Genomic DNA, 114,461 nt, shown 5'->3' with positions numbered 1-114,461 from the left:
ACTACCGGCTTCGTGCCACCAGCCTCCGATGCACCTATAGTGCAGCAACCGAAATTTCGCAGATTCAACAAGAACTGTATCGGGAATAATGATATCGACAGTGGCCGGCTTTAACGCCAGGCCGCTGCGCATTCTATTGCTACAAGGGGAAGCAGTTATGAACACCAGGCACGACGCTTACAGGTCCGCTAACGCGTCCACTCAATTGCAGCATGCAGTGTCCAGATCACTGCCCGCTGCAAAGGTCACCAGCACCTTGATCATTTCTGCCTCGCTGATGGCTTCCTGTCAGCTTGCCATGGCCCAGAACAGCGATGACCCGCAGATCCAGGAGATGCTGATCACCGAGCGCAGCATTGAGAACACCCTGCCGCTGGAGCTGGCACGCTATGGCGCTGATCTGGAGATTGTGACCGAGCAGCAGATCCGTAATCACGGTTTTGTGGATGTGGCCCAGGCGCTGGAAATGCTGGTGCCAGGTCTGTCACTGACGACGCAGGCTGGCGCATTCAGCTATGTGAATGTCGCCATGCAGGGTTCACGATCCAGCGATATCCTCTGGACCGTAGATGGCGTGCGGATCAATAACCGTCTGTACAACTCAACCAGTCCTGCCGACACACTTCCGTCCAGCATGATTGAGCGCACCGAAGTGCTGAAGGGCAGTCATGGCCTGATGTACGGTACCCAGGCCATCGCCGGTGTGATCAACGTGGTAACCCGCGGGTTCTCCGGCACACCTGATGGGCAGATAAGTGTAGGCGCGGGCAGTGACGGTCTGATGCGCGTTAACGGCTATGGTCGTGGCGCCATCGGTGACCACAAGTTTGTTGGCTGGGCATCGCGCGATGAAAGCGATGGCTATGAGATCTACGACAACTACCAGCCCGCCTCGCAGTTTCGCAAGCGCGGCTACAAAGTTGACAGCGCCGGTCTGAAATACGGCTACGACTTCACGCCCGATCTGAGTCTGTCAGTGACCGGCATTCATACTGAAGGTCGTATCGACTATCCGAACGTCAGTAATGTCAGTATCAATGACAGAACTGAGAACATTGTCAGTGCCAAACTGGACTGGCTGCCGTCAGAGACAGCCCAGTTCTACCTCAAGAGTTACTACCATACCTGGGATACCGACTATTACACACCAGACAATCCCTCTGATTACTGGGGGTATGAAGACAAGGGCGTGAACGCCGCGGCGGTGTTCAAACCCGAGGGTTTTCTTGAATACCACGTCGGTTATGACTTCCAGACCTACACCGGCCAGGATGATTACCTGCTGATTGCCCGCCAGCGTGAAGACGTGCACGCGGTTTTCACCCAGCTGCGCAGCACCGATGATCTGAGTGAGCACGCGCGTTTCTCTGCCGGGTTCCGTCGTGATGAGACCGGTGGCAACAGCTCCAACACCTGGAATGTGACCGGCGTGTATGAGTTCACGGACACCCTCTATGTAAAGGGCATGACAGGGACGTCCTTCATGTTGCCGAGTGCCGAGAACCTGTATCGTATTCATTGTCCCAGCGGCAGTGGCTGTACCCACGGCAATCCAAACCTGGCGCCAGAGGAAAGTTTTGCCATCAACGCGTCAGTGGGTGGTTTGCTGGCACTGGCAGAGCGCGAAATCGGCTGGCAGGTATCCGTGTGGGACCGCTCGGTGGACAACCTGATCACGCGTGCGCCCATACCGGCTGGCATGCCCAACCGACCGGGCCCCGAGTTCGACAACACCTTCATCAATATTGGCGAGGAGGTCGAAGTTCGCGGCGCCGAACTGTTGCTGAATGGTGAGCTGACCAGCACATTGTCCTACGACCTCAGCTACACCTACAGTCAAGAGGAAGTACGCAACACCGGGCAGCAGATACAGGATCGTCCACCGCGCAGCTACAAGGGTGCGCTGGCCTACAGCGCTCCCAGTGGTCGTTTTGGTGCCAACGTCGCCTTCAAATACATTGGTCGCAAGTCTTCCGATGTGAATGGTTTTGGGCTCCAGTACTATGGTGACAACCACGTGCTCGACATGGGTGCTCACCTGTACCTTGACCGGGATCAGCAACACCGCCTGACCCTGCGACTCGAAAATCTGCTGGATGAGGACTATGCCAGCAGCCTGGGCTCAGCGGTACTGGCCGGCTCCAACCCATCCGAGCGATTCCTATGGCAGCGCCTCGCACCACCACGCACGGTGCACCTGAATTACAGCTATAACTTCTGATAATGCGATATATCCTGATCACACACCGTTACCTGGCAGTTGCCGTAGGCCTCTTAATGAGCCTGTGGTGCCTGTCAGGCTTCGTGATGATGTATCAGGCCTTCCCGGAGCAGACCCTGGCGCAGCGCCTGCAGGGTCTGGCTCCCCTGGACCTGCAGGAATGCTGCGACCTGTCTTCCCTGGCGGCGGTGGATAGCAGTGTGGCACCGCCTTTCCGCATTGAAATGTTACTGGATGATCCGGTGATGCGGACGCCGGCTGCCGTTATCAATCTACGCACGGGCCAGCCCATTACACTGCTAGGTGATGCCGAGCTCATGCAGGTTGCGCGTCTCTGGGCGGAAGGAAACAATCTTCAGGATGCCAACCTGAGCTTGCAGGGTGAGCTGGAGATGGACCAGTGGATTATCCAGTCTGCGCGTCGCAACCGGCCAGTTCACCACGTGTTGATGGGCGATAGAGCCGGTACCGAGATCTACATTAACGGCAGCACAGGCGAGGTGTTTCAGAAAACCACCCGGCGCGAGAGAGTGCTGGCCTGGCTTGGCGTGATACCTCACTGGCTGTACCCGACTGCGCTGCGTCAGAACGGCGCCTTGTGGTCCGAGATTGTCATCTGGACGTCGATTGCGGGTACGTTTCTGACTGCAACCGGACTCTATGTCGGTATCGCCCGCCTGCGAACCCGACGTGCCAGACGTGACGCAGGAGCCCAGCCAAGAAGCCAGATATCCCCGTTCAGGGGGCTCTGGTACTGGCATCACATGCTCGGACTGGTGTTTGGCATTCTGACTCTCACCTGGGTGTTCAGCGGGCTGCTGACCATGAATCCATGGGGTGCTCTTGCAGGTGACGGAAGCTCCTACCGCCAGGATTTTGTGGGAGATGCGTCCTGGCAGCAGGTTCGCAATCTGCTCAGATCGGCAACACAGGCGCAGCAACAGGGCGAGCTACCGCAAAATATGGTTTCCCTGCAGTCAGGTGTTTTTGCAGGAGATTTGCATGCTTTCGTGGGTACCGCTGATGGTGAGCAGTCACTTCGAATTGACGCCACGGCACGACCCGCTGAGCCGCTGACCGAGAGTGTTATTCGACAGCATACTGCAGCTGCCGGAGTGCCGCTGGAGTCACTAAGGCTGCTGACTGAGGAAGACGCGTATTACTACGCGCACAAGAGCCCGATTGAGTTGCCTGTCTTGCGCGCGCAACTGATTGATTCCGATAACACTGCCATTTACATCGGGCCGGAGTCGGCCAGCGTGCGGGTAATGACCGAGACCAGTCGCACTTCGCGCTGGTTGAGGGTGGGTTTGCATCGCCTGGACTTTGCCTTCATGAAGGACAGGCCGCTGTGGGATATCCTCGTGATTATTCTGCTGGCAGGCGTTACCCTGTTATGTCTGACTGGAACCTGGATGAGCTTTCAACGCATTCGCCACGACATGCGATCCGCGCGGCAGCAAAAGCGCCGCGCATTTTAAAATTCCCAGCCGGGTTAGCCGCACCGGGAATTGCAGACTCGCGTGATCCGGTTCAGTTGCCTGCTGACAACTGCCGAACCGCGGCGAGTATCTGACGGCAGGTAATCTGTCCGACCAGCTGACCGCTGTCATTGACGACGGGGCGTCGCCGCTGCCCTTTTGACAGCATGTCGGTGGCGATATCAATGATGTGGTCGCCGGGCTTGGCGGAGTTGATGTTGGCTGACACCATATAGTCCTGCACCAGGCCTATCGAGCCCTGATCATAACTGGCTCCAAGAATACCCCTCAGGCAGTCCAGCTCTGACAGAATACCCAGCAGTTGACCCGTCTCGTTGACCACACACAGACCGGATACCCGGTTTTTGGTGATCAGATCGACTGCCTCGATCAGTGGTGTCTCAGGTGCGACCGTGATCGGCTTGTCGACCATGTAATCTTCCAGATTGACAGAACGCAGCATCGAACTTTCTCTTTTGATTATTGGATGAACAGTCTATCAGTCAAACGAAAACGCTGACAACAAATGCTGAGGAATGCAGACAAACACCTGCTTGCATCAAGATATATACTAAACTATATTTCGTTTTATGAAAAAAGAAGATCAAAACAGGAGTGTTCCGCATGAGCGCGGCGACTTCGTTGCTCCATGGATCCTGACGACGTCGGCGGGGGAAATTTCGCCGCGGCGGCTGGCCCTGCTGGAGGCAATTGGCGATTGTGGTTCGATCAGCGCTGCCGCGCGAAAGGTTGGCATTACCTACAAGGCCGCCTGGGATGCGGTCGATGCCATGAACAATCTGGCGGACTGCCCGCTGGTCAGCGCCCAGCATGGTGGCCGCGGCGGCGGTGGGGCAGAACTGACCGACGAAGGCAGGCAACTGGTGCGCGATCTTCAACAATTGCGCAACCTGCAGCAGGCGTTTATTGAAAGTGTGACCACGGGTAAGGACGGGGAATTTGATTTGGATGATTCATTGCGCATGCTCCGACGGCTGACAAGCAAAACCAGTGCGCGCAACGTACTCAGTGGCAGGATTGCCGGGGTCACGCATGGCGCTGTTAACGCCGAAGTGTCGATTCGGCTGGGTGGCGATGATCAGTTGATTGCGATCTGTACAGAGGAAAGCACACGGGACCTGGGGTTGGCTGTAGGTCGCGAGGTGCAGGCGCTGATCAATGCGTCCTGGATTATTCTGGCCGATGCAGACAGCACGGGCAGAACCTCTGCCCGCAACCGTCTGTGCGGAATTGTGCAGAGAATAACCCCTGGGGCTGTGAATGCCGAAGTTGTGATTCGCCTCGATGGTGGTAACACGCTAGCGGCCATCATTACCTCGGAAAGCCTTCAGGCCATGGAGCTGGAGGAGGGGAAGCCAATCTGTGCTCTGATTAAGGCGTCAAATATAATTCTTAGTGTACAGGAAGATTGAGCACACCTTGCCGCATCTCACGACAGGAACACTTATGATGTTTTTCAAACTGCCAACTGTCCGATTGCGACTCATCCTGCTTTTGGTTCTGACAGGCTTGCCGTCGGCCTGGAGCTGGGCGGAGTCAGCGACGGTTGCTGCGGCCTCCTCCCTGCGCCCGACTCTCGACCGGATTGCTGAAGCCTATATGGAGGCCAATCCAGAAGATTCGATCACTATCATATATGGCGCCTCCGGGAGACTGACCGCGCAGATTTTGAATGGCGCCCCTTTTGATGCGTTTCTGTCAGCAGACACTGCATATCCAGCGGCACTTTTTGAACAGGCGCCCGGCACCTCCGAGCCGGTGATTTATGCGCTGGGCCGTCTGGTGCTGTGGAGTGCCAATCATGATGTTACGGGTCTGGCGCTGACTGATCTGACTCAGGACAGATTCCGGCGCATTGCCATTGCCCAGCCGGCCATTGCGCCCTATGGCCAGCGCGCCAGAGAGGCTCTGGAGGCACAAGGGGTATGGTCAAAGATTGAAAGCCGGATTGTGTACGGGGAGAATATCTCGCAAGTTGCGCAGATGTCTGCGACAGGAGCAGCGGACCTCGCAATCACTGCGCTGTCGCTGGCCATGCAGGATGGTCTGGCGGAACGACCCTATGCCTTGATCGATGACATGCTGCATGAGCCACTTGCCCAGTCGGTGGTGGTAACTGCGCGTGGACAGGATAACAATGCGGCGCGCCGCTTCGTTGAGTTTATGCGTCATGCGGTGGCAGCAGACATTCTCGTGCGGGCGGGATTCCAGATGCCGGTCCCCGGCATGGCAGCAGGGAGCTGACGTCAGGTGTTGGGATTGAGCCCTGAAGACTGGCAGGCCATTGAGCTTACGTTGCGGCTGTGCCTGTATACCACCCTGATACTGCTGTTGCTGGCGACACCGTTAGCCTGGTGGCTGGCCAGCGGACGCTCATGGCTGCGCACGCTGGTACAGTCGGTGGTGGCTTTGCCACTGGTATTGCCACCAACTGTGCTTGGTTTCTATCTGTTGATCGTCCTGGGACCGCGAGGTCCGATTGGCGCAACGCTGGAACAGATGGGCCTCAACCATCTGGCCTTCAGTTTTGAGGGAATTCTGCTCGCCTCTGTCATCTACTCCATGCCGTTTGCAGTGCAGCCACTGCATGAGGCCTTCTCCACGCTGGGCCGCAGGCCAGCAGAAGTTGCATCATCACTGGGCGCAGGCCCGATCGACCGGTTTTTCAGCGTGATTCTGCCGCTCACCAGCGGGGGGTTTATTGTCGCAGCCACGCTGACCTTTGCTCACACCATCGGCGAGTTCGGTGTCATTCTTATGCTCGGTGGCAGCATACCGGGAGAGACGCGCGTGCTGTCCGTGTTAATCTATGATCACGCCGAATCCATGAACTACGCGGCAGCGCACAGATTGTCGGCCATGTTGCTGATATTTGCGTTTGTTGTGCTGTTTGTTGTTTATGCCTTCAATCGTCGATTCCGGACGGTCAGATTCTGATGAGTAACTTTTGGCTGCACTTGACGGATGGGTCAACCCTTGCCCTTACTCAAGGAGTATTGCCATGCAACTGAGTATCAAGGTCGATTGGCGGCGCGAACAGTTTCTCCTGAACGTTGCGGAGCAGTTTGAAATGACGGGAGTGACTGCGTTGTTTGGTCGCTCTGGCTGCGGCAAAACCAGCCTGCTTCGAGTTATCGCAGGGCTCGATCGCGTGCGGGGAGCGGAGGTCCTGCTGGGCGAGTCAGTATGGCAAAAGGGCAGCGCATTCAAACCCACCGAGCAGCGTCGCGTTGGTCTGGTGTTTCAGGAGCACAGTCTGCTGCCGCACCTGAATGTTACCGACAATCTGCTTTATGGCTACAAACGGACCAAACCAGAACATCGTCGCCAACACCCAGAGCAGGTTTTCAGTCGCCTGGAGCTGGAACCACTGCTGGGTCGGCGCATTGATCAGCTGTCCGGAGGGCAGCGACAACGGGTGTCACTGGGTCGCGCGCTGCTGACCAGCCCTGATCTTTTACTGCTGGATGAACCTCTGGCAGCGCTGGATACCCAGAGCAAGCGCGATATTCTGCCCTTTCTGCTGGATGTGACCCGCGACAGCGAAGTGCCAGTTATTCTCGTGACGCACTCACCCGATGAAGTGCAGCGCCTGGCGGACCGTGTAGTATTCATGGATCAGGGACGTGTTACCAGGACCCTGGCAATTGAACAGGCAATGGCAGACCCGGCGTCTCCACTGTTCGCTGATGAGGGCCCGGCGAGTATCCTGCGGGGAACTCTTGATGAAGCGGATGCATCCGGCCTGCGGACCTTCACGACCGATAATATCTCCCTTTTGGTCCGAGCAGGATCCGCTCGCTCCGGAGAGGCGAGGGTTCGGGTGCTGGCACGAGATGTCAGCGTGGCGCTGGACGACCCTGGCCGCATCAGTATTCGTAACCAGCTGAGAGCCACTATCGTGGCAAGCACGCCGATCGCCGATCAGCAGCAATTGCTGACGGCCCAACTGGCAGACGGTCAGGCTCTCCAGATAGAAGTCACCGCCTGGTCTGCAGAGCGACTGGGGCTCAATGTCGGTACCGAAATATGGGCACTCGTAAAGTCGGTGGCATTAATGGAATAAAAGACTGAACCGATTCGTCTTACTTACCGTAATCACTGACAAAGCCTTGCTGGCAGTTCGCAATAGTTTGGTATGAGACAGTCTTGGCTTTCAGCACGTAAAGGAAGGTGTAAAGGTACAGTTCTCTCCCTTGGCCCGGCAGACCCGCTCTGCCGGGCCTTTTATTTGTCACGCAATTGTCACTGCTTGTTTACGGTTCTGTTATGTCCGGTTGTTAAGCTGTGCTTCCATCAAGATGGCAACAGGAGTTGTTCTGATGGAAAAGCGCAAACATTACCGCACAGTTTTCCTGTCTGATATCCACCTCGGTGATCAGGACTGCAAGGCAGAATTTCTGCTGGATTTTCTTAAGCACACTCGTATTGATCGCCTGTATCTGATCGGCGATATCATCGACATGTGGGCCATGCAGCGCCAGTTCATGTGGCCTGACAGCCACAATCGTCTGCTTCATAAACTCATCAGCCTCTCCTCAGAGGGAACCCAGGTCATTTACCTGCCTGGCAATCACGATGAACCGGCGCAAAAATATGACGGCATGGCACTCGGTGATGTCGAGATCCACCGGGAGTACATTCACACGCTGGCAGATGGTCGCAAATTGCTGGTGCTGCATGGTGATCAGTTTGATCAGGAAGTCTGTTTCGGGCCCTGGCATGCCTGGCTGGGCGACAAAGCCTACCGTATGCTGATGTTCATCAATCGCTGGTACAACCGTTACCGCGTCTGGCGTGGCCGCGACTACTGGTCGCTGGCAGGCTACATAAAACAGCGCATCAGTGGCGCCGGCGAAGCCATTGTGCGCTATCGCCAGACAGGATGCGCGCATGCCCGCAGGCGTGGGCTTGATGGCATTGTCTGCGGCCATATTCATCACCCTGAAATTACTGAGCTGGATGGTGTTCTTTACTGCAACGATGGTGACTGGGTGGAAAACTGCTCGGCGCTGACCGAGGACATGCAGGGCAATCTCAGCCTGGTGTTCTGGGCACGTGAGAGCGCGGTGTCAGCGCTGCGCCCAAGAGCAGATATTGCCGTAAGCGGCAGCAAACAGAAGGCCGCCTGAGCAGTCCTCAACACTGGCGGCGGCGATTGACCGCTGCAGGCCCAGGCGTCATGATAACCACTGTTTCAACATGAACAGCGGGGATCATGTCATGACTACCAGGACACACTTCGATATCGTGATTGTGGGTGCCGGCGCCGGCGGAATTTCTGTGGCTGCCAGTCTGCTAAAGCGCAAATCCGGTCTGAGCATCGCGCTGGTTGATAAATCCGAGAAGCATTACTACCAACCCGGCTGGACCATGGTCGGTGGCGGTATTTTTGACGCAGCCCAGACTGAACGTACAACTCCCTCACTGATTCCCGATGGCGCCAACTGGATAAAAGCTGCGGTTACCGAGTTTGAGCCTGACAATAATACTGTGAGGCTTGATGACAACAGCCAGTTGACCTATGAGCGGCTGATTGTTGCCCCGGGTCTGAAGCTGAACTGGGAAGGAGTCGAAGGCCTGACCGATACACTTGGTCTGAATGGGGTAACCTCCAACTACAGGTATGACCTGGCGCCTTATACCTGGAAGCTGGTGCAGGGTCTGAAATCCGGCCGCGCCTTGTTTACCCAGCCACCCATGCCCATCAAGTGCGCCGGCGCTCCGCAGAAAGCCATGTATCTGTCTGCAGATTACTGGCTGCGCCAGGGTCTCCTTAAGAACATCGATATTGAGTTTTACAATGCCGGAGGTGCGCTTTTTGGCGTTTCCGACTACGTGCCTGCCCTGATGGAGTACGTCAAACGCTATGAGGCAGAATTAAAGTTCAGTCACAACCTGGTGAAGATAGACGGCGAAGCCCGTAAAGCCTGGTTCGTGAAAAGCGATAGTGACGGAAACAAGGAAACTGTCGAGACAGAATTTGATATGATTCACGTCTGCCCACCACAGCAGGCGCCGGATTTCATTCGCAGCAGCCCGCTGGCAGACAGTGCCGGATGGGTTGATGTGGATCAGCAAACCCTGCGTCACAAGCGCTACGATAATATCTGGTCGCTGGGTGATGTCATCAACGCGCCCAATGCCAAAACGGCAGCGGCCGCCCGCAAGCAGGCACCAATTGTGGCCTGCAATGTTCTGTCTGACATGGGCGTGCTGAAGGGTCATGCGCATTACAATGGGTATGGTTCATGTCCGCTCACGGTTGAACGGGGCAAAATCGTACTTGCAGAGTTTGGTTACGGTGGAAAGCTGTTGCCCAGTATGCCGACATGGCTGCTGGAGGGCAGGCAGCCGACACGCCTGGCGTGGATGCTAAAAAAGGACTTCCTGCCCTGGCTCTACTGGAACGGCATGCTGAAAGGCAGGGAGTGGCTTGTTAAGCCCGATGTGGTGTGACTGCCCAAGGGCGTAAATTTATGAAGAACATGGAGTAATGTATATGAAGGCAAAACAGGTGACTGACGAATTCGCGGTCGCGGAGCAATTGACAGCAGATGATGTCGACATGATGGCCGCTGCCGGCTTCAAGACCATCATCTGCAATCGCCCCGACGGTGAAGCGGCCGGTCAGCCGTTGCGAGCCGAGATTCAGGCCGTTGCTGAGGATCATGGCATGCAGTTTCGCTATATCCCGGTTGTATCCGGGGAGCTTAGCCTGGAAGATGTGGCGGCTTTTTCCGAAGCACTGGACAACGCACCACGTCCGGTACTGGCTTACTGTCGCAGTGGTACACGTTCCATCAAGCTCTGGGGATTGGCATCAGGCCTGAAAGGCATGGCTCCGGAAGCTGTTGTCACTCATGGTGCGGAAGCTGGCTATGACCTGAGAGGGGTCGCGGGCTGGCTGGCGCAACAAAGCCAGGGTTGAACCGTTACCTGCCCATTCTGAACTGGGGCCGCCAATACCGCGCGGCCCAGTTCACTGACGATCTACTGGCGGCCGTCATCGTCACGGTCATGCTGGTTCCCCAATCACTTGCCTACGCACTGCTGGCTGGCTTGCCACCGGAGATGGGCCTGTACGCCAGTATTTTGCCGTTGATGGTATACGCGGTTTTCGGCACCAGCCGCTCACTGTCTGTGGGACCCGTCGCGGTGGTGTCACTGATGACAGCCGCTGCGGTAGCCAGACTGGAACTGGCTGATGCTGCCCAGGTGATAGCTGCGTCAACGTTGCTGGCGATGATGGCGGGCCTGTTTCTGGTATTGCTGGGTTTATTGAGGCTGGGTTTTCTGGCCAATTTTTTATCGCATCCAGTCATCGCGGGCTTCATAACGGCGTCAGGTGTCATTATTGCATTGGGGCAATTGCCGGGTATTCTTGGCATACAGGCAGGTGGCCAGACACTGCTACTGCTGGTGCCATCGCTTGTGGCAGGGCTTCAGTCTGCGGCTGGCAGTCTAAACTGGCCAACGATTACAGTTGGTGTAGGGACGCTGGCGTATCTGCTGTGGGCAAAACGTTACCTGGCGGCACTACTGGTTCGGTTTGGTCTCAATCAGCGTCTTGCCGTCATACTGTCGAGACTCAGCCCGATTGTCGCAGTGATTGCAACAGCAGTTGCGGCGTGGTCGCTGGATCTTGGCAGCAGGGGGCTGGCACTGGTCGGTGATGTACCGGCGGGGTTGCCGGCACTGTCCCTGCCAGTAATGGATTCTGAGCTGTGGCTGGCGCTGGCGGGTTCTGCAGCCCTGATTGCCATTCTTGGGTTTGTGGAGTCAGTTTCCGTGGCTCAGGGACTGGCCGCCAGGCGTCGCGAAAGGATTGATCCGGATCAGGAACTCATAGGTCTGGGGGCGTCAAACATGGCGGCCTCGTTCGCCGGCGGGTTTCCGGTGGCGGGCGGTTTCGCACGCTCGGTAGTAAATTTTGATGCGGGCGCAGCGACCCCGGCTGCCGGTCTTCTCGCCGCTTTACTGATGGGACTGGCAACCTTTTTCCTGATGCCTTTGCTAGCGTGGTTGCCAAAAGCCACACTGTCGGCAACCATTATTTCCGCTGTGCTGTCTCTGGTTGATTTCAGTATTGTAAAAAAGGCATGGCAGTATTCACGCGCCGATTTTCTCGCTGTCTGCAGTACCATTCTGCTGACCTGGCTGGAAGGTGTTGAGGCCGGCGTGGCTGCCGGTATCATCGTCTCAATACTTGTTCACATGTACAAAAGTTCGCGCCCGCATGTTGCCATCGTGGGACAGGTGCCCGGTACAGAGCACTATCGCAATGTTGAACGACACGAGGTCATCACCTATGACACGATACTGTCGCTGCGCGTCGATGAGAGTCTTTATTTCGCCAACTCGCGTTACCTGGAAGACCTGATATACCGTGAAGTGGCGGAGCGACCCGCACTGCAGCATGTCGTTCTGATGTGCAGTGCGGTTAATGAGATTGACCTGAGCGCGCTGGAGTCGCTTGAGGCCATCAACAGCCGCCTGGCTGACAATGGCATCAGGCTTCATCTATCCGAGGTCAAGGGGCCGGTGATGGATGCACTTGAGACCACGCATTTTCTGCAGGCCTTGAGCGGTCAGGTCTATCTAAGTCAACACCAGGCCATTAGCGATCTTCAGCGTTCCACGGCGATAGCGACGCCCTGACCACCACCGATACACAGTGTCGCCAGCCCGCGCTGTACATCCCGACGCATCATCTCGTGTATCAGAGTGACCAGCACGCGACATCCCGACGCACCAATCGGATGGCCAAGCGCGATGGCGCCTCCATTCACGTTGACCTTCTCCATATCCCACTGCAGTTCTTTGCCAACGGCGAGTGACTGTGCGGCAAAGGCTTCATTGGCCTCGATCAGGTCCAGCTGGTCCAGTGACCAGCCGGCCTTTTCCAGGCAGCGACGTGTGGCAGAGACGGGTCCGATCCCCATGATGGCCGGATCGACACCTGCATTCGCCCAGGCCTTGATACGCACCAGGGGCTCGAGCCCGTGTTTTTCTGCGGTTTCGCGGCTGCAGACAATCACCGCGGCTGCGCCGTCATTTAATCCTGAGGCATTGCCGGCAGTCACGGTGCCATCCTTTTTGAAGGCAGGTGACAGCCGCGCCAGGCGTTCGATGGTGGTGTCGGCTCTGGGGCCCTGATCCTGATTCACGATGATGGGGCTGGCTTTACGCTGTGGTACTTCGATGGGCAGGATTTCCCGGTCAAAATAGCCATGCTGCATGGCAGCGGCGGCTTTCTGCTGTGAGGCCAGCGCAAACGCGTCCTGCTCCTCTCGGCTGATCTGATACTTGTCGACCAGGTTCTCGGCAGTGATGCCCATGTGGTAGTGGTTAAACGCGTCCCACAGGCCGTCGTGCAGCATGGTGTCGATGGCCTGCCAATGACCCATTTTCTGGCCTTGCCGTGAGCCAGGCATCACATGGGGCGACTGGCTCATGTTTTCCATGCCACCCGCCACAACCATACCGGCGTCTCCAAGTGCAATGGCCTGGGCCGCCAGGTGGACGGCTTTCAGGCCGGAGCCGCAGACTTTATTCACTGTCATGGCGGGGGTTTTCACGCCCAGTCCGGCATTGATGCTGGCCTGGCGGGCGGTGTTCTGACCACAGCCGGCGGTCAATACGTGGCCCATGATCACTTCATCTATCAGCTCTGGCTTAATGTTTGACTTGACCATCAGCTGCTTGATGACTTCGCTGCCAAGCTGGGCGGCGGGAATGTCCGCCAGGCTGCCCTGAAAATTCCCGATGGCGGTGCGTCCCGCCGCTACAATAACGATGTCCTGCATATGCTTACCTGTTGACTCGGTTTTCGATCAGATTGTCGACCACGGAGGGGTCGGCAAGTGTTGTGGTATCGCCCAGCTGTGAGGTCTCGTTGGCAGCGATCTTGCGCAAAATTCGGCGCATGATTTTGCCTGAGCGGGTTTTTGGCAGGCCCGGGGCGAACTGTATGATTTCCGGTTTTGCAAACGCACCAATTTCATCAGCGACAAACTGGATGAGCTCGCGTCGCAGTGCGTCGGATTCTTCGATACCTGACATCAGTGTGACATAGGCATACACTGCATTGCCCTTGATATCATGCGGATAACCGACCACGGCTGCCTCGGCCACTTTGGGATGCAATACCAGTGCGCTTTCCAGTTCTGCCGTACCGAGACGATGACCAGAAACATTGATAACGTCGTCCACCCGCCCGATGATCCAGTAATACCCATCCTCGTCGCGGCGCGCACTGTCACCGGTAAAGTAATAACCCGGATAGGCAGTGAAATAGGTATCCACGCAGCGCTGGTGATCACCGTAAACCGTCCTTATCTGTGCTGGCCAACTCTGGGTTATGACCAGGTTGCCTTTGCCGGCACCCGTCACTTCTTTGCCATCAGCGTCCAGCAATGCGGGCTTGACCCCAAAAAACGGCAGGGTTGCCGATCCGGGCTTCAGGTCTGTGACACCCGCGATTGGACTGATCATGGATGAGCCGGTTTCCGTTTGCCACCAGGTGTCGACGATTGGGCAACGCTGTTCACCGACTACCTCGTAATACCACTCCCAGGCTTCGGGGTTGATCGGCTCACCAACCGAACCGAGCAGGCGCAGCGAATCTCGAGAGCTGCGTTTTACCAGTTCGTCACCCTGACCCATCAGCGCGCGCAGGGCCGTCGGCGCGGTATAAAAAATATTAACCTGATGTTTGTCTATGACCTGCCAGAAGCGGCTGGCATCTGGGTAGGTGGGGACACCCTCAAAAATAAGTGTCGTGGCGCCATTGCAAAGAGGGCCGTAGACAATATAGCTGTGTCCGGTCACCCAGCCAACGTCAGCGCTACACCAGTAGACTTCGCCTTCCCGGTAATCAAAGATGTAGCGGTGTGTCATGGCTGCCTGCAGCAGATAGCCGGCTGTGGTGTGCAGCACGCCCTTGGGTTTGCCGGTGGAGCCTGAGGTGTAGAGGATAAACAGTGGATCTTCTGCATCCATGGGTTCTGCAGGGCAGTCAGTGTCCGCTTCGGCAGCCACTTCGTGGTACCAGACGTCGCGCCCGACAGTCCAGTCGCACTGCGCATCGGTATGTTTAACAACAATCACGCTGTGCACATCGGGGCAATGGGCGAGTGCTTTGTCTACGTTCTGTTTCAGGGGAATCTTCTTGCCACCACGAACGCCCTGATTGGCAGTAATGACAGTGCGGCAGTCGCTGTCCTGAATACGATCGCGAATAGAGTCGGGCGAGAATCCGCCAAAGACCACAGAGTGGATTGCACCAATACGTGCACAGGCCAGCATGGCATAGGCTGCCTCCGGGATCATCGGCATGTAGATACAGACACGATCGCCTTTTTTGACACCACGCGCCTTCAGTACGTTGGCAAGTCTGCAGACGGCCTCATGCATTTCTGCATACGTGATTCGTGTGCTTGTATCTGGTTCGTCACCTTCCCAGATAATGGCGGTCTGGTCGGCACGTTCTGGCAGATGTCGGTCGATACAGTTCCAGCAGACATTCAATTTTGCATCTGCAAACCAGCGGACATCCGCTTTTGCGAATTCGCCCTGGTACACGGCTGACCAGGGTTCAAAGAAAGACAGGAACTGTTCTGCCTGCTCGGCCCAGAAGGTCTCCGGTTGGCTGATCGATTGCTGATAGAGCTTTTTATACTGCTCAAAGTCGATCAGACTGTGCCGGTCTCTGGCGGGATCCACCGGGTAGAGTTTGTCTTCAGCCATGCGATTCTCCTCACGTGTCGACGTATTGGGTCTCACTGATTATTGTTAGTGTCGACTTCAATGTTATCAATCAGCCGGGTCGACCCGGCGAAGGCAGCTGCCAGGATGACCAGCGGACGGTCGTTGTGCTGCCCGGGAGCAGCTGGTTGCAGGTCATCCTGAGTGCATATGACAAAATAGTCAGACTTCAGGCCCGACTTCTGAAGGAGCTGCAATGCACCTGACTCCAGCGCACGATAGTCGCGCTGACCTGACTGAATTTCTGCGGCCGTCTGACGCAGCACCTGACCAAGTGCCAGTGCCTGTGTCTTTTCGGCATCACTCAGGTAGGAGTTGCGTGAGCTCAAGGCCAGGCCGCTCTGCTCACGCTCGGTGCTGACGCCAGTCAGTGTGATATCAAAACACAGGTCTTCGACCATTTTACGAATCACCTGAAACTGCTGATAGTCTTTTAGTCCAAATACAGCATGGTCGGGCTGCACGATGTTGAACAGTTTGCTTACCACTGTTGCGACCCCGTCAAAGTGACCCGGGCGACTCGCACCACAGTGACGCTCAGCGATGTCCGGCGTATGGACAACCGTGTGATTACTCAGGCCTCTGGGATAAATCTCGGAGACCGGTGGTGTGAACAGGTAGTCACAGCCGGCTGAGGTCAGTTTTTCGATATCAGCATCTGGAGTACGCGGGTACTTGTCCAGATCTTCGCTTTGACCAAACTGCATGGGATTCACGAAAATGGTGGCAACAACGATGTCTGCCTTGGCGCGAGCCGTGGTCACCAGTTTGATATGGCCTGCGTGCAGGTTGCCCATGGTAGGCACCACCGCAATGGTCTTGCCCTGCTGACGAAATGGTTTGAGCGTGTCGCGCAACTCGCGAATGAGGTAACAGATCTGCATAGTGTCCGTGGTCCGCTTTATTTGGCAGTATTCCTTTTCAGTTGATGCTCAGGGTCGGTGAATAGAGGCGAAGCGCAGCATCAATCGAAACAGTGTTCCGGTGCAGGAAACTGGCCGATTTTTACAGCTTCGGCGTATGCCTTGAGTGCCGCTGGAATACTGCTGTCGGATTCAGCCAGAAAGTTCTTCACGAACTTGGGTTTGATGGGTGAGATACCCAGCAGGTCATGCAACACCAGCACCTGTCCGGTTGTGTGTGGTCCGGCGCCTATGCCGATCACGGGGATGTCCAGCGCGTCGGTAATGCGTTTGGCCAGAGCTGTCGGTACGCACTCCAGCAGAAGGATGCTGGCGCCGGCCTGCTGCAACTGCAGAGCCTCTTCTACCATCTTGTCGGCCTGTGCCGGGTCCCGCCCCTGGACCAGATAACCGCCAAACAGATTGATTGACTGCGGTGTCAGCCCCATGTGGACGCAGACAGGAATGCCACGCTCGGCCAATAGCCGGGTGGAGCTGGTCAGCCAGGCGCCGCCCTCAAGTTTGACCATTTCTGCACCAGCCCTCATCAGGGCAGCTGCATTTTCCAGTGTCTCGATTTCGGAGGAGTAGCTCATGAATGGCATGTCGGCCATCAGGAAGGCGCGGCTGTTGCCACGTTTGACACATTCGACATGGTAGATCATGTCGCTCATCGTGACGGGTAAGGTGCTGTCATGTCCCTGAAGAACCATGCCAAGAGAGTCGCCCACCAGGATCACCTCTACCCCGGCCTCATTGACCAGAGAGGCGAACAGCGCGTCGTAGGCGGTCAGACAGGCGAATTTGTCGCCAGCCTGGTGGATCTTGTTCAGAGTGGCCAGCGTCACGTGCTGGCGACCGGACTGTGTACTCATGTTTCCCCCTTGTTGATGGTGAGCTTAGCCTGACGCTGTAGTCACAGCAAGGTGGGCTTAGGATTGAAATAGTGTACACCACGCAGCCCTGATTTGATCTGGTTGACCAGTTGTTCGTAGTCGTCATCGCGACCGACCAGGTCCAGGTCACTGCAATTAACGATCAGCAGGGGAGAGCGGTCGTAGTAGTGAAAAAAGGTGGTATAGGCGTTGTTGAGTCGCTCCAGATAATCCGCCTCAATCGCCTGCTCGGCAGCAATACCGCGTTTCTGAATGCGGGCCAGCAATACGGGTGTAGGGGCCTGCAGATAAATCACCAGATCGGGTACTGGCGCATCAATCGTCAGGTGTTGATAGACGGTTTGATAGAGTTGAAATTCATCCGGGTCGAGGTTCTGCTGTGCAAACAGCATGTCTTTCTCGATCAGAAAGTCGGCCACCCTGACCGGCTCAAACAGGTCATTCTGTTTCAGTCCCTGTAACTGCTGTGAGCGCTGGAACAGGAAGAACAGCTGGGTGGCCAGCGCATGCTGTTTGGGGTTGCGATAAAAACGTTCCAGGAAAGGATTGTCTTCGGGTTTCTCCAGCACTATATCGTAGTTGAACGATTCGGCCAGTCGTTTGGCGAGGCTGGTTTTGCCGACGCCAATCGGGCCTTCCACTGCGATATAGCGAGGCAGATAGTACATCAGTTGCTGGGCTCCGCGGGTTTACGGGGTTTGCGGCGTCGCCGTTTTGGCGACCGCGCCGGCTGCAGATCGCCAATCATGCTCTCCTGCAGGGCATGATCGCCATCCTGGAACCGTGTCCACCAGTCACCAATACCACCAAGATTTTCACCGGAAGCTTCTCGCAGCAGCAGGAAGTCGTAGGCAGCCCTGAATCGAGGGTGAGCAATCACACTCTCCACATTGCGCCGGCTTCGCGGCTGCAGACGCCACTGCAGCTCCCAGATTTCTCGCATCATGGCAGTGAAACGCTTGGGAATTGACGTGTACGTCAGCTGTCGACTGATAACTTCCGAAGCTTCGCGCTGAATAACCGGCATGGCCGGTGGTCTATTGCCATCCGTGTCCGTCAGCGCATCCTTGAGAGCGGGCCACAGCAGCGCCGAATACAGGAACGCGGGAGTGACTGATTTACCGTCTGCCAGTCTCTGGTCTGTGTTTCGCAGCGCCAGAGAGATCAGTTTGCTGTCGATGGAGTCCGCATCCTTGAGATAGGGCATGACCGGTTTGAAAAGGTAGTCGGCGACTCCATAGTGACGCAGTAGCGCAAATGTTGCCTCCGCCTTGCCAGTCGTAAACAGTTTGACCGTCTCATCGAACAGACGGGCTGGGGATATCAGTTTCAACAAACCTGCCAGTTCTTTAAGAGGTGCCTCGGTGGCAGCTTCGATCTGGAAGTCCAGCTTGGCGGCCAGGCGTATCGCACGCAGAATACGCACAGGATCTTCGCGATAGCGGGTTTCCGGATCGCCGATCATACGAATCAGGCGCGCATCAATGTCTGCCAGACCTTTGACAAAGTCCAGCAGCAAAAAACCCTTGGTTGTGTAATACAGCGCGTTGACGGTGAAGTCGCGTCGCATGGCGTCTTCGTTGATAGAGCCATAAACGTTATCGCGCAGAATCATGCCGCCGGTGGTGTGGGCCGAATCCAGGTCGCGGATATGTTTGCGCGGCTGGTCATCTTCCACTTCAATTTCAATCTCGTGGTGTGCGCGGAAGGTAGTGACCTCAATAATCTCCCGTCCAAAACGAACGTGAGCAATCTTGAAGCGTCTGCCAACCACGCGGGAATTACGGAACAGATCTTTGACCTGTTCGGGTGTCGCATTGGTCGAGATGTCGAAATCTTTAGGGTGGCCACCCAGCAACAGGTCGCGTACGCCACCACCCACCAGAAAGGCCGGATAGCCGGCATCGTTGAGACGATAAAGCACCTTGAGTGCGTTGGCTGATATGTCCTTGCGTGAAATATGGTGGTCTTCGCGGGCGATGATGTCGACGTCGTGCAGGTCCATACCCAGCAACTTGGCAGGTGAAGTCTCTGCTACTGTTTTTGCGCTGGGTTTGCCGTGACGGGAAGTGGCCTTCTGTCGGCCCGGTTTCTCTGATGAAGGATGCTCCAGACGCCTGGTTTTGCGACTCTGGTCGTGTTGGCCAGCGGCACTGTTGGCACCATCCGTGATTCCCGTGTCTCGCCACGGGCGACCTGTCAAAAGGCGGGTTAGCTTTTTAAACATCTAGGCATCTGTGTCCGTTCACTGTATGACCCCGATCAGCCCTTATGGACTGTAAAGCACGCATGATGCACTAATACAGGATCTGTAACAAAGGCCAATAATACACTGAAGTGAACGAGGAGTGCAGGGTGAAATGCTCTGGGGGGTGACTCGACCCCCCCGCAAGGAAGGTATTTGATTATTTTTATTGTTATTTCTTTTTGTTCTTGTTTACAGGCAACTTTTGGATGCCTTTTGTTGTTGGTGACAGTTCTTTTCTGTCCAGCCACAGTGTCGGTAGTGATCAGCAAGACCTGACTCATTACCTTCCTGTCAGATTATTTTTATTATTTTGCACCATAAGCGATGCGAATTTTTATTGTTTTTAGCGATTTATTTTTATTGTGTCTTTTTATTGTTATTGCGCGTACTAGTGCACGTAGTGTGCCAACAATTAAATATCTTTGTTTATCAGTTACTTGTGATTTTTGTGACTGTTTGGTGACTGTGTAGATCAGGGAATCTGTTACCCCAATTCACACTTGACTGGGTAGTTGAGTATCGGTAACACAATCTCAGGCTTGTTTTTTCTTGCGCGGCAGGCCGAACCGCTGGCGGCGCTCCCAGAGACATTTGCGGCTGATACCCAGCTTCTTGGCGAGCTGTGTTTCATTCATCTGGTCCTGATGCTCAAGGACGAATTTCTGGAAGTAGTCCTCCAGAGAGAGTTCTTCGGCAGAATCATCTTCTTCGCTTGCCGTATGCTGAGTGCGCTCGGTCATCGGCCGAATGGCTTTTTTGCTGTTAAGGTCGATTGCCAGCAGTTCGGCACCTATTTCGTCGGTTTCAGCCAGCACAACAGCACGTTCGATGGCGTTTTCCAGCTCGCGGACGTTGCCTGGCCAGGAGTAGTCGGCAATCGCCTGGGTTGCATCCCGGGTAAACGTCAGCAGCGGCGACTTAAGGCGTCTGCAGGTGCGGCCGAGGATGGAGTCAGCGAGTTCCAGGATGTCGTTACCGCGCTCCCTGAGCGGTGGCAGAATCAGCGTCATGACGTTGATTCGGTAATACAGATCCTCGCGGAAATCGCCGTCGATAACCAGCTGCTTGAGGTCTCGGTGGGTGGCTGCCACCAGGCGAACATCGACCTTGCGCGACTGTACAGAACCCACTTTGCGAATCTCGCTTTCCTGCAGTACCCGCAGCAGGCGGGCCTGTGCGTCAAGCGGTAGTTCACCTATCTCGTCCAGGAACAATGTGCTGCCATTGGCAGCCTCGACCAGGCCGGTGCGGTTGGCTGTAGCGCCAGTGAACGCACCTTTCTCATGACCAAACAGCTCTGACTCGATCAGGTTTTCCGGGATGGCGGCGCAGTTGACCGATATCATTTCGGAATCCTTGCGGTCGCTGAGTTTGTGTATTGCCTGGGCTACGAGCTCTTTGCCAGTGCCGCTTTCGCCATTGATCAGCACAGTTGAGCTGGTCATGGCGACTTTGCGAATACGTCTGAACAGCTCCATCATCTGCGGGCAGCTGCCGATCATTCCTGGCACGGGTGGTTCTGAGATCTCCTGAACCGGTGCTCTGACGGGTGTCTCGGGGACTCTGGTGCCGTGATCTTTAATGATGCGGGCGACAGCCTGAAGCATTTCTTCATGCTCGAAGGGCTTTGGTATGTAGTCCACCGCACCCAGCTTCATTGAATCGATGGCAGAACGCAGGCTGGAGTAGCTGGTCATGATCAGGACTGGCGTGCTGGTGGCCTTGATCAGATCTGTGCCAGGTGCGCCGGGCAGACGCAGGTCACTGACAACAATATCAAATGTCTGCGCTGCCAGAAGTTCAAGAGCGTCTTTGACTGAGCCAGCCTCACTGACCTGATAATCATGACGTTCCAGCAGCCGGCGCAATGCCGTACGAATCACCTGTTCGTCTTCTACTACCAGAACCTTGTGCTTTGCTGTCATCGTCATACTCGGTTGGCGGCGCTCTTTAGTACTCAGGAGTTGGGAGCGTGTTGCGCATCATAACAGGGAAAACTCAGAATTACCTTAGCACCGGGGTTATCGGTGCGCGCCGAAGCATTCATTATATCAATATGTCCGCCAAGGTTTTCAACCAGGCTGTAAACCAGTGACAGGCCCAGTCCGGTTCCTTCTCCTGGCTCCTTGGTCGTAAAGAAGGGCTCAAAAATGCGGTCTTTGATGGAGTCCGGGATGCCTGTGCCTTCATCACTGACGCTGATCTGTACCGAGGCGGCTATACGCTCACAGTTAACGCTTATCGTACTTTGCTCCGGGCTGGCATCGCGGGCGTTATTGATCAGGTTTACAAGTACCTGCAGCAGCTGCTGTGAGTCCCCCAGAATAAAGGCCGGCTCATCGCAACGCACATCGAAGTTCATGTACTTGCCCTTCTTGTTAAGCGACACCAGCGTAATGGCCTCATCGATGCACTCAGATATTGATACCCGTTCTTTGCGCTGGTCAGATTTGTTGTGACTGCCGCTGTGAGCGAAGTTAACCAGCGACTGTACGATGCGCGAGGTGCGATCTGTCTGTTCGATGATCTGGCGGGCCATGTTCCGTATTTCATCATTCTGCGTTTCATCACGGACATTCTGTGCCAGGCAGGCAATGCCGGTAATAGGGTTGCCGATTTCATGCGCTACGCCTGCAGCCAGGCGACCAATGGAAGCCAGACGTTCACTGTGCGCGAGTTCTTCTTCTAGCAACTCGGTTTCCGTCAGGTCTTCCAGCAGAATGATCACGCCGTCCTGACGTATCCTGGGGCTGGCTGACTTTTCGATGACAGCCTTGTGCAGACTGACATAGCGTTTGCTGCCATGGATGTTGACGGTGGCTTTATGCTGATGCGTGTTGTCGCCCGTTCTGAATTGATTGAGCAGCGAGAACCAGGGTTCACCGATTTCTCCCAGCTGCAGACCGGCGGCCTCGTCAGGAGTGATGCCGGTCAGGCTCTCCATGGCATGGTTCCACATAATGATCTGGTCTTCCGGTCCCAGTGAGCAGACGCCCAGCGGCAGATCCATTAGAATCTGGCGATGATAGCGGCGCAGGTTGTCCAGGTCGGCCGCCATGCCCGACAGATTGCTGCGATAGGCCTCAATTCGATTCTCGATCGCAGCGACGTCGGATGCGCCGGGTTCACTGTTGGCGGTGTAGGGCAGGAATCGATCAATCAGGTCATGTGCAATGGCGGGGCCGAGCAGACCCGACAGGTTGGCCTCCAGGCGGCCGCGCAGTAAACGCAGCGACTTGGGGCGTTTGTCTTTTTTATCCATGTTGAGGTCGCGAAGAGCCTGCATGACCTCTCGTGTTGCGGTCCGCTCGCCCAGCGGCTTGGTGAGCTGGGATATGAACTCATCGGCCGAACCGGCGCTGACCCTGGCGCGTCGCTGGCGCCGCAGGTTGTCGACGGAGCAGATATCCGCAGACACTTTTTCTTCAGTCGAACTGCGTGTCATCAGTGACACGGTGATGAACAGGATGATGTTGCAGATCAGCGACAGGGCTATGATGACGCGTGTGTTCATGCCATCCAGCACCACCAGATTGAATCCGGTCGCCACCGGCAATACCAGCAAGGTCACCCAGATTACCGTGCCTGCCGCCACACCGGCCATGAAACCTTTTTTGTTGCCACGCGGCCAGTAAAGTAGCGCAATAACTGCCGGCAGAAACTGCAGGCTGCCCACCAGGCCAATGTTACTGACGGCACGAATGCTCTGGCTGTCTGAGGGGATGTAGTAAAACAGGAAGCCACCCCATATCAGTGCAGCAATCAAGGCTCGACGTTTCCACAGCAGCCACCGGTAAATGTCCTGGTTTGCCCTAGGTTGCCAGATGGGCAGGATCAAGTGGTTCAGACACATCGTCGACAGGGCGAGGGTGATAACAATAATCAGACCACTGGCTGCTGACAGTCCGCCCAGAAAGCCGATCAGCGTCATCAGGGGTGTGTCGTAGTCAATACCCAGAGTGACCGGGTAGTACTCCATGGGCGTCAGGCTGCCCGAATTCAGACCTGCCCAGAGAATGGGCAGCACCGGCAGGCTCAACAACAGGAAATACAGGGGCAGACCCCAGCTGGCAACATTCAGTGCTCTGGGATGATTGTTCTCGTGAAAGGTAATGTAAAACATGTGTGGCGTTGCCACAGCAGCCGTAAAGAATATCAACATCTGGACCTGAAACGTGCCGGGAGGCGCTGGCTCTTTCAAGCGTCGCAGCAGTTCCGGCTGGTCCTGCAACCACTCCTCCATGGCGGCGAAGCCCCCAAATCCCTCATGAACGGCAAACCAACCGACCAGCAATACGGCCAGCAATTTAACCAGGGACTCGAACGCAATGGTCATGACCAGACCGTCATGACGCTCGCGGCCGGAGCCCTTGCCGGTGCCAAAAAATATCGCAAACAGCGTGATCAGCAGGCAGAAGGTCAGTGCCAGAGTGGTCTGAGTCGCGTCTGGTGATAAAAGGCCTACTGTATTGGCTACTGCCTGAATCTGCAGGGCGAGCAGTGGCATGACACCGATCAACATGATCAGTGTCGTCAGCGTGCCGGCCCAGGGGCTGCGATAGCGAAACGCCAGCAGGTCTGCGAGTGAGCTGAGCTGATAGGTCTTTGTCAGATTCAGAATGGGGCGCAGTATGAGCGGCGACAGCAGGAAGGCCAGGGAGATACCAATGAACGGAGCCAGATAGCCAAAACCGTCCCTGAAGGCATTGCCTGTAGACGCGTAATAGGACCAGACACTGGCAAACACACCGAGCGAGAGAACATACACGATGGGATGGCGCACCACGCGCTCGGGTATCCAGCCCTTTTCTGTAATGAAAGCGATGCCAAACAGAATGGCCAGATAACCAATACCCAGCGCGAATAATGTACTGAGTTCAAAGCTCATCGGAGTTCTGTTCCCGATATGCCCATGCGCCCGCGGCTATTACCAGAAAGCACAACACAAAGGGGCGATACCATGCGCCGTCCATCTGCATGGCCCATTCCACGCTGACCAGAAACACCAGGTAGGTGAACAGTATGACAATCAGTGTTGCAGGTGGCAGATACATGACGTTTCCGATTCTGGTTCGGCATTCAGCTCAACATGGGTGAAACCGGGATATTAGCCAACTTGGGCACGTGATGTATATCCCAATGCTCGACGGCCCAGTCAATCTGAATTGATGCAGCCTCGCTGGCGAGCTCAGTTGGAGGTTGTTGACCGAGAAATTCCAGCGCTTTATGAGTGGCCTGTCGAGACTCACTGGCCAGTAACGGTCGCGCAAAATGCTGCTTGCTGAGCTTTTGCCCGAGGTCGTTGGCGGCGACGGGAATATGAGCATACTCGGGCGTAGGGTAACCCAGCAAACGCTGCAGAAACACCTGGCGCGGTGTCGATTCAAGCAGATCGTAGCCGCGCACAATATCAGTTACCTGTTGCCATGCATCGTCAACAACCACGGCCAGTTGATAGGCGATCAGCCCGTCGCGACGCTGCAGAATGAAGTCGCCACAGTGGTGAAGCAGGTTCTGTACGAAGTCGCCCTGAATCTGGTCGGGTATACAAATAAGTTCGTCACTCACTTTCACGCGTGTGGCAAAGTCATACCGTGGAGGGCTTTGACGCTGTCGACATTTGCCATCGTATACGCCCCCCGTGGCTTTAATGCGCTTGCGGGAGCAGGTGCAGGGGAAGGTAAGGCTCTGGCGCTGTAGTTGCTCGAGTGCCTCAAAATAGGCTGCCTGTCGCTGGCTTTGGTAGATTACCTGACCATCCCAGAACAGCCCGAATGCTTCAAGTGTCCGGAGGATCTGATCAGCAGCTCCGGGTGGCTCGCGGGCGGGGTCAAGGTCTTCCATGCGCACCAGCCATTGGCCGCGGTGCGCACGCGCATCAAGATAGCTGGCGAGGGCTGCCAGCAAGGAGCCGAAGTGGAGAGCGCCACTTGGTGAGGGAGCGAAACGGCCTATGTAGCCGTGTTCAGGCTCCCCACTGCTTTTCGCGGATCTCATCGAGTGTTTTGCAGTCGATGCATTTGTCGGCCGTCGGTCGGGCTTCGAGTCTGCGAATGCCGATCTCTATGCCACAGGACTCACAGTATCCGTAGTCATCCTGGGCGATCTTTTCGATAGTAGAGTCGATTTTCTTGATCAGCTTGCGCTCGCGATCACGGGTGCGCAGCTCGAGACTGAACTCTTCTTCCTGAGTGGCTCGATCTGCTGGATCCGGATAGTTCGCCGCATCGTCCTGCAGGTGATGCACTGTGCGATCCACTTCTTCCATGAGCTGATTGCGCCAGCTGCGAAGTATGGCCTTGAAATGTTCCTTCTGAGCCTCGTTCATGTACTCCTCGCCCTTCTTGATCTTGTAGGGCGTGAACGTTTTCAGAACCGAAGCACTGTCAGTTGCGATGCTCGTTTGTGTCTTGGACATGGTTAACCAGGCCTCGTACCCTTGCGGGTTTTCCATAATTTCGGTGCCGTCGCCGGTGACCGAAATCTGACTCTTAACAGTAGCGCGATCCTGCACGCTTGCCAACAGAATTACTGCCTGATCCCCGCGCATCCTGCTCTTATTGACTGGCAGAGCGTCCCTGACGGCGGTGTCGGATTCAGCAAGCGCAGTAAGCTACCAGATTATTATCGTCCAGGCTACAAAAAATGTTATGTTGCGATGCTGAATTTTGACCACTGCAGAGCAGGAAAAAAAGCATGACAAAACTGCCGTTTCAGGCGACCGATCGGGCCAAAAAAGTGAATCCATTCAGGGTCATGGATGTACTCGAGCGAGCCATGCAGCTTGAAGTGCAGGGCCGTGACATCATTCATCTTGAGGTCGGTGAGCCTGACTTTACGACCTGCGACCCCATTGTTGCTGCGGGCGTTCATGCATTACAGTCTGGCCGGACCAGTTACACGGCAGCATCAGGCCTGTCTGCTCTGCGCGAACGCATTGCCCGGTTTTACGCTGAGCATCACGAAGTAGATGTTGAACCATCTCGCATCATCATTACGCCAGGTGCCAGTGGCGCCCTGGTGCTGTTGTCCAATCTGCTAATCAACCCTGGCGATCATGTACTGATGCCGGATCCTGCCTACCCATGCAATCGGAATTACGTGCAGTTGGCTGGCGGTCGATCGGTGCTGCTTGCACCGGAAACACCTGGCCAGGCGGCGCCATCAATCAGTCAGCTGGATGCCATCTACACCGATAGTGTCAAAGGTCTGTGGCTGGCTTCGCCCGCCAATCCAACAGGCGCGGTCATTGAATCTGCTGCCTTGCAGGAGCTTAGCGACTGGGCGCAGCGGCGCGGTGTCCACCTGCTGGTTGATGAGATTTACCATGGACTGGACTTCACCCGCGCGCGGGAACAGAGCCGGCCCATGGGTGACCTGCCGACAGCTGTTGCCTTCGGTGAACAGAATTTTGTCATCAACAGTTTTTCGAAATATTTTGGTATGACCGGGTGGCGTGTTGGTTGGCTGGTCGTGCCGCAGAGCTTTGCTGCCACCGCCAATGTACTGGCTCAGAACCTGTTCATTGCTGCCTGCACAGCTTCGCAGCACGCAGCCCTGGCCGCATTTGATCCAGCATCGATAGAGATACATGAGGCCCGGCGCGAGGCATTCAGGCAGCGGCGCGACTTCCTGGCCAGTGCCCTGCCTCAACTTGGATTCAGCCTGCCGTGGCAACCACAAGGTGCGTTCTACTGCTATGCCGGAATTGATCAGTTTTCGGACGACTGCGAGGCGTTTTGCCAAAACCTGCTGGAAAACCATGGCGTGGCACTGACGCCAGGTACGGATTTTGGTGAGCATAATGCCAGACGTTATGTCCGATTCGCCTACACACGGTCACTGACCGATATGGAGCTAGCGGTTGAGCGTCTGGCCAAAGCCCTGCTGTCTGGCTGAAAAGCGCCTGCGGACCTCAGAGGCGACCAAGCAGGGCGACCTGCGATTCTTCAACCATCATGAAGCCATTGCCCAGCTCAAAGGGGATTGGTTTTAGCGACTTGCCTTTGCAGGGGCCCTGAATACACTGACCGTTCTCGATCTGGAACAGGGCGCCATGGGTGGCGCATTGAATAAAGACACCATCCGGATCGAGAAACTGATCCTCCAGCCATTCCAGTGGGGTGCCAAGATGCGGGCAGTAGTTGTAATACAGAAAAAGCTGCTCATCTTTTTTAACCGCGAACAGCTGTTTGCCATTCACATCAAATCCCTTGGCGCGGCCTTCCTCGATGTCGGACTGGTGGCAAAGTGTAATCATATAGCCAACGCCTCGTCAAAATCTTTAATAAGGTCATCAATGTCTTCGATTCCCACAGACAGTCGGATCAGATTGTCACTGATACCCATTGACGCGCGGCGCTCGGCACCCATTTCATAAAAAATTGTATGAGCAACCGGAATCGCAAGTGTGCGGACGTCGCCGAGATTGCTTGAAGCAACCACACAGTTCAGTTTGTTGAGAAAGTCGAAGCAGTCAATGCTGTCATCCAGTTCAATACTCATTAGAGCGCCGGGTTTGCGAAACAGCTCGCGTGTGCGCTCATGCTGCGGATGCGATGGCAGTCCGGGGTAGAACACTTTATTGATACGAGAGTGCTGTTCACAGAACTGCGCCAGTTTCAGAGCGTTGTCGGCCGCCCGTTCAATGCGCAGGGGCAGGGTTTCTGAACCTACCGCCAGGTGATGGGCAGCCTCCGGTCCGAGCGTGGCACCAAAATCCCGCAGGCCTTTTTTGCGAATCTGGGTTGTTCCCCATAGCGCCGGGTCACCTTTTTTGTAGGTGTCATCAATGCCCGGGTATTCCTGCCAATCATACAGACCTGTGTCGGTCAGCATGCCTCCAAGTGCATTACCGTGACCGCCTATAAACTTGGTGAGCGAGTTAATAATCAAACTGGCCCCAACATTGACCGGCTTAAAGAACCACGGCGAGGTCATCGTGTTGTCGACGATATAAATGATGCCGTGTTTGCTGCACAATTCGCCAATACCTTTAAGGTCGGCGACCTGGGTGACAGGGTTGGCGATCGTTTCCGTAAAGACAAGCCTGGTGTTGGGTTGAATCGCCGCCGCAACAACCTCGGCTGAGGTTGTATCGACAAAGCTGACTTCAACCCCAAATTTTTTGAACGAGTTAAACAGGCTGTTGGTGTTTCCGAACAGGAATGCGCTGGAGATAATATGGTCGCCATGTTTCAGCAGGGCGAACATTGCCGAACCAATAGCCGCCATTCCTGTCGCAAATGCGGTGCTGGCAATGCCGCCTTCCATTTGGGTGACGCGGTCCTGCAGAGCATTGACCGTGGGGTTCTGTTGACGGCCGTAATTGAAGCCTGATTTTTTGCCCTGAAAGACTGCCGCCAGATCGCGTGCATCGTCGTAGCTGAATGCAACTGAAGTGTGCACAGGCTTGTGCAGCACACCGTGTTCAGGTTTGGCATTACGGTCGGCGTGCAGGTTTGCCGTGATGAATCCCTGCTTGTCTGATGTTGTCATGCTGAATGATCAGTCCGTGTAAACCGGCAAAGCCGCTATTAACTCATTGATATCGGAAAGCCTGCTATTGTAAACGTCGCTGCTCCGATCTACAAAGCGTTGCGCGAATTCCTCCTCGGTCATTCCGTCTGCATCGGTCCTTGGGGTGGGCATATAGTCGGTCTCGGCCTGCGCTGCAGCCATCCGGCGTTGCAGTTGCTGTGCACTTTCGGGCTGTGTGGCCGCCTCTCCCAGCGCCATGCCTGACAGATTGGCTGTCAGGTCGCTGAAACTGAAACCGCTGCGCTGTCGAGAATCATAGACTTCCTTGGCGGTTCCCAGAATGTCCGCCAGATCAACGCCGGCCGAGGCGGCTATCGCCGCCGCGGTGGTAAAGTGCAGACTGAGATCGTGACGGTAGAACATCATTGTGCGCAGATCAGTGGCCCGGGTATCGGCCTCGCCGGGCTGAATGTCGGGTTGGGGCCCCAGCAGGTCACTTACAGGCAGTTCATTGGTAAACATGGACAGGGTCAGCAGTAAAGCACGGTTCTCCGCGATAGCGTCGTCTGCCGAGTCGCTGCGCTCGACCGCCAGCGTGAACAGTGATGGCAGGAAGCGGTGCAGAGATACAAAGCGATTGTCGACGGCCTGCTGTTCCGCTATGCGGACGATTTCCTGATAATAGGCACGCACTCGTTCACGATCTTCAGCGGAAATCGCCCACTGCCGCGCCTGGCTGCGCAAACGTTCCAGAGTCTGTTCGTTCCATTGCAGCCTGAGTTGCAGCTCATCATTGGCCAGCGCGGTGTTGTCCAGATTGCGTCTTAACACCAGCAACTCTTCTCTTGGGGTGCCAGCCGCCTGCAGACGGCTGGCAAGCCAGGCTTGTGCGGCATTGGTGAAGTAGCGCGGTATTGGCAGTCTGCCGGCTCGCAGTGACGTCAGTTGAACGCTGTCACCCTGCTGGGCAAAACTTGCGCTCAGATTGAGATAAACGGTGCCGAAGGGGCCGAGAGTTTGCGGGATGCTGATCTCGCCATCAGCCGTTGCACCGCTGATTGCCACTTTCATTGCGGCTGGTTGCAGGCCGGGAACGCTGTTCAGCAGGACGTTGCCGAGCATGGTCAGCTCGTGGGCATTCAACGTCAGTTGTTGCTCGCCGCTGCCCCTCAGGCGGTTGGGGCTGTAATCGGCAATCAGCTGCTCGACTTCGCGGCGTTCTGCTTCATTGAGAGACCCATTTCCAGTCACATTCGGCGATGTGCTCAAGATCAGCGTGCCCAGGCCCAACAGACATGCCATTAGCAGACCGAGTATGAAAATGAAATGTCGTAGAAACGTTCTGGGCATGATGCACGGTATCGGTGAGTTGGCTCGTGGCCTCTGTGGCGCACTCGATTATAGAGTAAGTTGGTGGTCAACAGCCAATCTGGACTGAGCGCTGCTCAATAGTCTGATGGGTGTGGTAAAGTATGGAAATCGTTCTATTTGATGCGGCAAGCCCGCTTGCCTGTCCCTGATCAAGATTGAAGACAAGGGTATGAAGATGAATAGCTCAAACAAAGCATCGCTGCGCCTGTTGGTCGGAGCAGTGAGTTTATTGGCGCTGGCGGGCTGCGCGTCGCAGGCCGGGCATCAGGAAATGATGGAACAGCAGGCGGCGGTTCAGGCTGAGGCCAGAGAACTGGCGGTTCAATTTCAACAGGCTGAGCGCGCGCGACTTGAGGCTGAACGCAGCGAGCGTGAATTGCGCGAGCAGCTGGCAATTATTCAGCGGGAACGTGAGGCAGCTGAGGCGGCCCGAGAAGAAGCAGAACAAAGAGCTGAGGAGCGGGCTCGCCAGGCAGCAGTGCTGCAGCAGCAGCAAATGGCAGCCGAGCGGGCGCGCATGGCTCAGGCCGAGGAAGAGCGTATTGCTGCGATGGAACGGCAACTGGCCGAGTACGAGGCCCGCATCAGTCGGCGCGAACAGGCCAATGCACGATTGCGTGAGGCGATTACGGCCGCCGAGGAACTGCTGCAGATGCTGGCAACCGAGCAGAGCAAGTACGACAATGTGGATGCCAATGGGCAGACCGCCGAGCCCCTCCAGAAGGCTCTTATCTCCGAGCTGGAATCGCGCAAGGACCGTCTGGTCAGAGAGGCGCAGTCGCTAAGCAACTAAGCAGAGCAGGTAATCTGCAGGTACATCAGTCGATGGGCAGCCGTTCAAAGTGGTACATCAACCATTGCGGGCCTTCTCCGCTGATATCCTGGTCGATGTTGTGCCAGTGTGCGCGAACGCTGCGTACGCACTGATAAATTCGAAATGAGCGGGTGTTTTCAATAATCAGACCACGCACCGACGGATTAAGCGTGTAGTTGGAAATTTCCACCAGCTTCCAGTCATCCTCCATGGTGCGTTCCACGCAGTCATTTCCGGCCAGAAGCTCCTGATAGTCAACCTGGGTCTCGGCCCAGCCGTGGGCAGGTACCGTCAGGTTCAACAGCAGCTCCGAGGGCGGCTCCTCCCCCGACTCATCTGTGAACACAACCTTTTTCAATTCGATGGCTTCGTCGCTCTGGTTCTGTGCAACGATGCGCAGGCCGGCATTGGTGCTGAGGTGCCATGCTGGGGAGTAGATTGCATACTTGACCGGGTGCTCGAAGGATTGCTGGGCATTGGCCAGTGGGTCGTTTCCCATGCTGGAGGGTTGTTCCTCAGCTGCGACTGCGATGCTGCCCAGCAGCGCGGAGGTCATGACAAATGCCACCGTGTGTCGTAAACAGTGTCTCAAGCCATAGCTGCTGCGGGCAGCCTGGCTGTTCTCGACTCTTGCAGTGTGTTTAACAGACGTTGTCATGATCCAACCAGATTTACCGGATTCTATTAATGTACGATGTCAAATAGAACATGGTTTTGCTGCCAATATCAAGACTGCAAGTGTGTCTAAGCGCAACAGCCTGCTAAACTCACGCCTCTTACAGTTACAGCAATTAAGCCAGGCAGTGTCTGTCTGAGCGGGAGGGTCGCATGGAGTCGCTGGCAACCATTAAACACATTATCTGTATTGCGTCCGGCAAGGGTGGAGTAGGCAAGTCAACGACTGCGGTGAACCTGGCGGTGGCGCTACATCAACAGGGTTATAAAACAGGTTTGCTGGATGCGGATATTTACGGGCCCAGCCTGCCGCTGATGCTGGGAGTTCCAGACGGAACACGTCCGCAGGTCAAACCTGGAAAAATCATGTTGCCACTGGTGGCCCACGGCATCGAGACCAATTCAATAGGTTTTCTGGTCGATGCGAAAACTGCCATGGTCTGGCGCGCGCCAATGATCGTTGGTGCCTTCAATCAGCTGCTGCTCAACACCCAGTGGTCGGCACTGGATTATTTGATCATTGATCTTCCGCCCGGGACCGGTGACATACAGTTGAGCCTGACGCAGACTGCGCGTGTCAGTGGTGCTGTGATTGTCACCACGCCTCAGGATGTGGCGCTGTCTGACGCTCGCAAAGGCATGGAGATGTTTCGCAAGGTGAGGGTTCCATTGCTGGGCGTGGTAGAGAACATGAGCCAGCATGTCTGTTCCAATTGTGGGCATATTGAGACGATTTTTGGCGAGGGCGGCGGCGATCGCCTGGCGCAGGACTTTGATACCCAGCTGATAGGATCCCTGCCGCTGGACAGGCTGATCCGATCACAGGGGGATGCTGGCACACCGGTGACAATAGCCCAGCCGGATGGTCCGATCGCCAGGGCCTATCATTCTCTGGCCGACGCATTGCGCGATCGCCTGGCGCGGCAGGTCGAAGCCAGACCCGCCGCGCCCACAATCGATGTTACGGATGATTGACTGCTGCGGGCACCGCGCCTGGCAATCGAATTTCCTCAACCATGTTCTGGATGTCACGCGGTGGCGCTGGATACATGCGGCTGACAGTCAGTGCCACCACGGTATTGATCAGTGTGCCCAGGGTGCCAATGCCCTCTGGTGATATTCCGAACCACCAGTGTTCAGGTGTGCTGAGTTCGGGTACCACAAATTTGAAGGCGACAATGTAACCGGCAGTGAACAGGAAGCCTGCCAGCATGCCGGCGATCGCTCCTTCACGGTTCATGCGGCGGTAGAATATGCCCAGTACAATTGCCGGGAAGAATGACGCGGCCGCCAGTCCAAACGCAAATGCGACCACCTCGGCGACAAACCCGGGCGGATTGATGCCGAAATAACCTGCAATCAGGATAGCGACAAAAATGGCAAGCCGGGCAAATAACAGTTCCTGCTTTTCGCTGATGCCCGGCATCAGACTGCGTTTAAGCAGGTCATGCGAAACAGCCGTTGAAATGACCAGCAGCAGGCCGGCAGCCGTTGACAGCGCCGCCGCCAGCGCCCCGGCTGCTACCAGCGCAATCACCCAGTTGGGCAGTTGGGCTATCTCGGGGTTGGCGAGCACCATGATGTCGCGATTGACCTGCAATTCGTTGGTTTCTGCATCGCCGGAGTACTGCACGCGGCCATCCCCGTTGCGGTCGTCAAAAGAGATCAGCTGGGTTGTTTCCCAGGTGCTGAACCAGGATGGCAGCTCTTCGTATACGGCGTTGTCGACGGTATTCAACAAGTTGGTGCGTGCGAATGCTGCGACAGCCGGTGCCGTCGTGTACAGAATGGCAATAAAGATGAGCGCATAGGCCGCTGACTTACGCGCGTCCCTGACGCTTGGCACGGTGAAAAACCGGATGATCACGTGTGGCAGTCCGGCTGTGCCGAACATCAGCGCGGCTGTGATGAAAAAGACGTCCTGCGTCGCCCGTTGACCTTCTGTATAGGTTGCGAAGCCCAGGTCCTGGCTCAAGCTGTCCAGGCGGTCAAGCAGATAGCCACCACCATACTCTGCAGTCAGTTCGGAACCAAAACCAAATTGAGGAATGGGGTTGCCTGTCATCATCAGCGAGATAAAGATGGCTGGCACCATGTAAGCGAAAATCAGTACGCAGTACTGAGCAACCTGCGTATATGTGATGCCTTTCATGCCACCCAGAACGGCATAGAAGAACACAATAGCCATGCCTATTATCACACCGGTAGTGATATCAACTTCCAGGAACCTGGAAAAAACGATACCTGCCCCCTGCATCTGGCCGCAGACGTAAACAAAAGACACCGAAATGGCGCAGAAAATTGCCACCAGGCGCGCGCTGCGAGAGTAATAGCGATCACCGATGAAGTCCGGCACGGTGTACTTGCCAAACTTGCGCAGGTAGGGAGCCAGCAGCAGCGCCAAAAGCACATAACCGCCAGTCCAGCCCATCAGGTAAAACGCACCGTCGCGTCCAAGAAAAGAGATAAGGCCTGCCATGGAGATGAATGACGCTGCCGACATCCAGTCGGCGGCAGTTGCCATGCCATTGGCGAGAGGGTGAACACCACCGCCAGCTACGTAAAAATCATTGGTTGAGGCGGCGCGCGACCAGACGGCAATGCCTATGTATAAACCGAAAGAGAGCGCAACAAAAATATAGGTCCACAGCTGAACCGTCATGACTGATCCTCCCTGGATACACCTTGCTCGCTATCGCTTCGGTAGCGCGCATCCAATCGGTCCATCAGCACAACATAAACAATGATCAGCACCACAAAAACGTAGATGGATCCCTGCTGTGCGATCCAGAAACCGAGCTTGAAACCGCCGAACCGGATTGCATCCAGCGTGTCGGCCAGCAGGATGCCACAGACGTAGGAAATGAAGAACCAGACAGACAACAGGCCCGCCAGTATTCTGACGTTGGCCCGCCAATAGGCTCGTGCGTGTTTGTCGCGCATAACACACCCTCAGTTTTTATTATTGCTTCGATGGTAGCACTCGTCAGTCAACCGAGGCCAGCCCCATTTCCGCCAGTGGTGCCACCAGCTCTCCCATGCGCAGCGCTCGCTCATTAGAGGCATTGCCGTCGAGGCCACGTTTGTAGACGCCCTGCAGAATTGCTGCCAGTCTGAAGAAGCAGAATGCCATATAGAAGTTCCAGTGTCGCGGTGAGGCTAGCTGGCGCTGCTGGCAGTACAGGTCAATCAGCTCCGCTTCTTCTGGGATATTCAGATCCTTCAGATTCTTGCCCTGCAGGCCCCGAATCTCGCCTTCGCCGGGCAGCCGAAGCGCCATCAGGTAGTAAGCAAGATCAGCCATTGGGTGTCCCAGCGTCGCCAGCTCCCAGTCCAGTACTGCGCGGATCTGTGGTGATCCCTTATGGAACATGACGTTGTCCAGACGGTAATCACCATGAATGATGCTGCTGGCACCGTCATCAGGCGGCATATTGCGCTGCAGCCATGCAATCAGAGAATCCATGGCAGGCAGTTCGGTGGTTTGCGAGGCCTGATACTGTTTGTGCCAGCGTGTCAGCTGGCGCTCAAAATAGTTCCCTGGCCGGCCAAAGTCCTGCAGCCCGACACTCTCATAGTCGACATCGTGCAAGGTTGCTAGCGCGCCTATCAGCGAGTGATAGTACGCCGGCCGTAAAGCTGTCTCAGCATCGGGCAACGCCGGGTCCCACAATATGTCGCCCGGCTCGTAGCTCATCACATAAAACATGCTGCCAATCACGCTGTCGTCGGTACACAGTGCCAGGGCCTGGGGCACCGGCACGTCAGTGTGCCGAAGTGCACTGATAAGGCGATACTCGCGATCTACTGCATGAGCCGAAGCCAAAAGTTCGCCAGGCGGTTTACGCCTGAGGACAAACTGCTGACCTCCGCACTGCAGCAGAAAACTGGGATTGGATTGTCCAGTTGCAAACTTTTCAAGTTGATACTGGCCGTCACAGCCATCGATATGAGTGTTAAGCCAATTTGCCAAAGCATTATTGTTGTTCATGGTGCCAGTTCCGGTCGGGCATTGCCTTCAGGTCTCATTTCGCTGTCAGAAGTCCTGCATTCAGGTGTAGGTAAGCGCGTGCAAGCGGTCGCGTCTCTGCAGGTGCGGCAGCGCGTTGAAAGTGGTCAGCTGAAAGCCGCGCTGACTGAAATGAAAATGGTGTATGCCGGTGTTGCGTGTCTGCATGTTGAGGTCGATCAGCGTATCGACTCCGCACCCCAGAATCTGTGACACGGCCATGGCCATTGCGCCGCCAGAACTGACAACCAGCACAGTTTCGCCCGATTCAAGGGCGGTCAGGGAATGCAAGCTGTTGTGCACCCGATCATGGAACTGTTGCCAGCGCTCCAGTGAGTGTGATGAGTTGTCATTGTGGCTCGCATGCAGCTCATCACGCGACCAGGTATGCATGGCCTTGCGCAGCATCTGGAAAAACAGACGTCCACCATCGCTGACCGAGGGTACTTCCATACCGGCACTGTGGCAATAAACTGCGGCCAGGGTATGGAAGTCAAACTCATTAAAGCCGGCATCGATGGAAACGCTCAGAGGCTGGTCGGCGCCGAGCAGGATGCCCTGTGCTGTCTGCTGCTGACGCTTCATGGAGCCTGCGATGGCGCGGGTAAACGTCACACCCAGTTCGCGAAAATAATCACCAAGCCAGACGGCCTGCTGCTCACCCAGCTCCGATAATTGATCATAATTGTCGGCACCGAACGACGCCTGTCCATGGCGGACCAGATACAACTGACTCATTTAAATTTATCCATACTATTGATTTGTATTATTGCGGAATTTGAGTATCATTCACGAGAATAATACATAAAGCAGGGCAAGTCACACATAGGTCTCAAGCCTGGAAACAGCACAAGGACTGGCGACTGCGACAATAAAAGGGGGCCGTGCTCTGAAAAAGCTGGATCTTAATCTGTTTCTGGTATTTGACACGATCTATACCGAGCGTAATCTGACTCAGGCCGCGAAGGCTCTGTCGATCACCCAGCCGGCGGTCAGTAATGCACTGTCGCGGCTGCGACGAGTGTTCAACGACGAGCTTTTTGTTCGCACCTCGAAAGGCATGTTGCCGACGCCTGTAGCAGACAGTATTGCCCAGAACATCTCTGCTGCATTGGGGATGTTGAATGCGAGTGTTCTTGAGCGCGAGGACTTTTCACCGGATTCTGCAGAACGTACCTATCATTTCAGCATGACGGATCTGGCCGAGGCGGTCATCCTGCCCAGGCTGTTTCCGCATTTCGAGCAGCATGCGCCACACCTGTCACTGCAGAGCTACTATACCAAGCGTCACGAGATTGTACGTCAGTTGTCACGAGGTGAGCTGGACTTTGCTGTCGATGTACCCCTGATAGAAGATACCCAGGTGTCACACCAGTCCTTGATCAAGGATGACTATGTGTGTGCCATGCGCCCCGACCATCCCATGTCACAGCAGCCACTGACACTGGATGCTTACCTCGCCCTGAGTCATATCCATGTGTCGAGCCGTCGAAGGGGACTGGGGCAGGTCGATATGGCCCTGCTGCGCCATCAGGCTGAACGTCGCATCCAACTGCGAGTTCAGCACTACCGGGTCGCTGCCGAAGTGGTGCGTGGCACCGATCTGGTACTGACCGTCCCACGTTACCTGGCGTCCCAATACCAGCTGACATTGCGCAAACTTCCCTTCGAAACCATGCCCCTGGACTTGCACCTTTACTGGCACCGCCAGTCGGACAGCGACCCGTCACATCGCTGGTTGCGTGAGACCCTGCTGGCGCTGTTCAAGCACTGAAGGTGACACAGCATGGGGTGCGGGCATCATCAACCAGAGCATGTTCTGCTGAGAGTGCCGGGAAAGTACCGTCATAACGGCGCTGGCGCGATCGTGCTGCGGATCATGGCGCTTGCTATGGTGCTGCTGTCTGAATCCATCAGCGCACAGCCGACAGCCGACCCCTTTCGGTGGCTTGAGACAGATAACGGGCAAAGCCGGGCCTGGCGCCAGGTTCAGCAGGCACGCACCGTTGAAATGCTGTCCAGACTGCCCAGCCGTGAGCAATGGCAGCGATTGATGGCTCAAAGCTGGGACTATGCCCGCATTCAGGCAGTTGCTGTCGCCGGGCAACGTTATTTCTATTATTTCAATCCAGGCATGCAGGACCATTACGAACTCTACTGGTCTGAGCTGCCGGCACCCGGCGATGCATCCCGCAACTCATTTGATGTGGCTGCTGCTGGACAGACTTTGCCGCCAGTCGCTGGTGTGACATCTGACAGCTGGCGCTCGGTATCGGTGAATGCGAATGGGTCGGCAGTCCTGTTGCAACTGGCTGACGCCTGGCATGTTGGTTTTGTCGATTCGGGTGACAGTCTGGCATTGAGTGCAAACGGTCAGAACCCGGTTCTTGCCGCCTGGGCTGGCAGTCAGGACGGGGTCTGGAGCAGCGATGCTCAGTCGCTTTATTATCATCAGCTGCGATCTACACCATCAGACTCAGCAAACAGCGCGACGGTATATCAGCCTGAGGAAGGCTGGGTTATTGAGGCTTTGCTGCCGGTACCGCAGTCCGAGCGGGTCATTGTTGCTGAATCGCATCAAGGTCGCCATCGCCTGACACTGCTGGCCGATCGCTCCGGCACTCAACTGGCGCGCTGGATTACCGGTATGCCCGTTCGAGGCGACGGGTTCTGGCAGGGCGACGATGTCGGCTTATGGTTTGCCGGCGCGATTGGCGATGAGTTTATTTTTTATCGTCGTGAAAGGCGTCGACCGGCTGGTGATCGTGTCATTTACACGGCCTCTCTGGCGGATACTGCGCTGCGACCCCTGTCCTTGGATGCGCCACTCGAAAACGCCCAGCTGTCCTCCGTGCAGGTCGTGGGCGACGTTTTCCTTGTGGAATACCTTCGCCATGGACAATCGTTGCTCTACCAGCAACGCCTGGATGGCGTAATAGTGGGGCAGGTGGCACTGCCAGAACCGGTGCGACTTGATCGAATGCGCGCCATAGAGCCCCAGCAGTTATTGCTGGCCTATAGTGGCCTGACCGTACCGCCGCAGGCGACCTTGCTGGACCTGAGCACGGGTAATACGAAGTTGCTGAGCCAGGATATGCCACCTGCCGCTGATCTGGATGTCAGGCTTGAATTGTCCAGCATGGGCCATTCAGCAGGCGAGAATGGCACTGTCCCGTACTTTGTGGTTTCCCCTCAGAAAGAAACGGATGCTGATTCGCAGATTCCGGACATCAATAATCATGTGCTGGTCGAAACCTATGGTGGTTTCGGTGCGCCAATCGAGTTGGGGTTCTCCATTGCTCGTTATGTGTGGCTGCTGGCTGGTGGACATTACGTCGTCGTGGGGCCTGCTGGTGATCTGCCTCAGGCTGTTGATGAGTTTGTCCATGTAGCGTCAGCTTTGCAGACGCAAGGGAACAAGGTATCCGCGATGGGGCGCAGCCATGGTGCGCTGCTGGTCACCATGGCCATGTTAAAGGCGCCTGATGTCTTTAGTTCGGTTGTTGCCGATTCAGGGTTGCATGACCTGCCGTCCTTTCTGCGACTGGGAGGGTCGCCGTCCTGGGTGGCGGAATACGGTGACCCCGGTGTTGAGCAGTCAAGAGAATGGCAGCTTGCCAATTCTTCCTACCACCAGGCACTGACTCGCGAGAATTCACCGACTTTACTGCCGCCAGTTCTGACGGTCGCACGGCCTGGTGATGACATTGTTGCGCCTGCGCACAGTTACAAACTGATTGCCGCGTTGCAGCGTCGTCATGGTGACAAGGCTACAGCCTGGTTATATGCCGCGGAGGGCGAGGGCCACTCGCCAGCGGGGGCTGTGAATGCCCTGATCCTGGAATACGCAGACAGATGGAGTTTTCTGGCATGGTCACCAGACGTCAGACAATGACCTGACCCAGGTAGTCGAAAAGGCGACGGCGGGCTTTTCTTGCGGCGACCACCGCAGGAGAGGAGCTGTCTGCCTCCGGAGTGTTTTCCATCGCGGCCTTTGCGGAGCCAGTTTCCTCAGACGCTGACAAAGGTTTCACACCAGCATCGGTGCAATTTCTAAGTAATTGCCTGAGCGGCTGACGTTCGGCATGCTGCCATTCAGCCAGAAATGCCTCGACCGTCTCATCGTCGCCCTGCAGCAAACGCTCGCCCCAGGCTTCAATCTGTTGGGCCCGGCGCATTTCCTGACGATCAGGCGCACGCAGTTTGTCCAGTGCTTCACGGATAGCATCGTGGTCGGCGGCACGCATCAGTTTGCCAATGAACTGCATCTGTCGGCGTTTGGCTTCGTGGCGGTTAGGCAGGCGCTGGTATTCTCGCATAGCCGACAACAGATTCTCGGGCAGATCAATAAGATCCAGCTGGCGCTTGTTCAGAGTCATCAGTTCCGCACCCATTTTCTGCAGCTCGGTCATGCGCTGCTTGCGGCGGGTCTTGCTCTCTGTCTCGTTGTCGTCATCCCAGGGGGATTCGTTGTAATCAGTCACGCTATCGCTCACTCGCCTTCTTCAAATCGGTTGTTTACCAGCGCCACGATGTCTTCCAGTGCCGCTGATTCGTCATCGCCATCAACCACGATTCGCAATGTGGTGCCTTTGCCGGCAGCGAGCATCATCAATGACAGAATGCTGTGTGCATCAACAAGCTTTTCGTTGCCGATGTGCACCTTGCTCTGGTACTTGTTTACGACGCCAACCAGTTTGGAGGCGGCACGGGCATGCAGACCCGCCTTGTTACAGATAGTGATGGTCGATTCGATCATGTTGCGTTGGTGTTGTCCTGACGTCGTCGCAGCTCTCGATGGAGAACCTGCAGATTGTTGATCTTGTCGGCAAAAGCCAGTTTCAGCTGTTCACACAGGAATACAGATCGGTGCTGGCCGCCTGTGCAGCCGATTGCAACAGTCATATAGCTGCGATTGCTGGCTTCAAAGCGTGGCAGCCACCGATCCAGAAATGCCTCAATATCCTGCAGCAGTGCCTGCACATCCGGCTCATTGCTCAGGTAATCGGCGACAGGTGCATCCAGCCCACTGAGAGGGCGCAGCTGGCTGTCCCAATACGGATTGGGCAGGCACCTGGCGTCAAATACAAAGTCGGCATCAATCGGCACACCATTCTTGAAGCCAAATGATTCAAACATCACGGACAGCGATGAATCCTTTTTTTCGAGAATTCGTGAACGAACGACTTCACGCAGCTGATGTACCGACATTGTACTGGTGTCGATCGACAGCCCGGCCATAGCGGAAATGGGCTCCAGCAATTCGCGCTCCTGAATGATGGCCTCGCGCAATCCAACCGTGTTGCTGGTAAGCGGGTGACGCCGGCGGCTTTCGCTGAATCGCTTGATCAGCGTCGGGCTGTTGGCATCAAGGAAAATGATTTCAATATTGAGCGCCGACAGCTGCAGCTCGTGCAGGATCTGCGGGACGTTCTTCAGGTCTTCAGGAATATTGCGCGCGTCAATACTGACAGCAACGCGGGGCAGTTCGGGTGTGTCGCGGCAAATGCGCGACACAAATGCCTGTAGCAGGCTGGCAGGCAGGTTATCAATACAGTAATAACCATGATCCTCGAGCATATTGAGGGCGGTACTTTTTCCCGAGCCGGAGCGACCACTGATAATCAAGAGTTTCACGACGTCTCACAGCCTGCTTCAATGAATCGTTGGGTCAACTGTCAGGCTTAAGCCTGTTGTTCCTGATCAAATCGTACGGCGATGTCGTACAGTTCCTGATTGCTGCGAGCGCCCCGCAGAGCCTGACAGAATTCATCCTGATGGAACAGGCGTGCCAGTGCGCTAAGCACGCGCAGATGTTCATCGGTTTCCTCGGCCGGCACGATCAGTACAAAAAGCAGATCGACCTGTTGTGAATCGACGGCATCGAAATCGATGCCCTCATCCAGCTTTACCAGGGTACCGGTGATTGTTGTGCATTCGGAAACGCGACAGTGGGGAATGGCAATACCATTGCCAATACCGGTGCTGCCCAACTGCTCACGTGCCAGCAATGCGGTGTAGATAGCGTCAGCCGACAGGTTGGGCGTGGTTTCTGCGATGGTTTCACTGATCGTGGTCAGAAATCGTTTCTTACTGACACCCGGCAGGTTGCACAGGGCGCGTTCCGGGGTAAGTATGCTGCTTAATTGCATTGCTGTGTCCTGTTTTCCAGAGCCGCCATTCTAGTGCCTTGGGCAGGCGCTGGCAACGTGCGCCGAGCGGACTGGCAAGGTGTCAGACCAGCCGCTTGCGTTCATTGGAAGGGGGGATGGACAGGGATTCGCGATATTTGGCGATTGTCCGGCGGGCGACATTAATGCCCTGGTCTTCCAGCAACTGAGTGATTTTGCTGTCGCTGAGTGGTTTGCGCGGGTTTTCGCCAGCAACCAGCTTTTTGATCAGTGCGCGTATCGCGGTTGATGAGCATTCGCCTCCGCCAGCGGTACTGACGTGACTGGAGAAAAAGTACTTGAGCTCGAATATCCCGCGCGGCGTGTGCATGTATTTTTGAGTGGTTACCCGGGAGATGGTTGATTCATGCATCTCTACTGCTTCGGCAATGTCATGCAGGACCAGCGGTTTCATGGCCTCTTCGCCCTGCTCCAGGAAACCCTGCTGATGCTCGACAATGCGCGAGGCTACTTTCAGCAGTGTCTCGTTACGACTTTGCAGGCTCTTGAGGAACCAGCGTGCCTCCTGCAGGTTGTCGCGCAGATAGTTGTTGTCGGAGCTGTTATCGGAACGTTTGACCAGCGCTGCGTAATCGGCGTTGATACGCAGCTTGGGCGCTGTTTCCGGATTGAGCTCGACACGCCAGCGCCCGCTGCGGGTGTCTTTGCTGACAATCACATCAGGGATAACGTAGGTGGCGCTGGATGGTGCGATATCGGCGCCCGGACGTGGATTAAGTTTTTCGATGATGGCAATCGCATCGCGCAGCTCCGGCTCTTTCAAGCGTGTGAGCCGCATGATCTGGGCGTAGTCCCGATTGCCCAACAGGGCCAGGTAGTCCCGCACCAGTATCTTGGCGTGCCGCACGGGATCGGTCTCGAGTTCGGACGGGACCTGATTTAACTGGATCAAAAGGCATTCCGACAGGTCGCGGTAGGCGACCCCCACCGGGTCGAACTGCTGAATGCGATGCAATACGGCGAGTACCTCATCCTCTTCCAGCTCTTCGATATCATCCATCAGGCCTTCGTGAATGGCCTCAACGCTCAGCGACAGCTGGCCGTTGGCATCAATGGCATCAATGATTGCCATGCCAATCAGCCGGTCGGTATCCGACATGTTGGTAAGGTTCAATTGCCAGTTGAGGTGGTCCTGCAGAGTTTCTGAGGCGGAGTCACGTGATTCGAAATCATCCGTGTCTGCCATCGGGCTGCCCGTGGAGTAGGTGGTCTGGTAAATATCATCCCAGTTGGTATCCACAGAAAGCTGCTCGGGAATGTGTTCCTCCCAGCCGGCTTCGCCAGTATCGCTGTCGGTATTGGAAGGTGTGGCCGCAGTGACCTCGTCGAAGGCGTTCTGGCGCTCCTCGTAGGTGCGTGAGTCGGTTGCTTCATCAGCACCATTGGCCTTATCAGTGTTATCGCTGTTCTCGTAACTATCGCTGCTATCGCTGTCGGGAGACTCATCTACCTCCAGCATTGGATTTGATTCCAGTGCCTCGTGAATCTCGTTCTGAAGGTCAAGCGTCGACAGTTGCAGCAGGCGAATTGCCTGTTGCAGCTGGGGGGTCATGGTCAGCTGTTGACCGAGTTTGAGCTGGAGCGAAATCTTCATGACATCAGGCGCATCGCTAGAACGGGTTCGGTCTCGTGAATTACTGGGCCAGATGTGGGCCGGTTAATTAAAGCAAACATCATGCCGATATTGAGTGGGATTTTCAAGATTTTGTCACGACATTTGATGGTCAGATCTGGAAATTCTTGCCCAGGTACACATCGCGCACACGCTGGTTGGCAAGTATCTGTTGGGCGTCACCCTCGGCAATAATGCCACCATCGCTGACAATATAAGCTTTCTCACAGATGTCCAGCGTTTCACGAACGTTGTGGTCAGTCAACAGCACACCGATGCCACGATCCTTCAGGTGTTGAATAATGGACTTGATGTCACTGACCGATATGGGGTCAACACCGGCAAATGGCTCATCCAGCAGGATGAAGCGTGGGTCGGTAGCCAGCGCCCGGGCAATTTCAGTCCTGCGGCGCTCACCGCCGGACAGGCTCATGCCCTTATTGTCGCGAATGTGATTGATGTGGAATTCCTGAATCAGGCTTTCCAGCTTTTCTGCGCGCTGCTGGGCACTCAGTTCCTTGCGTGTTTCCAGAATGGCCATGATGTTATCGGCCACCGTCAGGTTGCGAAAAATGGAGGAGTCCTGAGGGAGATAACCCAGCCCCAGGCGCGCTCTGGCAAAAATGGGCAGCCCGGTCAGGTCCTGATCATTGATGCTGATCCTGCCTTTATCGGCATTTACCAGGCCCACGATCATGTAAAAACATGTAGTCTTGCCTGCACCATTGGGGCCAAGCAGACCAACAATCTGACCGCTGTTTACAGTCAGGGATACATCCCGGACAACCTGGCGACCCTTGTAGGACTTGGCTAGATGGCTGGCGCTCAGCAGATCCATCAGTTGCCCGCCGAATCGTCGTCAGATGTTTCATCGGGTGCAAACACGCCGCTGCAGGGGCCGGGTGAGTCCGTTGCCGCTGTTTCAATGACATGTTTGATTTCCGAGCACTCCAGCGCCGTGCCGCCGCGGGTAAAGCTGGCGTCGCCCACAAATTCCACCACGGACAGCAGCGTCTCGACCGTGGCGCCTGGCTCGTTGTAATAGATGATGGTGTCACTGCTACCGGTGATCGTCTCCGACGCCAGTGGTGCTTCACGCGTGAAGCGCGCGGGTTCCCCGGCCACGGTGACGCGAATCAGCTCACCGGTTTGAGTGTTCTGTATCAGACTGGCTGTGTTGCCGAAGATCGTCACCATGCCCTGCTGGATGCGAACGTTCTCGCGCAGGGTGGTGGTTCGGACATTCCCTTCGGTTTCGATACTGCCACCGCCATCAGAGTGGTATCGGATGTCTTCACCACTGTCAGTGGGTGCCATGGCCGAAAATGCAGGCAGCATAAGTGTGAGGCACACGCCAAAGGACAGTGCTTTCACGCTGGAAAGCACAGCAGGCCGTCGCGACTGGCGTGCCTGTTTACGGTGATATGTCTGTAAAACGTCCTTCGACATCTGATAAAAATTCCAGTGAATCCAGTGAGAAATTGGCCCGCAGGCCCATAGAACGCTGTTCGATGCGATTGCCGTTGATCAGTACCTGCGCGTCGGTATACAGCCGCTCGGCCTGCGGTTCGACTATTAGCCAGGCAGTCTGCACCTGTATGGCATCATCGGCACCCATCTGGTGGCGCACCTGAACTGAGTCCCGAAGTTCCAGTTCCTGAATATCGCCGCCCGACGAGGCTCGAATTCTGCCTGATACCGCGGATATATTCCAGCGTTCCTGGCCCTGCTGAAACATCCGGATCATAGGGTAATCGAGCTCTGTCACCTCGTCAGTGTACAGGCGTTGGGCTTCTGCTCCGATCGTGTACTCCAGCTCGCCGCTGTCATTGTATACACGGCTGTGAATGTCACGGCCGAATCCCTCGTACTGTTCGCCCGACGGCAGTTGCACCTGAGAGCTGCTCTGGTCGGGATTGGAAACATCCAGATCGCCAGTCATCAGCCATGCCAGCAGAACGGCTGGGGCCAGCGCCACCAGCCAGCCTTTCAGGCGCAATGAAATCAGTCGATTTATCAGGTATCGCAGCGCACGCATCAGGAATCCTGTCCGCTCTCGCAGGCAGCGATGATGGCGTCATACTTGCCTGCCGCCTGAAGCAGAAAGTCCGCCACCTCGCGAACTGCACCGGTGCCGCCGCCACCGTCTGTGCAAAGGTGCGCGCGTTCGATAATGCTGGGATGTGCATTGGGGACAGTAATTGCCAGTCCGCAGCGCATCATGACCGGCAGGTCGGGCAGGTCGTCACCCATGAAAGCAATGTGTTCAAAGTCACAGGGGTGATCTGACAAGAGCTCGCGAGTGGCAGTCAGCTTGTCTTCGCGTCCGCTTTTGATCAGGGTGATGCCCAAAGCGCTGGCACGTGTGGAAAGGGCCTGCGAGTGGCGGCCGGATACGATGCCGACACGAATACCATTGGCCTGCAACAGCTTTATGCCATGGCCGTCCAGCGTATTGAATGCTTTGAAAATCTCGCCCTGATCGCCAAAGTAGAGCTGGCCATTGGTCAGGATGCCGTCCACATCAAGCAACAGCAGCGATATGCTGGCTGCGCGGCGAGTGGCATCGGCAGAGTCGGTCAGAAACTTCATCGGTACTCCTAGACCACATTGGCCTGCAGCAGGTCGTGCATACGAATGATGCCGCTCAACTGTTGATTGTCATCCAGCACCACCAGTGTATAGATTCGGTTCTCTTCCATCAGTCTGGCAGCTTCAGTAGCCATGGCATCCACGGACACAGTTTTGCCGTTAACGGACATGACATCGGTGATAAGGGTGCGGGTAATGTCCTTGCCGGCATCCAGGGTCCGTCGCAGGTCGCCATCGGTAAAAACTCCCTGCAGCCTGCCACTGTCGTCAACAACCGTGGTCATACCCAGCCCTTTGCTGCTTATTTCAAACAGCGCGTCCTTCAGCAGGGTGCCAGCCTTGACCCTGGGGATACTGTCACCACTGTGCATGATATCCCTGACTTTGAGCAACAGGCGTCGACCCAGACGACCGCCCGGGTGTGAAAATGCAAAATCCTCTTCGGTAAACCCTTTGGCCTCCAGCAGTGCCATCGCCAGTGCGTCGCCAAGAACCAGCGCGACGGTCGTACTGGCGGTCGGGGCCTGTCCCAGCGGGCAGGCCTCTTTGGTCACGCTGGCATCAATATTGACGGTAGCGGTGGTTGCCATACTTGAGTGAGGATTTCCGGTCATACTGATAAAGGGAACACCCTTGCGTTTGATCAGCGGCAGGATGTTTACCAGTTCCTCGGTGGTGCCGGAATTCGACAGTGCCAGCAGCACGTCCTTGCCGGTAATCATGCCGAGATCGCCGTGGCTGGCCTCCGCCGGGTGCACAAACATGGCTGGAGTGCCCGTGCTGGACAGGGTGGCAGCTATTTTGCGGGCGATGTGGCCGGATTTGCCCATGCCGGTGACAACAATTCGGCCTTCGCAGTCGAGCATGATCTGGCAGGCGCGTGCGAAAGCCTCGTCGATGCGCGGCAGAAGTGCCGCGATCGCATCATGTTCAATACGAATAGTGCGCAACGCACTGTCGATCAGTGATTGGGGGTCGGCCATGGAATTCTCGCCAGTCTAGTGAATCTGATAATACATTATGCCGAACCATGCCAGGTAAAGCATTATGAATGCCAGCCCGCTGAGGCGTCCCAGCTGGCGCCGGGCGCGGATGGCTGGATAACACAGCGCGACCAGCAGGGCGGTCAGTACCATCATGGCAACGTAATCACGTGTCAGCAGGGAGCTGTCGAAATACCCAGCGGCCAGCAGGCCGGGGAATGGCAGTACAACCAGGATATTGAGGATGTTGGAGCCGATGATATTGCCAACTGCCAGTTCGTGGTGTCCACGCAGTGCACAGGTGACGGTCGCGGCCAGCTCGGGAAGACTGGTACCCAGTGCGACCAGCGTCAGGCCGATAATGCCGGAGGTGACACCGAGAATGGCGGCGATTTCAATGGAGGCGTCAACCAGATATTCGGCACTGACAATCAGCAGTGCCAGCCCCAGCAACAGGAACCCCAGCGCCTTGCCGGTACTGACATTGTCTGGAATCTCTTCCTCTTCAATCGCCTCTTCCTCGCCCTTGCGATGACCACGGAATAACTTCCAGATGAAAAACGTCACCACTGCAATCAACAGAAGTGCGTCGATGGGCCCGATATAACGATTGAACATCAGCAGGCCGCAAATAACACTGACCAGAATCAGCGCTGGCAGTTCTTTGCGGGCCAGCGATTTTGGTGGAGTAATTGGTTTGATGACAAGCGCTACGCCGAGCGCGATGCCTAGATTGAATATATTGGAACCAATAGCGTTGCCAATAGCCAGTTCCGGCTCGCCTGCCAGTGCAGATGCGGCGGAAGAAAAAATTTCGGGTGCTGAAGTGCCGAAAGCGACGATTGTCAGGCCGATGACCAGGGGTGGTATGCCCATATTGCGGGCGAATGCCGAAGCGCCGAAAACGAATTTGTCGGCACCCCATATCAGGCCGGCAAATCCAAGGCAGATTATCAAAATGTTTACGAGCATAGTTGAGGTTGCAGGATAGAAATTCCAGTTAATTGCATACTGTCCAGCTGCTGATGGCACCAAAAAACGATGAACGCAGGCTGTGTCTGGGCCGCCCATTAGACGGAGTAACACCCTGCATTGCAAGTAGTAATTTATAGTCTTTCTCATTTGAGGTACACTGCAACGCTGTGGAAAACGACCGTTACCACGCGTCTCGTCAGCCCGCACGGGCCAGGAAGGAGAACAGAGATGAAATCGAACATGCGTCAATATTTAATGTCACTGCTGACTGCGGTATCACTGGTAGCGCTGTCGCCAGCACTGGCCCAGAACGATCAGCTGTCTGCGGTTGAAGCTGCCGAGCAGTCGGTAAACGATCTTTTAGGGCGAGTCGAAGAACTAAGACCTTATTTTGAATCCGACCCGGCTCGCTACTACGCGGGAATTGAGGAGGAAGTCGGCAAGTTTGTGGACTTTCGTGAAGTTGCACGCGGCGTGATGGCTAGATTTTCGGAAGACGCCACTGACGCGCAGCTCACAGCGTTCGGAGAGAAACTGCGCAGCACCCTGACGCGTTTCTACGGTTCTGCCCTGGTTGAATACGGTGGTCAGGAACTCACTTATCTGCCACCTCAGGATCCACCGGAAGATCCCAATGCGCCGACCAACGTGCGCATGCAGATCAACTCCGAAGGAGCCCGGATAGAACTGCAGTACGCGCTGTTCAAAGACGATCAGGGCGAGTGGAAACTGCGCAACCTGTTTGTTGGCGGGATCAACCTGCGCAGACAGTACCATACCCAGTTTGCCGCGCTGATGGCGCGCAACAACAATGATATCGACGCAGTTATTGAGGCGTGGCAGTAAGGTCCCGACCCCGGTCACGCCGTTAGAGGTTTTCGAATGAGTTTAGATGCACAGTATATTTCAGAGCTGTTGAGTGCTGCCCTGCCGGATTGCCAGATCACAGTGGATGGCGGGGCAGGCAAGTTCCAGGTTATTGCGGTGGGAGACGTGTTCTCGGGTCTCGGCGCTGTAAAGCGTCAGCAACTGGTGTATCAGCATCTTAACCCGCACATTCAAAGCGGCGCGGTGCATGCGGTGACCATGCGACTGATGACACCGGCCGAAGCCGCTGCCGCCTGATCCAACCCTTTCCTCTTAACGGGACCTTTCATGGACAAGCTCTTGATTCAGGGCGGTGTCAGTCTTAGCGGTGAAATCCGTGCAGCGGGCGCCAAAAACTCTGCATTGCCAATTCTGGCGGCGACGCTGTTGACAGACGAGACAGTCAAAATCAGCAATCTGCCGCATTTGTACGATATCACCACAATGCTGGAGCTGCTGGGCAGCATGGGTATAGAACCCATGCTGGACGAGACGCTGACTGTAGAAGTCAATGCATCAACAGTGAGCAAACTCAGCGCGCCCTATGCGCTTGTCAAAACCATGCGGGCTTCAATTCTGGTCCTGGGGCCCATGCTGGCGCACTTCGGCCAGGCAGAGGTCGCTTTGCCAGGAGGCTGTGCCATCGGCAGCCGGCCGGTCAACCTGCATATTCAGGCCCTGCAGAAAATGGGTGCCAATATCGTCGTCGAAGACGGTTATATAAAGGCTTCGGTTGATGGCCGCCTTAAGGGGGCCAGAATTTTCTTCGATCTGGTCACCGTCACTGGTACAGAAAACGTATTGATGGCGGCTACCCTGGCCGACGGGCAGACGATCATTGAGAATGCCGCCAAGGAACCTGAAGTTGTTGATCTGGCCAATTGCCTGATTGCAATGGGTGCCGAGATCAAGGGGCACGGAACTGACACCATCGTGGTCAGCGGCAAACCCCGTCTGCATGGCTGCAGTTATTCCGTCATGCCCGACAGAATTGAAACTGGTACCTATCTGGTAGCCGCCGCCGCGACACGCGGCCGTGTGCGAGTCAAGGACACGGTGCCAGGCATACTCGAGGCGGTGTTGTTGAAGCTGGAGGAAGCGGGTGCCCAGATTCAGGTGGGCGAGGACTGGATTGAGCTCGACATGCATGGAAAACGTCCAAAAGCAGTGTCGCTGCGTACCGCTCCACATCCGGCCTTCCCAACCGACATGCAGGCCCAGTTTGCAGCGATGAACGCTGTCGCATCAGGTGTGGGGATCATTACCGAAACTGTTTTCGAAAACCGCTTCATGCACGTGCATGAAATGAACCGGATGGGAGCATCCATGCAGGTCCAGGGCAATACTGTCACCATCACTGGTGTTCCGACCTTGCGTGGCGCACCCGTCATGGCAACGGATCTGCGTGCCTCTGCCAGCCTGGTCATCGCTGGACTGGTTGCTGACAATGAAACGCTGGTAGACAGGATCTACCATATTGATCGCGGTTACGAATGTATTGAAGAAAAAATGCAATTACTGGGCGCGAGGATCCGTCGCCTGCCATAAGGAACGCATGATGAAAGACAACAAGGGCCAATCGCTGGTCATGGCCTTGACCAAAGGACGAATACTGCAGGAAACCCTGCCCTTGCTGGCAGCTGCGGGAATCGAGATGCTGGAGGATCACACCACCAGTCGCAAGCTGCTGTTCGAGACCAACCGCCCCGATTTGCACATCATGATCGTGCGCGGCTCTGATGTTCCTACCTATGTGGAGTTTGGTAGTGCAGACCTCGGTGTGGTTGGCAAGGACCTGCTGATGGAGCATGGTGAAGGCGCTTTCTACGAGCCGCTGGATCTGAAAATCTCGCGTTGTCGACTCATGACAGCTGCACCGGTTGGCGCGCCGGCGCCGACTGATCGAGTGCGTGTAGCCAGTAAGTTTGTGAACATTGCGCGCCGCTATTTTGCTGACCAGGGGCTACAGACAGATATCATCAAACTCAATGGCGCTCTGGAGCTGGCACCGTCCATGGGTCTGGCTGACTGGATCGTTGATATTGTGGATAGTGGCAATACGCTGAAAGCCAATGGCCTGGAGCCGCTGGAGCTGATCGCCAACATCAGCTCGCGGGTGATTGTGAACAAGGCTGCCATGAAAATGAAGCACGCAGCTGTCTCGGATCTGCTGGAAAGGCTTCGCGCGGCTGTGGAAGCAGGGGAAAAATCATGAGTGATGCAACTGAGCCAACATCGCTGAGTGTTCGCCGGCTTGATGCGGGTCAGGCTGATTTTCACGAGATCCTGACAGCGCTTCTTGACCGGCGCATGATTGAAGACAAAACTGTCAGTGATACGGTGGCCGAAATTCTATTGCAGGTCAGAACGCGTGGTGATGAGGCTGTGCTCGAATATACGCGTCGATTCGATCGCCGCGATGTTGGCAGCGTCTCAGATCTGGAAGTTAGCCGCGAGCAGATGCAGGCAGCTCTGGATGCTCTGGACACTGAACAGGCGGACGCGCTTCAGGTGGCTGCAGAGCGCATCCGTCGTTATCACGAGCGTCAGCGGCAACCATCCTGGCAGTACGAGGAAGAGGACGGTTCGGTCTATGGTCAACACGTCGTCGCCCTGGATAGAGCAGGTCTGTATGTGCCAGGTGGCAAGGCGAACTATCCCTCATCAGTGCTGATGAACGCCATCCCTGCCAAGGTGGCAGGCGTGGAAGAAGTGATTGCCGTTGTACCTACTGCCTACGGTGCAGATGCCGGTGGTGATGGCCGCCTGATATTTGCGGCTGCGGCAGTGGCCGGTGTTGATCGCCTGTTTACCATCGGCGGTGCGCAGGCAATTGCCGCGCTGGCATTCGGCACGCAGACCATACCGAGAGTCGACAAGATTACCGGGCCGGGTAATGTTTTTGTGACGGCTGCCAAAAAACAGGTTTTCGGTGAAGTGGGTATCGACATGATAGCCGGCCCATCCGAATTAACCGTGGTCTGTGATGGACAGACTGACCCCGACTGGATCGCGATGGACCTGTTCTCACAGGCCGAGCACGATGAACAGGCACAGTCCATTCTGATCAGTACAGACAAAGATTTTCTCGATGCAGTCAGCGCCAGTATCGCACGGCTACTGCCGACGATGGAGCGGCGCGACATCATTGCAACGTCCATGGGCAATCGAGGTGCATTGATCTACGCCCCGGACAAAGAAACGGCGCTGGCAATCTGCAACGAGATTGCACCTGAGCATCTGGAGTTGTCGGTCGAAGATCCGGATCAGTGGCTGCCGGGTGTACGGCATGCTGGTGCCATTTTCATGGGGCGTCACACGCCGGAAGCGCTGGGAGATTATTGTGCCGGACCCTGTCACGTCCTGCCGACCTCGGGTACCGCAAGATTCTTTTCACCACTGGGTGTTTACGACTTTCAGAAACGCAGTTCCATTCTGAAGTGTTCTCCACACGGTGCGGCAGCGCTGGCGCCGGTGGCAGAAACGCTGGCGCTCAATGAACGCCTGCAGGCGCATGCGCTGTCTGCCGCCTGGCGTATTCCTGGCCGCCATTCGTCCGATCAGTCTTAAGTCAGAGGCTGAGCGCCGGTGCCGGCGCACACCAGAAAGGCTGCCTTATTGTGAGTCCAGACGGGTCCGGTACTGGGCAGTGCCGGTTCCCAGCGTCACTGTTCTGTCGACAGACTCGCCGGCACGGTAAAGTGTCAGGACAACCTGTTCCCCTGGCGGCTTGCGGTTGATCTGCTCGATCGCGCCGATAACACTTTCAATGGCCTGACCATCGATATGTGTCATGACATCCCCGGCCTGAATACCAGCCTGTTCTGCGGGGCTGTTGGCGTCAACCTGCTCAATCAGCAAACCCTCAATATCTGGCGTACCGAAAAAGGTATTACTGGTTTCGTCATTGAGCAGCTCGCCGGTAATGACGCCAAGATAGCCAGGTGTAAATACGCCCTGCTGGCGTAGCTGCTCCACCACAATCATGGCTTTGTTGATTGGCACCGCGAAGCCAATACCGTCAGAGCCGCCAGATTGAGAATATATAAAGGAGTTGATGCCAATCAGCTCACCATTGGCATTTATCAGGGCGCCGCCGGAGTTGCCATAATTCATGGCCGCATCGGTCTGTATATATTCCACGATGGGAAGGCCGTCCCTGGGGATACCCAGGGCGCTGACAACGCCGGCGGATACCGATTTCTGATTCATCAGGTCGCGCCGCGGATATCCTATCGTCAGGACAGTGTCGCCCACATTGACGTCGTCCGAAGATCCAATCGGCACAGCAGGAGGCAGTTCTGCGCTGTCCACCTGTAAAAGGGCAAGATCACTGTCAGCGTCGGCACCCAGCAGGCGAGCCCGGGCGGTGATGTTCCTGCCCTGGGAATTGTTGAAGTGGACCTCAATATCCTCGGCGCCTTCAATAACATGCAAAGCTGTGAGAATATGCCCCTGGTCGCTGATGGCAACGCCTGAGCCAAGGCTGTCCCAGAGACGTTCCGATGGCAGATTCTGCAGTAAATCACGTAGCGCCGCAGGCAATTCCTCGACAGGCGGAAGTTGAATCTGCTCGCGAATTGTTGAGTGAATGCTGACAACCGACGGTGATGCTTTGGCGACAGCACTGGCGTGAGATGTCGTCGACTGGGCGGGAGCAGGCTGAGAAATCTGTGCCTGGGACTGCAGTGCCAGTTCGTCGATTCGAACCGACAATTGGCGAATTTGCTGGTATTGCAGCAGCACAAGTGCCAGCAGTACACCAACGAATGTGGGCCAACTGATAAACTGCAAAAAACTTTTCATATAGTTGCGCATTATGCGAATAAAAACCCATTAAGTGAAGGTAAATCGTTATGCCGATAGATCGCCGCACCCTGCTCAAAGAACTGGACTCTCTGCTGAAGACGGACCAGTTCAATGATTATTGCCCAAACGGACTGCAGGTTGAGGGAAAAGACCAGATTCGGCATGTTGTATCGGGTGTGACAGCCAGTCAGGCAATGATCGAAGCGGCTGCCGCGGCCGGCGCAGATCTGCTGCTGGTGCACCACGGTTATTTCTGGCGTGGCGAGTCGTCTGTCATTACAGGTCTGAAACAGCGGCGGGTGCGCCTGCTGCTGGAACACGACATCAACCTGGTGGCTTACCATTTACCGCTGGACGCACATCCTGAGCTGGGCAACAACACAAAGCTGGCAGCCGTGCTGGGTTTGCCTGTCAGTGGCGAGCTCACCAAAATCAACAGACAACCGATGGGCCTGTACAGCGAGCTGGAGACCCCCATGACCGGCGAATCGCTGCGAGCGCGCATTCATGAAGCACTGCAGCGTGAGCCATTGCACATCGCGCCACAGTCTTTATTGAGCGGCGCCGGGCGGGATATGGCAGACCGTCCAATCCGACGCATCGCCTGGTGTACGGGCGCCGCGCAGTCGTATATCGAGAGGGCGGTTGAGATCGGTGCAGACGCCTTCATATCAGGCGAGATTTCCGAACCTACTGTTCATATGGCCCGTGAGCACGGTATCCACTATTTCGCTGCCGGACATCACGCCACCGAGCGCTATGGCGTCCAGGCGCTGGGCGAATGGATCGCCCAGCAGTTCGACGTTAGCCATCAGTTTATCGACATCGATAATCCGGTTTAGCGGCCGTTAAGAATACCTTTGTCGCGCATCATATCCAGCACCTGATCCAGGCATTCATCGACGCTGAGGCTGGCGGTATCCAGTTCCAGCTCGACCGTTTCAGGTGGCGAGTAAGGGAAGGAGATGCCAGGGATATCGGCTGATCCTGTTGCCTCTGCAGCTGCGTAGATACCGCTGGGGTCACGCTGCTGGCAGACCTCAATGGGCGGATTCAGATAGACGATGTAGCAGTTGTCCTTGCCAATGACACTGACCGCATGCTCACGTGAATCCGGGTTTGGCGCGACGAAAGCGGCACAGCAGATCAGTCCCGAGTCGTTTATGAAGCGGGCGATATGCGCACTGCGGCGCAGGTTCTCAGCGCGGCCCTCTGCGTCATGTGGCAGGTCTTTGCTGATACCCAGTCGCATGGCCTTACCGTCCAGCACCGTGCTGACCCTTCCCATGTCGAACAGACGACGTTCCAGGCCGTGAGCCAGTGTTGACTTGCCGGCACCGGAGACACCGATGAACATGACCGTTGCCGGTTTCTGACCGTAGCGTGCTGAACGCTCTTCACGGGTAACGTGAGTAATTCCACTGCGCTTGCGGCGTTTGGCGGCGGCCGCATCCAGATTGATCATGCCCGCGCCGACTGTGACATTGGTGAGGCGATCGATGACGATGAATGAGCCGGTATTGCGATTGCGATCATAACTGTCGATGCACACCGGCTGATCTACCGATACATCGCACACGCCGATTTCGTTCAGTTCCAGTGCCGGGGCCGGACTCTCTTCCAATGTGTTGACATCAATCTGGTGTTTGATGGTATTGACTCGGCCGCTGACCGTTTTTGTACCCAGTTTAAAGTCATACATCTTGCCTGGCAGTAATGCGTCTTCGGTCATCCATACTACCGTGGCATCAAACTCTTCGGCCACTGTAGGCATGTTGTCCCGATGCACGATCATGTCGCCGCGGCTGACGTCGATTTCGTCCTCCAGGGTCAGTGTGATCGCCATATCAGAGTGTGCCAGCTCCAGTTCTTCTTCAAAGGTCACAATCGATTTGATACGACTCTTCTTGCGTGATGGCAGCACTATAATCTCGTCGCCCTTACGAACGACACCTGACGCTACTGTGCCACAGAAGCCTCTGAAGTTAAGGTTGGGGCGATTGACATACTGAACCGGATAGCGGAAGTCTTCATAGTTCCGATTCTCGGTGATCTGAACATTCTCCAGCAGGTTCATCAATGTCGGGCCTTCGTACCAGGCCATGTTGGCGCTGGGGTTGACGACATTGTCGCCATCCAGTGCTGACATCGGTATAAAGTGAAACTCGGCCGGTTTCAGTTTTTCGGAAAACTTCAGATAGTCGGCGCGGATTTTTTCAAAAACGTCCTGGCTGTAGTCGACCAGGTCCATCTTGTTCACTGCCACAACGATGTGCTTGATCCCCAGCAGCGAGGTGATGAAGCTGTGGCGTCGGGTCTGAACCTGAACGCCATGGCGAGCGTCGATCAGGATGACCGCCAGGTCACAGGTTGACGCACCTGTGGCCATGTTGCGCGTGTACTGCTCGTGACCGGGCGTGTCGGCGATAATGAATTTTCGTTTTGAAGTCGAAAAATACCGATAGGCAACATCGATGGTGATGCCCTGTTCACGCTCTGCCTGCAGACCATCGACCAGCAGCGCCAGATCGAGTTTGCCGCCGGTCGTGCCGACTTTGAGGCTGTCTTTCTGAATGGCGGCCAGCTGATCCTCATAGATCATCTTGGAGTCGTGCAGCAGTCGACCAATCAGGGTGCTCTTGCCGTCATCAACGCTGCCGCAGGTCAACAGGCGCAGGAGTTCCTTGCGCTCGTGTTGCGCAAGGTATGCAGTGATATCAGTGCTAATCAATTCGGACTGGTGTGACATATCAGAAATACCCCTTGCGCTTTTTCTCTTCCATGGACCCTGCCTGATCCGAGTCGATCAAGCGGCCCTGGCGTTCGGAGCTGGTTGTTAACAGCATTTCCTGGATGATCTCGGGCAGAGTGGTGGCCTTGGATTCAACGGCACCTGTGAGCGGGTAGCAGCCCAGGGTCCGGAACCGCACCATTTTCTCCTGAATTTTCTGACCCTCGGGAATTGGCATACGGTCGTCATCGACCATGATATCCACCCCGTCGATGTTGACGATGGGCCGCTTCTTGGCGAAATACAAAGGCACGATGTCGATGTTGTTCAGGTAGATGTACTGCCAGATATCAAGCTCGGTCCAGTTTGACAGCGGAAAAACTCGAATGCTTTCACCCTTGTTGACCTTGCCATTGTACGTGTTCCAGAGCTCCGGACGCTGGTTCTTGGGGTCCCAGCGATGGTTCTTGTCGCGGAAGGAAAATACACGCTCTTTGGCGCGGGACTTTTCTTCATCGCGGCGGCCGCCACCAAAAGCGGCATCAAACTTGTGTTTGTCCAGTGCCTGGCGCAGGGCCTGTGTTTTCATGACATCGGTGTGTTTTTCGCTGCCGTGAGTAAACGGTCCGATGCCTGCCGCAACGCCTTCCTGGTTGGTGTGTACGATCAGGTCCAGACCCAGCTTCTTCATCTGGGTATCGCGAAACTCGATCATCTCCCGGAACTTCCAGGTTGTGTCTACATGCATCAACGGGAACGGCAGTCTGCCAGGATAGAACGCCTTAAGCGCCAGGTGCAGCATGACCGAGGAATCCTTGCCAATGGAGTAAAGCATGACCGGATTACTGAATTCCGCTGCGACTTCGCGAATGATATGGATGCTCTCGGCTTCCAGTTGCTTGAGGTGTGTCAGGTTGTAGTCAGCCATAAGTTCAGGTTCTAGGTTGCCGCAAGCCGCGGGCTCCCGGCCATGGCCAGGAGGCAGCATATTTGCTCATTGAATTTGGAGTGCTTTGCTTACGATGATGGGGAGGTCGCCGTGGCCTGATGGCCGCTGCGATTCACTCCTCTGCGCGAGACGTGTTTCTGTCCAGCCCGAACTCCTCAGACAGAGCGCCAGGGCCAGGCGACTTCTTGGGCGCGTAATCCTTCGGCGGCTCCAGTGTATCGTTCTGGTCAGCATCGCTGACAAACATCGTCTGCTCACCTGCCGGCAGCAATTTGCTGGCAACATCTTCGGTGCAAAGCTGTTGAGCGCCGGTGGCCAGATGCTGATACACATCGCGATAACTTTCTGTCATCTGTTGCACGAGTTCTGCCGTTGTATCGAAGTGACTGCTGACGTGCTCGCGATAATCGGCGTGGCTGCGCTGCAATTCCTGAATCTGTGCTTCTAGTTCAGCAATTCGCGTCGGGCTGCCGGTCTGTACTTTTTTACCAACAAGCAGTCCGGCTACCAGACCAACTGCCAGACACGCGATGCCTGTCAACCACAACATACGGATCCACCTTCGCTTAACGGCGATACAATAATGAAACTTTTAAAGCATGTATAGCTATATAAAAACATATACATATTGCTTTTTTGAATATAAGGATGTTCGTTCAGTCATGGCGATTCTATCACGATGCAATCGTTCTGTGTTGCCTGCCTCCGTGCTGCCTTTGTCTACAAACAGGCATTCGCTTAGAATGCCCGGCTTAACGTCAGGAGAGAACAGTCTATGAGCGGCGTACCAGTGTCGGGGATTTCTGCGCCAACAGCGTCGCCGCAGCAGCGCTATCAGAATGACCTAAAATCTGGCCTGCTGCAGCCGGACGTTGCGCAGGCCGCAGCCATCGAGGCGGTAGAGCGGCTATATAAACAATTGCTGGCGGGCGGGCAGTCCAATGGTCTGGGGCGCTGGGTGAACCCTATGCAGTGGTTCAGGGCTGCATCACAGGAGCCAGTCAAGGGCATCTACTTTTATGGCGGCGTAGGGCGCGGCAAAACCTACATCATGGATCTGTTTTATGAAAGCCTGCCGTTCGCTGACAAGCAGCGCACTCATTTCCACCGGTTCATGCAGCAGGTGCACACACGGCTTGCTGCGCTGAAGCATCAGAAGAATCCGCTCGAGCGGGTGGCTGAGGATCTGGCGGAAAGCACCCGGGTTCTCTGCTTCGATGAGTTTTTTGTCTCGGATATCGGTGATGCCATGATTCTGGGTCGGCTGCTGGAACATCTGTTTGAGCGCGGAGTTGTGCTGGTGGCTACTTCAAACATCCATCCTGATGGTCTGTATGCCAATGGATTGCAGCGCGACCGGTTTCTGCCTGCCATTGCACTGCTTCACAGGCATACGCAGATTATAGAGCTGGATGGCGGGGTTGATTATCGCCTGCGCGCCCTGAAACAGGCATGTCTGTATTTCTCGCCGTTGGGAGAAAAGGCTGATACAGCGCTGGATGACGGTTTCAATAGGCTCTGTACTGGTCATGAAGAGGTGTTGAGCGATGTTGATATTGATGTTCTGGGTCGACCGGTGCGTGCGCGCAGGGTAGCCGAAGATGTGATCTGGTTTGACTTCGACAGGCTTTGTGCCGGTGCTCGCAGCGCATTTGACTATATAGAGCTGGCCAAGATCTATCATGCAGTGGTGCTCGCGGATGTTCCGCAGATGGGGGTGGCCAGTGATGATGTGGCAAGAAGATTTGTCAGTCTGGTCGATGAGCTGTATGATCGCCATGTAAAATTGATCATCTCGGCAGAAGTGCCATTGCGTGATTTGTATGTTGGCCAGGAGCTGGCCTTTGTATTTGAGCGCACCCGCAGTCGCCTGTTAGAGATGCAGTCCGAGGAGTATCTGGCCCGCGAACATCGCCCCTGATCTGTTGGAAAGAAATACTCCATAAAATACTTGATGTTTAATAGGCTCTTCGGTAGTATTCGCGCTCCCTGAAGAATATGCCCTTTTCGGTGATGTTACATGAAGACTTTTAGTGCCAAACCACAAAATGTTGAACACAACTGGCTGCTGGTAGATGCAGAAGGCCAGACGCTAGGTCGTCTGGCGGCAGAGATCGCAACCCGTTTGCGCGGCAAGCACAAGCCTGAATACACGCCTCACGTGGATACCGGCGACTTTGTCGTGGTGGTTAACGCTGAGAAGGTCAGTGTGACAGGCAGGAAATCTGCCAACAAGATGTACCACCATCACACCGGCTACCCGGGTGGTCTGAAATCTTTCAGCTTCGAGAAGCTGATCGACCGTTCACCTGAGAAAGTGCTGAAGCTGGCCGTAAAAGGCATGCTGCCCCGCACTCCGCTGGGTCGAGCAATGTTTAAAAAGCTGAAAGTGTATGCCGGTAACGAGCATCCACATGCGGCGCAGCAGCCGCAGGCTCTGCAACTGTAAGAATTTTAAGAGGTTCACGGAATCCCCATGGCAACGACTCAATACTACGGCACCGGCAGACGCAAAACCGCAACCGCGCGCGTATTTATCAGCAAAGGAAGCGGTGAGATCACGGTCAACAACCGTTCACTGGACACATTCTTTGGCCGCGAAGTGGCACGAATGATTGTCAAGCAGCCCCTGCAACTGCTGGAGCTCGACAACCAGTTTGACATCAAAGTGACTGTCAATGGTGGTGGCAGCTTCGGCCAGGCAGGCGCTATTCGCCACGGCCTGACCCGTGCATTGATTGCCTATGACGAAGAGCTCCGTTCGCCGCTGCGTAAAGCAGGTTTCGTTACACGAGACGCGCGTGCCGTTGAACGTAAGAAAGTGGGTCTGCGCAAGGCGCGTAAGCGTCCTCAGTACTCCAAGCGTTAATCGTTATTTTTCTTCGCCGACTACGAGTTGGGAGGCGTTAGAATCAAAAAAGCGCTCTGTCTCGCGACAGGCGCTTTTTTTTCGCCTGGTGGAAAATAAATTTCTGTATTTTATTCAAGTGCTTAACTGTGTATTGGGTGATCGGGCGCTTGAAAAAAGTCGCCAAATTAACTACCATTCAGCCCGTTTGCCGGTTTGCGCCACTTCCGACTCATAAATACAGATTGCCTCACGATCTGATAACAAAGGCGAGCCCAGACAAGCGCAGCAGCATTTTGCAGATTTCGTCCGTGACATGGCTTATAACAGTCGTGCTGCGGTCTTGATTCTTTTTTGATAGACGACAAAGCTCAGGAGAATACACGGTGAGTGAAGACGGTACTGATTCTGGCCGCAGACGGTTTTTATTGGGGTCAACCTCGGTTGTGGGCGCAGCCGGTGTCGTAGGCGCGGTAGTGCCCTTCGTCGGTTCCTGGAATCCCAGCGCCAAAGCGCGCGCAGCGGGTGCCCCGGTTCGGGTTGATATCAGCCAGATAGAAGAGGGTGGTATCCTTGGTCCTATCCCGGCATGGCGCGGACGACCTATATTCGTGGTCCGTCGAACGCAGGCGGCGCTGGAAGCGCTTCCGACTATTGCTGATGATCTGCAGGATCCAGATTCTTCTCAGCCAGAACAGCCCGAGTATGCGCAGAATGCATACCGTTCGCGCGAACCAGAGATTCTGGTGCTGATCGGTCTGTGCCCGCACCTGTTCTGTTCTCCAACGCCTCGTCTGGAGATTCGTGCTCAGCCATTTGAAGAAAACTGGAAGGGTGGTTTTTACTGTCCCTGCCATGGCTCGAAGTTCGATCTGGCCGGACGTGTTTATGTCGGCTCTCCCGCATCCCGTAATATGGAAGTGCCGCCTTACTACTACGAATCAGATACTGTTCTTGTGATTGGTGAAGACGAGGTGGGTGCATAATGAGCGATACGAAGAAACAAGGCTGGATTGTGTCCTCACTCGTAGGCCTGCGCGACTGGACTAATGATCGTCTGCCGATCATGACCGCGTGGGAAAAGCACATGAGCAAGTACTACGCACCGAAGAACTTCAACTTCTGGTATTTCTTTGGTGTCCTGTCACTGGTCGTGCTGGTTATCCAGCTGGTGTCCGGTATATTCCTGACCATGCACTATACCAATAGTGCTGAAGGCGCATTCGCGTCCGTCGAATACATCATGCGTGATGTGGAATTTGGCTGGTTGATCCGCTATATCCACTCCACAGGTGCGTCCGCATTCTTTATTGTGGTCTATCTGCACATGTTCCGCGGTCTGATGTACGGCTCCTACAAAAAGCCGCGAGAGCTGATCTGGGTATTTGGCATGGCCATCTACCTGATTCTGATGATGGAAGGCTTCATGGGCTATGTTCTGCCCTGGGGTCAGATGTCCTACTGGGGTGCCAACGTGATTGTATCCCTGGTAGGCGCTATTCCGGTCATCGGTGAAGATCTGCTTGTATGGGTTCGTGGTGACTTCCTGATTTCCGGTGCGACACTTAACCGATTCTTTGCTCTGCACGTGGTCGCACTGCCGATCGTCCTGATCGCGCTGGTTGTACTGCACCTGCTGGCTCTGCACGAAGTGGGATCCAACAACCCAGACGGTATCGAAATCAAGAAGAACAAGGATGCCAACGGCATTCCTGTTGACGGCGTGCCTTTCCACCCGTACTACACGGTCCACGATCTGGTCGGTATTACCGTCTTCTTCTTCGTGTTCTGTGCAATCATCTTCTTTGCTCCGGAGATGGGTGGCTACTTCCTTGAGCCGCCAAACTTCCAGGAAGCAAACCCGCTGGTTACACCTGAACACGTGCCGCCAGTGTGGTACTTCACACCTTTCTACTCCATGCTGCGCGCAGTGACAGTGCCTCTGTTTGGCATTGACGCGAAGTTCTGGGGCATGATCGTAATGTTTGGTGCGATCGCCATTCTGTTTGTGCTGCCATGGCTGGACAGGAGCCCGGTGAAGTCAATCCGCTACAAGGGCTGGTACAGCCGAATTGCGTTGCTGATTTTCATCTCCAGCTTCCTGATTCTGGGTTATCTCGGTACGCTGGGTACAAGCCCTGCGCGAATTGCCCTGGCTCAGTTCTGCACAGTGCTGTACTTCCTGTTCTTCTTCCTGATGCCCTGGTATACGAAGAAGGAGCAGGTGTTCCCTGAGCCGCAGCGTGTCACAGGGCGCTGGATCAGCAACAAGCAGCTGGTCATCACCCTGGCTCTGCTGGCGTTGCTGGTTGTTGTGCCACTGAAAGCTGTGGGTGCCGAGTCCTCCAACGTTCATCTTGATGAGATCGAGCTGGACCTGCGTGATGAAGCATCGCTTCAAAACGGCTGGAAAACCTACATGAACTACTGCCATTCCTGTCATTCGCTGCAGTACGCGCGTTACGAGCGTACAGCGACTGACCTGAATGTACCCAACAATCTCGTAATGGATCACCTGATCTTCGGTGATGCCGCTATCGGTGATCTGATGGAAAACGCCATGCCCGCGGACCGCAGCAACAACTGGTTTGGCAAAACGCCACCAGACCTGACGCTGATCGCCCGCGTGCGCAGCCCGGAGTGGCTCTACACCTACATGCGCTCGTTCTACGAGGATGAGGCGCGTGTATATGGTGTCAACAATAAGGTGTTTGCTAACGTTGGTATGCCCAATGTGCTTCACAGCCTGCAGGGTGACGTAATCTGCACGAATAATGCGGAGTCACCCGATCAGTGCGAACTGGCTCATGTCGAAGGAACCGGTGAGCTGACGCCTGAAGAGTTTGATACCGTGATACATGACCTGGTGAACTTCCTGTATTACATCGGCGAACCAGTGCGTCTGAAGCGTCAGGCCATCGGTGTCTATGTACTGGGATTCCTGGCATTGCTGTTCATCCTGGTTGTGCTATTGAACCGTGAATACTGGAGACGTATTCACTAAAAGCCCATGCACACGTGTGCAGGCTGACGGTATTATTTGAGGAAGCAATTTATGGGTGTTGTAGCTAAGCGCTCTTCCATGACGTTTTATTCTGATGGCAACAGTCAATACAGTCATCGAGTGAGAATCGTGCTGGCGGAGAAAGGTGTCACCGTTGAGACAATCAGCGTGGATCCAGCCAACCCGCCTGAAGACCTGTCTTCCCTGAATCCGTACAACAGCCTGCCCACGCTGGTAGACCGGGATCTGGTGCTGTATGAGGCGAACATCATGATGGAATATCTTGATGAACGCTTCCCGCACCCGCCTCTGTTTCCGGTCTATCCAGTTGCACGTGCCCAAAGCCGCCTCTGGATGTATCGCATCCAGCGCGACTGGTGTGCGGTGGTGGACGAGCTGTCAGTGGGCAAGGGTACCGCTGCGCAACAGGAAAAAATGCGCAAGGAACTGCGTGAAAGCCTGATTTCCATCGCTCCAATCTTCTCGGAAAAGCCCTTTTTCATGAGTGACGAATTCACCATCGTGGACTGCTGTGTCGCGCCGATTCTGTGGCGGCTTCCGTCGCTGGGTGTGGATCTTGGCAGCCACAAGGCTGTCCAGCCGCTGTTGGAATATCGCGCTCGTCTGTTCTCACGGGATTCGATACGAAGCAGCTTGTCGGATCAGGAAAAAGAGATGGTATAGGTCCGTTTATGGCCATGACTTCCAGTCGTCCGTATCTGTTACGCGCCTTGTACGAATGGATACTGGAAAACGAATGTACACCATACATCGTTGTGAACGCCTACGCTGAGCATGTGCAGGTGCCGCAGGAGTATGTAAAAGATGGCCAGATCGTCCTGAATATTTCTCCAGCTGCGGTTCATGCCCTGCAGATGAACAATGACGCAGTGGACTTTAACGGCCGCTTCGCAGGTATTCCGACGCCAGTATATGTGCCCGTTAGTGCGATTATGGGTATTTATGCCAGAGAAAATGGCCAGGGCATGGTATTCGAGACTGAGGTTCCATCGCCGCCGCCACCTGATGCGCCAGTATCGGATGACTCTGGTAAAGCCGGCAAAGCCAAACCCGCCGGCGCACCCAAATCAGAGGGTAAGCGCCCATCACTGCGGGTCGTCAAGTAAGCCTTTAGATTAGCTGTTTACAGGTATTCGAATACCGTCACCACGCGCTGAACACCACCTACACTGCGAGTGAGGCTGGCGGCGCGGTCTCCTTCTGAGCGATCAACAATGCCCATCAGATAAATCGTGCCGTTATTGGCGACCACTCGAATCCGGTTGGCATTCACATCGTCGTTGGCAACCAGCTGCGTGCGCACCTTGGTAGCCAGCCAGGAATCATTGCCTCGCGCCAGCATGCTGCGGCTGCCAGCTACTTCCAGTTCGTTGTGAACTCTGCGAACGTGCACGCTGGCATCGGCGGCGATGCGGGCGGCCTGCTCTTTTAGCGCCTCGGACTGGACCTGACCAACCAGCAGCACAACGCCGTTGTGACTTGTGACGTCAAAGCTGGCATCACGGAACTGTGGTTCCTGGGATCGCATATTGACCGCTACCTTGGTCTCAATCGATTCGTCTTCAACGATGGTGCCGGCGGTCCGCAGATACGGATCTTCCTGCAGTCCCTGGTCTCCCGTGGTTTGCGTCAGAATGGTTGTACAGGACATCATGCTCAGTATCAGGCCCATGCATGCAAAATGTTTAAGGCTCACAGTTCATCTCCAAATATCTGAATATCGATCAAGTCGCAAAGGCAATGGCAAATAAGTACCTGAATCTCGAAACACCGGTGTGAGTGTCTGGACGGTGCCCGTATTTCGTACGACTCAGAGTTTAACACTTCGGCCAGTCCAGCGCTCTGCTCACCACTCAGCAGTATGACGGTCAAACTCCGGTCGTTGGCTGCAGTGATGGCCTCTCTCAGGTTGGCTGCCTCGGCATCGCCACCAAATATCACCAGGACATCCAGTGGCTGCGAGAGAGTCCGAATCTGTTGCGCGTAAACCGATGCCGAATCGTGGTTTTGGTACAGCCCGGTCAACTGTGTCGCATTGGCGCTCAGACAGATGGCAGGCAGGCCTGGCCGCTCGCGGATAAACCGGCTGACCAGTGCCTGTACAAAATACTGCGACAGTGCAGCGCCGCCGCCGTTGCCGCAAGCCAGTATGCGGCCACCCTGCAGTAATGCACCTGCCAGCGCCTCGGCCGCCTCGGCAATCGGGTTGGCCAGCATATCGTGGGCTTCGCGCAGTTTGTCGGTACCCTGTTGGAAGTGCTGTTGGATGCGTAGCTGCAAACTCATTGATAATACCCGGCGTCGATGGTTCTGATGTTAAGTCTGATGGCCGTCCTGAGCATTCTACCGGAATGTGCTTTCAAGGTGAGTCTCACGCAACAAGAAAATTGGTTCTTGAAGTAAATTACGTCTGGATTGCGTTTTTAATCCATTCAAACTGATAGTTGCCGGCGGAAGCGGACGAGATGCCCAGCACATCGATCCTGCATCTTGCTGAATTGCTTATCTTATTTCGTTGCAGATAATACAGGGCAGTTTTAATGATACGTTGCTGCTTCTTTCGATTGATACTGCTTATCGGATCAACGAAGCTGGTGCGGCTGCGGAAGCGGACTTCGATGAACACCACTGTGCCCTCATCCATCATGATCAGGTCGATTTCTCCAACCCGGCAATAAAAATTCTGTTGGACGAGTTGCAGGCCTTGCTGATCAAGCCAGCTGGCGGCGAGAGATTCCAGTTGGTGACCAGCCTGACGGCGGTCTGCAGGCTTAATAACATTATTTCTTGTGGCTGACATCCATGTCCTCCAGTATTGATTGGCGCTGCTCCGGGCGCTTACTCCATTAGTTGCTCGGCAGGTATGATCTGCGGAACGTTGTCGTCGAATTGTGCGACGACCAGGTCGCGCGCGATACTGCCATCAGCTCTCATGTGGAGCATTCCGGTTACGCCCTGAATGCGGGTTTCTGGAAAATTGGCGAGCTGGCCGGTGCGCGCGTGCAGTCTGAATGCATCAACTCCCATGGCGCGCAGTCGCTGCACAGCAGCCGGCGCACCTGGCCAGGTCTGTTGAGCCTGTCGATGGGCCGGGTCAGCCGTGCCCAGCATCCATGGTGCATCGATGAAGATGACATCATTGAGGTCCCGGTTGGCAACGGCGTTGAACTCGCCATTGAAGATTGATGGCATCGCAAACACCGGAAGGTCGCCAGCGAAATGAAAACCAAGGGTGGATTTAAGCTGTCGACCCTCGCTGGGGTTGCCCTGCATAAAAATGAAGTCTGTGTCCTGGCGCCGGCGGGGGATGAACTCCATGTCCTGCCTTGGCAACACACTCAGCAATCTTTCTGCGCGCGCCTCGCTGGCATCTATGTTCAAAAGCTGTCTTATGGTGTCTGAGTAGGAGCCAGGTCCACCATAAGTGGCAGAGCTGGTCACGCGTCCATTCTGTTGTTGCCACTGCAGCGTAAAGAACTCCCGGAAACGCTGGTACTCGGGCCCGGCAGGGGTGAGCAGGGCGGCTGATTGATGGCCGGCCATGGCGGCCAGTCTGGCGATCTGTCTGATTTCATCTTCGGGTGCCAGGCCGAACTGATAGAAGCCAGCGGGATTGATGACACCCTCATCACCATAATTTAGTGCCAGTGTCGGGATCTGGAGCGAGGCCTGCTGCTGCAGTTGTCGCACTGACTCTTTGCGCAACGGGCCGACCACCAGATCCACGCTGGCTTCAACTGCCTGCTGGTACAGAGGCAGCACGTCAACGACTCCACTGGTGTCAATCACTGTGACATCGGGGACCTGTTGCTGCTGGGCCACAGCCTCGTAATACGCGGCCAGAAAGCCCTCTGCGACCGCCTGACCGGCAGCCTCGGCCAGCGGTACCATCAGGGCGATACGCTGCGGTTTGTCACGGATTAACTGCACTGTATAGGCCAGGGACTCAGGCAGGCGGCCGGCGGCGCGGTGCTGGGTCCAGCGCGCCTGCCAGCGATTGACGGCTTCGACCTGTTCCTCAATATTGTCCTCACGCGCGTTTACGACTGTGACCAGATCGATCCAGCCGCGCAGCTCGTAGGAGTCGATAATATTGCGCTGAGCGTTGAGGCTTTCCTCGGGTGCGGCTGACAGTATCTGCCAGATGCTGTCGATGTTCTCACCCTGTTCTGAAGCGGGCAGCATCGGCGCGACACGGGTCAACTCCCTGGCGGCCGCCAGGTACTGGTTCAGAGCCAGGTAGAGATCGGCTCGACCGCGCATGAAGGCGATGCGCGTGTCAGTTGGCAGTTGACTGACATCCTGCTGCTGTTCAAGCAACCGGGCAGCCGTTGCTGTATCGTTTCTGGCAAGCGCCAGGCGTGCTTGCAGCAGCAACTGGCGAGCTTGCAATTGTCCGGACAACGGTCGAGTGTCAACAGCTTCCAGCAATTGCGCTGCAACTTCGCTGTCACCGTTGTCGAGCGCGTCGGCGGCAGCCTCCATTAACAGGATCTGAGCTTCTGGTCCGTCTGTCTGTGCTGCCTGTTGCAGAATGATGTCCAGCTCTCCCACTGCAGCTGGCATGGACGTTTCCGTGACAGTCTGTTCCGGCCACGTATTGTCGGAGATCGGATCTGATGCACAGGCAGCCAGAATTCCGAGCGAGATGATCAGAAGGGGGCGGTGGGGTAAAAGTGTGCGGACAGTGACGGTCATAAATGCGGGCTGCTATGATAGGCGTTCAGAAAATTTAGTCGCTAGTGTCTCGAATAACGCGTTATATCTAGGCGTAAATAATCATAGCAGGCGCTGATGCCGGATGCGACATAACGCCTTCTCAAAAGTCAGGAGTTGCCATGGAAAACGCAAATGCTTCGGCAGTTGCCAAATCGACACTGTACGTCGTTGCAACACCCATAGGCAATCTGCAGGACATAAGCCAGCGGGCGATAAGCGTACTGCAGGGCGTGGATGTTATTGCCGCTGAAGACACCCGCCATAGTGCCCGCCTGTTGCAACACCTGGGAGTTTCCACCCGTATGGTCGCCTATCATGATTTCAGCAATGAAAGGCAGGAGGCTGCGCTGTTGCAGAGACTGGTAGAAGGGCAGTCTATCGCGCTGATCTCGGATGCTGGCACGCCGCTGATTTCCGATCCTGGTTACGGGCTGGTGATGCGCTGCCGGGAGCGCGGTATCGCTGTGGTGCCGATTCCCGGGGCAAGCGCGCTGATTGCTGCATTGAGCGTGGCAGGCGCACCCAGTGATCGATTTGTATTTGAGGGGTTTGCTCCGGCCAAGTCTGGCGCGCGACAAAAATACTTTGGTGCTCTGGCTGACGAAGCTCGCACGCTGGTGTTTTATGAGTCGCCCCACCGCATTCAGGCATCCATCAACGATATGGCTGGCGCGTTTGGGGGTGATCGCCAGGCGGTGATCTGCAGAGAGCTGACCAAAACCTGGGAGACCGTGCACGGTGATTCACTGGCGAATCTGTGTGACTGGCTGGCCGATGATGATAATCAACGCAAAGGCGAGTTTGTTGTCATTGTGCATGGAGCTCCCAGGCCTGAAGCTGCAGAAGTGGACGGGAACGCGCAGCGGGTATTGGGAATACTTGCGCGGGAGTTACCGCTCAAGCAGGCGGCTGCCCTGGCATCTGAAATCACCGGAGCCAAAAAGAATGCGCTGTATCAGGCGGGTCTGTCCATGGCTGCTGAATCGCAGCAGGGCTAGCACCCTGCTTATGGCTTTTTCACCCATTGCCCATTCGCATCTTCGACATAATGACCGGGCCGTGTCGCCTGTACCGCGCGCGCGTACGCGAGCTGCGCGACTTCATTGACACTAATGTTGTTCTGTTGCGCGATTTGCTCGTAACGTTCGCGCCGTTGCCGATTGACGTTTTCAACCAGCGAGACCAGTTCGGGCGACACGCGCTCGGCGACAAAGCCGATATAACCATCGCTTTTTTCGCCAATCAGACCGTCGGCTTTAGCCTGGTCCAGTGTCTGTGCGCTGGCGATGCTGCCTACAGCTAGCAGACAGCTCATCAGTATCAGCTTCACAAGTATTTTCAAATGTCGGCGTGCATACATATTTGTGGCTCCAGTAAAGACGTGTGATCAGCAGCTGCAGTTATCAGAACAGATCGCTGTCTTCGGAAAAAATATCATCGAGTTCGCGATCAACCCGCACGCGTACCTCATGTTCAATGCGGACATTCAGGTTTATCGTGATCGGCTCTGTGGGCGCAGCGACCTGAACTGTCGGAGTGCATGCCACGGGCACGCCCAATACGGTGCCCGCAATCAGCAGGCTCATCCGGAAATTGCCGAGCTGGCGTGTAATCGCGCTGATATCCATGTTCAGATTTACCTCCGTTGCAGATGATCGCTTAGCGCATCCTGAACGGAACGTCCAGCCTGCAGGCTGCGTAATAGTTCAGGAACATTATCCGCTATGGTCAGGTTCAGATTAATACGTTGGCCGTTGTTGAGCAACGGGCTGATGCCCTGCAGGCCAATGTCCAGATTCAGATCGCCGGTTGCAGTATAGTTGATGGTGGCATCCAGCGAGCTGTAGTCGTAACGCTGCAAGGCCTGGTTGACCAGCTCCATATTCTGGTTGCTGCCGCCGAATCGCCCGCCCTGATAGCGAATGGAGCCGCCAGGCGGAACTGAAGTGACCTTTCCGCCATTGATAACAGCGGTCGTATTAAGCAGTTCAACTGGAAGGCTGCCATCCAGGCGGCCTGTCGCCTGAACCTGTTGATAGGCACTCAGGCCCAGTATCCGGGCGACATCGATTTGCTGCAGCTGGATCTCGAAGTGCTCAGGCGTGTCCGGCTGCCAGTTGATCTGCTCAGCGCTGACGATGCCGTCAAAAACCGTGGCCTGGGGGCGTATCAACTGCACGCTGGTATTGCGTGTATCCAGCGTAAAACGGGTGCTTAGATACTCCAGTTCAATACCGGGATCAACGGCGGTAAGGGCTGCGGAACCAAGCTCGCGGGTGCGCAGCTGCCAGTCAGGCAGCAGCTCTGCCTTCATGTAAACGCCCAGCCGGGTGAACACGGTATCGTCAAAATAACCGCTGAGATTTTGTGCCTGAACATCGATCGGGCCCTGTAGTTCAAATTCGTCTCCAGCCGGGCGGAGCCATGTTAACTGAGCCTGTACTGCGAGCTGGCCGGCAATGATATCGGTTTCGTCTGGCAGCGAAACGAGAGCGGACAGGGGAAACAGTTCGGTGAAAACAAAACCATCCGACGTGAATTGGCCGTTACCTCTGCCAGTGCTTATTTCGTGGCTGGCATTTATCTGCAGGCTTCGGTCGGCCGGCAGATGGGCGCTTGCATCAATCCGCAGTTCCTCGCCGGATCGGGAAAGGGCCAGATCAAGCTGAACCGGCATCGATTGCAATGGCAGTGAGGGCAATGCCAGGGAGTCGGCCTGCAGCGAAAGCGAGGCAGTGAATTGGCTGGCGCTGACCCAGCCTGCCCGTATCGGTTGTGTCCAGTCGAACTGCAGAGGGGTCGGATCTGGTGAGCCCGGCAGTAGAATCTCGATATTGACCGAGCCGCCACCGTCGGCAACGACTTGACAGATGCCAGTGCGTGCACAGTCGACACTAACGCGGCCGGTTTGCAGGGTGCCTTCAGTCAGGCTGTCTTCGCCTTGCAAAAGCGTAGCCCGGATGTCATCGATTCTGACAGCCTCGACCCGGCGCGCAAGCAGGCTGGCCCAGCTGTAGCTCAGCTCAACCTGATTGAGAGTCAGTTCTATTGCGGGCTCGCTCAGCACCACGCTGATGCTATCGATTGTGGCGTGTTGTGTGTCAGCGTTCAGTCCGGACATTTCAGTGATGCGCGCCGGCTGGTTGCGAAGCGCTCTGTCCAGCAAGGTGTTGGCGATTTCAGTCTGGTATTGATGGATTACAGCGCCGGCGGCAATAACTGGCAGTAAAGTGCCTGACAATAGGATTAGCCACCGGCGGGTGGTCCGTCCTGTCGTTTTGGGTGTCTGGATATCCCTGTCGTTCATGCCAGTGCTCGAAGATCATCCCCTGGAATTTCAGTTTGCCATGCGGGAGGCGCGAAGGCCATGACATGCATATTGCGGTTCAGCCTTTAATTCCGCTTGAGTTTGCCAGGGGACTCACTTAAGCTGCGCTGCGAGTTGGCCAGACAGTCGCTGCCGTCATCCGCTTTTGCAATCGTGCAATCGATCGCAGAGGCCGCCGGTGGAGGAAAGTCCGGGCTCCGCAGAGCAGAACGCCAGGTAACGCCTGGGGGGTGAAAGCCCACGGAAAGTGCAGCAGAGAGTAGACCGCCGGTACGTCACTTCGGTGTCGAGCCGGTAAGGGTGAAAGGGTGCGGTAAGAGCGCACCGCGCGACTGGTAACAGTTCGTGGCACGGCAAACCCCGTTCGGAGCAAGGCCAAATAGGAACCCAATGGTGTGGCTCGCACTGGGTTCGGGTAGGCTGCTTGAGGTCAGTAGTGATACTGATCCCAGATGAATGACTGTCCCCGACAGAACCCGGCTTATCGGCTGACTCGTTTGTTTTTCCGCTTTTGCGGCCGCTCTACAGCACTGTAGGGCGGCTGCAGATGCCGGCCAAGGCCAATTCTGGCTGACTTTTGGAACTCCTGGTTACACGCCTTCCTCACAATCTACTTTAAGTTAATTTTATAGCTTTTTGATAATAAGTTTCTTTTGCTGAGACTTGTTCTCCCACTTCAGCTTCGAGCCATTTTTCCTTGAAATTTCAGGCGCTTCTAGCCGCCAAAAAGTACAAATAGTGCTTGCGCTGGGCTATTTGTGTGCATATAGTGTCGCAATGTGGAGTTTAGTGGGTCAAAGTGTAGTTCAGTGGGGAATTTTGCAGGTCCTGGATCGTTAGACTGATCTGACTGGCAGGAGCGAGCGGCGTGTTCAGAGGTGTGAATACAATCAACCTGGATGCTAAAGGGCGTATGGCAATGCCAGCGCGCTACCGCGAACTATTGTCTGACAAGTACGCCGGCCGACTGGTGGCGACTGTGGATTTCTCGGGTCAATGCCTGCTGCTGTATCCCATTGATGAGTGGGATGTCATTCAGCAGAAAGTTGAGGGCCTCTCCAGCTTTGATCGTGCCAGTCGGCAGGTTCAGCGCATGCTGATTGGTCACGCCCACGATGTGGAAATGGATGGTAGTGGACGGATTTTGCTACCGCAGATTTTACGTGCCCGGGCGCAGCTGGATAAGCATGTGGCGCTGGTCGGCCAGGGCATGAAGTTTGAGATCTGGAGCGAAGAACGTTGGAACGAGCAGGCGGACAGCTGGTTCTCCGGTGATACCGGACAGGATGAGCTGCCGTCGGAATTACTTAGTCTGTCACTCTGATTGGTGTGGTGGACATGATGTCTGAGCGGTGTGCTATGACTGCAGCGCAGGTACATGAAACCGTGTTGTTGCATCCGGCAGTGGATGCACTGGTGACAGACTGCGCCGGATTTTATGTAGATGGTACTTTCGGGCGTGGCGGTCATTCGCGGCTGATTCTAGAACGACTTAATGAAAACGGGCGATTACTGGGTATCGATAAAGATCCACGAGCGATTGAGGTCGGCAGGGATCTCGCTGCCAGTGACGCCCGTTTTGTCATCCGGCAGGGCACTTTTTCTGACATGGATGACTGGGTCAGCGAATATGGCATGAAGGGAGATGTGGCCGGAATCCTGCTGGACCTGGGTGTGTCGTCCCCACAGCTGGATGACGCCGAGCGCGGGTTCAGCTTTATGCAGGATGGTCCGCTAGACATGCGCATGAACCCGAATGAAGGAGAAAGCGCAGCGCAATGGCTGGCACGAGCGCCAATGGAAGATATCGCCAACGTGATGTATCAGTTTGGCGAGGAGCGATATTCGCGGCGAATTGCCAGAGCCATCGTTGAACAGCGCGACCTGGCGCCTATAACGCGAACGCTGCAGCTGGCAGAAATTGTGAAGAAAGCCAATCCGGCCTGGGAAAAGCATAAGCATCCGGCGACCCGCGCCTTTCAGGGTATCCGGATCTATATCAATCGCGAGCTGGAGTCATTGCAGTTACTGCTGGAGAAGGCGGTGGCAATGCTTCGTCCTGGTGGTCGGCTTGCAATCATCAGTTTCCACTCGCTGGAAGATCGGTTGGTAAAGCAGTTTATAAACAAGCAAAGCAAGGGCGATGACTACCCGCGCGGTTTGCCAATACCGCAGTCCGCTTTAAACCCTACACTCAAGAAAGTGGGGGGTGCGGTCAAACCGACAGCCCGGGAGATCGAGGCTAATCCTCGTGCCCGCAGTGCTGTTTTGCGAGTTGCGGAGCGTCTCGACTAAAACAAAAAAACAGACAGGAAATCCAAATAAAAGACACGATGTCATGACAACAGCAAACCAACAAACAGCAAACCGGCAAGGAAAGGTTACACCAGTGCAACGCTGGCTGGGACTGTTTGTGCCTGCCAATCTGCTGGTGATGGGGCTGGCGACTGCGGTTTTGTTGACGGCGCTGGCGGTTGTTGTCTACACGTTTGAATCCCGGACCGTCTTCTTTGCATTGCAGGAGGAGCGTGATCTCTACAACCAGCTTGATGTGGAGTGGGGTCAGTTGCTGATCGAGCAAAGTACCTTCGCGCTGGAAAGTCGTATCGAGCAGGTGGCCGTGGAGCAGTTGGGCATGAAGGTGCCTGACTGGTCACAGATCGTGGTTGTTCAGGATCGTTCGCTAAATGAGGTGGACGATGAGTAATCCGGAACAAAAAAGCATCACTCAATCCTGGCGCATCTGGCTGGTCTGGATAGCGCTGGCTGTCGCCATGCTGGCTGTAGTATGGAAGTTGTTCACGCTTTTGCTGGTGGACGGCGATTTCCTGCAGGGGCAGGGCGACGCCCGTACTATCCGCACCGAGCCGATTCTCGCGCACCGCGGCATGATCGTCGATCGCAACGGCGAGCCTCTTGCCATCAGCACGCCGGTATCCACTATCTGGGCCAATCCGCGCGAACTTTCCCCGGATGAAGCTGATATTCGTCGTCTGGCAGAAGCGGTCGGCATGGATGCAGAAAGCCTTGTCGCTACCGTAATGGACAATGCAGAGCGTGAGTTCATGTACGTTCGCCGGCGAATGCCGCCAGCAGAGGCGGAGGCCGTGCTGGCGCTGGACCTTCCGGGTGTCTACGCAAGACAGGAGTATCAGCGCTACTATCCGCAGGGCGAGGTCACGGCTCATGTCCTGGGATTCAGTAATATTGATGATATCGGCCAGGAAGGTATTGAGCTGGCCTACGATGACTGGCTCAAGGGTGTGCCTGGCCGCAGGCAGGTGATCAAGGATCGTCGTGGCCGCATCATCAGTGAGCTGAATACAATCGAGCCGGCGCAGCCTGGAAAGACATTGCAGCTCAGCCTGGATTTTCGACTTCAGAATCTTGCCTATCGTGAGCTCAAAGCGGAATACATTTACCGACGTGCGCGTTCTGCTTCTGCAGTTGTTCTGGATGCCCGCAATGGTGAAATTCTGGCCATGGTCAATCAGCCGTCATTCAACCCACACAATCGTGGCGCCATCACGGATTTTGGCGCCTTGCGCAACCGTGCTGTGACGGATTTGTTTGAACCGGGATCGACCCTGAAAACATTTACCGCTGTGGCCGCGGTGGAGTCCGGTCTGTATGACCGCAACACCCTGATCAATACCAGCCCGGGTCGCATGCGTGTAGGGCGCGACTGGGTGGAAGACCGTGGTCTTAATTTTGGTGAGATTACACTGGAAGAAATGCTGGTCAAGTCCAGCAATATCGCATCGGCCAAAATCGCACTGGCGCTTGGCCATGAACCGCTGCGTGATGTGTTACTGCGTGTCGGATTTGGCGAAAGCCCTGCCAGCGGCTTCCCCGGTGAGCGCGTGGGTGTGATGCCCGATCATCGTATTTGGCACGACATAGAGGTCGCCACGCTGTCATTCGGCTACGGCATCTCCACATCCGCACTGCAACTGGCGCAGGCATATTCGGTTATTGCCAATGACGGCGTCCGGCGACCGGTTACCGTATTAAAAGACGGCAATAACGTTGATGGAGCCATTGCCGGGCAGCAGGTCATCGATCGCAATGTGATCGCTCAGGTTCAGGACATGCTGCGCTCGGTTGTCGACCCGGAAGTCAGTGGCTCTGACAGCTCGCTTGTACCGTTCTACTCTGTAGCCGGTAAAACAGGTACCGCCAGAGTCGTCGGGCCCAATGGTTACGATGCCAGTCTGCACAATTCGATGTTTGCCGGTTATGTGCCAGCAGATGATCCGCGCATTGTGGTTGTCATCATCATCAATGAACCGCAGGGTGCACAACGCTACGGTAGCCAGGTGGCTGCGCCGGTCTTTGCGCGCATCGCTAATGGCGCCATGAGAATTCTTGAAGTAAGTCCAGACAAAATTGATTCATCCAATGTCATGACGCTGACGGCCAGGTGATGTCATGAATACTCTACAGAAATCAATGAAATCGATAACACTGGGTGAACTGGTCGGCGATACGCTGCCAGCATACGAAACGCTGCTTGCTCCATTCGCGTCGATCAATGTGGAAGGCTTGACTCAGGATAGTCGTGCCGTCCAGCCAGGCCACATTTTTGTCGCCCTGTTTGGCAAGAATCACGATGCACGTGACTACATCCCGGTGGCTATCGATCGCGGTGCTGTTGCCGTACTGGCCGACGCTGGAGGCGAGTGGCAGGGTATTCAGACTATCGATGGTGTGCCAGTCATCGCCATCGACTGCCTGCGCTATCAGCTCGGCCGCCTGGCGGCGCGCTTTTATGGATATCCGTCGGATAAGTACACCGTTGTTGGTGTCACCGGCACCAATGGAAAAACCAGCTGTACGCAGTTTATAGCTCAGATTCTGACGGGCCTTAACGCCAGCTGTGGTGTTGTTGGCACTCTTGGTTTTGGTGTGTATCCGAAGCTGAACGACACCGGTTACACAACACCGGACGCGATTGCACTGCAATCAGCGCTGGCTGATCTTGCCAGTTCCAATGCCCGATTTGTGGCGATGGAGGTCTCATCGCAGGGCCTGCACCAGTATCGAGTGACAGGTGTATCTTTCCGCGTCGCGCTGTTTACCAATCTTACCCGTGACCACCTGGATTATCACGGCAGTATGCAGGCATACGCTGAGGCCAAGCGCCGACTGTTCGAGTATGAAGGCTTGCAGGCCGGCGTAGTCAACATGGATGACAGCTACGCGGTGATGATGCTTAACGCAATGCCACGACAGGCTCGATGTATCACTTACAGCCTGGGAAATCGACACGCCGATGTCTACGCTGAGACGCTGACTTTTACGGCTCAGGGTTATGTTGCCCGCGTTTATACTCCATGGGGCAGCACTCAGATTTCCGGCAGCCTGCTGGGTGCATTCAACTTCAGTAATGTGCTGGCGGCACTGACGGTGGTGATGACAGCGTCAGGCGAATTCACGCTGGAGCAGGTGGCCGCGCAGGTGGCAGCCTTGAAGCCAGTGAACGGAAGGATGGAGCTGATTGGCAGTGCCGCAGGCGTTTCTGCAGTAGTGGATTACGCACATACGCCGGACGGCCTGAAGTCCGCCCTGGAGGCGATGCGTCAGCATGCTAATGGACGGATCTGGTGTGTTTTTGGTTGTGGTGGCAATCGTGATCAGGGTAAGCGTCCGCTGATGGCTGAAGTGGCGGATGAGTTGGCGGACGAGATCATCGTCACTGATGACAATCCCAGAAATGAAAATGCAGACGACATCGTGCGACAGATCATGTTGGGCTTTTCTGACCCGGATAGTGTTCGTGTCGAGCGGGACAGGGCCAAAGCAATCAGCCTGGCAATTACCCTGGCCAAACCTGGTGATCTGGTATTGATCGCGGGTAAAGGTCACGAATGTTATCAGGATGTGGCAGGCCAGCGCATGGCGTTCAGTGATGCCGCGCAAGTACGACTGGCCCTGCAGAAGCGCGCACAGCATTCAACAGACACTAAAGGTAATCAGCCATGATTGGCAGCATTCGGTTATCAGACATCGCCACGCAGATGGATGCCCAATTGATTGGTGAAGACGTCAGTTTCACTGCCGTCAGCACAGACTCGCGTACCCTGAAAACAGGAGAGCTGTTCATTGCCTTGGCCGGGGCAAGTTTTGATGGTCACCGATTCATTCCGCAGGCTGTCGATCGCGGCGCTGTCGCAGTGGTTGTATCGACCAGACAGAGCATTGACCTGCCGCAACTGCTGGTCGACAACACGGAGAAAGCGCTGGGTTTCATCGGCAGCCTGAACAGACAGAAGTCCGGTGCTACCGTGATTGCATTGACCGGTAGTCAGGGCAAGACCAGTGTCAAGGAATTCACCGGAGCAATTCTGAAGACTGAGTTCAATGTGCTGGTCACTCAGGGAAACCTGAACAACATGATAGGCGCTCCTCTGACTTTGCTGCGACTGGAAAAGGCACATGATCGAGCTGTGATTGAGCTGGGTGCCAATGCAGCTGGCGAGATCGCGTGGACAGCCCGTATCACTGATCCGCACATTGTGCTGATCAATAACGCCGCTGAGACACATCTGGAGGGCTTCGGCAGTCTGCAGGGTGTGGTGCGGGCCAAGGGTGAAATTATTGATTCCGGCAAGTCAACGCACACCGTGATACTCAACGCTGACGATGATAATTGTGAGGCTTGGCATGATCGCGCTATTGCGGCGGGTCGTCAGGTTCGCCTGTTTTCAATAGCCAAGCCGCAAAAAACCAAGGTTGATTATCAGGCGCTCAATATTCAGGCTGATGCCGACGGATCACGCTATACGCTCACTACGCCCAGGGGATGGGTGGATTGCTTCATACCCATGCCGGGTCGACATATTGTTGCAAACGCAGTTGCAGCTGCTGCGCTTGCGGTGGAGGCCGGCGCCAGTCTGGAAAAAGTCGCAGAAACACTGGCATGCGTCAAACCCGTGCCAGGTCGACTCTATCCACTGATGGGTGTACAGGGAGCTCGTCTGCTGGATGATTCCTACAACGCCAGTCCATCGTCGTTCAAAGCCGCCATCGACGTATTGGCAGATGTTTGTCATGCCAGTCAGCGGCGGGCTGTAGTGATCATGGGTGACATGGCGGAACTCGGTGACAAGGCAGAAATGCTGCATTCAGAGATCGGTAGTTATGCCCGTGAGCGTGGCGTCAATCAGGTATGGACTGTTGGTGCCTTCAGTAGTCTGGCGACGCAGGCATTCGGGGACGGTGCGCATCATTTTGACAGTCAGGAATCGCTTTGTGTCTACGCTCGTGAGGCGATGGCCAACGATATGGTGGTGCTGGTGAAAGGTTCCAGAAGCGCAGGGATGGACGCCGTTGTGGCACAGCTGACAACAGGAGGACCGCACTGATGCTGGTACTGTTAGCCGAATATCTTATGCAGTACAACAGTGGCTTCGCAGTGGTGCAGTACATCACAGTGCGCGGCATCATGGGAATACTCACAGCGCTTATCGTGTCGCTTCTGGTAGGGCCCGCAATGATCCGCCGGCTGAACCGTTACCAGATTGGCCAGGTGGTGCGCACTGATGGGCCAGAGAGCCATTTCAGCAAGGCTGGCACGCCGACCATGGGCGGCGCGCTGATTCTGGTTGGCATAGCCTTCAGCACATTAATGTGGGCAGATCTGCGCAATCATTACGTCTGGGTCGTGATGGCAGTAACCCTGATGTTTGGTGCCATTGGCTGGGTCGATGACTATAGAAAAGTCATCCGCAAAAATTCGCGCGGTCTGCCTGCCAAGTGGAAGTATTTCTGGCAATCGGTAGCTGGCCTGGGTGCTGCGCTGTATTTGTATCTGAATGCCACTGACCCGGTCCAGACAGCCTACATCGTCCCGTTCTTCAAGGATGTCGCGATAGACGTAGGCCTGCTGTATGTCGTCATCACTTATTTTGTAATCGTCGGTTCCAGCAATGCTGTCAACCTGACTGACGGTCTGGATGGACTGGCGATTCTGCCGACTGTGATGGTTGGTGGCGCGCTGGGCATTATTGCCTATCTTGCGGGTCATGCGGAATTCTCTGTTTATCTTCATATTCCGTTCATTGCCGGTTCTGGTGAGCTGGTCATCTTCTGCGGAGCGCTGTTGGGTGCCGGTCTGGGATTCCTCTGGTTCAACACCTACCCTGCGCAGGTGTTTATGGGTGACGTGGGTGCTCTGGCGCTGGGCGCTGCACTGGGCATCGTGGCTGTCATCGCGCGCCATGAGATCATTCTGTTCATCATGGGCGGCATATTTGTCATGGAAACGGTGTCCGTCATTCTGCAGGTAGCTTCCTACAAAATGACCGGAAAACGCCTGTTCCGGATGGCGCCTATTCATCACCATTTTGAATTGAAAGGCTGGCCAGAGCCGAGGGTCATCGTGCGGTTCTGGATTATCACAGTCATGCTGGTTCTGTTCGGACTGGCAACTTTAAAACTCAGGTAAGGCCAAGAGGTCATGGCAGTGACATCAGCTAAGGTGGAAAAGTACAAGGTCATCGTCGGTCTGGGCAAGACTGGGTTGTCCTGTGCGCGTTACTTTCACTCCACTGGTCAGGCTTTTCGTGTTGTCGACAATCGCTTCAGCCCACCCTGTCTGCCCGAATTCGAAGTCGAGTTTCCATTTGCCAAAGTCAGTCTTGGAAATTTTGATCAACAGCTGTTGCTGAATGCTGAAGAGATTGTATTGAGTCCAGGTGTCGGCCTGAAAACACCAGAAATCGCCGCTGCTGTTGCAGCTGGCGTGCCCGTTACTGGTGATATCGACATTTTCAGCCGCCAGGCAACAGCACCGGTAATTGCTGTAACGGGCTCAAACGGCAAGAGCACCGTCGTAACACTGCTTGCAGAGATGGCTCGCGCAGCCGGTATGGAAGTGGGAGTAGGCGGCAATCTGGATGGCAGGGCCAGCATGCCCGCGCTTGATCTGCTGCGACTCGGGCCGCGTGACCTCTATGTCCTCGAGTTGTCCAGTTTTCAGCTGGAAACCACCCAGAATCTTTGCGCGGAAGTGGCGACCATACTCAATTTGAGTGAAGACCACATGGATCGCTACGACAGCATGGACGAATATAAAGCTGCAAAACAGCGGATCTACCGTGGCTGTCACCAGGTCGTGGTCAACACCGATGACGCGGCAAGCGAGCCCGAAGGTGAGACGCAGTTCAGCCGTCGATTCACCTATGGTTTCAGCGAGCCCGCTGAACAGCAGATGGGTATCACCATGCATGAGCGCGAGCCATGGCTTGCGATGGGCGAACATCTCGTCATGCCGGCACGTGATGTGCGTCTGGTAGGGCGACATAACCTGGCCAATGTGATGGCTGCCTACTGCCTTGGCTTTGCTGCCGGAATACCGGAATCCGCCATGATCGCGACCCTGCGCGAGTTTGCCGGACTGCCACACCGCTGCCAATTGGTCCGCTCCCTGCGCGGGGTCGATTACTACAATGACTCCAAGGGAACCAATGTGGGTGCTACCCTTGTGGCGATTCAGGCCATCGCCGAACGAACACGCGGCGAGTTGGTACTGATCGCAGGGGGCATCGGCAAGGACCAGGACTTTTCTCCCCTGCTGCCGTCACTGGATCGTTTCGTCAAGCGAGTCATCCTCATTGGCAAAGACGCGGACAAGCTGGCAAGCGTGATCGGCAGCGCCGTCGACATCATGCGTGCATCGAGTATGGAAGAAGCAGTCGCTGAAGCCGCTGAAAGCGCGAATAGTGGGGATGCTGTGCTGCTGTCGCCAGCCTGCGCCAGTTATGACATGTTCAAAGACTTTGCACATCGTGGCCGGGTATTTGCGGCCGCTGTAGAGGCGCTGTCATGAGTACGCTGATGACAAGAAGCCGCGGTGCCGTGCGGGTCGCTGCCAGAGAGCCGGCACAACCTGTCAACACAATGCTGTTGATGATGTTGATGCTGACCGGCATTGGCCTGGTCATGATGACTTCAGCCTCTATGGAAATTGGCAACAGTCAGATGGGTGACCCTCTGTACTTCTTCAAGCGCCAGGTATTTTTTATTATCGTGGGCCTTTGCCTGGTGGCTGTGGCTCTAAAAATACCGATGCGGCTCTGGTACCAGGCGAGCGCGCCGCTTCTGGCGGTAGCCATCCTGCTGTTGATTCTGGTGCTGATTCCGGGCGTGGGTACTGTCGTCAACGGCAGCGCACGCTGGCTCGACCTGGGGTTTTATCGTCTGCAGCCATCCGAGATGACCAAAGTATTTATGGTCTTTTTCATGGCAGCCTTTCTTTCCCGTCGCCGGGAGGAAGTGCAGCTGAGCTGGTCTGGATTTCTCAAGCCAATGGTCATCATGGGTGGCGCAGTTGTCTTGCTGCACTTCGAGCCTGATCACGGCGCAATGGTCATACTGATGGCCACGACGTTCACACTGCTTTTCCTGGCGGGCGCCAAACTGCACAGATTCATGTTCCTGGTGATGCTGTGCTTTGCCGCATTTGCCTGGCTGGCGATCAGCAAACCCTACGTCATCAATCGTCTGACCTCGTTCCTCAATCCATGGGCAGCCGAGTATGTATATGGCGAGGGATATCAGCTGACACAGGCATTGATTGCCTTCGGACGTGGTGAGTGGTTTGGGGTTGGACTCGGTAGCAGTATTCAGAAGCTGTATTTCCTGCCGGAAGCGCACACCGACTTCGTATTGTCCATTCTAGCCGAGGAGCTGGGACTGGCGGGTGTTCTGGTCGTGCTGTCGCTGTTCTGCATACTCATTCTGACCGCATTCCGGGTAGGCCGCGCTGCCGAGGCGCAACAGAATTATTTCAATGCGTATGTGGCCTACGGCCTGGCCATGATTTTTGCGACACAGGTGTTTATCAATTTTGGGGTGAACACCGGTCTGTTGCCAACCAAGGGTCTGACGCTGCCATTCCTGAGTTATGGTGGCAACAGCCTGTTGATCAGCTTTTTTATGATCGGGGTGCTTATGCGCATCGACTATGAGCTGACAAATGGCAGTTCTGCAATGGAACAGGAGGATGCTGCATGACGCACCCATCTGTTCTGATCATGGCAGCCGGCACCGGTGGTCACATTTTTCCCGCACTGGCTGTTGCCAGAATTCTTCAGGCCGAGCAGTACCAGGTGCACTGGCTCGGCACGCCAGCCGGCATGGAAAATGACGTGCTGTCAGGAACTGACGTGCAGCTTCATAAATTGCCAGTCAGTGGTCTGCGTGGCAAAAGTCGCCTGTCGCTGCTCAAGGCTCCTTTTATGGTGTTGAGTTCCGTGTGGCGTGCGGTTCGATTACTGCGCAGTTATCGTCCCTGCTGCGTGATCGGGTTTGGCGGCTATGTTGCCGGTCCTGGTGGAGTGGCGGCCTGGTTGACGCGGACGCCGCTGATCATTCATGAGCAAAATGCGATTGCCGGGACTACCAACCGACTGCTCGTACCGTTCGCGAAAAGGGTGCTTGAGTCATTCCGCGGAACGTTTCCGGGCAGCAGCAAGACGATATGCACCGGGAATCCTGTACGCGCCGATATCGCCAGGATGTCGGTCAGTACCGACCAGTACGACGGTCAGCGTGAGCTGAGGTTACTCGTGTTGGGTGGCAGCCTGGGCGCCGCCTGGTTGAACTCGGTGATGGTCGAGTTTGTGTCGCGTACAGCCGATGCCAATATAAAAGTCTGGCATCAGTGCGGCAAACAGAAATTTGTGGAAACCGAGCAGGCGTACGCCAGTGCCGGACTTGCCGGATCTGATCGTGTTCGTCTGATGCCATTCATTGATGATATGGGTGAAGTGCTGCAATGGGCAGACCTGGTGGTCTGCCGCGCTGGCGCCGGCACCCTGGCCGAGCTTGCCATCGCTGGCCTGCCCTCGGTGCTGGTACCGTTCCCGCATGCGATTGATGATCATCAGACAGCCAATGCAAAACATCTGGTTGAAGCGGGCGCTGCGGTTATGTACCAGCAGAAAGATTTGAACGTTGACATGTTGGTCGCGCTTTGCCGCGAGTTTCTGGCGGAGCCTGCCCGTCTGGCGGAAATGGCAGTTGCTGCGCGACGTGCGGCTACGCCTGATGCAAGCCAGCGTGTTGCTTCGATTTGTAAGGAGGTCTGTCATGGATAGTCATCGCTCGCGTTATTACCAGGTTCCTGAGATGCGGCGTATCAAGACCATCCACTTTGTTGGTATTGGTGGTGCCGGCATGTGTGGTATCGCTGAGGTACTGCTGAACCAGGGTTATCGCATCAGTGGCTCCGATATCAAATCATCAGCTGTAACGGATCGTCTTGATCAACTGGGAGCGACCATTTTTATCGGTCACACCAGCAGCAATGTCAAAGATGCCGATGTCGTTGTTTACTCCAGTGCTGTCAACAAGGAGAACCCCGAGCTCGTAGCAGCCAAGCAGAACGGCAAACCAATTATCCCGCGTGCAGAAATGCTCGCTGAACTGATGCGGTATCGTCACGCAGTGGCGATTGCCGGCACTCATGGCAAAACGACTACAACCAGTCTGGTCGCTTCCATCTTTGCTCAGGCTGATCTGGCGCCGACCTTTGTTATCGGCGGTCGACTGAACAGCGCAGGCGTGAATGCGGCGCTGGGTGAAAGCCGGTATCTGGTCTGTGAAGCTGATGAGAGCGATGTGTCATTCCTCCATCTGCAACCTATGGTGGCAGTTGTCACAAATATAGACGCCGACCACATGGGTTCCTATGACGGCGATTTCAACAAGCTGAAAAGTTACTTTATTGAGTTTCTTCACAATCTGCCTTTTTACGGTCTGGCGGTGCTCTGTATTGATGACCCGGTAGTGCGCGAAATTCTGCCGCGTGTCGCCCGCCCGGTGATTACCTACGGGTTCTCGGATGATGCGGACTATCGCGTTGCTGACTGGAGTCAGCAAAAGCAGCACACCCGCTTTGTGGTGCATCGTCCCGATGGTCACGATGCCTTGCCAATCAGCATGTCCATACCCGGGCGTCACAATGCCCTGAATGCTGCCGCGGCGATCGCGGTGGCGACTGATGAAGGTGTCGACGACGAGTCGATCTGCTCCGGCCTGGCTACCTTCCAGGGTGTCGGGCGGCGCTTCGACATTCAAGGCGAGTTCGAGATTGCCGGTGGTGGCAAAGTGATGTTGCTGGATGACTACGGTCATCACCCAAGCGAAGTCGCAGCGACCATTGCAGCACTGCGGGCTGGCTGGTCGCAGGCGCGTATCGTGATGATCTATCAGCCACACAGATACACACGGACCAAAGACCTTTACGAGGACTTTGTTACCGTGCTGTCAGAGGTCGACGTGTTGTTGATGCTCGATGTTTACTCGGCTGGTGAAGAGGCAATTCCGGGCGCTGATTCGCGCAGCCTGTGTCGCAGCATTCGGATGCGGGGCAAGATTGACCCGGTGTTCGTCAAAAGCGAGGACAGTGTCCGGGACGTTCTTAAAGATATCGTCAAAGACGGTGATGTTGTGATTACACAGGGCGCTGGCAGTGTCGGTGCACTGGCCAGGGCTCTGGCCGAGCAAGGGTTGATGAAATGAGTGATATGAGTCGTTTTGGCAAAGTGGCAGTCCTGATGGGCGGCAAGTCGGCGGAAAGGGAAATTTCTCTTCTCAGTGGTCGTGCTGTGCTTGATGGCCTGGTGCGCGCTGGCGTCGACGCAATCGGCATTGACGTCGATGACAGCCTGCCTGCTCAGCTGCTGGATAAAAAGATCGACCGTGTATTCAATATTCTGCATGGCCGCGGAGGTGAAGACGGAAAGCTTCAGGGCATGCTCGATCTGATGGGTATCCCGTATACAGGCAGTGGTGTACTGGCATCTGCGCTGGCAATGGACAAAGTCAAAACCAAATGGATCTGGCAGCACAGTGGACTGCCAACGCCAGCCAGTGCCGTCCTTGATGAGGCAACTGACTGGCAGGGACTGGTGGACAGTTTTGGAGAGCTGGTGGTGAAGCCCTCACATGAAGGCTCCAGTATAGGAATGTCCATGGTCGCCGATGCCGGCGCGCTGAAAGCTGCTTTCGATAAAGCCCGTGGTTTTGACACTGAAGTCATGGCAGAACAGCGTATCCGTGGCAGAGAGTTTACCGTCCCGATTATTCGTGGTGAGGTGTTCCCGGCGATCGAAATGTCCACTCATCACGAATTCTACGACTACGACGCCAAGTACAAGTCAAACGATACAAAGTACCGCTGCCCAGCGCCGCTGAGCGATGAAAAAAGCGATGAGCTGGCACGACTTTGTCTGAGAGCTTTCGAGGTGCTTGGCGCTAATGGTTGGGGACGCGTTGATGTCATGCAGGACGGCGACGAGAACTTCTGGCTGCTGGAGCTGAACACAGTCCCAGGTATGACAGACCATAGTCTCGTGCCACTGTCCGCAAAGACAAACGGGCTCAGTTTTGAGCAACTGGTAGTTCGAATTCTGGAGACTAGTCTGTGACCGGAAATCGTCGATCAACATCATTTTCTGCATACTCAGCCAGTGCTGACGTGCCGCAGGACTTTGCGCCAATTCGGGCAGAGAGTGCAGCCAGAGGAGCCTCTGCAGAGGTGTCGGCTGATGATGTGAAGCGTCGCAAACCATGGTGGTTGCTGGCTCTGGCACTTCTGGGATTGGCTGTGGTGCTGGCCAACCACTATCGGGGCATCATCTCCGATACCGTGGCGGAGTACGCCGCACTTGTGCCTGATTTGAATATTCCGGTGATCAACATGCCGGAGTTTGATCGCCCTGTCATAAACAGAACGATCAATACCGTGCGAATGGAGTCGCCACTGACAAACGTTACCGAGCAGGAGGTACGAAGCCTGCTTGCACGATACACCGAGTCCGGATTTCTGGGGGTGGATGTTCAGGATTTGAAGCAGGAGCTTGAGCAGAATCCCTGGATACATCATGCCAGCGTTCGTCGGGTCTGGCCGGACGCGCTGGTAATTCGACTCGAAGAGGAGCAGGGAATTGCGCGCTGGGGTGAAAGTGACCTTCTGAATATCGAAGGTGAAATATTCAGTGCGCCGTGGCGCGGCGGAGAATCTGAGTTGCCGGGGCTGTCGGGTCCGCAGGGTATGGAGTCTCAGGTTTTGCAGCGCTACCGCCAGTATGCGGACATGTTGGCGGGTATTGGAATGAGTGTAGAGGCTGTTGCACTGGACGAGCGCGGGTCCTGGCAGATAGAAACTGCCGACGGCCTGACGCTGAAGCTGGGTAGAGCTCAGGCAGATGAGCGGCTGGCACGATTTGTCTCAATTCATAATCGGGGCATGGCAGCAGAAATAGCCGCAGCCGACATAGTCGACTTGCGGTACAACAATGGATTTTCAGTAAGTAAACGCTCGGCACCCACCGATACCGTGGCGAGCCGATAGGCAGGTAAAAGTTATGAGCGCTGCAGAGAACAGCAACATGATCGTAGGTCTGGATATAGGTACATCCAAGGTTGTCGCCATTGTGGGTGAGATCAAGGCCGATGGTGCGCTGAATATTGTTGGCATAGGCAGCCATCGCTCGCGCGGACTCAAGAAGGGCACGGTCGTCAATATTGAATCAACGGTTGAATCGATTCAACGTGCCGTGGAAGAAGCTGAATTGATGGCAGGCTGTCGCATTCACTCGGTTTACGCGGGAATCGCGGGTAGTCATATTCGCAGCATGAACTCACACGGAATTGTTGCCATCCGTGACCGGGAGGTCACTCGCGCTGATATAGACCGCGTCATTGATGCTGCACAGGCGGTTGCCATTCCGGCTGATCAGCGCGTGCTGCATATTCTGCCACAGGAATACATTATCGACTCTCAGGAAGGCGTGAAAGAGCCGCTGGGCATGTCTGGTGTTCGCCTGGAGGCAAAGGTGCATCTGGTAACCTGCGCCATCAACGCTGTCCAGAATATCGAGAAATGTATCAAGCGATGTGGTCTGCAGACTGAAGAAATCATTCTTGAGCAGCTGGCGTCCAGCTACTCGGTATTGACAGAGGATGAGAAGGAGCTGGGCGTCTGCCTGGTGGATATCGGTGGCGGCACGACAGATATCGCAATCTTTACAGAAGGCGCCATTCGTCACACAGGCGTGATTGCTGTTGCCGGGGATCAGGTCACCAACGACATTGCCATGGCGCTGCGTACCCCGACTGATAACGCCGACGAGATCAAGATCAAGTATGCATGTGCGCTCACTCAGCTTGCCAGCGCCGGTGACATGATCAAAGTGCCAGGTGTTGGTGAAAGACCAGCGCGTGAACTTTCCAGACAGGCACTGGCAGAAGTAGTCGAGCCACGTTATGACGAACTGTTCACGATGGTGAAGGCCGAACTGCAGCGCAGTGGTTATGAGAATCTGATGGCTGCCGGTGTTGTACTGACTGGCGGTACCAGCAAGATGGAAGGCGTCATTGAACTGGCTGAGGAAATTTTCCACATGCCGGTCCGGCTTGGCATGCCGCAAAGTGTTAAAGGTCTTTCCGATATTGTACGCAACCCGATTTACTCCACAGGCGTTGGTTTGTTGATCTGGGCAATGAAACAGCAGCAGCACCAGGAAAGGAGTCACAAGCCGGTTCCGGTCAAGGAGCCGAAAATCAATGTGTTGAAGCGAGTCAAAGACTGGTTGAAAGAAAATTTTTAGAAATGAACGTTTTAAAACCGATAAATTCTTTTTGATGTAGAAATGGGGGCCAATATGTTTGAACTATTAGAAAGCGTTCCGCAAAGTGCAGTCATCAAAGTGGTTGGTGTTGGTGGGGGCGGCGGAAACGCTGTTCGCCACATGATCGCGAATCAGGTTGAAGGCGTTGAGTTTGTGTGTGCCAACACTGACGCACAGGCATTGACTGATGTGCACGCCAAAACACTGCTGCAACTGGGCAGTACGGTAACCAAGGGTCTGGGCGCTGGTGCCAACCCCGAAGTTGGCCGCCAGGCTGCACTTGAGGACCGAGAAGAAATTGCGGAGATCCTCAGCGGTGCCGACATGGTGTTTATCACCGCCGGCATGGGTGGCGGTACTGGTACAGGCGGCGCGCCGATCTTTGCTGAAGTCGCCCGAGAGCTTGGTATTCTTACAGTGGCGGTGGTTACCAAACCATTCCCATTCGAGGGGCGCAAGCGTTCCCTGATCGCTGAACAGGGTATTCAGGAGTTGTCCCAGCACGTCGACTCGCTGATCACCATCCCCAACGAAAAGCTGCTGGCGGTGCTTGGCAAGCAGGCTTCGCTGCTGGAAGCATTCAAGGCGGCCAACGATGTGCTGCTGGGAGCTGTGAAAGGCATCGCTGATCTGATCATTCGTCCCGGTATGATCAACGTGGACTTCGCGGATGTGCGTACCGTGATGTCTGAAATGGGTATGGCGATGATGGGTACCGGCTACGCAACCGGTGAAGACCGGGCACGCGAAGCAGCTGAAGCAGCCATCCGCAGCCCATTGCTGGAAGACGTAAACCTGCACGGGGCACGCGGTATTCTGGTCAATATCACGGCTGGTGAGAACATGTCACTTGGTGAGTTCTCGGAAGTGGGCGACACCATCTCTGAATTCGCCTCCGATGACGCAACAGTCGTGGTTGGTACGGTAATCGATCCGAATATGACTGACGAAATCCGTGTCACTGTCGTGGCCACTGGTCTGGGTGAGATTCGCGCCGCAGAGCAGCGTCCTACCAAAGTGGTGGATAACACCCGTGCGGTGGCATCTGGCGCGAGCCAGCGCAGTGCGGAGCGGGCTCCAGAGCGCCCCATGGCAGCACGTTCGCGACCGGCAGCGACTGGTCACACGATGCCAGGCAGCAGCTTTGCCAAGGCTGTGGGTGCTGAGGATGGTATGGATTACCTGGATATTCCTGCTTTCCTGCGTCGCCAGGCCGACTAAGCCCGGCTGGACCCGGGAGGTGGCTCCGCCCGGGTCCAGATTTGCGCCAATTCAACATTTGGGTTATTTGTTGATCTTTGCTATCATCCGGCGAAATACCATTCCCGGAAAAATTTCCCGATATGTTGAAACAGCGCACCTTAAAAAATGTCATCCGAGCCACAGGCGTTGGCCTGCACACGGGTGAAAAGGTCTATCTTACGCTCCGACCTGCACCGGTCGACACTGGCATTGTGTTTGTAAGGACAGATCTTGAGTCGCGCCCCCACATTCCGGCTCGCGCTGAGCTGGTCGGCGATACGACGCTGTCAACCTGTCTGGTCAAGGACGGGGTACGGGTTTCCACCATTGAACACCTTATGTCGGCCATGTTTGGGCTCGGCATTGATAACGCCTACGTTGAAGTCAGCGCCGGCGAAGTGCCGATCATGGATGGCAGTGCGGGCCCATTTGTATTCCTTATTCAGTCTGCTGGTATAGAAGAGCAGGATGCCGCCAAACAGTTTATCCGCGTGACCAAGCCGGTAAAACTTGAGGAAGGCGACAAATCTGTCAGCATCGAGCCATTTGATGGCTTCAAGGTCAGCTACACGCTGCTGTATGACCATCCCGTATACCGGCGCTATACCAAATCCGCAACTATCGATTTTTCCAGCACTTCCTTCGTCAAGGAAGTCAGCCGGGCGAGAACCTTCGGCTTTATGCATGAGTTTGAAGAGCTGCGGAACCGTAATCTGGCTCTGGGTGCAAGTATGGACAATGCCATTGCCGTTGGCGATTACAAAGTCCTCAATGAAGATGGCCTGCGCTACGAAGACGAATTTGTTAAACACAAAATCCTCGACTCTATTGGCGACCTTTACCTGCTGGGTTACAGTCTGCTGGGTGAGTTCAAGGGCTACAAGTCAGGCCACTCGCTGAACAACAAGCTGTTGCGAGCCTTGCAGGCCAACCCGGACAGCTGGGAGCGAGTCAGCTTTGACTCGGAATCACAGGTGCCGATTTCCTACATCAAACCGGTGTTAGCCGCCTGAGCGACAATGACACGATGACACCGACCTCTCTATGAAACTGATTCTGGTAAACCAACGCTACGGACACAGCCGGACTATTGTGATCCGGGGATGGCTCAAGGGGCTGCTGTCGCTGTGCCTGCTTGGTGCGCCTGTAGCGCTGGGTTACCTGGGTTATCAGCTGGCGGTCAGTGATTCCGACGCCAATCAGCTTGTCAGCCAGGAAGCTACCGAAAAGTGGCAGCAAAAACTGGATGAGCAGTCCCAGACGCTTGCCCAGTTGAAACGTAACGCCGAAGTGCAGCTCGAAGCGCTGACCACCCGCCTGGCAACGCTGCAGGCGAGAATGCTGCGCCTGGACGCACTGGGTGAGAGACTGACCACGGTCGCAGATCTCGATACCAGTGAGTTCGACTTCAGCCAGCCACCAGCGGCCGGCGGCATCCTGATCAGTGATTCCGGCACGGTCTCGACCCCCGACTTTCTGTTTGCCATTGATCAGCTGGAGAACGATATTGCGCGTCGCAGCGAACAGCTCGAGACGCTGAGCCAGCTCATTAATGGTCAGCAACTCCTCAAAGAAGCGGAGATCGCCGGACGTCCGGTGCGCAGCGGTTGGCTGTCCTCGGGCTTTGGTCGCCGGGCCGACCCATTCACTGGTGCCATGGCCTGGCACAGTGGTGTCGACTTCGCAGGCGCTGCCGGTGGCCCAATTGTATCAGTCGGTGCGGGAGTGGTTACTTACGCTGGTGACCGCGACAATTATGGACTGACTGTTGAAGTTGATCATGGCAACGGTTACCTGACACGCTACGCGCATGCGAAAGAACTCAAGGTCGAAACGGGTGACATCGTTACCCAGGGCCAGACCATCGCATTGATTGGCAGTACCGGTCGATCAACCGGCCCGCATGTCCATTTCGAGGTTTACAAGAACGGTCGCGTCGTTGACCCATCCTCTTATATCCGCCGCACACACCGCTGACGCGGTACTCAGACACTCCCTTATTTAACAATGCCGTCGCCCCTTGATGAGCCGGCGCCGTATACCGTCATTTACGATTCAAGCAGGACACCATGAGTACATCATTTCTAAGCAGAATTTTTGGTAGCAGCAATTCCAGAAAGTTGAAGAAGCTGCAAAAAACTGTCAGGCAGATCTACAGCCATGAGTCGGAGCTGGAAAAACTGAGCGATGCCGAGCTGCGTGCCAAAACGGAAGAGTTCAAATCGCGTTACGATGGCGGCGCGTCACTGGACAGCCTGTTGCCCGAGGCATTTGCGGTGGTCCGTGAAGCCAGTAAACGAACACTTGGCCTGCGCCACTTTGACGTACAGATGATTGGCGGCATGGTGCTGAATCACGGCGATATCGCCGAGATGAAAACCGGTGAGGGCAAAACCCTGGTGGCTACGTTGCCTGCCTACCTGAATGGTCTGACCGGTGAAGGCGTCCACATTGTGACTGTCAACGACTATCTGGCCTCTCGTGACGCCAACTGGATGCGCCCGTTATATGAGTTCCTGGGTCTGACCGTTGGTGTCATCAAGAGCGGCCAGCCGCCTCAGGAAAAACGCGAGGCCTACCAGGCATCCATTACTTACGGCACCAACAACGAGTTTGGCTTTGACTACCTGCGCGACAATATGGCGTTTCGCGTTCAGGACAAGTTCCAGCGTCAATTGAATTTCGCCATCGTCGACGAAGTGGACTCCATCCTGATCGATGAGGCGCGAACTCCTTTGATCATCTCGGGTGCGGCAGAAGACAGCTCACGCCTGTACCAGACCATCAACTCTTTGGTGGACAAGCTTGAGAAAGGCGATGCTCCGGTTGAAAAGACACCAGGCATCTCGCTGGAGCGTGAGGAAAAGGTTGAGTCAGGTCACTTCATGGTGGATGAGAAGACCCGACAGGTGGAGCTGACCGAAGCAGGTCATGAACATCTTGAACAACTGCTGTCCGAGCGCAACCTGCTCAAAGAGGGCGAGAGCCTGTATGCGGCTGCCAACCTGGGCCTGCTGCACCATATCCATTCTGCGCTCAAGGCGCATTATCTGTTTAACAAAGACGTTGAGTACATCGTCAAGGAAGGCCGTATTGTGCTGATCGACGAGCACACTGGCCGCACCATGGAAGGGCGACGACTGTCTGAGGGTCTGCATCAGGCCATCGAGGCGAAAGAAGGGCTGGAGATCCAGAGCGAGAGTCAGACGCTGGCATCCACCACCTTCCAGAACTACTTCCGTCTGTATCAGAAACTCTCCGGGATGACCGGTACTGCTGACACGGAAGCGTTTGAATTCAAGCAGATCTACGATCTGGAAGTTGTCGTGATTCCACCCAACAAACCCATGCAGCGACGTGACATGAACGATCTGGTGTTCATGAGCATGGAAGAAAAATTCGAGGCGATTGTCCGCGATATCAAGGAATTCAGTTCACAGGGCGCGCCAGTACTGGTGGGTACTGCCTCAATTGAAACCTCGGAATTGCTGTCCGCCTTCCTGAAAAAAGAAAAGGTGCAGCACGAGGTCCTCAACGCCAAGTTTCACGAAAAAGAAGCGCAGATCATTGCGCAGGCGGGGCGACCGGGAGTCGTCACCATTGCAACCAATATGGCAGGCCGGGGTACCGACATTGTACTGGGCGGCAACTGGGAAGTTGAAGCGGCTGCAGCTGGGGAAGTGACGCCGGAACAGCGCGATAAACTGAAAGCAGAGTGGCAGCAGCGCCACGACCAGGTGCTGGAAGCGGGCGGCCTGCATATTATCGGTACTGAACGTCACGAATCACGTCGAATCGATAACCAGTTGCGCGGTCGAGCTGGTCGTCAGGGCGACCCGGGCTACTCACGTTTTTATCTGTCGCTGGAAGATAATCTGATGCGTATTTTCGCGTCAGAGCGCGTGAAGAACATCATGCAGGCGCTGGGTATGGAGCGTGGCGAGGCGATTGAGCATGGCATGGTCTCCAAGTCCATTGAAAAAGCTCAGCGCAAAGTGGAAGGTCGAAACTTCGATATCCGCAAACAGTTGCTTGAATACGACAACGTGGCGAATGACCAGCGAACCATTGTCTATCGTCAGCGCAATGAGATCATGGCCAGCGATGACATCAGTGAACTGGTCAGCAACATGCGCGATGACGTGGCGGATGAAGTGATCAGCAGCCACGTACCGCCGCAGAGCATATTTGAGCAATGGGATATCCCGGGTCTGGAAAAGGCGATTGAAGCAGAGTTTGCCATTCACCTGCCGATTGCCCAGTGGCTGGAGGAAGACGAAAAGCTTTACGAGGAAACCCTGCGCGAAAAGATCAAGGTGGCGCTGGCGGATGCGTATACGCAAAAGCGCAATACAGTCGGAGAGAAAATGCAGTTGCTGGAAAAGCAGATCGTACTGCAGATTCTCGATACGCTGTGGAAGGAGCATTTGCAGGCGATGGACCATTTGCGCCAGGGTATTTCCCTGCGTGGTTACGCGGGCAAGAATCCCAAGCAGGAATACAAACGCGAGGCATTTGGGCTGTTCCAGAGTCTGCTGTCTCGCCTGCAGCACGATGTGATCCGCTTCCTGAGTCATGTGCAGGTGCGTTCGCCAGAAGAGATTGATGCGATTGAGCGCGCCCGTGAAGCAGAGCGTGCCAAAGAGAAAATGCAGTTCGAGCACTCAGAGGCGAATGCCATGCAGGCCGCAGCTGCCGCAGAAGGAAGGGCACAGGAAAACAATGATGACCAGCAGTCACCATTTGTGCGCGAAACGCCGAAGCTGGGCCGAAATGATCCCTGTCCCTGTGGCTCGGGCAAGAAATACAAACAGTGTCACGGCCGATTAAGCTGATAACCCAGGAAGGGTGCCCGCTGGTCGGGCTGATGATTGTGTTCACGAACAGAAAAAACGTCAGGGTGTAAGTTATGGCAACTGGAAGTCATGAGCTGGGTCAATTATTGCCGGTAGACGGCATCAATATCGCTACTGTCTGCGCCGGCGTGCGCTACAAGAACCGCCGCGACCTCGTGTTGTTTGAACTCGCCGAGGGCACTCGCACGACGGCTGTCTTCACGCTGAACGCGTTTTGCGCGGCACCGGTTACGCTGGCGCGTCATCATATCGCCAGCGCGAAGGGGGATATCCGCTATCTGCTGGTCAACACCGGCAATGCCAATGCCGGCACAGGCCCGCAGGGTATGAAAGACGCGGAAACCTGCTGTCACGCTGTTGCCGGGCTCACGGGCGTTGCGGATCATCAGGTATTGCCGTTTTCCACCGGTGTTATTGGTGAGCGATTACCGGCTGAACGCATTGTCGCAGCACTGCCAGAGGCCAGACAGTCGCTGGTGGCTGACAACTGGCTGGCAGCTGCCAGCGGTATCATGACGACAGATACGCGCCCCAAAGGCATCTCTACTGTTGTTGAACACCAGGGCAAACGCATAACCCTGACGGGTATCACCAAAGGTGCCGGTATGATCAAACCCAACATGGCGACCATGCTGGCCTTTGTTGGAACCGACGCGGATATCGAGTTGCCTCTGCTGCAGTCGCTGCTGCAATCGGCGGTCACCTATTCGTTCAATCGCATTACCGTGGATGGTGATACCTCTACCAATGACTGCTGCACACTCAGTGCCACCGGCAAGAGCGGTGTCAAAGTCAGTGAGGCAGATCCGGCACTGCTGGATGCGTTCACAACCGCGCTGCATGAACTTATGATCGGGCTGGCAAAACTCATTATTCGTGATGCAGAGGGCGCCACCAAGTTTGTCACTGTTGATGTTCGTGGTGGCGGCACGGTTCAGGAATGTCTCCAGGTAGCCTACGCAATAGCTGAGTCGCCACTCGTTAAAACTGCGCTGGCCGCCTCGGACCCGAACTGGGGCCGTATTCTGGCAGCCATCGGTCGGGCTGGCGTGGAGAGTCTGGATGTCACTAAAATCGATATCTGGCTTGGCGATGTGCAGATCGTTGAAAAGGGTGGTCTGGCGCCTTCCTATACTGAAGAGCAGGGGCAGCGCGTCATGAACCAGGTCGATATCACACTGACCATCAGCCTGGGTCGTGGTGACGTCAACGAGCAGGTATGGACCGCCGATCTGACAGAGGAATACGTGCGTATCAACGCTTCCTATCGCAGCTGATCAGTCAGCTGCGAGCAGGCAGTCATTCCTGCTTTCTGTACATACTGATGCCGGCGATGCCTCTGGCGCCAGCCTGCTTTGCTGTTTCCAGATCGGCTAACTGCATTCCCCCCATGGCGTATACTGCCGCAGGAAAATCGCTCGCCAGCTGTGAGAATGCCGGCCAGCCCATGCCCGGCTTGCCGGGATGACTGGTGGTTGGCAACACGGGTGATACGATGGCAAAGTCCACCGCAAGTTCTGCAGCATGATGCAACTCCACTTCTGAATGGCAGGATGTGCCCAGTAGCAGATCGTCAGCCCGTTCCAGTTGATGCCCGACTGGTATCTCTTTCGCTGCATGGCTGTTCAGATAGAAGCCGGCGACATGCAGCGGAAACTTTTTCGCCAGCTGCAGCGTTTCGGGGTGACTGTTTAAATCGGTATCCAGCAGGAATCTGACAGGCTGCGTATCAGTTGCATTGTGGCTGTACCGCTGGATTAGTTTGCTCGCCATGGCGCAGTAGTTTGATGGCGACGGATCTGAGTCGGTTCTGCGCAATCGGACAAGTGCTGAGTTGGCCAGTGCGCCGGTCGGCAGCGGTTCTGCAGCAGGAGTGCCACAGTCGTAAATCATGACATGATCGGGAAGGTGCAATGCACGTATGATGGCTCGATTGGCGGCCGGAAACTGATCAGACCGCAGCTCTCTGCGGTCGAGCCAGCGCATAGGCTGGTTCTCCATGCCACGAGGTTCACCTTCAAATGCGATCACTTCATGCACATCAAGTAACACGGATTTGTCCGGGTAATGATGGGTAATTCTGCATAGAGGTTGATGGCTTATAACACGAATATTGAGTTCTTCGAGGAGTTCCCGCGCCAACGCCTGCCCAACGGATTCGTCGGGCTCTACTTTGCCCCCCGGAAATTCCCAGTAACCACCGAGATGCTGTCGCGCGTGCCGCTGGGTAATCAGGATTTTTCCATCCGTTCCCAATATTACACCGACGGCCACGTGAACGGTCGTACTGGTCTGTGCAGTTGCGGTGTCAGTCATTTCGCTCGGAGCTGAAACTGGCCAGGGCGTCAATCTGCTCAGGGTCTACAGGGTCACCGGCAATAGTGTGGCGCTCATTGGCCCACTCGCCGAAGTCAATCAGTTTGCAGCGTTCGCTGCAGAACGGCCGGTATTTGTTTTCCTCTTTCCAGACAACCATACTGCTGCAGGTAGGGCAGTTCACTTTGAGGATTCTTTCAGTCATTGTGTCATTTCCAGATATCTTTGGTGCTGAGCCGTTACAGCGTCTTTGAGTTGATTCAGGTCGCCGTCATTGACAATGATATCATCCGCGCGTTCGATCCTGGCGTGGCGTGCCATCTGGCTTTCCATGATGGCCTTAACGGTCGCTTCACTGCTGTTGTCTCTGACAATCGTGCGTTCGATCTGCAGGGATTCAGGCGCATCTATCAGCAATACGCGTGAGCACAGGCGCTGCTGATCGGTTTCCAGCAGCAGGGGTGAAGACAGCAGTGTGTACGGCGACGTGCTGGTGGTCAGACGAGAGATGATCTCCTGCCGGATTAACGGATGAAGCAACTGTTCAAGCCACTTTCTTTCATTGTGGTCATCAAAGATTCGCTGGCGAAGCTGACGCCGGTCCAGTTGACCGTCGTCCAGCAGCACGCCATCTCCGAAGTGCGCAACGATGGCCTGCAATGCAGGCTCGCCGGGTTTAACGACTTCCCGTGACAGCTCGTCTGCATCAACGACGGTGATACCCAGTTCGGAAAAGAATCGGGTCGCTGCAGACTTGCCGCTGCCGATACCGCCCGTCAGGCCTATAATCAGACGTTCTGATTCGAGAGTTTGTGTCATGTGCGCCTCCCAGCTTTTTTTAAGCAGCTTTTTGCTGATCGGTTTTTTTGCAGGACATTAGGCGCCCGCGACTGTCAAAAGGTACCACTGATTGATGGCATCGCCCCAGATGAGCGCAAGAAACCCGGCGATGGCCAGATAGGGACCAAACGGCATGGGTATGTTGCGATCCTTGCCGGCGATGACAGTCAGCGCAATGCCAATGACGGCACCTGCGAGTGATGACAGGATAACGATAGTCAATAGATGCTGCCAGCCCAGCCAGGCGCCCAGTGCCGCCAGTAATTTGAAATCACCATACCCCATACCCTCGCGACCAGTCAGCAGTTTGAACGCCCAGTAGATGCTCCAGAGACTGAGGTATCCAATGCTGGCGCCCAGGATCGCCTCAGTGGGTGTTGTTCCCAGCCCAGCCGGAGTCAGGGTCAGGACAAGACCCAGCCACAGCAGGGGCAGGGTAATATTGTCCGGAAGCAGTTGGTGATCAACATCAATGACTGTCAGGCTTATCAGACACCAGGTCATGACCAGCGCAGCAAGCATGGTGGCAGTCGGGCCAAACTGCCATGCAACCAGGCCGGACAGAACGGCAGTCACCAGCTCAACAACCGGGTAACGCCAATGGATGGGCGTCTGGCAATTTGAACATTTGCCTTTCAGCAATAAATAGCTGACAACTGGCACGTTCTGCCAGGGTTTGACCTGCTTTTTGCAGACGGGGCAATGTGATGCAGGCACGCTCAGGTTGAAAACCTTGTGCTCTGGTGCCGGATCATTGATCTTGAGTGTTTCAGGGTCTGTCTGCAGAAATTCGCAGCACTGCTGCTGCCATTCGCGCTGCAGCATCAGCGGCAGACGGTAAATGACAACATTCAGAAAACTTCCCACCAGCAGCCCCAGCAGTGTTGTCAGCAGAATGGTTGCGAGGGGTGATTGGGCCAACAATTCAAGCAGCGTCATATTGCGCTTCCCAGTGTAAATACGGGTAGATACATCGCCAGCATCAAAATACCAATGACAATGCCGAGAAAAGCCATCAGGCACGGCTCAAGCGAAGCGGTAAACTGCGCGATACGCGAATCCAGCACCTGCTGGTAGTGGGCAGCGCATTTGTCCAGCATGGAGTCCAAAGTGCCTACCTCTTCACCGACCGTGACCATTTGCTCAATCATAACCGGAAACAGCCCTGTCTTGCGAATGCACGACGACAGCGTATTGCCCTGAGAAACCTGGGCAAGCAGTGAGTTCACGGCATTCTGATACACCTCATTGCCGACGGTCGGTGCACTGAGCTGCAGCGCCTCCACCAGAGGTAGCCCGCTACGCAGCGCCACAGTAAGCGTATTGCATAGTCGACTGATGCAGGCCGCGCGGATGGTGGGTCCGATCAACGGGGAATTAATGATGAGTCGATGCCAGGACTGCGTTCCGCATGTCGTCCGCCTGATTATCAGACTTGTTGAAACCAGCACCGTTGCTACGCCAACAGCGATCGACATTCCGTGCCGGATGGCAAAATCTGAAACACTCATGACATGCTGGGTCAGCAAGGGCAACTCAGCACCAAACTGTGAAAAACTGTCTGCAAAACCCGGTACCACCTGTGTCAGCAAAATACCGCACACCGCGATGGCCGTCATCAGCACAATCGTTGGGTAGCGCAGCGCCCGCCTGAGTTGCTGGCGTGTGTGCAGCTGGTGCTGCGCAAGACTGACCACGCGCTCTAGCATGGCATCCAGCTGACCAGTCAGTTCACCGGCCTTTAACAGGTTGATCGTCAATCGTTCAAAGCACTCTGGATGTTTCTCCATTGTCTGATGCAGCATGCTGCCGTCTGTGACATCCTGATTCATTGTTCGCAGAATCTGCTGCAGACTCCCGTCATTGCAACTGGCAGTGCAAATCTGCAGTGCCTTGTTAATTGGCAGACCCGCCCTGGCCAGGCTGGCAAGTTGTTCCAGCATCACCATGGTGGCGTTTGTGTCGGGGCGCCGGCGCCAGGGGCTTGCGGCTTTTTCCTCGACACCCTTCAATGGGCTTTTCTGGCGAGACCTGGAAAGCACGTGGGCAATAATGCCCTGTTTCAAAAGCATCACTTTGGCGTCGCTTGTTGAATCTGCCTTTATCTGGCCAGCCAGGCGGTTGCCCTGAGCATCCTCTCCCTGCCAGCAATATTGCCGACAGCTCCGCTTCAACATACGCGTTCAACCTCTGCCAGACTGGTTATACCAGCGGCGACCTTTTGCAGGGCGGCCTGTCTGAGGTTGATATGTCCTGACTGGGCTGCTGCCTGGCGTATGTCGATGGTACTGGCACCTGCGCTTATCAACGACTCTATATCCCCGGTAATGGGTAACAGCTCAAATATGGCTACCCGTCCGCGATAGCCTTTGTGGCAGGCATGGCAGCCAAGCGCCTCAAAAACGGTGGCGGACTTGATCTGTTCGGTGTTCATCCCCGCAGCAAGCAGCCTGTCAGCGCCATCCTGCCTGCAAGGGTCAATAGCCATCTTGCAGTGTTCACATAGTCGACGGCACAGGCGCTGGGCCACAACCAGCGACAGCGCACTGCTCAGGTTGTAGTGCGCGACGCCCATGTTGAGAAGTCGCCGAACCGTGTCTGCCGCACTGTTGGTATGTAATGTTGACAGCACCAGATGGCCAGTCTGGGCTGCTTTTACGGAGATGTCTGCCGTTTCCTGGTCACGAATCTCACCCAGCATGATGATGTCCGGGTCCTGCCGCAGAAACGCTCGCAGCGCGGTGGCAAAGCCAAGTTCGACGGCAGTATTAATCGCAACCTGGTTCGCGCCGGCCAACGTCATCTCGACCGGATCTTCCACGGTAAAGATATTCCGGTCTCGCTGATTGAGGTGCTGTAGTGCGGCATAAAGGGTTGCGGATTTGCCGCTGCCGGTGGGCCCGGTAACCAGAACCATGCCCTGAGAGCGAGTCAGCGCTTTTAGAAAAACACTGGTTTGCTGCTCATTCATGCCCAGGTTCCGACAGTCCAGTTGTTCGGGGTTGTCGTTCATGATGCGAATGACAATTTTCTCACCCCAGATAACGGGGATGGTGCTGACCCGCAGACCCACCTGTTGCCCCGGGCGGTAGTCAAACTGGATTCGACCGTCCTGTGGCTTGCGGCGCTCGGTGATATCGAGATTGGCCATCACCTTTATCCTGCCGCTGATTCGTGGCGCCAGATAAAGCGCGGTACTTTCGATTACGTGCAATAAACCATCGCAGCGAAAGCGGATGCGGTAGTGGTTCTTGCCGGGTTCCAGATGAATATCCGATGCGCCCGCGTCAATCGCCGCGCTGATCGTCCGATCAATAAAACGCACAACCGGTGCCTCCTGGTCATCACTGCTTGGTGACTGGTCGCCGCCAGATAGGTGCCGGTCGTCATCCGGACGATCCTGTTCCTGCAGGCTGTTAACCGGGCTGAGCCGTTGGTGCAATTGATCATGGGCTACGATAACAAGCGGCAGTGGAGCGTGGCTGCGCTGCACAACTTCTTCAATGAATGTCACGCAGGCGGGGTCGAAGAAGGCAAGAGTGGGCGTTTCCGGGTGCAACGAAAGTGGCAGGATTTCATGCTGGCGCAATATGTTCAGACTGAGCTGGTATGGCTCAAGCTGACTGTCGTCAGAAACTGATGCACGAATGTTGCTCAGATCGACCCATGGCAATGCCAGTTGTCTGGCAATGAAACGTGCCAGAATATTGGCAGGAATACTCTGGTTGCGTGCAACCAGACTAAATAATGAGACATGCTCCGTTTCCGCCTGGCGCACCATCTCCCTGGCCGCTACTGATGGCAAAAGACCTGCCTTTACCATGGAATTGGCAATACTCTGGTTGAACATCAGTTCGCCTGTGTGCTGATCGTGGTTCCCTGTTCAGTTGTATAGCAGGCAATCGTCGCGGCTGCTATAAATCGATGAGGAAGCGCTGGCGCTGTTCAGCCATTCCGGAGGTTTACTCGTTCATAGCAGACTTGGTCATCATGGAGGATGGAGTATGGATACAGGAACACTTAACTATTTCACGCGATGTCGTAAGATCATTCGGGCCAGGGGTTTTACCCTGATTGAGCTGATGATGGTGGTCGCCATCGTAGGCATTCTGGCAGCTGTGGCGCTGCCGTCATATCAAAGTTACGCGGCGCGAGCCAGTTTTGCAGAAGTGATCGCGGCTGCGTCGCCAGCGCGGGCAGCTGTGGATCTTTGTGTTCAGTCCCGGGGAGCGGAACAGTGCACGGATATACCTTCCCAGGATGGCTGGTCAGCATCCGGCGGTGTTGACTCGGTCGCTGTCTCCATGAACGAAGAGGATTTTCTGGTGACTGTCACACCTGCCGGGACAGCAGCTGGTATCGCAGCGACAGATACCTACATTCTTCTGGGGCAGGCCGCCACGGGATCGGTGCAATGGCAGACCCACGACGACTCAGGTTGTCTTGGCAGTGGATTGTGCTGAGTAGCTACCGCGTCGGCTGTATTTTTGCTACATTACGGCCTTCCTGAAGAATGCAGATATCTGTTAAGCAACGGTTCAGCCAGATGTTTCTATAGTGAAACTGTCAACGGATCAGACGAATCAAGGTCTACCGTGGTTTAACGGGAACAGAAGACGTAAAGACACAAAGGGTGTCGGAGTAGCTATTATGAATAAGTTCAAGTTTGGTATGTTGTCTGTAGTGTCAGCCGTGGCTGCCGTTGCCGCCTTTGGTCTGAGTGCTCAACCCAAGACAATTGCGGATGGTGTGTATACCGAAGAGCAGGCCGCAGCGGGTCAGCCGATATTTGAAGAGCGCTGCTCAGCGTGCCATAACGCGGACTTCTACAAAACTGCACTGTCCAACCGCAACAACCAGCCGCTGGTGTTCCTGTTTGAAGAAATTCTGGGCACCATGCCGATGGACATGCCCGGCTCGCTGATGGATGAGGACTACCAGAATGTGCTGGCTCACATCCTGCAGATTACCGGCTTCCCGGCTGGTGAAGAGCCCCTGGACTACTACGGTGGCAGCATGGAAACCGTCGTAATCATTCCGCCGGAGTCCTGATCCGCGATTCCAGCTAATGTCTCCGGCGGCCTGACCCTCGGTCAGGCCGGCGGAGACAGCCTGATCCCAACTCTGGATAACCTGGCGTCAGCTCCGAGCCAGGCTCCCGATCTCCTGAGCGCCATCCAGCGCGGGCATCACATCTCCGATCTTGAGCGCTCAGAATCTGCTCAAGACTGCTGCATCGTCAGTCGCATGGACAGATCAATCGCCCGCACATCCTTGGTCAGGGCGCCAATTGAGATGTAGTCAACGCCAGTCTCGGCAACCGTTACCAGAGTATCGCGGTTGATGCCTCCTGATGCTTCCAGCTTGCAACGCTGGTTTCCGCGATCCGCATTGCGGACCACCGCTGTGCGCATATCTTCCAGCGAGAAGTTATCCAGCATGATGATGTCGGCGGCCGCGTCGGTGGCCTGTCTGAATTCCTCCAAAGACTCCACTTCAACTTCAACCGGCCTGTCTGGGGCGATCTGGCGGGCCTGCTGCACGGCTGCGGCAATCGAGCCACAGGCACTGATGTGGTTTTCCTTGATCAGGAACGCGTCATACAGGCCCATGCGGTGATTCCCGCAGCCCCCTGTTCTGACGGCGTATTTTTGTGCGGTGCGCAGCCCCGGCAGGGTTTTTCTGGTATCGAGCAGGGTTACGCGGGTATGGGCTACCAGCGCGGCATACTGACGAGCAAGCGTGGCTGTGCCGGATAATGTCTGCAGGAAATTGAGCACACAGCGCTCGGCAGTCAGCAGCGCGCGCGCAGGACCTCTCAATGACAACATGGTCTCATTGGCCGCGATCTCATCACCATCCTGCTTGTGCCAGGTCGCCTTGATGTCCGGGGAGACCTGGCGCAGGGTTTCCTCTGCCCACGCAATACCGCAAACAACTGCCGGCTCCCGGCTGATCACTCGCGCCTGGGCGGCTGTATCGGCGTCAATGAGCATTGCCGTAATATCACCGCTACCGATATCTTCCTCAAGCGCTCGAGTGACGCAGCTGCTGATATCGCTGGGGAGTGTCAGTGAATCCAGACTCATGTCGATTTACCTGTCGGGTGCTATACTGGTGCGCGACTTTAGCATATCTGACAGGAGTCATGCTTGATAGCAAACCATTGGCTGGCGGATGTCACGCAGGTGCAATCGCCCAATTGCAGTGATCGCCCGGCAGGCGAAGAAATAAGCCTGCTGGTGATACACAATATCAGTTTGCCACCCGGTGAGTTCGGCGGTCCGTGGATCGACAAGCTGTTCACCAATGAGTTGCCACCCGATGCGCACCCGTACTTTGCAGACATTGCAGCCCTGCGTGTGTCTGCGCACCTGCTTATCCGGCGGGATGGGGCTATCATTCAGTATGTGCCGTTCAACAGGAAAGCCTGGCATGCGGGACAGTCCTGTTTCGAGGCGCGAGAAAACTGTAACGAGTTTTCAATTGGCATCGAGCTAGAGGGATGTGATGATAAGCCCTTCACAGATGAGCAGTACGACCGCCTGGCCACGGTGACGCGCTATCTGATCTCTCACTACCCGGCAATCGGCTCTGGGCGTATAGTAGGGCACAGTGATATCGCTCCAGGCCGCAAGACAGACCCAGGCCCCCACTTTGACTGGACACGTTATCTGGCCAACTGCCTATGAAATTCCTGACAATTCTGATCGTCCTGTTATTGAATCACTATTGGCGTCGCGATCGCCATCTGGCCGTGGATTCCTGGTTTGTCGCCTGGCAGCGCTGGCTGCTGAATCATCGCCATCGCCTGCCGGAGTGGCGGGCACTGATTCCGGCGATGGCGGTTATCCTGCCGCTGTTGCCATTGTTGCTGCTGATCTGGCTCGCCCAGAGTGTTTTCTTTGGCCTGCTGACGCTGGGTATCCATGTGCTGGTAGTGCTTTACTGTTTCGCGCGACATAACCAGGATCTCCTGGTGGAGCAGTACCTGGAGCTTTGGGAGGCGGGTGACTACGAAGCCGCCTGCCAGATGGTCGAGCCGCTGGTGCAGGAGGCTGGTGAGCCCGCGGCTGATGACTACGCGAGAATCCATAGCCAGTTCATGACATACCTGCAGCGCACGGCATTACGAAAGCTGTTTGCCGTGCTGTTTTTCTACTTCCTGCTCGGGCCAGCCGGCGCGCTCGCCTATTGTCTGCTGGTGGCCATGTTCCGGGACGGTCGCCTGCTGGATGACGTGGACGAATTTGCCCTGTTCGAGCGCACGCTGGCGGCCGTAGAGTGGGTGCCGGTTCGTGTTCTGGCATTCAGCTTCGCCCTCGCTGGTGATTTTGTTGGTGCCTTCAGGGCATTGCGCAATCATTTCTGGCAGGCACCGGATCTGCTTACCAATTTTTCGTTGCTGGCGGCGGCGACCGACGGTGCCGCGGGTCTGGATGACGTGGAGGCAACTGCTCAGGAATCGAGGCTGCGGGCTGCGCACCAGCTGAAGGCACTGCAGGATCTGTTGCTGCGCACTCAGGTCGTATGGGTCATTGTGTTGTCCATGCTGGTTTTTGTAGTCTAACTACAAAAATGCCGTGTCCGACTTGAAATCTGCGTCGCCAACGGGTAGCATTTGCCGCCAGATGTAATTGATTTACAAAATTGCCGGCATTTATTCAGAAGTGACCGGCAACCGTCACATAATCAAAACCAACCGACAGAATATGACGCATATGACCGACCTTAATGATGATCTGAACCCTACCGAAACCGAAGAATGGCTTGACGCCCTTGGCGCAGTGATTGAGCACGAAGGCTCCAATCGGGCACACTTTCTTCTCAATCGTCTGACCGATAAAGTATCTCGAGTCACCCAGACTCTGCCCTATGCTTCGGTTACCACGCCGTATCGCAATACCATCTCGTCCAAAGACGAAGACCGTATGCCTGGCGACATGTTCATGGAGCGTCAGATCCGCGGCATCATCCGCTGGAACGCGCTGGTGACGGTAATGCGCGCCAACCAGGACAATTCCGATCTGGGTGGCCACATTTCCACTTTCTCCTCATCGGCGACACTGTACGATGTAGGTTTCAACTATTTCTTCCGCGGTCCAACCGAGAATCAGGGCGGCGATCTGATTTACTTCCAGGGACACTCCGCGCCGGGTATCTACGCGCGATCCTACCTGGAAGGCCGTATCACCGAAGAGCAGCTGGACAAGTTCCGTCAGGAAGTGGACGGCAATGGTCTGTCTTCCTACCCGCACCCCTGGCTGATGCCTGATTACTGGCAGTTCCCGACCGTTTCCATGGGTCTGGGGCCGCTGCAGGCAATTTATCAGGCTCACGTCATGAAGTACCTGTCGGCGCGTGGTCTGCTGGAACACGAAGACCGCAAAGTCTGGGCATACCTTGGCGACGGTGAGATGGATGAGCCGGAATCACTCGGCGCGATCAGCAAAGCCGGTCGAGAAGGCCTGGATAATCTGATTTTTGTCATTAACTGTAACCTGCAGCGACTGGATGGCCCGGTGCGCGGTAATGGCAAGATCATTCAGGAACTGGAAGGTGTATTCCGCGGTGCCGGCTGGAATGTCATCAAGGTAGTCTGGGGTCGTCACTGGGACGCACTGCTGGCTGCCGATAAAGACGGTATTCTGCAGGCGCGCATGGACGAAGTCTGCGACGGTGAGTATCAGAACTACTGGGGGCGTGGTGGTGCCTACACGCGTGAGCACTTCTTCGGCAAGAGCCCCGAACTGCTGAAAATGGTTGAGCACCTGTCCGATGACGACATCATGGCGCTGAACCGTGGCGGCCATGACCCGTTCAAAGTGTATGCGGCGTACAAGCAGGCCGTAGAAACCAAGGGCAAGCCCACCGTGATTCTGGCCAAGACCGTCAAGGGTTACGCCTTTGGTTCGGCTGCAGAAGCGCAGAATGCCGCCCACCAGACCAAGAAGCTGGACATTGAATCGCTCAAGCGCTTCCGCGACCGTTTCAATATTCCGATTCCTGATGACAAGCTGAAGGATCTGCCTTACTACCGACCTGAGGAAGACTCGCTGGAGCTGCGCTACATGCGCAAAATGCGGGACGCACTCGGCGGAGCAGTGCCGCAGCGCCGGGCGCAGAGCTACGCGCTGCCGGTGCCGGATATCAGCGCATTCGACGCTCAGCTGAAAGGCACTGGTGAACGTGAAATCTCCACCACCATGGCCTTCGTGCGCATGTTGAACACACTGTGCAAAGACAAGGAAATCGGCAAGCGAATTGTACCGATCGTGCCTGACGAAGCTCGTACATTCGGTATGGAAGGCATGTTTCGTCAGCTGGGTATCTACTCCGCCGTGGGGCAGCTTTACGATCCCGCCGACTCCAATCAGGTCATGTACTACCGCGAAGACAAGAGCGGTCAGATGCTTGAAGAGGGCATTAGCGAAGCCGGTGCATTCTCCACCTGGCTGGCGGCCGCCACATCTTACAGCGTCAATGATTACCCATTGATTCCGTTTTACATCTACTACTCCATGTTCGGTTTCCAGCGGATTGGCGACCTGGCCTGGGCAGCGGGCGATTCGCAGGCGCGTGGTTTCCTGATCGGTGCCACCGCTGGCCGGACAACATTGAACGGTGAAGGTCTTCAGCACCAGGACGGACATAGCCATCTGCTGGCTTCCACGATTCCGAACTGCGTGACCTACGATCCGACTTACGCCTATGAAATGGCCGTGATCATTCAGGACGGTCTGCGCCGGATGTACCACGAAAAAGAGTCCGTGTATTACTACATCACCAGCATGAACGAGAACTATGTTCATCCGGAGATGCCCAAAGGTGTCGAAGAAGGCATCATCAAGGGTATGTACGTGCTGGAGGACAGCAAGGCGAAAGAATACAAAGTCAGTGGCAAGGCCCTGACCGACAAGCCATTGCGCCTGATCGGCAGTGGCACAATTCTGCGCGAAGTACGTGAAGCAGCAGCAGTGCTGCGCAGCACCTACAAAGTGCCGGTCGAGGTATGGAGCGTCACCAGTTTCAATGAGCTGCGGCGCGATGGTATCGACGTCACACGCTGGAACATGCTGCACCCTGGCAAAAAGGCTAAAGTGCCTTATGTCACCAAATGTCTGCAGGACGGACAGGGTCCAGTGATTGCTGCCACCGACTACATGCGCATTTACGCTGACCAGATTCGCGAATACGTGCCGGCATCTTACCGGGTGCTGGGTACTGACGGATTTGGCCGCAGTGATACGCGTCAGAATCTGAGAAGGTTCTTCGAGGTGGATCGTAACTACATCGTGCTGGCAGCACTGACAGAGCTGGGCAAAGAGAATCTTGTCAGCGCCGACGTGATCAGCAAAGCCATCAAGGAAATGGGCATCGATACCGACAAGCCCAACCCGATGACGGTGTAATGGTCAGAAACAATAAGAATCTGAATTGAACCTAACGTTCAGGAGCATGCCAAGTGGCTGTAGAAAGTATAAAAGTCCCCGACCTGGGGGACACCAAAGACGTAGAAGTTATCGAGATACTCGTCAAGGCGGGGGACACAGTCGCGGAGAACGATTCGCTGCTGGTGCTTGAGAGTGACAAGGCAGCGATGGAGATACCGTCGCCGAAATCGGGTGTCATCAAGAGTATCACTGTGAAAGTTGGCGACCAGGTCAATGAGGGCGATGAAATTGTCACCATGGACGTCGAGGGTTCCGCCGATTCTGATGACAAAGGTGCTGAGGCTGACAAGGCTGAAGCTGCCAAGTCAAAAGAAGAGTCCGGGAAATCCGAAGCCGCTGACAGTTCAGAAACCGCCGACGATAATGAGCCGGCTGATGAATCTGGAGGCAGTGACAAGCGCGTCGAGACAATCAAGGTGCCTGACATTGGTGGTGACAGCGATGTTGAAGTCATCGAGATCCACGTCAAGGAAGGCGATGAGATTCAGAAAGAAGATGCTCTGATCACGCTTGAGTCCGACAAGGCTGCCATGGATGTTCCGGCACCACAGGGTGGCGTTGTTAAATCGCTGAAGCTGAAGGTCGGTGACAAAGTTTCCGAAGGCTCCGCAATTCTGGAGCTGGAAATTGCAGGCGTTGCGCCGGCAAAGAAAGCCGAAAAGGCGGATGCCGACAAGCAGGACAAGAAGTCAGAGAGCAAATCGTCTTCAGAGCCGGTGAGCCAGCCGTCCAGCCCAAGTGGGTCTGGTGACAAGAGTCTGGCTCGCAAACAGGCGGAGTTCGCTGAAGAAGTAGCCAGCCGCAACGACGGTAAGGTTTATGCTGGCCCAGCGGTAAGAAAGCTGGCCCGAGAACTGGGAGTGGATCTGACCCAGGTGCAGGGTACCGGCGCTAAAGGTCGTATCCAGAAAGAAGATATCCACTCATTCGTCAAAGCACGCCTGAGCGCTCCCGCGTCTGCCAGCATGTCTGGTGGTGGTGCTGGCATTCCCGCGGTACCGGATATCGATTTCAGTCAGTTTGGCGAAGTTGAAGAAGTGCCAATGAGCAAGCTGCACAAGGTCACGGCGGTCAATATGCACCGCAACTGGCTGAATGTTCCTGCCGTTGCACAATTCAATGAAGCCGACGTCACTGAGCTGGAAGAGTTCCGCAATGCCCAGCGCAAGGAATCTGACAAGCGTGGTGTCAAATTGACGCCGCTGCCCTTCCTGCTGAAGGCCTGTGCCAAAGTATTGGACGAATACAAGCAGTTCAATGTGTCGCTGCATTCCTCTGGTGAAAAACTGATTCAGAAGAAGTACATCCACATCGGTGTGGCTGTTGCCACCGAAGCCGGTCTGGTAGTGCCAGTGCTGCGCGATGTTGACAAGAAGTCGATCTGGCAATTGTCGGCTGAGTTGGCTGAGCTGACTGACAAGGCCAAACAGCGCCGTCTGACCAAAGAAGACATGCAGGGTGCCTGCTTCACCATTTCAAGCCTTGGCGCATTGGGTGGTACGGGATTCACACCGATTGTGAATGCACCGGAAGTAGCAATCCTGGGTGTATCAAAAACCCAGGTCAAGCCAGTGTACATCAACAATGAATTCGTACCGCGCCAGATGCTGCCGTTCTCACTGTGTTACGACCACAGGGCGGTCAACGGTCTGGATGCGGGCCTGTTCGCGACGCGTCTGGCAGAACTGTTGTCAGATATTCGCCTTTTGATGATGTAAGACGGTAACTGCCAGAAAACAAAAAAGGGGCCTTCAGGCCCCTTTTTTTTTTGATTGGGAGCGGCGCCCGTGGCCCCGTTCCCATCGACTCTATAGGCAATCAGTCGTCACGACCTGCGTGCTCGCGTGCGATTCTCAGGTTAGCCTCAGTGCTGCCGGAGATACCAGCATCGCCCCAGTAGCCCACTGTCGGGAACAGGAAGCCCTGATCCAGTCGTGCCTGAATGTCGCTGGCGTTGGTTGTGATGCCACATGGTACGTTGTGGCGCTTGCAAAGTTCTACCACAGAGTCAATCGCTGCCTGGACTTCAGGGTGATTGCCGGGCAGTCCCATGGACATGGACAGATCAGCCGGTCCAACAAAGACCGCACCAACGCCAGGTGTAGTAATAATGTCTTCAGCGTTTTCCACGCCCGCGACTGACTCGATCTGCATGACCGCCAGCAACTCGCCTTGTGGATTCAGTGGCCAGGTGTCGGCGCGCTGCACGTAGTCGGCGGCGCCCCAATACCATGAGGCAACAGCTGGCGACGCACCACGGACACCTGCTGGTTCAGCGATCTCAGAACCGCGTGGCTGCGGATAGCGCATTGCCTTGACCGCACGCAGTGCCTCCTCACCGGTCTCGACGTAGGGGAACATGATGCCAAACGCGCCGATATCCAGGATCTGTTTTACCAGCCACTCTGGATCATTGCGACCATTCGCAGGCAGTCGAACGATTGGCGTCGTCCGCATTTGTGCATTGCCCTGACGGACGATCGAGAGTTTATCCGTCATGCCAAGCAGAAACTCCTGCAGAGTCTCCATGTCATGTGCCGTGTGCTCCATGTCGATGAGGATATAGTCGAGGTTGGAGCGTGCCAGTGCGCGCGCATTGGCCAGTGAAAAATTACCAGTGAACAGGCCGAAAACCGGTTCTCCGTTTTCCAGTGTCTGAATGCTGCGATTAAGTCGCACATCATCCTGGGCGAGAACTGGCGTTGCGGCCAGTCCAGCGACTGTCAGCACGGAAAAAAGCGCGGAGAGACATGTCTTTCTCATTGTTGGGTTCCTTGAATGTTACAGCTGTAAAGGTTTGTAATATTTTGAAATAACAACAATTTCTGTTGAATCGGCAGGAGAGTAAACCACACTGAGCGTTTAATCAATCATTCGCTGCAATTGGCTGGCTGGCGCCGGGACACAGTATCAGGCAGGGAAAAACAGACGCCGCTCAGGGGTGACAATCATGTCGACACGACACTCAAATGCGTCAGACAGAGTGGTGCTGTCGAGGACTGACGCTGTATCGCCAAATCGATATCCCCCTTTGCCATTGAGTAGCAGTACATGAGTACAAAATCGGGCCGCCAGGTTGATATCGTGGGTGGCCATGATCAGCGCGGTGTTATCCTGTGATACTCGCTCGCACAGCAGATTCAATGCCTGAATCTGGAATGCGATATCGAGGTGATTGCTGGGCTCGTCCAGCATGAATACCCTCGGTTGTTGTGCCAGCACGGCAGCGATCGCAACACGCTGGCGCTCGCCACCGGAGAGCGTGTGAATGTCGCGTGTCGCCAACGAGCTAAGATTCAGCAGTTTGAGTGACTGTTGCACAATGTCGTGATCCTGCCGTGACTCCCAATGCCATTGCCGGGCATGTGGCAGACGCCCCAGCATAACCACTTCGTAGACTGTCGCTGGCATCGGTTCCGCCTCGTGCTGAAACAGCATGCCGCAAAGCCGCGCGGTCTGCTGGCCAGACAGTTCCCTGAGGTCAAGGCCCTCGAAACTGACTGCCCCTGCAGTGACTGGCTGGAGTCCACACAGTGTGTGTAGAAGCGTGGTCTTGCCGGTACCGTTCTTGCCAAGAATTGCCAGTCTCTCGCCGGCATTCAATGACAGTGAGACTGGTTCGCAGAGGATGCCGCCAGGCGAGCAAAGTGACAGTTCTGATACATTGAGCAGCGGACTTTTCATGATGTCTCCCGTCGGTAGCCCCGGTGCAGAATGACCAGAAACAGAGGAACACCTATCAAGGCTGTCAGAACACCTACCGGCAACTGCTGGGGCGCCACTACGGTGCGAGCCAGCGTATCAGCAAGCACCAGGAAGCTGCCGCCCAGGAACAGCGAGCCAGGGATCAGCCAGCGATGATCTCGGGCTCCAAGCAGGCGCAGCATGTGTGGCACAACCAGGCCGACGAATCCGACAGAACCGGCCACAGTCACCGCAGTGGCTGTCATTAGCGCTGCCGAAAAATAAAGTATCAATTTTAGTCGAGCGACATTGACGCCAAGTGCTGCCGCAGAAAGGTCGCCGCGTGACAGAGCGTTCAGGTGCCGTGCCTGACTAAGCAGTATCGCCAGGCCACCGATCAGTATCAACAGGTGCCACAGGTTCGGGCGGCTCTGACTAAGATCTCCCATCAGCCAGAACAGCATGCTCTGTACGGTATTGGCCGTGCTCGTGGTCAACAGTATGTTGATCAACGCGCCCCATCCGGCTGATACCACAACACCGGTCAGCAGCAGCCGGGTTGATGACCAGTGCCGACTGCGGGCAGCCAGACCAAATACCAGCAGCACGGAAAACATGGCGCCAGCAAAGGCCGCCTGGGTCATCCACAATGCGGCCGCCCCCAGTGTAATCGCTATCAGTGCTCCCACTGCAGCGCCGCCGGACACGCCGAGAATATAGGGGTCGGCCAGCGGGTTGCGCAGCAGGACCTGCATAACGACGCCCGATAAAGCCAGCAGGCCTCCACACAGGAAAGCCGCAAGAGCCCGTGGTATACGTATATCCCAGACGATCAGGCTGCTGGCATTTCCGTCTGGTAGTCGCACCGCCTGCCAGAGTTCTGTCATCGATAGCGTCACACTGCCCGTGCCGACTGCGACCAGCAGACTGACCACGCTTAGCAAGATCAGGGCAGTTATCAGGTACATATGGCGCTTCACGCCTGGAGGAGACATCGGCGTCATGTTTGGTCCGCGCTTTTTTCAAGGGCCAGCACCTGATCCAGTACCGACTGGTTGCGGGGGCAGGGCAGATTCTGTGCGCTTGCCATCTCACAGAGGTAGCCGTTCAATTCACGAATTTCAGTCTGTCTGCCATGCCGAATGTCCTGATGTGTGGATGAGTGATTGCAGGCGGTAATGGTCAGCACCTGTTCGACGGCGCCGTACAGGTCGGCGACAGCAGGCGCCGTGTCGATGCGCACCAGCAATTGCGAAATTTCTGTGCAGAGGCTGTGCAGTTCCGCCAGATAGTCAGGGTTGGACAGCAATTCACCATTGCGACAGTTGTGGATAGCCGTCAGTCCATTAATCGCGCAGTTGATCGCAAACTTGCGCCACAGACGCTCAACAATCTGTTTGTCCGGGTGAATGTTCATTGACTGCCAGGGCAGGGGCAAGCTGTCTCTCGACAGGTAAGACGAGTCCTGGTTTGCCTGCTCCAGTGGCCCCACCCATGCCTCGCCGTGCCCGGCATGCACCACATGAAACGGGGCACGTTGCCAGGCACCGTGGCTGGTACTTAATGCGCACAGATTGCTGTCCGGGTACTGACTCATTATTTGCAGTTGCGTGCGGATGCCGTTCTGCAGCAAGACAATCGGAGCATCCTTCGCAATGGCGTGCCATACGCCTTTCAATGCACTGCAAGTTTCGTGTGCCTTGGTGGCCAATAACAGCCCTTTGATCATGGTGCCGTCGTCGGCCGACTGCTGATCCTTATTTACAGCACCAGGCCCGAGCCTTTCCGCCACTGTCGCCGTGACGGGATAATGCGTCGAGCGACCGTCGACTTCCAGCGTCAGGTAACCTTGAAAATCGGCCAGCGTTTCTTTATTGCGCACAATCATTTGCACGGACCCCGGCCCCAGCGTCTCAAGCAGTCGGCATGCCCATAAACAGCCCATGGCGCCTGCACCCAGGACGTGCCACTGAGGGGCGCTGCTGGTCTGGTCTGATGTGGGGAGGATATGGACTGGCTGCGACATGATGATAGTATAGGCGCCATTGTCGAGATTGTCGTGAGGACAGGGGTTTTTATGCCATCGTTTGATGTTGTATCTGAAGTGGATCTGCCGGAAGTACGCAATGCTGTTGACCAGGCGAGCCGTGAGGTCGGCACGCGCTTCGATTTTAAGGGTGTGGATGCAAGTTTCGAGCTTAAGGAAGCCGAGATCACACTGTCTGCTGAATCAGATTTTCAGGTCCAACAGATGCTGGATATCCTGAAAGGCAAACTGGTAAAGCGCAATGTTGATATCAAAAGCATGCAGGAAGGCGAAATCGTTGAAACCGGCAGAAAGGCCTCCATGCAGGTAACCATTCAGCAGGGGATTGACGCGGATACTGCGCGTAAACTCGTCAAACTGATCAAAGACGAAAAAATGAAAGTCCAGACTGCCATTCAGGGCGACAAGCTTCGAGTGACAGGAAAGAAACGCGACGATCTCCAGGCAGTGATTGCCATGCTGCGGGAAGCGAAGATCGATATTCCACTGCAGTACAATAATTTCCGGGATTAAGTGTTTAGTCGCCAATCCTCAGACGGTCAGGTGACTTCCATGCGGGAGTCCCTGGCCCAGTTGCGCGATCGACGTTTTATCGCGATCTTCCTGCTGGGTTTTTCAAGTGGTTTTCCCTGGGTATTGCATGGCTCGGTATTAACGCTGTGGATGCAAAGCGCTGGATTGTCGCGCTCTGCCATTGGTTACATCGGTGCTGTCGCGACCGTGTACGCCATCAATTGGGCCTGGGCGCCCATGGTCGACAAACTTCGCCTGCCCATTCTTTATCGATATTTTGGCCAACGACGCAGCTGGATATTGCTGACTCAGGCGGCCATCGCCTGCGCCATTCTGGTTCTGAGTACCGG

108 protein-coding genes, 1 other RNA gene and 2 pseudogenes (1 of these 111 only partly in view) are annotated in these 114,461 nt (G+C 55.5%); 58 read left to right on the top strand and 53 right to left on the bottom strand.

From position 1 onward, the window contains the following. The first annotated feature begins 157 nt into the window (after nucleotides 1-157). Nucleotides 158-2,221 (top strand): TonB-dependent receptor plug domain-containing protein, encoded by a 2,064-nt coding sequence (locus tag QGM61_RS12535; protein ID WP_281133186.1) that lies wholly within the window; start codon nucleotides 158-160, stop codon nucleotides 2,219-2,221. A 2-nt stretch (nucleotides 2,222-2,223) separates the two neighbouring features. Continuing rightward, entirely contained in the window at nucleotides 2,224-3,702 is a 1,479-nt protein-coding gene (locus tag QGM61_RS12530; protein ID WP_281133185.1) for a PepSY domain-containing protein, read from the top strand. Between the two features lie 52 nt (nucleotides 3,703-3,754). Here the strand turns inward: QGM61_RS12530 and QGM61_RS12525 are convergent, their stop codons facing one another. Next, nucleotides 3,755-4,165, bottom strand: coding sequence for a CBS domain-containing protein (locus tag QGM61_RS12525; RefSeq protein ID WP_237134895.1), 411 nt, complete (start codon nucleotides 4,163-4,165; stop codon nucleotides 3,755-3,757). 127 nt (nucleotides 4,166-4,292) lie between these two features. On the opposite strand from QGM61_RS12525, the gene QGM61_RS12520 reads away from it, so the two are divergent. From QGM61_RS12520 to QGM61_RS12485, 8 genes are all read left to right on the top strand, one after another. Further along, nucleotides 4,293-5,135 (top strand): TOBE domain-containing protein, encoded by an 843-nt coding sequence (locus QGM61_RS12520; protein WP_281133184.1) that lies wholly within the window; start codon nucleotides 4,293-4,295, stop codon nucleotides 5,133-5,135. Nucleotides 5,136-5,169: 34 nt separating this feature from the next. Continuing rightward, on the top strand, nucleotides 5,170-5,967 hold the full coding sequence (gene modA / locus QGM61_RS12515; protein ID WP_281133183.1) for a molybdate ABC transporter substrate-binding protein: 798 nt from the start codon (nucleotides 5,170-5,172) through the stop codon (nucleotides 5,965-5,967). A 9-nt stretch (nucleotides 5,968-5,976) separates the two neighbouring features. After that, nucleotides 5,977-6,660 (top strand): molybdate ABC transporter permease subunit, encoded by a 684-nt coding sequence (gene modB / locus QGM61_RS12510; protein WP_272907370.1) that lies wholly within the window; start codon nucleotides 5,977-5,979, stop codon nucleotides 6,658-6,660. A gap of 64 nt (nucleotides 6,661-6,724) precedes the next feature. Then, nucleotides 6,725-7,789: a molybdenum ABC transporter ATP-binding protein gene (modC, locus tag QGM61_RS12505; RefSeq protein WP_237134891.1), complete on the top strand. Its 1,065-nt coding sequence runs from the start codon at nucleotides 6,725-6,727 to the stop codon at nucleotides 7,787-7,789. Between the two features lie 256 nt (nucleotides 7,790-8,045). Beyond that, complete coding sequence (locus tag QGM61_RS12500; protein WP_281133182.1) at nucleotides 8,046-8,855, top strand: UDP-2,3-diacylglucosamine diphosphatase; 810 nt, start codon at nucleotides 8,046-8,048, stop codon at nucleotides 8,853-8,855. A gap of 91 nt (nucleotides 8,856-8,946) precedes the next feature. Beyond that, a complete protein-coding gene (locus QGM61_RS12495) occupies nucleotides 8,947-10,182 on the top strand; it encodes an FAD/NAD(P)-binding oxidoreductase (RefSeq protein ID WP_317622189.1) in 1,236 nt (411 codons plus the stop codon). Nucleotides 10,183-10,225: 43 nt separating this feature from the next. Beyond that, nucleotides 10,226-10,654, top strand: a complete 429-nt coding sequence (locus QGM61_RS12490; RefSeq protein WP_281133181.1) for a TIGR01244 family sulfur transferase — start codon at nucleotides 10,226-10,228, stop codon at nucleotides 10,652-10,654. After that, nucleotides 10,651-12,384 (top strand): SulP family inorganic anion transporter, encoded by a 1,734-nt coding sequence (locus tag QGM61_RS12485; protein WP_237134888.1) that lies wholly within the window; start codon nucleotides 10,651-10,653, stop codon nucleotides 12,382-12,384. The genes QGM61_RS12490 and QGM61_RS12485 overlap by 4 nt, the downstream gene beginning before the upstream one ends. On the opposite strand, the gene QGM61_RS12480 is transcribed toward QGM61_RS12485, so the two are convergent. The 11 genes from QGM61_RS12480 to dksA all read right to left on the bottom strand — a co-directional run bounded on the left by QGM61_RS12480 (nucleotide 12,354) and on the right by dksA (nucleotide 25,956). Continuing rightward, the gene (locus tag QGM61_RS12480) at nucleotides 12,354-13,532 is read right to left on the bottom strand and encodes an acetyl-CoA C-acetyltransferase (RefSeq protein WP_237134887.1); all 1,179 of its coding nucleotides are present in this window, start codon (nucleotides 13,530-13,532) and stop codon (nucleotides 12,354-12,356) included. The genes QGM61_RS12485 and QGM61_RS12480 overlap by 31 nt on opposite strands. A 4-nt stretch (nucleotides 13,533-13,536) precedes the next feature. Further along, complete coding sequence (gene acs / locus QGM61_RS12475) at nucleotides 13,537-15,474, bottom strand: acetate--CoA ligase (protein ID WP_281133180.1); 1,938 nt, start codon at nucleotides 15,472-15,474, stop codon at nucleotides 13,537-13,539. A gap of 32 nt (nucleotides 15,475-15,506) precedes the next feature. Further along, on the bottom strand, nucleotides 15,507-16,376 hold the full coding sequence (panC, locus tag QGM61_RS12470) for a pantoate--beta-alanine ligase (RefSeq protein ID WP_237134885.1): 870 nt from the start codon (nucleotides 16,374-16,376) through the stop codon (nucleotides 15,507-15,509). Nucleotides 16,377-16,456: 80 nt separating this feature from the next. Next, the gene (gene panB / locus QGM61_RS12465) at nucleotides 16,457-17,269 is read right to left on the bottom strand and encodes a 3-methyl-2-oxobutanoate hydroxymethyltransferase (RefSeq protein WP_281133179.1); all 813 of its coding nucleotides are present in this window, start codon (nucleotides 17,267-17,269) and stop codon (nucleotides 16,457-16,459) included. A 41-nt stretch (nucleotides 17,270-17,310) separates the two neighbouring features. Continuing rightward, nucleotides 17,311-17,958 (bottom strand): deoxynucleoside kinase, encoded by a 648-nt coding sequence (locus QGM61_RS12460; RefSeq protein WP_237134883.1) that lies wholly within the window; start codon nucleotides 17,956-17,958, stop codon nucleotides 17,311-17,313. Next, a complete protein-coding gene (pcnB, locus tag QGM61_RS12455; protein WP_281133178.1) occupies nucleotides 17,958-19,517 on the bottom strand; it encodes a polynucleotide adenylyltransferase PcnB in 1,560 nt (519 codons plus the stop codon). The genes QGM61_RS12460 and pcnB overlap by 1 nt, the downstream gene beginning before the upstream one ends. 554 nt (nucleotides 19,518-20,071) lie before the next feature. Then, nucleotides 20,072-21,463, bottom strand: coding sequence for a sigma-54-dependent transcriptional regulator (locus tag QGM61_RS12450; protein ID WP_281133177.1), 1,392 nt, complete (start codon nucleotides 21,461-21,463; stop codon nucleotides 20,072-20,074). 32 nt (nucleotides 21,464-21,495) lie between these two features. Continuing rightward, a complete protein-coding gene (locus QGM61_RS12445; RefSeq protein WP_237134880.1) occupies nucleotides 21,496-24,426 on the bottom strand; it encodes an ATP-binding protein in 2,931 nt (976 codons plus the stop codon). Next, nucleotides 24,416-24,592 carry a hypothetical protein gene (locus QGM61_RS12440; protein ID WP_237134879.1) on the bottom strand — a complete coding sequence of 59 codons (177 nt, stop codon included), beginning with the start codon at nucleotides 24,590-24,592 and terminating at the stop codon, nucleotides 24,416-24,418. The genes QGM61_RS12445 and QGM61_RS12440 overlap by 11 nt, the downstream gene beginning before the upstream one ends. 25 nt (nucleotides 24,593-24,617) lie before the next feature. Then, the gene (gene gluQRS, locus QGM61_RS12435; RefSeq protein WP_237134878.1) at nucleotides 24,618-25,535 is read right to left on the bottom strand and encodes a tRNA glutamyl-Q(34) synthetase GluQRS; all 918 of its coding nucleotides are present in this window, start codon (nucleotides 25,533-25,535) and stop codon (nucleotides 24,618-24,620) included. After that, a complete protein-coding gene (dksA, locus tag QGM61_RS12430) occupies nucleotides 25,504-25,956 on the bottom strand; it encodes an RNA polymerase-binding protein DksA (RefSeq protein WP_237135006.1) in 453 nt (150 codons plus the stop codon). Before dksA ends, gluQRS begins: the two co-directional genes overlap by 32 nt. Before the next feature lie 278 nt (nucleotides 25,957-26,234). Here dksA and QGM61_RS12425 point away from each other — a divergent pair, with 278 nt between their 5' ends. Next, entirely contained in the window at nucleotides 26,235-27,437 is a 1,203-nt protein-coding gene (locus QGM61_RS12425; RefSeq protein ID WP_281133176.1) for an aminotransferase class I/II-fold pyridoxal phosphate-dependent enzyme, read from the top strand. A gap of 16 nt (nucleotides 27,438-27,453) precedes the next feature. Here the strand turns inward: QGM61_RS12425 and QGM61_RS12420 are convergent, their stop codons facing one another. From QGM61_RS12420 to QGM61_RS12410, 3 genes are read right to left on the bottom strand one after another with little or no spacing between them, the layout of a single operon-like run. Continuing rightward, nucleotides 27,454-27,798 (bottom strand): Rieske (2Fe-2S) protein, encoded by a 345-nt coding sequence (locus tag QGM61_RS12420; protein ID WP_237134876.1) that lies wholly within the window; start codon nucleotides 27,796-27,798, stop codon nucleotides 27,454-27,456. After that, complete coding sequence (locus QGM61_RS12415) at nucleotides 27,795-29,036, bottom strand: cystathionine gamma-synthase family protein (protein WP_281133175.1); 1,242 nt, start codon at nucleotides 29,034-29,036, stop codon at nucleotides 27,795-27,797. Before QGM61_RS12415 ends, QGM61_RS12420 begins: the two co-directional genes overlap by 4 nt. A gap of 9 nt (nucleotides 29,037-29,045) precedes the next feature. Beyond that, nucleotides 29,046-30,320 (bottom strand): hypothetical protein, encoded by a 1,275-nt coding sequence (locus QGM61_RS12410; protein ID WP_281133174.1) that lies wholly within the window; start codon nucleotides 30,318-30,320, stop codon nucleotides 29,046-29,048. Between the two features lie 244 nt (nucleotides 30,321-30,564). Between QGM61_RS12410 and QGM61_RS12405 the strand changes: the two genes are divergently transcribed. Further along, a complete protein-coding gene (locus tag QGM61_RS12405; RefSeq protein WP_237134873.1) occupies nucleotides 30,565-31,182 on the top strand; it encodes a hypothetical protein in 618 nt (205 codons plus the stop codon). A gap of 25 nt (nucleotides 31,183-31,207) precedes the next feature. On the opposite strand, the gene QGM61_RS12400 is transcribed toward QGM61_RS12405, so the two are convergent. Further along, complete coding sequence (locus QGM61_RS12400) at nucleotides 31,208-31,861, bottom strand: hypothetical protein (RefSeq protein ID WP_281133173.1); 654 nt, start codon at nucleotides 31,859-31,861, stop codon at nucleotides 31,208-31,210. A 170-nt stretch (nucleotides 31,862-32,031) separates the two neighbouring features. On the opposite strand from QGM61_RS12400, the gene apbC reads away from it, so the two are divergent. Continuing rightward, nucleotides 32,032-32,853 (top strand): iron-sulfur cluster carrier protein ApbC, encoded by an 822-nt coding sequence (apbC, locus tag QGM61_RS12395; protein WP_281133172.1) that lies wholly within the window; start codon nucleotides 32,032-32,034, stop codon nucleotides 32,851-32,853. On the opposite strand, the gene QGM61_RS12390 is transcribed toward apbC, so the two are convergent. From QGM61_RS12390 to QGM61_RS12375, 4 genes are read right to left on the bottom strand one after another with little or no spacing between them, the layout of a single operon-like run. Continuing rightward, nucleotides 32,840-34,540, bottom strand: a complete 1,701-nt coding sequence (locus tag QGM61_RS12390) for a sodium:solute symporter family protein (RefSeq protein ID WP_281133171.1) — start codon at nucleotides 34,538-34,540, stop codon at nucleotides 32,840-32,842. The genes apbC and QGM61_RS12390 overlap by 14 nt on opposite strands. Next, nucleotides 34,537-34,821, bottom strand: a complete 285-nt coding sequence (locus tag QGM61_RS12385) for a DUF4212 domain-containing protein (RefSeq protein WP_237134869.1) — start codon at nucleotides 34,819-34,821, stop codon at nucleotides 34,537-34,539. The genes QGM61_RS12390 and QGM61_RS12385 overlap by 4 nt, the downstream gene beginning before the upstream one ends. Before the next feature lie 43 nt (nucleotides 34,822-34,864). Then, complete coding sequence (locus QGM61_RS12380; protein WP_281133170.1) at nucleotides 34,865-35,869, bottom strand: phosphotransferase family protein; 1,005 nt, start codon at nucleotides 35,867-35,869, stop codon at nucleotides 34,865-34,867. Nucleotides 35,870-35,929: 60 nt separating this feature from the next. Continuing rightward, nucleotides 35,930-36,625: a histidine phosphatase family protein gene (locus QGM61_RS12375; protein WP_281133169.1), complete on the bottom strand. Its 696-nt coding sequence runs from the start codon at nucleotides 36,623-36,625 to the stop codon at nucleotides 35,930-35,932. A 151-nt stretch (nucleotides 36,626-36,776) separates the two neighbouring features. Between QGM61_RS12375 and QGM61_RS12370 the strand changes: the two genes are divergently transcribed. Continuing rightward, nucleotides 36,777-37,661, top strand: a complete 885-nt coding sequence (locus QGM61_RS12370; RefSeq protein ID WP_281133221.1) for a LysR family transcriptional regulator — start codon at nucleotides 36,777-36,779, stop codon at nucleotides 37,659-37,661. 12 nt (nucleotides 37,662-37,673) lie between these two features. Next, nucleotides 37,674-39,782 carry a prolyl oligopeptidase family serine peptidase gene (locus tag QGM61_RS12365; protein ID WP_281133168.1) on the top strand — a complete coding sequence of 703 codons (2,109 nt, stop codon included), beginning with the start codon at nucleotides 37,674-37,676 and terminating at the stop codon, nucleotides 39,780-39,782. Here QGM61_RS12365 and yjgA read toward each other — a convergent pair. From yjgA to QGM61_RS12310, 11 genes are all read right to left on the bottom strand, one after another. Beyond that, nucleotides 39,772-40,371, bottom strand: coding sequence for a ribosome biogenesis factor YjgA (gene yjgA, locus QGM61_RS12360; protein WP_281133167.1), 600 nt, complete (start codon nucleotides 40,369-40,371; stop codon nucleotides 39,772-39,774). The genes QGM61_RS12365 and yjgA overlap by 11 nt on opposite strands. An 8-nt stretch (nucleotides 40,372-40,379) precedes the next feature. Further along, nucleotides 40,380-40,646, bottom strand: coding sequence for an HPr family phosphocarrier protein (locus tag QGM61_RS12355; protein ID WP_237134864.1), 267 nt, complete (start codon nucleotides 40,644-40,646; stop codon nucleotides 40,380-40,382). Next, the gene (rapZ, locus tag QGM61_RS12350) at nucleotides 40,643-41,524 is read right to left on the bottom strand and encodes an RNase adapter RapZ (RefSeq protein WP_237134863.1); all 882 of its coding nucleotides are present in this window, start codon (nucleotides 41,522-41,524) and stop codon (nucleotides 40,643-40,645) included. The genes QGM61_RS12355 and rapZ overlap by 4 nt, the downstream gene beginning before the upstream one ends. Nucleotides 41,525-41,571: 47 nt before the next feature. Continuing rightward, on the bottom strand, nucleotides 41,572-42,039 hold the full coding sequence (gene ptsN, locus QGM61_RS12345) for a PTS IIA-like nitrogen regulatory protein PtsN (protein WP_237134862.1): 468 nt from the start codon (nucleotides 42,037-42,039) through the stop codon (nucleotides 41,572-41,574). An 82-nt stretch (nucleotides 42,040-42,121) separates the two neighbouring features. Continuing rightward, nucleotides 42,122-43,672 carry an RNA polymerase factor sigma-54 gene (locus tag QGM61_RS12340; protein WP_281133166.1) on the bottom strand — a complete coding sequence of 517 codons (1,551 nt, stop codon included), beginning with the start codon at nucleotides 43,670-43,672 and terminating at the stop codon, nucleotides 42,122-42,124. 130 nt (nucleotides 43,673-43,802) lie between these two features. Beyond that, nucleotides 43,803-44,528 carry an LPS export ABC transporter ATP-binding protein gene (gene lptB, locus QGM61_RS12335; RefSeq protein WP_237134860.1) on the bottom strand — a complete coding sequence of 242 codons (726 nt, stop codon included), beginning with the start codon at nucleotides 44,526-44,528 and terminating at the stop codon, nucleotides 43,803-43,805. Continuing rightward, on the bottom strand, nucleotides 44,528-45,139 hold the full coding sequence (locus QGM61_RS12330) for an LptA/OstA family protein (protein ID WP_281133165.1): 612 nt from the start codon (nucleotides 45,137-45,139) through the stop codon (nucleotides 44,528-44,530). The genes lptB and QGM61_RS12330 overlap by 1 nt, the downstream gene beginning before the upstream one ends. Continuing rightward, nucleotides 45,105-45,728 carry an LPS export ABC transporter periplasmic protein LptC gene (lptC, locus tag QGM61_RS12325; RefSeq protein WP_237134858.1) on the bottom strand — a complete coding sequence of 208 codons (624 nt, stop codon included), beginning with the start codon at nucleotides 45,726-45,728 and terminating at the stop codon, nucleotides 45,105-45,107. The genes QGM61_RS12330 and lptC overlap by 35 nt, the downstream gene beginning before the upstream one ends. Further along, nucleotides 45,728-46,282, bottom strand: a complete 555-nt coding sequence (locus QGM61_RS12320; RefSeq protein WP_237134857.1) for a KdsC family phosphatase — start codon at nucleotides 46,280-46,282, stop codon at nucleotides 45,728-45,730. Before QGM61_RS12320 ends, lptC begins: the two co-directional genes overlap by 1 nt. Before the next feature lie 8 nt (nucleotides 46,283-46,290). Continuing rightward, entirely contained in the window at nucleotides 46,291-47,265 is a 975-nt protein-coding gene (locus tag QGM61_RS12315; RefSeq protein ID WP_237134856.1) for an SIS domain-containing protein, read from the bottom strand. A gap of 15 nt (nucleotides 47,266-47,280) precedes the next feature. After that, complete coding sequence (locus tag QGM61_RS12310) at nucleotides 47,281-48,237, bottom strand: calcium/sodium antiporter (protein WP_237134855.1); 957 nt, start codon at nucleotides 48,235-48,237, stop codon at nucleotides 47,281-47,283. A gap of 231 nt (nucleotides 48,238-48,468) precedes the next feature. Here QGM61_RS12310 and QGM61_RS12305 point away from each other — a divergent pair, with 231 nt between their 5' ends. From QGM61_RS12305 to hisD, 5 genes are read left to right on the top strand one after another with little or no spacing between them, the layout of a single operon-like run. Beyond that, nucleotides 48,469-49,086: a phospholipid-binding protein MlaC gene (locus tag QGM61_RS12305; protein ID WP_237134854.1), complete on the top strand. Its 618-nt coding sequence runs from the start codon at nucleotides 48,469-48,471 to the stop codon at nucleotides 49,084-49,086. 36 nt (nucleotides 49,087-49,122) lie between these two features. Beyond that, complete coding sequence (locus QGM61_RS12300; protein ID WP_237134853.1) at nucleotides 49,123-49,365, top strand: BolA family protein; 243 nt, start codon at nucleotides 49,123-49,125, stop codon at nucleotides 49,363-49,365. A 30-nt stretch (nucleotides 49,366-49,395) separates the two neighbouring features. Then, on the top strand, nucleotides 49,396-50,655 hold the full coding sequence (murA, locus tag QGM61_RS12295; protein ID WP_237134852.1) for a UDP-N-acetylglucosamine 1-carboxyvinyltransferase: 1,260 nt from the start codon (nucleotides 49,396-49,398) through the stop codon (nucleotides 50,653-50,655). Between the two features lie 10 nt (nucleotides 50,656-50,665). Continuing rightward, nucleotides 50,666-51,322, top strand: a complete 657-nt coding sequence (gene hisG / locus QGM61_RS12290; RefSeq protein ID WP_237135004.1) for an ATP phosphoribosyltransferase — start codon at nucleotides 50,666-50,668, stop codon at nucleotides 51,320-51,322. After that, nucleotides 51,319-52,677: a histidinol dehydrogenase gene (hisD, locus tag QGM61_RS12285; RefSeq protein WP_237134851.1), complete on the top strand. Its 1,359-nt coding sequence runs from the start codon at nucleotides 51,319-51,321 to the stop codon at nucleotides 52,675-52,677. Before hisG ends, hisD begins: the two co-directional genes overlap by 4 nt. Before the next feature lie 45 nt (nucleotides 52,678-52,722). Here hisD and QGM61_RS12280 read toward each other — a convergent pair whose 3' ends face one another. Further along, nucleotides 52,723-53,913 carry a S1C family serine protease gene (locus QGM61_RS12280; protein WP_237134850.1) on the bottom strand — a complete coding sequence of 397 codons (1,191 nt, stop codon included), beginning with the start codon at nucleotides 53,911-53,913 and terminating at the stop codon, nucleotides 52,723-52,725. Between the two features lie 50 nt (nucleotides 53,914-53,963). On the opposite strand from QGM61_RS12280, the gene QGM61_RS12275 reads away from it, so the two are divergent. After that, entirely contained in the window at nucleotides 53,964-54,758 is a 795-nt protein-coding gene (locus QGM61_RS12275) for a Nif3-like dinuclear metal center hexameric protein (protein WP_237134849.1), read from the top strand. On the opposite strand, the gene cysN is transcribed toward QGM61_RS12275, so the two are convergent. From cysN to QGM61_RS12260, 3 genes are all read right to left on the bottom strand, one after another. Further along, on the bottom strand, nucleotides 54,755-56,665 hold the full coding sequence (gene cysN / locus QGM61_RS12270; protein ID WP_237134848.1) for a sulfate adenylyltransferase subunit CysN: 1,911 nt from the start codon (nucleotides 56,663-56,665) through the stop codon (nucleotides 54,755-54,757). The two genes, QGM61_RS12275 and cysN, sit on opposite strands and share 4 nt — an antisense overlap. Nucleotide 56,666: 1 nt before the next feature. Beyond that, complete coding sequence (cysD, locus tag QGM61_RS12265; RefSeq protein ID WP_237134847.1) at nucleotides 56,667-57,575, bottom strand: sulfate adenylyltransferase subunit CysD; 909 nt, start codon at nucleotides 57,573-57,575, stop codon at nucleotides 56,667-56,669. Between the two features lie 133 nt (nucleotides 57,576-57,708). After that, nucleotides 57,709-58,146, bottom strand: coding sequence for a YhcB family protein (locus QGM61_RS12260; RefSeq protein WP_237134846.1), 438 nt, complete (start codon nucleotides 58,144-58,146; stop codon nucleotides 57,709-57,711). Between the two features lie 225 nt (nucleotides 58,147-58,371). Between QGM61_RS12260 and zapE the strand changes: the two genes are divergently transcribed. The 8 genes and pseudogenes from zapE to QGM61_RS12225 all read left to right on the top strand — a co-directional run bounded on the left by zapE (nucleotide 58,372) and on the right by QGM61_RS12225 (nucleotide 64,575). Beyond that, a complete protein-coding gene (gene zapE, locus QGM61_RS12255; RefSeq protein WP_237134845.1) occupies nucleotides 58,372-59,517 on the top strand; it encodes a cell division protein ZapE in 1,146 nt (381 codons plus the stop codon). A 99-nt stretch (nucleotides 59,518-59,616) separates the two neighbouring features. Next, nucleotides 59,617-60,045, top strand: coding sequence for a 50S ribosomal protein L13 (gene rplM / locus QGM61_RS12250; RefSeq protein ID WP_237134844.1), 429 nt, complete (start codon nucleotides 59,617-59,619; stop codon nucleotides 60,043-60,045). Between the two features lie 27 nt (nucleotides 60,046-60,072). Further along, the gene (rpsI, locus tag QGM61_RS12245; protein WP_237134843.1) at nucleotides 60,073-60,465 is read left to right on the top strand and encodes a 30S ribosomal protein S9; all 393 of its coding nucleotides are present in this window, start codon (nucleotides 60,073-60,075) and stop codon (nucleotides 60,463-60,465) included. A 365-nt stretch (nucleotides 60,466-60,830) separates the two neighbouring features. Then, on the top strand, nucleotides 60,831-61,430 hold the full coding sequence (petA, locus tag QGM61_RS12240; RefSeq protein ID WP_237134842.1) for a ubiquinol-cytochrome c reductase iron-sulfur subunit: 600 nt from the start codon (nucleotides 60,831-60,833) through the stop codon (nucleotides 61,428-61,430). Nucleotides 61,431-61,510: 80 nt separating this feature from the next. After that, nucleotides 61,511-62,698, top strand: a pseudogene (locus QGM61_RS15285) (cytochrome b); the annotation flags it as partial. A 165-nt stretch (nucleotides 62,699-62,863) separates the two neighbouring features. Further along, complete coding sequence (locus QGM61_RS15280; RefSeq protein WP_411268297.1) at nucleotides 62,864-63,448, top strand: cytochrome c1; 585 nt, start codon at nucleotides 62,864-62,866, stop codon at nucleotides 63,446-63,448. A gap of 51 nt (nucleotides 63,449-63,499) precedes the next feature. Next, nucleotides 63,500-64,132: a glutathione S-transferase N-terminal domain-containing protein gene (locus QGM61_RS12230; RefSeq protein ID WP_237134841.1), complete on the top strand. Its 633-nt coding sequence runs from the start codon at nucleotides 63,500-63,502 to the stop codon at nucleotides 64,130-64,132. Nucleotides 64,133-64,146: 14 nt separating this feature from the next. Beyond that, on the top strand, nucleotides 64,147-64,575 hold the full coding sequence (locus tag QGM61_RS12225) for a ClpXP protease specificity-enhancing factor (protein WP_237135002.1): 429 nt from the start codon (nucleotides 64,147-64,149) through the stop codon (nucleotides 64,573-64,575). 17 nt (nucleotides 64,576-64,592) lie between these two features. Here QGM61_RS12225 and QGM61_RS12220 read toward each other — a convergent pair whose 3' ends face one another. The 4 genes from QGM61_RS12220 to QGM61_RS12205 form a co-directional block, all read right to left on the bottom strand. Next, complete coding sequence (locus QGM61_RS12220; protein WP_237134840.1) at nucleotides 64,593-65,165, bottom strand: BON domain-containing protein; 573 nt, start codon at nucleotides 65,163-65,165, stop codon at nucleotides 64,593-64,595. Next, nucleotides 65,162-65,755 (bottom strand): SIS domain-containing protein, encoded by a 594-nt coding sequence (locus tag QGM61_RS12215; protein ID WP_281133164.1) that lies wholly within the window; start codon nucleotides 65,753-65,755, stop codon nucleotides 65,162-65,164. The genes QGM61_RS12220 and QGM61_RS12215 overlap by 4 nt, the downstream gene beginning before the upstream one ends. Nucleotides 65,756-65,873: 118 nt before the next feature. Next, on the bottom strand, nucleotides 65,874-66,269 hold the full coding sequence (locus tag QGM61_RS12210) for a YraN family protein (RefSeq protein ID WP_272907352.1): 396 nt from the start codon (nucleotides 66,267-66,269) through the stop codon (nucleotides 65,874-65,876). A 38-nt stretch (nucleotides 66,270-66,307) separates the two neighbouring features. Next, nucleotides 66,308-68,035 (bottom strand): penicillin-binding protein activator, encoded by a 1,728-nt coding sequence (locus QGM61_RS12205; RefSeq protein ID WP_281133163.1) that lies wholly within the window; start codon nucleotides 68,033-68,035, stop codon nucleotides 66,308-66,310. Between the two features lie 272 nt (nucleotides 68,036-68,307). Between QGM61_RS12205 and rsmI the strand changes: the two genes are divergently transcribed. Then, complete coding sequence (gene rsmI / locus QGM61_RS12200) at nucleotides 68,308-69,186, top strand: 16S rRNA (cytidine(1402)-2'-O)-methyltransferase (RefSeq protein ID WP_281133162.1); 879 nt, start codon at nucleotides 68,308-68,310, stop codon at nucleotides 69,184-69,186. An 8-nt stretch (nucleotides 69,187-69,194) separates the two neighbouring features. Here rsmI and QGM61_RS12195 read toward each other — a convergent pair whose 3' ends face one another. The 3 genes from QGM61_RS12195 to QGM61_RS12185 all read right to left on the bottom strand — a co-directional run bounded on the left by QGM61_RS12195 (nucleotide 69,195) and on the right by QGM61_RS12185 (nucleotide 71,429). Beyond that, nucleotides 69,195-69,503, bottom strand: coding sequence for a YdbL family protein (locus QGM61_RS12195; protein WP_237134836.1), 309 nt, complete (start codon nucleotides 69,501-69,503; stop codon nucleotides 69,195-69,197). 88 nt (nucleotides 69,504-69,591) lie between these two features. Then, on the bottom strand, nucleotides 69,592-69,774 hold the full coding sequence (locus QGM61_RS12190) for a YnbE family lipoprotein (protein WP_237135000.1): 183 nt from the start codon (nucleotides 69,772-69,774) through the stop codon (nucleotides 69,592-69,594). A gap of 50 nt (nucleotides 69,775-69,824) precedes the next feature. Next, complete coding sequence (locus tag QGM61_RS12185) at nucleotides 69,825-71,429, bottom strand: YdbH domain-containing protein (RefSeq protein ID WP_281133161.1); 1,605 nt, start codon at nucleotides 71,427-71,429, stop codon at nucleotides 69,825-69,827. Between the two features lie 197 nt (nucleotides 71,430-71,626). Between QGM61_RS12185 and rnpB the strand changes: the two genes are divergently transcribed. The 20 genes and pseudogenes from rnpB (at nucleotide 71,627) to argJ (ending at nucleotide 95,534) form a co-directional block, all read left to right on the top strand. Next, nucleotides 71,627-72,016, top strand: an RNA gene (gene rnpB, locus QGM61_RS12180) — RNase P RNA component class A. Nucleotides 72,017-72,396: 380 nt separating this feature from the next. Then, nucleotides 72,397-72,840: a division/cell wall cluster transcriptional repressor MraZ gene (gene mraZ / locus QGM61_RS12175; protein WP_317622188.1), complete on the top strand. Its 444-nt coding sequence runs from the start codon at nucleotides 72,397-72,399 to the stop codon at nucleotides 72,838-72,840. Nucleotides 72,841-72,875: 35 nt separating this feature from the next. Then, the gene (gene rsmH / locus QGM61_RS12170) at nucleotides 72,876-73,811 is read left to right on the top strand and encodes a 16S rRNA (cytosine(1402)-N(4))-methyltransferase RsmH (RefSeq protein ID WP_281133160.1); all 936 of its coding nucleotides are present in this window, start codon (nucleotides 72,876-72,878) and stop codon (nucleotides 73,809-73,811) included. A 43-nt stretch (nucleotides 73,812-73,854) separates the two neighbouring features. Then, nucleotides 73,855-74,223: a cell division protein FtsL gene (ftsL, locus tag QGM61_RS12165; protein WP_281133159.1), complete on the top strand. Its 369-nt coding sequence runs from the start codon at nucleotides 73,855-73,857 to the stop codon at nucleotides 74,221-74,223. Next, complete coding sequence (locus QGM61_RS12160; protein ID WP_237134831.1) at nucleotides 74,216-75,943, top strand: peptidoglycan D,D-transpeptidase FtsI family protein; 1,728 nt, start codon at nucleotides 74,216-74,218, stop codon at nucleotides 75,941-75,943. Before ftsL ends, QGM61_RS12160 begins: the two co-directional genes overlap by 8 nt. A 4-nt stretch (nucleotides 75,944-75,947) precedes the next feature. Continuing rightward, nucleotides 75,948-77,501 (top strand): UDP-N-acetylmuramoyl-L-alanyl-D-glutamate--2,6-diaminopimelate ligase, encoded by a 1,554-nt coding sequence (locus QGM61_RS12155; RefSeq protein WP_281133158.1) that lies wholly within the window; start codon nucleotides 75,948-75,950, stop codon nucleotides 77,499-77,501. Next, the gene (locus QGM61_RS12150; protein ID WP_281133157.1) at nucleotides 77,498-78,883 is read left to right on the top strand and encodes a UDP-N-acetylmuramoyl-tripeptide--D-alanyl-D-alanine ligase; all 1,386 of its coding nucleotides are present in this window, start codon (nucleotides 77,498-77,500) and stop codon (nucleotides 78,881-78,883) included. The genes QGM61_RS12155 and QGM61_RS12150 overlap by 4 nt, the downstream gene beginning before the upstream one ends. Then, nucleotides 78,883-79,965, top strand: a complete 1,083-nt coding sequence (gene mraY / locus QGM61_RS12145; protein ID WP_237134828.1) for a phospho-N-acetylmuramoyl-pentapeptide-transferase — start codon at nucleotides 78,883-78,885, stop codon at nucleotides 79,963-79,965. Before QGM61_RS12150 ends, mraY begins: the two co-directional genes overlap by 1 nt. A gap of 12 nt (nucleotides 79,966-79,977) precedes the next feature. Continuing rightward, entirely contained in the window at nucleotides 79,978-81,348 is a 1,371-nt protein-coding gene (gene murD / locus QGM61_RS12140; protein ID WP_281133156.1) for a UDP-N-acetylmuramoyl-L-alanine--D-glutamate ligase, read from the top strand. Continuing rightward, the gene (ftsW, locus tag QGM61_RS12135) at nucleotides 81,345-82,535 is read left to right on the top strand and encodes a putative lipid II flippase FtsW (RefSeq protein ID WP_281133155.1); all 1,191 of its coding nucleotides are present in this window, start codon (nucleotides 81,345-81,347) and stop codon (nucleotides 82,533-82,535) included. The genes murD and ftsW overlap by 4 nt, the downstream gene beginning before the upstream one ends. After that, nucleotides 82,532-83,620, top strand: coding sequence for an undecaprenyldiphospho-muramoylpentapeptide beta-N-acetylglucosaminyltransferase (gene murG / locus QGM61_RS12130; protein WP_281133154.1), 1,089 nt, complete (start codon nucleotides 82,532-82,534; stop codon nucleotides 83,618-83,620). The genes ftsW and murG overlap by 4 nt, the downstream gene beginning before the upstream one ends. Further along, on the top strand, nucleotides 83,613-85,046 hold the full coding sequence (gene murC, locus QGM61_RS12125) for a UDP-N-acetylmuramate--L-alanine ligase (protein WP_281133153.1): 1,434 nt from the start codon (nucleotides 83,613-83,615) through the stop codon (nucleotides 85,044-85,046). The genes murG and murC overlap by 8 nt, the downstream gene beginning before the upstream one ends. Continuing rightward, on the top strand, nucleotides 85,043-85,954 hold the full coding sequence (locus QGM61_RS12120) for a D-alanine--D-alanine ligase (RefSeq protein WP_237134823.1): 912 nt from the start codon (nucleotides 85,043-85,045) through the stop codon (nucleotides 85,952-85,954). The genes murC and QGM61_RS12120 overlap by 4 nt, the downstream gene beginning before the upstream one ends. Next, nucleotides 85,951-86,880 (top strand): cell division protein FtsQ/DivIB, encoded by a 930-nt coding sequence (locus QGM61_RS12115; RefSeq protein ID WP_237134822.1) that lies wholly within the window; start codon nucleotides 85,951-85,953, stop codon nucleotides 86,878-86,880. Before QGM61_RS12120 ends, QGM61_RS12115 begins: the two co-directional genes overlap by 4 nt. Before the next feature lie 13 nt (nucleotides 86,881-86,893). After that, nucleotides 86,894-88,138: a cell division protein FtsA gene (gene ftsA / locus QGM61_RS12110; protein ID WP_237134821.1), complete on the top strand. Its 1,245-nt coding sequence runs from the start codon at nucleotides 86,894-86,896 to the stop codon at nucleotides 88,136-88,138. A gap of 54 nt (nucleotides 88,139-88,192) precedes the next feature. Next, nucleotides 88,193-89,195, top strand: a pseudogene (ftsZ, locus tag QGM61_RS12105) (cell division protein FtsZ); the annotation flags it as partial. A 307-nt stretch (nucleotides 89,196-89,502) separates the two neighbouring features. Next, nucleotides 89,503-90,414 carry a UDP-3-O-acyl-N-acetylglucosamine deacetylase gene (gene lpxC, locus QGM61_RS12100; protein ID WP_237134819.1) on the top strand — a complete coding sequence of 304 codons (912 nt, stop codon included), beginning with the start codon at nucleotides 89,503-89,505 and terminating at the stop codon, nucleotides 90,412-90,414. A 31-nt stretch (nucleotides 90,415-90,445) separates the two neighbouring features. Then, nucleotides 90,446-91,378 carry a M23 family metallopeptidase gene (locus QGM61_RS12095; RefSeq protein WP_237134818.1) on the top strand — a complete coding sequence of 311 codons (933 nt, stop codon included), beginning with the start codon at nucleotides 90,446-90,448 and terminating at the stop codon, nucleotides 91,376-91,378. Between the two features lie 92 nt (nucleotides 91,379-91,470). After that, on the top strand, nucleotides 91,471-94,236 hold the full coding sequence (gene secA / locus QGM61_RS12090) for a preprotein translocase subunit SecA (protein WP_281133152.1): 2,766 nt from the start codon (nucleotides 91,471-91,473) through the stop codon (nucleotides 94,234-94,236). A gap of 74 nt (nucleotides 94,237-94,310) precedes the next feature. Continuing rightward, on the top strand, nucleotides 94,311-95,534 hold the full coding sequence (gene argJ, locus QGM61_RS12085) for a bifunctional glutamate N-acetyltransferase/amino-acid acetyltransferase ArgJ (RefSeq protein WP_237134816.1): 1,224 nt from the start codon (nucleotides 94,311-94,313) through the stop codon (nucleotides 95,532-95,534). A gap of 22 nt (nucleotides 95,535-95,556) precedes the next feature. Here the strand turns inward: argJ and QGM61_RS12080 are convergent, their stop codons facing one another. From QGM61_RS12080 to QGM61_RS12055, 6 genes are read right to left on the bottom strand one after another with little or no spacing between them, the layout of a single operon-like run. Continuing rightward, the gene (locus QGM61_RS12080; RefSeq protein WP_281133151.1) at nucleotides 95,557-96,573 is read right to left on the bottom strand and encodes a Nudix family hydrolase; all 1,017 of its coding nucleotides are present in this window, start codon (nucleotides 96,571-96,573) and stop codon (nucleotides 95,557-95,559) included. Further along, nucleotides 96,566-96,778: a DNA gyrase inhibitor YacG gene (gene yacG / locus QGM61_RS12075; RefSeq protein WP_237134814.1), complete on the bottom strand. Its 213-nt coding sequence runs from the start codon at nucleotides 96,776-96,778 to the stop codon at nucleotides 96,566-96,568. The genes QGM61_RS12080 and yacG overlap by 8 nt, the downstream gene beginning before the upstream one ends. Continuing rightward, nucleotides 96,775-97,392 (bottom strand): dephospho-CoA kinase, encoded by a 618-nt coding sequence (gene coaE, locus QGM61_RS12070; RefSeq protein WP_237134813.1) that lies wholly within the window; start codon nucleotides 97,390-97,392, stop codon nucleotides 96,775-96,777. The genes yacG and coaE overlap by 4 nt, the downstream gene beginning before the upstream one ends. 57 nt (nucleotides 97,393-97,449) lie before the next feature. Further along, nucleotides 97,450-98,352 carry a prepilin peptidase gene (locus QGM61_RS12065; protein WP_237134812.1) on the bottom strand — a complete coding sequence of 301 codons (903 nt, stop codon included), beginning with the start codon at nucleotides 98,350-98,352 and terminating at the stop codon, nucleotides 97,450-97,452. Continuing rightward, the gene (locus QGM61_RS12060; RefSeq protein WP_281133150.1) at nucleotides 98,349-99,590 is read right to left on the bottom strand and encodes a type II secretion system F family protein; all 1,242 of its coding nucleotides are present in this window, start codon (nucleotides 99,588-99,590) and stop codon (nucleotides 98,349-98,351) included. The genes QGM61_RS12065 and QGM61_RS12060 overlap by 4 nt, the downstream gene beginning before the upstream one ends. After that, nucleotides 99,584-101,263, bottom strand: a complete 1,680-nt coding sequence (locus tag QGM61_RS12055; RefSeq protein ID WP_281133149.1) for a GspE/PulE family protein — start codon at nucleotides 101,261-101,263, stop codon at nucleotides 99,584-99,586. The genes QGM61_RS12060 and QGM61_RS12055 overlap by 7 nt, the downstream gene beginning before the upstream one ends. Nucleotides 101,264-101,417: 154 nt before the next feature. Here QGM61_RS12055 and QGM61_RS12050 point away from each other — a divergent pair, with 154 nt between their 5' ends. Both QGM61_RS12050 and QGM61_RS12045 read left to right on the top strand, forming a co-directional pair. Further along, the gene (locus tag QGM61_RS12050; protein WP_272907351.1) at nucleotides 101,418-101,876 is read left to right on the top strand and encodes a prepilin-type N-terminal cleavage/methylation domain-containing protein; all 459 of its coding nucleotides are present in this window, start codon (nucleotides 101,418-101,420) and stop codon (nucleotides 101,874-101,876) included. Between the two features lie 187 nt (nucleotides 101,877-102,063). Then, nucleotides 102,064-102,465 (top strand): c-type cytochrome, encoded by a 402-nt coding sequence (locus tag QGM61_RS12045; RefSeq protein WP_237134809.1) that lies wholly within the window; start codon nucleotides 102,064-102,066, stop codon nucleotides 102,463-102,465. 170 nt (nucleotides 102,466-102,635) lie between these two features. On the opposite strand, the gene nadC is transcribed toward QGM61_RS12045, so the two are convergent. Next, the gene (gene nadC / locus QGM61_RS12040; RefSeq protein WP_411268767.1) at nucleotides 102,636-103,496 is read right to left on the bottom strand and encodes a carboxylating nicotinate-nucleotide diphosphorylase; all 861 of its coding nucleotides are present in this window, start codon (nucleotides 103,494-103,496) and stop codon (nucleotides 102,636-102,638) included. Nucleotides 103,497-103,565: 69 nt separating this feature from the next. Here nadC and ampD point away from each other — a divergent pair, with 69 nt between their 5' ends. The 4 genes from ampD (at nucleotide 103,566) to aceF (ending at nucleotide 109,585) form a co-directional block, all read left to right on the top strand. Then, nucleotides 103,566-104,105 (top strand): 1,6-anhydro-N-acetylmuramyl-L-alanine amidase AmpD, encoded by a 540-nt coding sequence (ampD, locus tag QGM61_RS12035; protein ID WP_281133147.1) that lies wholly within the window; start codon nucleotides 103,566-103,568, stop codon nucleotides 104,103-104,105. After that, a complete protein-coding gene (gene ampE, locus QGM61_RS12030; protein ID WP_281133146.1) occupies nucleotides 104,102-104,983 on the top strand; it encodes a regulatory signaling modulator protein AmpE in 882 nt (293 codons plus the stop codon). Before ampD ends, ampE begins: the two co-directional genes overlap by 4 nt. A gap of 151 nt (nucleotides 104,984-105,134) precedes the next feature. Continuing rightward, complete coding sequence (gene aceE / locus QGM61_RS12025; protein ID WP_281133145.1) at nucleotides 105,135-107,825, top strand: pyruvate dehydrogenase (acetyl-transferring), homodimeric type; 2,691 nt, start codon at nucleotides 105,135-105,137, stop codon at nucleotides 107,823-107,825. 53 nt (nucleotides 107,826-107,878) lie between these two features. After that, a complete protein-coding gene (aceF, locus tag QGM61_RS12020; protein WP_281133144.1) occupies nucleotides 107,879-109,585 on the top strand; it encodes a dihydrolipoyllysine-residue acetyltransferase in 1,707 nt (568 codons plus the stop codon). Between the two features lie 100 nt (nucleotides 109,586-109,685). Here the strand turns inward: aceF and QGM61_RS12015 are convergent, their stop codons facing one another. From QGM61_RS12015 to QGM61_RS12000, 4 genes are all read right to left on the bottom strand, one after another. Next, complete coding sequence (locus tag QGM61_RS12015; RefSeq protein ID WP_281133143.1) at nucleotides 109,686-110,630, bottom strand: HpcH/HpaI aldolase family protein; 945 nt, start codon at nucleotides 110,628-110,630, stop codon at nucleotides 109,686-109,688. Between the two features lie 147 nt (nucleotides 110,631-110,777). Continuing rightward, on the bottom strand, nucleotides 110,778-111,551 hold the full coding sequence (locus QGM61_RS12010; RefSeq protein WP_281133142.1) for an ABC transporter ATP-binding protein: 774 nt from the start codon (nucleotides 111,549-111,551) through the stop codon (nucleotides 110,778-110,780). Beyond that, nucleotides 111,548-112,519: a FecCD family ABC transporter permease gene (locus tag QGM61_RS12005; protein WP_281133141.1), complete on the bottom strand. Its 972-nt coding sequence runs from the start codon at nucleotides 112,517-112,519 to the stop codon at nucleotides 111,548-111,550. The genes QGM61_RS12010 and QGM61_RS12005 overlap by 4 nt, the downstream gene beginning before the upstream one ends. Before the next feature lie 32 nt (nucleotides 112,520-112,551). Beyond that, a complete protein-coding gene (locus QGM61_RS12000; protein WP_237134801.1) occupies nucleotides 112,552-113,577 on the bottom strand; it encodes a 2-dehydropantoate 2-reductase in 1,026 nt (341 codons plus the stop codon). Between the two features lie 51 nt (nucleotides 113,578-113,628). Here QGM61_RS12000 and QGM61_RS11995 point away from each other — a divergent pair, with 51 nt between their 5' ends. Then, nucleotides 113,629-114,111: a YajQ family cyclic di-GMP-binding protein gene (locus tag QGM61_RS11995; RefSeq protein WP_237134800.1), complete on the top strand. Its 483-nt coding sequence runs from the start codon at nucleotides 113,629-113,631 to the stop codon at nucleotides 114,109-114,111. Between the two features lie 39 nt (nucleotides 114,112-114,150). Beyond that, nucleotides 114,151-114,461 carry the start of an AmpG family muropeptide MFS transporter gene (locus QGM61_RS11990; protein WP_237134799.1) on the top strand. 1,051 nt of this gene lie beyond the right edge of the window, so only the first 311 of its 1,362 coding nucleotides appear in the window; its start codon is at nucleotides 114,151-114,153; the stop codon falls past the right edge of the window.

This window comes from Pseudohongiella sp. SYSU M77423, assembly GCF_029911965.1.
Taxonomy (GTDB): domain Bacteria; phylum Pseudomonadota; class Gammaproteobacteria; order Pseudomonadales; family Pseudohongiellaceae; genus Pseudohongiella.
This window is presented reverse-complemented; position numbering and strand designations above follow the sequence as displayed.

Coding starts and splice junctions, on each gene's coding strand:
- modC (WP_237134891.1), top strand. CDS start 6,725: ATGCAACTGAGTATCAAGGTCGATTGGCGGCGCGAACAGTTTCTCCTG.
- QGM61_RS12490 (WP_281133181.1), top strand. CDS start 10,226: ATGAAGGCAAAACAGGTGACTGACGAATTCGCGGTCGCGGAGCAATTG.
- panC (WP_237134885.1), bottom strand. CDS start 16,376: ATGCAGATCTGTTACCTCATTCGCGAGTTGCGCGACACGCTCAAACCA.
- QGM61_RS12410 (WP_281133174.1), bottom strand. CDS start 30,320: ATGGCATGTCTGTTGGGCCTGGGCACGCTGATCTTGAGCACATCGCCG.
- QGM61_RS12215 (WP_281133164.1), bottom strand. CDS start 65,755: ATGAGTTTGCAGCTACGCATCCAACAGCACTTCCAACAGGGTACCGAC.
- rplM (WP_237134844.1), top strand. CDS start 59,617: ATGAAGACTTTTAGTGCCAAACCACAAAATGTTGAACACAACTGGCTG.
- QGM61_RS12500 (WP_281133182.1), top strand. CDS start 8,046: ATGGAAAAGCGCAAACATTACCGCACAGTTTTCCTGTCTGATATCCAC.
- QGM61_RS12460 (WP_237134883.1), bottom strand. CDS start 17,958: ATGTACTATCTGCCTCGCTATATCGCAGTGGAAGGCCCGATTGGCGTC.
- hisD (WP_237134851.1), top strand. CDS start 51,319: ATGAGTGATGCAACTGAGCCAACATCGCTGAGTGTTCGCCGGCTTGAT.
- QGM61_RS12520 (WP_281133184.1), top strand. CDS start 4,293: ATGAAAAAAGAAGATCAAAACAGGAGTGTTCCGCATGAGCGCGGCGAC.
- murG (WP_281133154.1), top strand. CDS start 82,532: ATGACGCACCCATCTGTTCTGATCATGGCAGCCGGCACCGGTGGTCAC.
- modA (WP_281133183.1), top strand. CDS start 5,170: ATGATGTTTTTCAAACTGCCAACTGTCCGATTGCGACTCATCCTGCTT.
- QGM61_RS12385 (WP_237134869.1), bottom strand. CDS start 34,821: ATGCGCGACAAACACGCACGAGCCTATTGGCGGGCCAACGTCAGAATA.
- QGM61_RS12275 (WP_237134849.1), top strand. CDS start 53,964: ATGCCGATAGATCGCCGCACCCTGCTCAAAGAACTGGACTCTCTGCTG.
- QGM61_RS12495 (WP_317622189.1), top strand. CDS start 8,947: ATGACTACCAGGACACACTTCGATATCGTGATTGTGGGTGCCGGCGCC.
- mraY (WP_237134828.1), top strand. CDS start 78,883: ATGCTGGTACTGTTAGCCGAATATCTTATGCAGTACAACAGTGGCTTC.
- QGM61_RS12005 (WP_281133141.1), bottom strand. CDS start 112,519: ATGTACCTGATAACTGCCCTGATCTTGCTAAGCGTGGTCAGTCTGCTG.
- ampE (WP_281133146.1), top strand. CDS start 104,102: ATGAAATTCCTGACAATTCTGATCGTCCTGTTATTGAATCACTATTGG.
- QGM61_RS12000 (WP_237134801.1), bottom strand. CDS start 113,577: ATGTCGCAGCCAGTCCATATCCTCCCCACATCAGACCAGACCAGCAGC.
- murD (WP_281133156.1), top strand. CDS start 79,978: ATGGCAGTGACATCAGCTAAGGTGGAAAAGTACAAGGTCATCGTCGGT.
- QGM61_RS12445 (WP_237134880.1), bottom strand. CDS start 24,426: ATGAGCTTTGAACTCAGTACATTATTCGCGCTGGGTATTGGTTATCTG.
- dksA (WP_237135006.1), bottom strand. CDS start 25,956: ATGTCCAAGACACAAACGAGCATCGCAACTGACAGTGCTTCGGTTCTG.
- QGM61_RS12330 (WP_281133165.1), bottom strand. CDS start 45,139: ATGTCGAAGGACGTTTTACAGACATATCACCGTAAACAGGCACGCCAG.
- rsmI (WP_281133162.1), top strand. CDS start 68,308: ATGGAAAACGCAAATGCTTCGGCAGTTGCCAAATCGACACTGTACGTC.
- QGM61_RS12225 (WP_237135002.1), top strand. CDS start 64,147: ATGACTTCCAGTCGTCCGTATCTGTTACGCGCCTTGTACGAATGGATA.
- QGM61_RS12045 (WP_237134809.1), top strand. CDS start 102,064: ATGAATAAGTTCAAGTTTGGTATGTTGTCTGTAGTGTCAGCCGTGGCT.
- QGM61_RS12450 (WP_281133177.1), bottom strand. CDS start 21,463: ATGACAGCAAAGCACAAGGTTCTGGTAGTAGAAGACGAACAGGTGATT.
- QGM61_RS12300 (WP_237134853.1), top strand. CDS start 49,123: ATGAGTTTAGATGCACAGTATATTTCAGAGCTGTTGAGTGCTGCCCTG.
- coaE (WP_237134813.1), bottom strand. CDS start 97,392: ATGACACAAACTCTCGAATCAGAACGTCTGATTATAGGCCTGACGGGC.
- QGM61_RS12010 (WP_281133142.1), bottom strand. CDS start 111,551: ATGAAAAGTCCGCTGCTCAATGTATCAGAACTGTCACTTTGCTCGCCT.
- QGM61_RS12050 (WP_272907351.1), top strand. CDS start 101,418: ATGGATACAGGAACACTTAACTATTTCACGCGATGTCGTAAGATCATT.
- QGM61_RS12305 (WP_237134854.1), top strand. CDS start 48,469: ATGAAATCGAACATGCGTCAATATTTAATGTCACTGCTGACTGCGGTA.
- QGM61_RS12530 (WP_281133185.1), top strand. CDS start 2,224: ATGCGATATATCCTGATCACACACCGTTACCTGGCAGTTGCCGTAGGC.
- rsmH (WP_281133160.1), top strand. CDS start 72,876: ATGACTGCAGCGCAGGTACATGAAACCGTGTTGTTGCATCCGGCAGTG.
- QGM61_RS15280 (WP_411268297.1), top strand. CDS start 62,864: ATGAACTACTGCCATTCCTGTCATTCGCTGCAGTACGCGCGTTACGAG.
- ftsL (WP_281133159.1), top strand. CDS start 73,855: ATGACAACAGCAAACCAACAAACAGCAAACCGGCAAGGAAAGGTTACA.
- aceE (WP_281133145.1), top strand. CDS start 105,135: ATGACCGACCTTAATGATGATCTGAACCCTACCGAAACCGAAGAATGG.
- QGM61_RS12095 (WP_237134818.1), top strand. CDS start 90,446: ATGAAACTGATTCTGGTAAACCAACGCTACGGACACAGCCGGACTATT.
- ftsW (WP_281133155.1), top strand. CDS start 81,345: ATGAGTACGCTGATGACAAGAAGCCGCGGTGCCGTGCGGGTCGCTGCC.
- QGM61_RS12150 (WP_281133157.1), top strand. CDS start 77,498: ATGATTGGCAGCATTCGGTTATCAGACATCGCCACGCAGATGGATGCC.
- QGM61_RS12440 (WP_237134879.1), bottom strand. CDS start 24,592: ATGTATCTGCCACCTGCAACACTGATTGTCATACTGTTCACCTACCTG.
- QGM61_RS12190 (WP_237135000.1), bottom strand. CDS start 69,774: ATGAGCCTGCTGATTGCGGGCACCGTATTGGGCGTGCCCGTGGCATGC.
- murC (WP_281133153.1), top strand. CDS start 83,613: ATGGATAGTCATCGCTCGCGTTATTACCAGGTTCCTGAGATGCGGCGT.
- QGM61_RS12015 (WP_281133143.1), bottom strand. CDS start 110,630: ATGAGAAAGACATGTCTCTCCGCGCTTTTTTCCGTGCTGACAGTCGCT.
- murA (WP_237134852.1), top strand. CDS start 49,396: ATGGACAAGCTCTTGATTCAGGGCGGTGTCAGTCTTAGCGGTGAAATC.
- hisG (WP_237135004.1), top strand. CDS start 50,666: ATGAAAGACAACAAGGGCCAATCGCTGGTCATGGCCTTGACCAAAGGA.
- QGM61_RS12155 (WP_281133158.1), top strand. CDS start 75,948: ATGAATACTCTACAGAAATCAATGAAATCGATAACACTGGGTGAACTG.
- QGM61_RS12080 (WP_281133151.1), bottom strand. CDS start 96,573: ATGACTGACACCGCAACTGCACAGACCAGTACGACCGTTCACGTGGCC.
- QGM61_RS12310 (WP_237134855.1), bottom strand. CDS start 48,237: ATGCTCGTAAACATTTTGATAATCTGCCTTGGATTTGCCGGCCTGATA.
- QGM61_RS12525 (WP_237134895.1), bottom strand. CDS start 4,165: ATGCTGCGTTCTGTCAATCTGGAAGATTACATGGTCGACAAGCCGATC.
- acs (WP_281133180.1), bottom strand. CDS start 15,474: ATGGCTGAAGACAAACTCTACCCGGTGGATCCCGCCAGAGACCGGCAC.
- secA (WP_281133152.1), top strand. CDS start 91,471: ATGAGTACATCATTTCTAAGCAGAATTTTTGGTAGCAGCAATTCCAGA.
- QGM61_RS12205 (WP_281133163.1), bottom strand. CDS start 68,035: ATGCCAGCTGCAGTGGGAGAGCTGGACATCATTCTGCAACAGGCAGCA.
- rpsI (WP_237134843.1), top strand. CDS start 60,073: ATGGCAACGACTCAATACTACGGCACCGGCAGACGCAAAACCGCAACC.
- QGM61_RS12065 (WP_237134812.1), bottom strand. CDS start 98,352: ATGACGCTGCTTGAATTGTTGGCCCAATCACCCCTCGCAACCATTCTG.
- QGM61_RS12380 (WP_281133170.1), bottom strand. CDS start 35,869: ATGAACAACAATAATGCTTTGGCAAATTGGCTTAACACTCATATCGAT.
- QGM61_RS12120 (WP_237134823.1), top strand. CDS start 85,043: ATGAGTGATATGAGTCGTTTTGGCAAAGTGGCAGTCCTGATGGGCGGC.
- QGM61_RS12060 (WP_281133150.1), bottom strand. CDS start 99,590: ATGTTGAAGCGGAGCTGTCGGCAATATTGCTGGCAGGGAGAGGATGCT.
- panB (WP_281133179.1), bottom strand. CDS start 17,269: ATGAGTACACAGTCCGGTCGCCAGCACGTGACGCTGGCCACTCTGAAC.
- QGM61_RS12405 (WP_237134873.1), top strand. CDS start 30,565: ATGAATAGCTCAAACAAAGCATCGCTGCGCCTGTTGGTCGGAGCAGTG.
- QGM61_RS12315 (WP_237134856.1), bottom strand. CDS start 47,265: ATGGCCGACCCCCAATCACTGATCGACAGTGCGTTGCGCACTATTCGT.
- ftsA (WP_237134821.1), top strand. CDS start 86,894: ATGAGCGCTGCAGAGAACAGCAACATGATCGTAGGTCTGGATATAGGT.
- QGM61_RS12425 (WP_281133176.1), top strand. CDS start 26,235: ATGACAAAACTGCCGTTTCAGGCGACCGATCGGGCCAAAAAAGTGAAT.
- QGM61_RS12390 (WP_281133171.1), bottom strand. CDS start 34,540: ATGACGGTTCAGCTGTGGACCTATATTTTTGTTGCGCTCTCTTTCGGT.
- QGM61_RS12340 (WP_281133166.1), bottom strand. CDS start 43,672: ATGAAGATTTCGCTCCAGCTCAAACTCGGTCAACAGCTGACCATGACC.
- QGM61_RS12375 (WP_281133169.1), bottom strand. CDS start 36,625: ATGAGTCAGTTGTATCTGGTCCGCCATGGACAGGCGTCGTTCGGTGCC.
- QGM61_RS12210 (WP_272907352.1), bottom strand. CDS start 66,269: ATGTCAGCCACAAGAAATAATGTTATTAAGCCTGCAGACCGCCGTCAG.
- QGM61_RS12230 (WP_237134841.1), top strand. CDS start 63,500: ATGGGTGTTGTAGCTAAGCGCTCTTCCATGACGTTTTATTCTGATGGC.
- QGM61_RS12365 (WP_281133168.1), top strand. CDS start 37,674: ATGGGGTGCGGGCATCATCAACCAGAGCATGTTCTGCTGAGAGTGCCG.
- QGM61_RS12400 (WP_281133173.1), bottom strand. CDS start 31,861: ATGACAACGTCTGTTAAACACACTGCAAGAGTCGAGAACAGCCAGGCT.
- QGM61_RS12260 (WP_237134846.1), bottom strand. CDS start 58,146: ATGTTGTGGTTGACAGGCATCGCGTGTCTGGCAGTTGGTCTGGTAGCC.
- QGM61_RS12160 (WP_237134831.1), top strand. CDS start 74,216: ATGAGTAATCCGGAACAAAAAAGCATCACTCAATCCTGGCGCATCTGG.
- gluQRS (WP_237134878.1), bottom strand. CDS start 25,535: ATGAGATCCGCGAAAAGCAGTGGGGAGCCTGAACACGGCTACATAGGC.
- cysN (WP_237134848.1), bottom strand. CDS start 56,665: ATGTCACACCAGTCCGAATTGATTAGCACTGATATCACTGCATACCTT.
- cysD (WP_237134847.1), bottom strand. CDS start 57,575: ATGGCTGACTACAACCTGACACACCTCAAGCAACTGGAAGCCGAGAGC.
- QGM61_RS12055 (WP_281133149.1), bottom strand. CDS start 101,263: ATGTTCAACCAGAGTATTGCCAATTCCATGGTAAAGGCAGGTCTTTTG.
- zapE (WP_237134845.1), top strand. CDS start 58,372: ATGAGCGGCGTACCAGTGTCGGGGATTTCTGCGCCAACAGCGTCGCCG.
- apbC (WP_281133172.1), top strand. CDS start 32,032: ATGGAGTCGCTGGCAACCATTAAACACATTATCTGTATTGCGTCCGGC.
- QGM61_RS12355 (WP_237134864.1), bottom strand. CDS start 40,646: ATGATCGAATCGACCATCACTATCTGTAACAAGGCGGGTCTGCATGCC.
- QGM61_RS12280 (WP_237134850.1), bottom strand. CDS start 53,913: ATGAAAAGTTTTTTGCAGTTTATCAGTTGGCCCACATTCGTTGGTGTA.
- ptsN (WP_237134862.1), bottom strand. CDS start 42,039: ATGCAATTAAGCAGCATACTTACCCCGGAACGCGCCCTGTGCAACCTG.
- pcnB (WP_281133178.1), bottom strand. CDS start 19,517: ATGTTTAAAAAGCTAACCCGCCTTTTGACAGGTCGCCCGTGGCGAGAC.
- yacG (WP_237134814.1), bottom strand. CDS start 96,778: ATGACTGAAAGAATCCTCAAAGTGAACTGCCCTACCTGCAGCAGTATG.
- QGM61_RS12535 (WP_281133186.1), top strand. CDS start 158: ATGAACACCAGGCACGACGCTTACAGGTCCGCTAACGCGTCCACTCAA.
- lptB (WP_237134860.1), bottom strand. CDS start 44,528: ATGGATCTGCTGAGCGCCAGCCATCTAGCCAAGTCCTACAAGGGTCGC.
- argJ (WP_237134816.1), top strand. CDS start 94,311: ATGGCAACTGGAAGTCATGAGCTGGGTCAATTATTGCCGGTAGACGGC.
- QGM61_RS12320 (WP_237134857.1), bottom strand. CDS start 46,282: ATGAAGTTTCTGACCGACTCTGCCGATGCCACTCGCCGCGCAGCCAGC.
- QGM61_RS12420 (WP_237134876.1), bottom strand. CDS start 27,798: ATGATTACACTTTGCCACCAGTCCGACATCGAGGAAGGCCGCGCCAAG.
- QGM61_RS12195 (WP_237134836.1), bottom strand. CDS start 69,503: ATGAGCTGTCTGCTAGCTGTAGGCAGCATCGCCAGCGCACAGACACTG.
- lptC (WP_237134858.1), bottom strand. CDS start 45,728: ATGCGTGCGCTGCGATACCTGATAAATCGACTGATTTCATTGCGCCTG.
- lpxC (WP_237134819.1), top strand. CDS start 89,503: ATGTTGAAACAGCGCACCTTAAAAAATGTCATCCGAGCCACAGGCGTT.
- QGM61_RS11995 (WP_237134800.1), top strand. CDS start 113,629: ATGCCATCGTTTGATGTTGTATCTGAAGTGGATCTGCCGGAAGTACGC.
- QGM61_RS12415 (WP_281133175.1), bottom strand. CDS start 29,036: ATGACAACATCAGACAAGCAGGGATTCATCACGGCAAACCTGCACGCC.
- QGM61_RS12480 (WP_237134887.1), bottom strand. CDS start 13,532: ATGCAGGACATCGTTATTGTAGCGGCGGGACGCACCGCCATCGGGAAT.